This window comes from Shewanella sp. NKUCC05_KAH (assembly GCF_019345585.1).
Classification (GTDB): Bacteria; Pseudomonadota; Gammaproteobacteria; order Enterobacterales; family Shewanellaceae; genus Shewanella; species Shewanella oncorhynchi.
Window position 1 is genome coordinate 1 of the sequence record NZ_JAHKQZ010000020.1, and the last position, 109,191, is coordinate 109,191.

At 45.6% G+C, this 109,191-nt stretch carries 95 protein-coding genes, 1 tRNA gene and 1 riboswitch; of the genes, 31 read left to right on the forward strand and 65 right to left on the reverse strand.

Translation table 11 applies throughout. The features are described from left to right. The first annotated feature begins 325 nt into the window (after positions 1–325). Positions 326–796, forward strand: coding sequence for a hypothetical protein (locus KO533_RS17185; protein ID WP_198573651.1), 471 nt, complete (start codon positions 326–328; stop codon positions 794–796). Positions 797–1,677: 881 nt separating this feature from the next. Here the strand turns inward: KO533_RS17185 and KO533_RS17190 are convergent. From KO533_RS17190 to KO533_RS17205, 4 genes are all read right to left on the reverse strand, one after another. Continuing rightward, entirely contained in the window at positions 1,678–2,439 is a 762-nt protein-coding gene (locus KO533_RS17190; protein WP_219255298.1) for an ABC transporter ATPase, read from the reverse strand. Further along, positions 2,429–3,346, reverse strand: a complete 918-nt coding sequence (locus KO533_RS17195; RefSeq protein ID WP_242068432.1) for a helicase RepA family protein — start codon at positions 3,344–3,346, stop codon at positions 2,429–2,431. The genes KO533_RS17190 and KO533_RS17195 overlap by 11 nt, the downstream gene beginning before the upstream one ends. Continuing rightward, complete coding sequence (locus tag KO533_RS17200) at positions 3,343–3,582, reverse strand: hypothetical protein (protein ID WP_242068433.1); 240 nt, start codon at positions 3,580–3,582, stop codon at positions 3,343–3,345. The genes KO533_RS17195 and KO533_RS17200 overlap by 4 nt, the downstream gene beginning before the upstream one ends. A gap of 377 nt (positions 3,583–3,959) precedes the next feature. Then, positions 3,960–4,526 (reverse strand): hypothetical protein, encoded by a 567-nt coding sequence (locus KO533_RS17205; protein WP_198573654.1) that lies wholly within the window; start codon positions 4,524–4,526, stop codon positions 3,960–3,962. 417 nt (positions 4,527–4,943) lie between these two features. Between KO533_RS17205 and KO533_RS17210 the strand changes: the two genes are divergently transcribed. From KO533_RS17210 to KO533_RS17225, 4 genes are all read left to right on the forward strand, one after another. Then, a complete protein-coding gene (locus KO533_RS17210) occupies positions 4,944–5,531 on the forward strand; it encodes a hypothetical protein (RefSeq protein WP_219255300.1) in 588 nt (195 codons plus the stop codon). A 432-nt stretch (positions 5,532–5,963) separates the two neighbouring features. Beyond that, the gene (locus tag KO533_RS17215; protein ID WP_219255301.1) at positions 5,964–8,057 is read left to right on the forward strand and encodes a hypothetical protein; all 2,094 of its coding nucleotides are present in this window, start codon (positions 5,964–5,966) and stop codon (positions 8,055–8,057) included. 689 nt (positions 8,058–8,746) lie between these two features. Further along, positions 8,747–9,238: a hypothetical protein gene (locus tag KO533_RS17220; protein ID WP_219255303.1), complete on the forward strand. Its 492-nt coding sequence runs from the start codon at positions 8,747–8,749 to the stop codon at positions 9,236–9,238. Between the two features lie 89 nt (positions 9,239–9,327). Further along, a complete protein-coding gene (locus KO533_RS17225; protein ID WP_011717190.1) occupies positions 9,328–9,762 on the forward strand; it encodes a hypothetical protein in 435 nt (144 codons plus the stop codon). A gap of 364 nt (positions 9,763–10,126) precedes the next feature. Here KO533_RS17225 and KO533_RS17230 read toward each other — a convergent pair whose 3' ends face one another. After that, entirely contained in the window at positions 10,127–10,267 is a 141-nt protein-coding gene (locus tag KO533_RS17230; RefSeq protein ID WP_198573659.1) for a hypothetical protein, read from the reverse strand. A gap of 316 nt (positions 10,268–10,583) precedes the next feature. On the opposite strand from KO533_RS17230, the gene KO533_RS17235 reads away from it, so the two are divergent. Both KO533_RS17235 and KO533_RS17240 read left to right on the forward strand, forming a co-directional pair. Beyond that, positions 10,584–10,811: a DUF4224 domain-containing protein gene (locus tag KO533_RS17235; protein WP_198573660.1), complete on the forward strand. Its 228-nt coding sequence runs from the start codon at positions 10,584–10,586 to the stop codon at positions 10,809–10,811. Beyond that, positions 10,804–11,820, forward strand: a complete 1,017-nt coding sequence (locus tag KO533_RS17240; protein WP_219255304.1) for a tyrosine-type recombinase/integrase — start codon at positions 10,804–10,806, stop codon at positions 11,818–11,820. The genes KO533_RS17235 and KO533_RS17240 overlap by 8 nt, the downstream gene beginning before the upstream one ends. A 92-nt stretch (positions 11,821–11,912) precedes the next feature. Here the strand turns inward: KO533_RS17240 and KO533_RS17245 are convergent. After that, positions 11,913–11,989: transfer RNA gene (locus KO533_RS17245), tRNA-Trp, on the reverse strand. Positions 11,990–12,370: 381 nt separating this feature from the next. Here KO533_RS17245 and KO533_RS17250 point away from each other — a divergent pair. Next, complete coding sequence (locus KO533_RS17250; protein ID WP_028761503.1) at positions 12,371–12,709, forward strand: PBPRA1643 family SWIM/SEC-C metal-binding motif protein; 339 nt, start codon at positions 12,371–12,373, stop codon at positions 12,707–12,709. A 106-nt stretch (positions 12,710–12,815) separates the two neighbouring features. Here KO533_RS17250 and KO533_RS17255 read toward each other — a convergent pair whose 3' ends face one another. Genes KO533_RS17255 through KO533_RS17270 form a run of 4 tightly spaced genes read right to left on the reverse strand, consistent with a single transcriptional unit; the run spans position 12,816 to position 15,856 of the window. Then, a complete protein-coding gene (locus tag KO533_RS17255) occupies positions 12,816–13,760 on the reverse strand; it encodes a hypothetical protein (RefSeq protein WP_173243199.1) in 945 nt (314 codons plus the stop codon). 40 nt (positions 13,761–13,800) lie between these two features. After that, positions 13,801–13,959, reverse strand: a complete 159-nt coding sequence (locus tag KO533_RS17260; RefSeq protein WP_173243196.1) for a hypothetical protein — start codon at positions 13,957–13,959, stop codon at positions 13,801–13,803. Further along, entirely contained in the window at positions 13,956–14,888 is a 933-nt protein-coding gene (locus KO533_RS17265) for a 3'-5' exonuclease (RefSeq protein ID WP_219255306.1), read from the reverse strand. Before KO533_RS17265 ends, KO533_RS17260 begins: the two co-directional genes overlap by 4 nt. Before the next feature lie 35 nt (positions 14,889–14,923). Continuing rightward, positions 14,924–15,856: a DUF808 domain-containing protein gene (locus KO533_RS17270; RefSeq protein ID WP_219255308.1), complete on the reverse strand. Its 933-nt coding sequence runs from the start codon at positions 15,854–15,856 to the stop codon at positions 14,924–14,926. A gap of 251 nt (positions 15,857–16,107) precedes the next feature. On the opposite strand from KO533_RS17270, the gene rpiA reads away from it, so the two are divergent. Continuing rightward, positions 16,108–16,770, forward strand: a complete 663-nt coding sequence (gene rpiA / locus KO533_RS17275) for a ribose-5-phosphate isomerase RpiA (protein WP_219255310.1) — start codon at positions 16,108–16,110, stop codon at positions 16,768–16,770. Between the two features lie 182 nt (positions 16,771–16,952). On the opposite strand, the gene KO533_RS17280 is transcribed toward rpiA, so the two are convergent. Continuing rightward, a complete protein-coding gene (locus KO533_RS17280) occupies positions 16,953–18,143 on the reverse strand; it encodes a class I SAM-dependent methyltransferase (protein ID WP_219255312.1) in 1,191 nt (396 codons plus the stop codon). 301 nt (positions 18,144–18,444) lie between these two features. Then, positions 18,445–19,650, reverse strand: coding sequence for an endonuclease/exonuclease/phosphatase family protein (locus KO533_RS17285; protein ID WP_219255314.1), 1,206 nt, complete (start codon positions 19,648–19,650; stop codon positions 18,445–18,447). 763 nt (positions 19,651–20,413) lie between these two features. Between KO533_RS17285 and KO533_RS17290 the strand changes: the two genes are divergently transcribed. The 4 genes from KO533_RS17290 to KO533_RS17305 all read left to right on the forward strand — a co-directional run bounded on the left by KO533_RS17290 (position 20,414) and on the right by KO533_RS17305 (position 24,851). Continuing rightward, complete coding sequence (locus KO533_RS17290) at positions 20,414–21,121, forward strand: hypothetical protein (RefSeq protein WP_219255316.1); 708 nt, start codon at positions 20,414–20,416, stop codon at positions 21,119–21,121. Between the two features lie 19 nt (positions 21,122–21,140). Further along, a complete protein-coding gene (gene mgtE, locus KO533_RS17295) occupies positions 21,141–22,514 on the forward strand; it encodes a magnesium transporter (protein WP_173243187.1) in 1,374 nt (457 codons plus the stop codon). Between the two features lie 258 nt (positions 22,515–22,772). Further along, positions 22,773–23,861 (forward strand): methyl-accepting chemotaxis protein, encoded by a 1,089-nt coding sequence (locus tag KO533_RS17300; protein ID WP_219255318.1) that lies wholly within the window; start codon positions 22,773–22,775, stop codon positions 23,859–23,861. A 216-nt stretch (positions 23,862–24,077) separates the two neighbouring features. After that, a complete protein-coding gene (locus KO533_RS17305) occupies positions 24,078–24,851 on the forward strand; it encodes an ABC transporter substrate-binding protein (protein WP_173243181.1) in 774 nt (257 codons plus the stop codon). A 73-nt stretch (positions 24,852–24,924) separates the two neighbouring features. Here the strand turns inward: KO533_RS17305 and KO533_RS17310 are convergent, their stop codons facing one another. The 8 genes from KO533_RS17310 to KO533_RS17345 all read right to left on the reverse strand — a co-directional run bounded on the left by KO533_RS17310 (position 24,925) and on the right by KO533_RS17345 (position 35,143). After that, on the reverse strand, positions 24,925–25,656 hold the full coding sequence (locus KO533_RS17310; protein ID WP_219255320.1) for an RluA family pseudouridine synthase: 732 nt from the start codon (positions 25,654–25,656) through the stop codon (positions 24,925–24,927). Positions 25,657–25,828: 172 nt separating this feature from the next. Further along, positions 25,829–29,053, reverse strand: coding sequence for a carbamoyl-phosphate synthase large subunit (gene carB / locus KO533_RS17315; protein ID WP_105251663.1), 3,225 nt, complete (start codon positions 29,051–29,053; stop codon positions 25,829–25,831). A gap of 27 nt (positions 29,054–29,080) precedes the next feature. Next, complete coding sequence (gene carA / locus KO533_RS17320; protein ID WP_219255322.1) at positions 29,081–30,241, reverse strand: glutamine-hydrolyzing carbamoyl-phosphate synthase small subunit; 1,161 nt, start codon at positions 30,239–30,241, stop codon at positions 29,081–29,083. Between the two features lie 168 nt (positions 30,242–30,409). Then, positions 30,410–31,222 carry a 4-hydroxy-tetrahydrodipicolinate reductase gene (gene dapB, locus KO533_RS17325; RefSeq protein WP_219255324.1) on the reverse strand — a complete coding sequence of 271 codons (813 nt, stop codon included), beginning with the start codon at positions 31,220–31,222 and terminating at the stop codon, positions 30,410–30,412. A 71-nt stretch (positions 31,223–31,293) separates the two neighbouring features. Then, complete coding sequence (locus KO533_RS17330; protein WP_006083907.1) at positions 31,294–31,911, reverse strand: FKBP-type peptidyl-prolyl cis-trans isomerase; 618 nt, start codon at positions 31,909–31,911, stop codon at positions 31,294–31,296. A gap of 219 nt (positions 31,912–32,130) precedes the next feature. After that, on the reverse strand, positions 32,131–32,940 hold the full coding sequence (locus tag KO533_RS17335; RefSeq protein ID WP_219255326.1) for a M48 family metallopeptidase: 810 nt from the start codon (positions 32,938–32,940) through the stop codon (positions 32,131–32,133). A 149-nt stretch (positions 32,941–33,089) separates the two neighbouring features. Continuing rightward, a complete protein-coding gene (locus tag KO533_RS17340; protein WP_219255328.1) occupies positions 33,090–33,674 on the reverse strand; it encodes a GNAT family protein in 585 nt (194 codons plus the stop codon). 137 nt (positions 33,675–33,811) lie between these two features. Next, positions 33,812–35,143, reverse strand: coding sequence for a DEAD/DEAH box helicase (locus KO533_RS17345; RefSeq protein WP_219255330.1), 1,332 nt, complete (start codon positions 35,141–35,143; stop codon positions 33,812–33,814). Between the two features lie 576 nt (positions 35,144–35,719). Between KO533_RS17345 and KO533_RS17350 the strand changes: the two genes are divergently transcribed. Further along, on the forward strand, positions 35,720–35,998 hold the full coding sequence (locus tag KO533_RS17350) for a hypothetical protein (RefSeq protein WP_028759454.1): 279 nt from the start codon (positions 35,720–35,722) through the stop codon (positions 35,996–35,998). Between the two features lie 390 nt (positions 35,999–36,388). On the opposite strand, the gene KO533_RS17355 is transcribed toward KO533_RS17350, so the two are convergent. From KO533_RS17355 to dnaK, 3 genes are all read right to left on the reverse strand, one after another. Continuing rightward, on the reverse strand, positions 36,389–37,408 hold the full coding sequence (locus KO533_RS17355; protein ID WP_219255332.1) for a hypothetical protein: 1,020 nt from the start codon (positions 37,406–37,408) through the stop codon (positions 36,389–36,391). A 537-nt stretch (positions 37,409–37,945) separates the two neighbouring features. Next, on the reverse strand, positions 37,946–39,082 hold the full coding sequence (dnaJ, locus tag KO533_RS17360) for a molecular chaperone DnaJ (protein ID WP_113941183.1): 1,137 nt from the start codon (positions 39,080–39,082) through the stop codon (positions 37,946–37,948). Between the two features lie 110 nt (positions 39,083–39,192). Next, on the reverse strand, positions 39,193–41,112 hold the full coding sequence (gene dnaK / locus KO533_RS17365) for a molecular chaperone DnaK (protein ID WP_105251655.1): 1,920 nt from the start codon (positions 41,110–41,112) through the stop codon (positions 39,193–39,195). A gap of 288 nt (positions 41,113–41,400) precedes the next feature. On the opposite strand from dnaK, the gene KO533_RS17370 reads away from it, so the two are divergent. The 3 genes from KO533_RS17370 to KO533_RS17380 all read left to right on the forward strand — a co-directional run bounded on the left by KO533_RS17370 (position 41,401) and on the right by KO533_RS17380 (position 43,455). After that, complete coding sequence (locus KO533_RS17370; RefSeq protein WP_219255333.1) at positions 41,401–42,321, forward strand: DMT family transporter; 921 nt, start codon at positions 41,401–41,403, stop codon at positions 42,319–42,321. 119 nt (positions 42,322–42,440) lie between these two features. Beyond that, positions 42,441–42,917, forward strand: coding sequence for a Cys-tRNA(Pro) deacylase (gene ybaK, locus KO533_RS17375; RefSeq protein ID WP_028759489.1), 477 nt, complete (start codon positions 42,441–42,443; stop codon positions 42,915–42,917). A 229-nt stretch (positions 42,918–43,146) separates the two neighbouring features. Continuing rightward, a complete protein-coding gene (locus KO533_RS17380) occupies positions 43,147–43,455 on the forward strand; it encodes a hypothetical protein (protein WP_105251653.1) in 309 nt (102 codons plus the stop codon). Between the two features lie 104 nt (positions 43,456–43,559). On the opposite strand, the gene KO533_RS17385 is transcribed toward KO533_RS17380, so the two are convergent. From KO533_RS17385 to KO533_RS17405, 5 genes are all read right to left on the reverse strand, one after another. Then, positions 43,560–44,837: a glutamate-5-semialdehyde dehydrogenase gene (locus KO533_RS17385; RefSeq protein WP_219255335.1), complete on the reverse strand. Its 1,278-nt coding sequence runs from the start codon at positions 44,835–44,837 to the stop codon at positions 43,560–43,562. A gap of 12 nt (positions 44,838–44,849) precedes the next feature. Next, a complete protein-coding gene (gene proB / locus KO533_RS17390; protein ID WP_105251651.1) occupies positions 44,850–45,968 on the reverse strand; it encodes a glutamate 5-kinase in 1,119 nt (372 codons plus the stop codon). Between the two features lie 202 nt (positions 45,969–46,170). Then, a complete protein-coding gene (locus KO533_RS17395; protein WP_131523194.1) occupies positions 46,171–47,460 on the reverse strand; it encodes an NCS2 family permease in 1,290 nt (429 codons plus the stop codon). 232 nt (positions 47,461–47,692) lie between these two features. Next, entirely contained in the window at positions 47,693–48,031 is a 339-nt protein-coding gene (locus tag KO533_RS17400; protein ID WP_219255337.1) for a carbon starvation protein CstA, read from the reverse strand. Between the two features lie 25 nt (positions 48,032–48,056). Next, the gene (locus tag KO533_RS17405) at positions 48,057–48,383 is read right to left on the reverse strand and encodes a winged helix-turn-helix domain-containing protein (protein ID WP_219255339.1); all 327 of its coding nucleotides are present in this window, start codon (positions 48,381–48,383) and stop codon (positions 48,057–48,059) included. Positions 48,384–48,590: 207 nt separating this feature from the next. Here KO533_RS17405 and KO533_RS17410 point away from each other — a divergent pair, with 207 nt between their 5' ends. Both KO533_RS17410 and KO533_RS17415 read left to right on the forward strand, forming a co-directional pair. Beyond that, positions 48,591–49,142, forward strand: coding sequence for a DUF924 family protein (locus KO533_RS17410; protein ID WP_219255340.1), 552 nt, complete (start codon positions 48,591–48,593; stop codon positions 49,140–49,142). Between the two features lie 151 nt (positions 49,143–49,293). After that, on the forward strand, positions 49,294–50,151 hold the full coding sequence (locus tag KO533_RS17415) for a transporter substrate-binding domain-containing protein (protein WP_219255342.1): 858 nt from the start codon (positions 49,294–49,296) through the stop codon (positions 50,149–50,151). Between the two features lie 15 nt (positions 50,152–50,166). Here KO533_RS17415 and KO533_RS17420 read toward each other — a convergent pair whose 3' ends face one another. The 3 genes from KO533_RS17420 to KO533_RS17430 form a co-directional block, all read right to left on the reverse strand. Further along, positions 50,167–50,604 (reverse strand): universal stress protein, encoded by a 438-nt coding sequence (locus KO533_RS17420; protein ID WP_219251157.1) that lies wholly within the window; start codon positions 50,602–50,604, stop codon positions 50,167–50,169. Positions 50,605–50,775: 171 nt separating this feature from the next. Continuing rightward, positions 50,776–51,207 carry a universal stress protein gene (locus tag KO533_RS17425; protein WP_028761700.1) on the reverse strand — a complete coding sequence of 144 codons (432 nt, stop codon included), beginning with the start codon at positions 51,205–51,207 and terminating at the stop codon, positions 50,776–50,778. 108 nt (positions 51,208–51,315) lie between these two features. After that, on the reverse strand, positions 51,316–51,699 hold the full coding sequence (locus KO533_RS17430; RefSeq protein ID WP_028761699.1) for an STAS/SEC14 domain-containing protein: 384 nt from the start codon (positions 51,697–51,699) through the stop codon (positions 51,316–51,318). Positions 51,700–51,925: 226 nt separating this feature from the next. Between KO533_RS17430 and KO533_RS17435 the strand changes: the two genes are divergently transcribed. Further along, entirely contained in the window at positions 51,926–53,350 is a 1,425-nt protein-coding gene (locus KO533_RS17435; protein ID WP_219255344.1) for a coniferyl aldehyde dehydrogenase, read from the forward strand. A gap of 17 nt (positions 53,351–53,367) precedes the next feature. Continuing rightward, positions 53,368–53,973 carry a TetR/AcrR family transcriptional regulator gene (locus tag KO533_RS17440; RefSeq protein ID WP_219255346.1) on the forward strand — a complete coding sequence of 202 codons (606 nt, stop codon included), beginning with the start codon at positions 53,368–53,370 and terminating at the stop codon, positions 53,971–53,973. A gap of 147 nt (positions 53,974–54,120) precedes the next feature. Here the strand turns inward: KO533_RS17440 and KO533_RS17445 are convergent, their stop codons facing one another. From KO533_RS17445 to KO533_RS17490, 10 genes are all read right to left on the reverse strand, one after another. Beyond that, a complete protein-coding gene (locus KO533_RS17445) occupies positions 54,121–54,927 on the reverse strand; it encodes a CsgG/HfaB family protein (RefSeq protein WP_105251644.1) in 807 nt (268 codons plus the stop codon). Then, complete coding sequence (locus KO533_RS17450) at positions 54,927–55,322, reverse strand: curli assembly protein CsgF (protein WP_131523187.1); 396 nt, start codon at positions 55,320–55,322, stop codon at positions 54,927–54,929. Before KO533_RS17450 ends, KO533_RS17445 begins: the two co-directional genes overlap by 1 nt. Before the next feature lie 10 nt (positions 55,323–55,332). Continuing rightward, positions 55,333–55,743, reverse strand: coding sequence for a curli production assembly/transport protein CsgE (locus KO533_RS17455; protein WP_219251155.1), 411 nt, complete (start codon positions 55,741–55,743; stop codon positions 55,333–55,335). Positions 55,744–56,041: 298 nt separating this feature from the next. Next, positions 56,042–57,730 carry an ATP-binding protein gene (locus KO533_RS17460; RefSeq protein ID WP_219255348.1) on the reverse strand — a complete coding sequence of 563 codons (1,689 nt, stop codon included), beginning with the start codon at positions 57,728–57,730 and terminating at the stop codon, positions 56,042–56,044. A gap of 46 nt (positions 57,731–57,776) precedes the next feature. Further along, positions 57,777–59,255, reverse strand: coding sequence for a sigma-54 dependent transcriptional regulator (locus tag KO533_RS17465; RefSeq protein WP_219255350.1), 1,479 nt, complete (start codon positions 59,253–59,255; stop codon positions 57,777–57,779). Between the two features lie 123 nt (positions 59,256–59,378). After that, positions 59,379–60,578, reverse strand: coding sequence for an FtsX-like permease family protein (locus tag KO533_RS17470; protein WP_219255352.1), 1,200 nt, complete (start codon positions 60,576–60,578; stop codon positions 59,379–59,381). 10 nt (positions 60,579–60,588) lie between these two features. Next, positions 60,589–61,899, reverse strand: a complete 1,311-nt coding sequence (locus KO533_RS17475; RefSeq protein WP_113941170.1) for an ABC transporter permease — start codon at positions 61,897–61,899, stop codon at positions 60,589–60,591. Between the two features lie 11 nt (positions 61,900–61,910). Beyond that, on the reverse strand, positions 61,911–62,660 hold the full coding sequence (locus tag KO533_RS17480) for an ABC transporter ATP-binding protein (protein ID WP_028761691.1): 750 nt from the start codon (positions 62,658–62,660) through the stop codon (positions 61,911–61,913). Between the two features lie 99 nt (positions 62,661–62,759). Beyond that, the gene (locus tag KO533_RS17485) at positions 62,760–63,023 is read right to left on the reverse strand and encodes a hypothetical protein (protein WP_028761690.1); all 264 of its coding nucleotides are present in this window, start codon (positions 63,021–63,023) and stop codon (positions 62,760–62,762) included. A gap of 109 nt (positions 63,024–63,132) precedes the next feature. Next, a complete protein-coding gene (locus tag KO533_RS17490) occupies positions 63,133–64,395 on the reverse strand; it encodes an HlyD family efflux transporter periplasmic adaptor subunit (protein ID WP_198571798.1) in 1,263 nt (420 codons plus the stop codon). A gap of 353 nt (positions 64,396–64,748) precedes the next feature. Between KO533_RS17490 and pyrC the strand changes: the two genes are divergently transcribed. Beyond that, complete coding sequence (gene pyrC, locus KO533_RS17495) at positions 64,749–65,780, forward strand: dihydroorotase (protein ID WP_219255354.1); 1,032 nt, start codon at positions 64,749–64,751, stop codon at positions 65,778–65,780. A gap of 131 nt (positions 65,781–65,911) precedes the next feature. Next, positions 65,912–66,958, forward strand: a complete 1,047-nt coding sequence (locus tag KO533_RS17500; RefSeq protein ID WP_219255356.1) for a hypothetical protein — start codon at positions 65,912–65,914, stop codon at positions 66,956–66,958. 382 nt (positions 66,959–67,340) lie between these two features. Here KO533_RS17500 and KO533_RS17505 read toward each other — a convergent pair whose 3' ends face one another. Both KO533_RS17505 and KO533_RS17510 read right to left on the reverse strand, forming a co-directional pair. Then, a complete protein-coding gene (locus KO533_RS17505) occupies positions 67,341–68,528 on the reverse strand; it encodes an MFS transporter (protein ID WP_168822698.1) in 1,188 nt (395 codons plus the stop codon). 98 nt (positions 68,529–68,626) lie between these two features. Continuing rightward, entirely contained in the window at positions 68,627–69,316 is a 690-nt protein-coding gene (locus KO533_RS17510; RefSeq protein ID WP_219255357.1) for an SDR family oxidoreductase, read from the reverse strand. A gap of 118 nt (positions 69,317–69,434) precedes the next feature. Here KO533_RS17510 and KO533_RS17515 point away from each other — a divergent pair, with 118 nt between their 5' ends. Together KO533_RS17515 and KO533_RS17520 are read left to right on the forward strand one after the other, a co-directional pair. Further along, positions 69,435–70,358 carry a LysR family transcriptional regulator gene (locus KO533_RS17515; protein WP_219255359.1) on the forward strand — a complete coding sequence of 308 codons (924 nt, stop codon included), beginning with the start codon at positions 69,435–69,437 and terminating at the stop codon, positions 70,356–70,358. Between the two features lie 298 nt (positions 70,359–70,656). Then, positions 70,657–71,109 carry a hypothetical protein gene (locus KO533_RS17520; RefSeq protein ID WP_028761683.1) on the forward strand — a complete coding sequence of 151 codons (453 nt, stop codon included), beginning with the start codon at positions 70,657–70,659 and terminating at the stop codon, positions 71,107–71,109. Between the two features lie 665 nt (positions 71,110–71,774). Here KO533_RS17520 and KO533_RS17525 read toward each other — a convergent pair. Further along, positions 71,775–75,719, reverse strand: coding sequence for a hypothetical protein (locus KO533_RS17525; protein WP_219255361.1), 3,945 nt, complete (start codon positions 75,717–75,719; stop codon positions 71,775–71,777). Positions 75,720–76,253: 534 nt separating this feature from the next. Here KO533_RS17525 and KO533_RS17530 point away from each other — a divergent pair. Continuing rightward, entirely contained in the window at positions 76,254–78,308 is a 2,055-nt protein-coding gene (locus KO533_RS17530) for a hypothetical protein (RefSeq protein WP_219255363.1), read from the forward strand. Positions 78,309–78,511: 203 nt separating this feature from the next. Here KO533_RS17530 and KO533_RS17535 read toward each other — a convergent pair whose 3' ends face one another. Together KO533_RS17535 and KO533_RS17540 are read right to left on the reverse strand one after the other, a co-directional pair. Next, positions 78,512–79,654, reverse strand: coding sequence for a glucosaminidase domain-containing protein (locus tag KO533_RS17535; protein WP_251073484.1), 1,143 nt, complete (start codon positions 79,652–79,654; stop codon positions 78,512–78,514). A 263-nt stretch (positions 79,655–79,917) separates the two neighbouring features. Beyond that, positions 79,918–80,832 (reverse strand): LysR family transcriptional regulator, encoded by a 915-nt coding sequence (locus KO533_RS17540; protein ID WP_219255365.1) that lies wholly within the window; start codon positions 80,830–80,832, stop codon positions 79,918–79,920. A 96-nt stretch (positions 80,833–80,928) separates the two neighbouring features. On the opposite strand from KO533_RS17540, the gene KO533_RS17545 reads away from it, so the two are divergent. Beyond that, positions 80,929–81,996, forward strand: a complete 1,068-nt coding sequence (locus KO533_RS17545) for a tartrate dehydrogenase (RefSeq protein WP_219255367.1) — start codon at positions 80,929–80,931, stop codon at positions 81,994–81,996. Between the two features lie 128 nt (positions 81,997–82,124). Here the strand turns inward: KO533_RS17545 and KO533_RS17550 are convergent, their stop codons facing one another. Beyond that, the gene (locus KO533_RS17550; protein WP_219255369.1) at positions 82,125–82,583 is read right to left on the reverse strand and encodes a GNAT family N-acetyltransferase; all 459 of its coding nucleotides are present in this window, start codon (positions 82,581–82,583) and stop codon (positions 82,125–82,127) included. A gap of 117 nt (positions 82,584–82,700) precedes the next feature. Between KO533_RS17550 and KO533_RS17555 the strand changes: the two genes are divergently transcribed. Continuing rightward, positions 82,701–84,164 (forward strand): PLP-dependent aminotransferase family protein, encoded by a 1,464-nt coding sequence (locus KO533_RS17555; protein WP_219255371.1) that lies wholly within the window; start codon positions 82,701–82,703, stop codon positions 84,162–84,164. Between the two features lie 9 nt (positions 84,165–84,173). Here the strand turns inward: KO533_RS17555 and KO533_RS17560 are convergent, their stop codons facing one another. The 3 genes from KO533_RS17560 to KO533_RS17570 form a co-directional block, all read right to left on the reverse strand. Beyond that, a complete protein-coding gene (locus KO533_RS17560) occupies positions 84,174–84,557 on the reverse strand; it encodes an MAPEG family protein (protein ID WP_219255373.1) in 384 nt (127 codons plus the stop codon). 92 nt (positions 84,558–84,649) lie between these two features. Continuing rightward, positions 84,650–85,045 carry a GNAT family N-acetyltransferase gene (locus KO533_RS17565; protein WP_219255376.1) on the reverse strand — a complete coding sequence of 132 codons (396 nt, stop codon included), beginning with the start codon at positions 85,043–85,045 and terminating at the stop codon, positions 84,650–84,652. Positions 85,046–85,102: 57 nt separating this feature from the next. Beyond that, entirely contained in the window at positions 85,103–85,618 is a 516-nt protein-coding gene (locus tag KO533_RS17570) for an ATP-binding protein (RefSeq protein ID WP_219255377.1), read from the reverse strand. A gap of 470 nt (positions 85,619–86,088) precedes the next feature. Here KO533_RS17570 and KO533_RS17575 point away from each other — a divergent pair, with 470 nt between their 5' ends. Continuing rightward, on the forward strand, positions 86,089–87,207 hold the full coding sequence (locus tag KO533_RS17575; protein WP_219255379.1) for a glycerol dehydrogenase: 1,119 nt from the start codon (positions 86,089–86,091) through the stop codon (positions 87,205–87,207). A gap of 217 nt (positions 87,208–87,424) precedes the next feature. After that, positions 87,425–88,816, forward strand: a complete 1,392-nt coding sequence (locus tag KO533_RS17580) for an NAD-dependent succinate-semialdehyde dehydrogenase (protein WP_219255381.1) — start codon at positions 87,425–87,427, stop codon at positions 88,814–88,816. Positions 88,817–88,878: 62 nt separating this feature from the next. Here KO533_RS17580 and KO533_RS17585 read toward each other — a convergent pair whose 3' ends face one another. The 12 genes from KO533_RS17585 to KO533_RS17640 all read right to left on the reverse strand — a co-directional run bounded on the left by KO533_RS17585 (position 88,879) and on the right by KO533_RS17640 (position 102,109). Continuing rightward, positions 88,879–89,706 carry a cobalamin-binding protein gene (locus tag KO533_RS17585; protein WP_113941151.1) on the reverse strand — a complete coding sequence of 276 codons (828 nt, stop codon included), beginning with the start codon at positions 89,704–89,706 and terminating at the stop codon, positions 88,879–88,881. A 76-nt stretch (positions 89,707–89,782) separates the two neighbouring features. Next, positions 89,783–90,817, reverse strand: a complete 1,035-nt coding sequence (locus KO533_RS17590; RefSeq protein WP_219255383.1) for a DUF2235 domain-containing protein — start codon at positions 90,815–90,817, stop codon at positions 89,783–89,785. 833 nt (positions 90,818–91,650) lie between these two features. Beyond that, on the reverse strand, positions 91,651–92,601 hold the full coding sequence (locus tag KO533_RS17595; RefSeq protein ID WP_219255385.1) for a DUF559 domain-containing protein: 951 nt from the start codon (positions 92,599–92,601) through the stop codon (positions 91,651–91,653). A 96-nt stretch (positions 92,602–92,697) separates the two neighbouring features. Then, complete coding sequence (locus tag KO533_RS17600) at positions 92,698–93,078, reverse strand: hypothetical protein (RefSeq protein ID WP_219255387.1); 381 nt, start codon at positions 93,076–93,078, stop codon at positions 92,698–92,700. Between the two features lie 654 nt (positions 93,079–93,732). Further along, positions 93,733–94,356, reverse strand: a complete 624-nt coding sequence (gene cobO / locus KO533_RS17605; protein WP_219255389.1) for a cob(I)yrinic acid a,c-diamide adenosyltransferase — start codon at positions 94,354–94,356, stop codon at positions 93,733–93,735. Positions 94,357–94,400: 44 nt separating this feature from the next. Next, positions 94,401–96,044, reverse strand: coding sequence for a cobyric acid synthase (locus tag KO533_RS17610; RefSeq protein ID WP_219255391.1), 1,644 nt, complete (start codon positions 96,042–96,044; stop codon positions 94,401–94,403). Positions 96,045–96,149: 105 nt separating this feature from the next. Beyond that, on the reverse strand, positions 96,150–96,761 hold the full coding sequence (gene cobU / locus KO533_RS17615) for a bifunctional adenosylcobinamide kinase/adenosylcobinamide-phosphate guanylyltransferase (protein ID WP_219255393.1): 612 nt from the start codon (positions 96,759–96,761) through the stop codon (positions 96,150–96,152). Next, positions 96,758–97,546, reverse strand: a complete 789-nt coding sequence (locus tag KO533_RS17620) for an adenosylcobinamide-GDP ribazoletransferase (RefSeq protein ID WP_219255395.1) — start codon at positions 97,544–97,546, stop codon at positions 96,758–96,760. The genes cobU and KO533_RS17620 overlap by 4 nt, the downstream gene beginning before the upstream one ends. A gap of 105 nt (positions 97,547–97,651) precedes the next feature. After that, positions 97,652–98,734: a nicotinate-nucleotide--dimethylbenzimidazole phosphoribosyltransferase gene (gene cobT, locus KO533_RS17625; RefSeq protein WP_219255397.1), complete on the reverse strand. Its 1,083-nt coding sequence runs from the start codon at positions 98,732–98,734 to the stop codon at positions 97,652–97,654. A gap of 132 nt (positions 98,735–98,866) precedes the next feature. Further along, on the reverse strand, positions 98,867–99,997 hold the full coding sequence (locus KO533_RS17630; protein WP_219255399.1) for an iron ABC transporter permease: 1,131 nt from the start codon (positions 99,995–99,997) through the stop codon (positions 98,867–98,869). Then, a complete protein-coding gene (locus tag KO533_RS17635; RefSeq protein ID WP_219255401.1) occupies positions 99,994–100,869 on the reverse strand; it encodes an ABC transporter ATP-binding protein in 876 nt (291 codons plus the stop codon). Before KO533_RS17635 ends, KO533_RS17630 begins: the two co-directional genes overlap by 4 nt. Positions 100,870–100,968: 99 nt before the next feature. Next, a riboswitch (cobalamin riboswitch) is annotated at positions 100,969–101,162 on the reverse strand. A gap of 221 nt (positions 101,163–101,383) precedes the next feature. Beyond that, on the reverse strand, positions 101,384–102,109 hold the full coding sequence (locus tag KO533_RS17640) for a histidine phosphatase family protein (protein ID WP_219255403.1): 726 nt from the start codon (positions 102,107–102,109) through the stop codon (positions 101,384–101,386). Positions 102,110–102,379: 270 nt separating this feature from the next. Between KO533_RS17640 and metH the strand changes: the two genes are divergently transcribed. Continuing rightward, entirely contained in the window at positions 102,380–106,114 is a 3,735-nt protein-coding gene (gene metH / locus KO533_RS17645) for a methionine synthase (RefSeq protein ID WP_219255405.1), read from the forward strand. 924 nt (positions 106,115–107,038) lie between these two features. Here the strand turns inward: metH and KO533_RS17650 are convergent. From KO533_RS17650 to KO533_RS17660, 3 genes are read right to left on the reverse strand one after another with little or no spacing between them, the layout of a single operon-like run. After that, positions 107,039–107,470: a hypothetical protein gene (locus KO533_RS17650; protein WP_219255407.1), complete on the reverse strand. Its 432-nt coding sequence runs from the start codon at positions 107,468–107,470 to the stop codon at positions 107,039–107,041. Between the two features lie 31 nt (positions 107,471–107,501). Beyond that, positions 107,502–107,864 (reverse strand): hypothetical protein, encoded by a 363-nt coding sequence (locus KO533_RS17655; protein ID WP_219255409.1) that lies wholly within the window; start codon positions 107,862–107,864, stop codon positions 107,502–107,504. A 20-nt stretch (positions 107,865–107,884) separates the two neighbouring features. Continuing rightward, complete coding sequence (locus tag KO533_RS17660; RefSeq protein WP_219255410.1) at positions 107,885–109,102, reverse strand: AAA family ATPase; 1,218 nt, start codon at positions 109,100–109,102, stop codon at positions 107,885–107,887. Positions 109,103–109,191: the final 89 nt, after the last annotated feature.

Consider the following 109,191-nt stretch of genomic DNA (forward strand, 5'->3'; position numbering starts at 1 on the left):
ATATGCCGCAATACGGCGTATAGCTCGGCTATAGGCATCAATGGTTGCAGGCCGCTTGCCTTGCAAGGTTAAGTTGGTAAGATGTTGTTCATAAAGTAAATCAAAGCGTTGTTGTTCGTGAATGTCCATGATGATACTCCTAGGTTTGCGACCGAAGCAGGTCGCGTCTAGCAAGTATTTAGGATGAGGGGCAAAAGGATGGCTTTATCTTGTTCCTGCCGCAAAGCGGCTTCGTTCAACAACTGGTTCAAACCGTTCGCTTCGCTCACTGGGACGGGCTAAAGCCCGCCCATTAACCAAACGTTAGGCATCACAGGAGTAATCTATGCTAACTGCAACACTCTGGGTAGCTGCTGGTGTAATTACAGCTGCATTTATAACAAGAGGGGTAAAAATATCGGAGTTTCGTCAGGCATGGATTGATGGGCTTAGAGAGGATATTTCTGAATATACGTGCAAGGCTCATCAGTGGATAGATTTGTACTTATTATCCAACCAAGAATCCGATCAACAAAAGAAATCCAGTTCAGTTGCTGAGTTGGATCGTTTAAAATATGACGCCTTACATATCCATAGCAGAATTAGTCTTCGCTTCAAACCTGACGACGTCGCTGCAAACAATCTTCTATCTCACCTTTTAGACTTGCTAGACCCTTCAAAAACCGGTCTTGATAATAATGCTTACTCAAACTGGAGAGACTTGTTAGATAAAATAGTTTTGGAGGCAAGGGTCTTATTAAAAGAGGAGTGGGAAACAACAAAAAACCCATTCCGAAAGCTATATAAAAAGGCCTAACAAACTGCTGCAACTCACGTACTGCGTACGCTGGACAGTTTGTAAGTTGTGGTGTTTTATGTTAATGTACGAGACCCAGTGCACATAGGTAGCGCGGGAGAGTGGTTCGAAATTTTAACTAACGTTGTGGCAGTTTGTGTCGCAGCATACGATTTAACAGTTAACTTTAAAAATCACTTTGGAGTTCGAGTCTCCACGGAAAATAGCGAGGTGCTACCTATGAACGAAAATAGAAATAGCTTGCTTGCAAGCAACTTGAATAAAATCAAAGAATCCGTTTTAAAAGGCGTCAATTCATTCTACTTTCGGGCCACTCTTTTTCTGCTAGGTTTGGGGGTATTCCTCCCGCTTCCTATGTGCATTGGACTCCTTCCTTGTCAAACTCTTGCTAAGAACATCACTAACAAGCACATTAAATTCGCTCTCTTTGTTCGCCCGACGCTCGCAAGCTCGCGCGGTTTATGTGGACGTAATCCATATAAATTTTAATCCGAAATTTGCGTTTTAGAGTTATTGCTTTAACGCGGAAATGTCCCTTTTCATTTAAGGACGGCTTATTGGCCGCCCTTCAGCATCCTTTTCAACCGTTTGAGAAGTTCGAAGAATCCCCCTAGCCAGTATGGTAAGGGGAAAGGCTTTGCAGGGCCAGAGAGCTTAGCGGTTAGCCGAACGCCATAAAGGCGGAAGGCTATGCCGCCCTGAATATACTGAATATCCTAAAGATACTGCCAAAATCGGGCCGTTGTGGCACACAACCGGGCCACTATGGCACGCTATCGGGCCGCTGTGACACGCTATCGGGCCACTATGGCACGCTATCGGGCCGCTGTGACACGCTATCGGGCCGTTGTGGCACGTTTTCCTCAGCAAAGTAAATCCAATCAGGCCGCTGTGGCACGCATTATCCGAGTTGCGGTTTCGCATAACTCAATGCCCACCATCTTTAAACCTTCTCTATCTTCCTTCAAGCGCCGTCTGCCATTGCGTAAATCCATGCTTGTAATATTCTGACCATATACAGCTCGGAGTAGAGTATCAGTGTACCAACCACCATTTGGATTGTTTTGATGGGTTAACACATGACGAGCCACAGCTTGACTAACTCCATGTTGAAGTCGTGCTATAGGTCCAGGTGAGTAGTATAGATTGAGGTCTCGCTCTAGGAGCATTACTAGAGCAATGCCTAGTCTTACTCGCCAGAGGTGACGCTCACCTCCTGTAAGTGGGTTGTAACGCGTTTTAGGTGAAGGGATCACGTGATCGATCAGCCCACCAATAATCCGATCTCCTGACAACTCAAGCTCTGGCGTGACAATTTCAACTGTTGCGCTTCGGAGGTCTTTTAACAACGACTGTAGACGAGACAAACTGTAGTTATGGTCAGACAAAATTCGACGAACTTTAGCTGGATCAACCAATAACTCAATACCCCCATCAGAAATCTCTCTCTTACGCTCTGCTGTGTACATTATTGCCTCAACCACATCAGCATGTCGTTGCCCTAAGCGGCCATTGACGCGACAGCGACCGAACGATGTTGAGATCCAATCGCCTTGCATTTCCTTTGGGCGTAGCGATGGCTGATATAACATGACTCGCGCTTGTAATACTGTGCTAGTAGGCACGGCTTCATTACCAGTCATTCTCGCCTCCCACCCCAACAACTTTGCTTAACCGTGGCTTTCCATATTTCTCCTTCATCGTCGATTTTGATGAGCCCCCATACGAAAGCTGCGCTGGTTCTAAGACACCTCCAACTCCCCTTTGGAACCATCGGTCTTCTATCGGTGCGGAATAATTGATCTTTGGGAATGACAGTCGTACAAAGTTACGGCGGCAATTTTCATCGATGTTGAATTGTTTAGCCTGCTCTAGAGTCATTCCGATCAAATTCGCCTGAAATCGAGCGTTGTCAGTCAGAACTGAGCTGCCCCTACTGGCTTGCTGGGCATCACCACTATTGAGAGCTCCTGCTTTGCTTGTGTGGTGAAGGAATAGAACTGTTGTTGAGTTCTCACGGCAAAGTTGCTCCATGTAGGCTAGCAGTCCAGCCATGTGACCGCCGTCATTCTCGTCGAGTTTGTGAAAGCGCCGCAACGTATCAACAATGACTAGCCGTGCATCACGAGTGACGCTGGCAAGCCAGCGCCGCCATTCTATCGTCATCACATCCACGCCACGGCCAACAAGGGGAGCAACATGTAAGTTAGTGAATACTGTTTCCTTCTCTATTTTTTTAAGATGTTTACCGATTGAGTAAAAACGCCCATTAAGCACATCGCAAGGATCTTCACCTGTGAGGAATACAACTCGGCCAGCGGTTCGCTGCCATGCTGTGTCCATACCCGCGAAATCGAGCATGTCAGGGCCACCTGATACTGTGATGGCAGCTTGTAACGCAAGCATCGTTTTCCCTGTCGCACCAGGCGATACAAGTGCCCCCACAGTACCTGATTTGAAACCTGGCAATACAAAATCGAGGGGAGCTGGCTCATGTTCTACAGCGTGTCGCAAATCGAGCCACGAAAAATTCTCCATGAACTCGCTCATGCAACACCTCCAGCTATGCCATATTGGGTAGCAAGTATCGTATTGCGGCGATTAATTTCAGCTTCTACTGCTGGATTTACAGAGGTCGGAAGCAGTTTGGAAAAATGAGCAATGGCTAGGCACACATAGGCCTTATGAGTTATTGAGCCACTCGCTGCCGCCACATCGATCATTTGTGAAAATGGTTCCGACAATACAATCTTGCGGAAATAAGAAGGGTGAATTTGTACGTTCATAACAAACCTCAACGAATAAAAAGTTGAGGCACTGCGATCGCGGCTGTTGATAGCTCTCCGCCCCATTCGCGCCAGATTAACGGGGGGTTATGGCGATACGCTTTAACCACGTAGGCCATAGCCTACAGGGCCGCTCATGCTAACCATGAACTCGCAGTGGATCTTCCACATGTGAAAGACTTCTGCTAACCAAATCAATGAATATGCTGTTTGTTTAAAGAAGCCAGCTACCTCTCGTTACTAAAAGCTTGTTATCAATATTGAAGTAAAAATCTTGCTGGTGATTTTGATTATGTCCACTCCGAACAAAATCATTATCACTAAGCTAGCGATGAGCATTTCAATCTTAGTAATTTTTTGGTACATAACAGAGCTCCTTAGAATAACGATTGTTGATGATTCAACCTAGGTAATGTTGCAATGTGACCAATGCGATGATCTGTTTGTGGCCGCTCCCAATTAGTTTTACCGCACACAGGACAGCGGCAGCTAACAACTTTATCTCTCAAACCCGGCCCACTGAAAACCTCATTATCACAATGTACGCATCCAGCAAAAAATGCCTCACCTGTACTGATTTCCTCACAGGCTTTGTAGAAGCCTGAAATATCAAAATCTTTTTTACTTTTTAGCCATGCATATGCTTCAAGAACTGATTCTAGATGAGTTAGTTTCTCGCGCAATTCACTGTAAATTTGTGTTGCAGATGAATAGATAATCCAGTCTGTCTTTGCCAAAATATTTTGCCCATACGTTGCACACCGACGCTCACGAATGGAAAGGTCCTCTCTTATTTTTCTGACTTGTTTATAGCTGAAGGAAGTTTCCTTTTGAACTATTGAATTCGAAAAACCAATCTTGACCAAATAATAACCAAACGCCCATCGATTAAGGTGATGGTTATCTGGCAGGAACGGTAGTGGTTTGAATACATTGGAACGCATAAAGCCCCCTGTTCAAAGTTTAAAACAATGAACAAGCGAGACCCCATGCCTTACTTGGTGTCCCAAACATAAATCATGAATGGGCTATTTGATGTGCGAAGGAATAAATCCTTACGCGAATGAAAATACTGTTTAAAGGCCAGCTACCGTTATTCAAAGAATATCAGTTTAAAGGGAGTTGTCAACAACTTAAAAACCAAAATTAGCCAATAATTTCACTTAGTTAAGTTTGTTACGTCAGAACAAATTTAAATTACTGTAATTATCATAATTACGATAATACCGTAATTACGATAACCCTAGACCCTTTTCCATTTTGTCCAAAAAGGGCAATTTGGCGTACCAAAATATCTGGTGATCGCATTCAAAATCCTCCATGCGAAAAACGCATTTTTTATTCAAATGGAGAGACAAGCAATGCAAAAATTAAAACTTATCACTATCACCTCAGTTGTTTCTTTATCCTCAGTTGGTGCTTTTGCCGGTACAGGTACTGGAACAGCAGAAATCGCAGCAACACCGCCAGCTCTTTCAATAAGCGAGATTCAGCCATACAAAATGACGCTAGAACGAAAGGCAGGAGCATCACCTACAAGTGGCTTCTCATTAAAAAGCTGGTCAACTCACCTGGCACAAAACCCAGAGGACACAGCGCAACCAGGGTGTTTAAAAGTACAAGGGGATATAGCTAAGAACGTTGGTATTACAATTACTAACCTGTCAAATCCTACTGCGCCAGGTGGCGCAACTTTAAGCTTTTCGGGAACACCGAAAGTTAACTTGACGACTTCAAACGTTGATTGTGCGGATGCAATCTCCAAAACGAGTGCAGGAACCGGTGTAAACGCGGCACCAGTTGCAGCAACTACTTCTGCGTCAGGTGAACTCTACATCGCGTGGTCGTATCGCCAACCTGCCACAGCCTCATCAGGATTCATGCAGCTCAGTGCATGGGAGGAAGGGATCTTTTCTGGAACAGTCGATCTCACCGTCGATTACCAATAATTCCATAGCGTCAGGGCCAGCAAAACGTTGGCCCTGACCATTGCCACTCGCTGAGATCCCTATGAAGTCCCTTATTAATTCAATCATGATGGCGACGATAGCAACTCTTCTATCAGCACCCGCGACTGCATTGCAACTTAAAGTCCATGACGTAGAGATCAGTCGTAAGTCAACGACTGAAATCCCAGTATTAAATACCCTAAATTCGCCAATAATAGTGAAAATCACCCCACCAGATGGGTTACAAGTATTTCCCCGACACTTCCAACTGCTGCCTGGAGAGCGGCAAGTAGTTAAAGCTCGTGAGAGTGATAGGAAAGTATTGACGCCAGACGCCAAGATGGCATTTTCTTATGCCGTAATAGGTGAAGGAAAACAAGGGGTTCATTCAAGAATCACACTAAGACTACCAGTCAGAGAGGAGTCTGAGTGATGAAGCAAAAACTTTCACATGTGAAAGTTTTTGTGCCCTCTATCTTGGCCGCAGCTTTCACACTTACAGCCTCACCAACACGTGCGGATGACTACCTGATGAAGTTTGTCGTGAACGGACAAAACAAGGGGGAGTACCTTGTTTCTCGTGAAGTAGATAGCGCCATTGCTGAACCAGGGCTATGGCAAGCTGCTGGTGTAAACACAACAGCATCACTTCCCCTGGAAAGGCTAAACAACCTTGGTCATGCCAAAATTGTTTGGTCAGAACAAACCATCTACTTTTACCCACGTAGTAACACAGCCAAAACCAAAAAGGTCAAGCCAGAGGTTACAATTGAACCAAGTGTATCCAAGCTGGATGTAAAATCCTTTGACTACTTTCTCACCTATCAAAGCAAAGGTGATATTGCAGGTAACATCACGGGAACAGGCCGCGTCGCAGATCTTGATGTTGATGTTAGAGCGGGGATAGGAGGACAAGAGTCATATTTCTCATCACAATGGCATAGTGAAGACAATCGCTATATAAAAGACATTGAGCTGGGACGAGTGCAGCGATATGGATTGGATGGCTTTGCCGCAACAAACGAGAACTATTTGGCTACAGGTTCATTTTCTAATGACCAAATTGAGCTCTACTGGCCTGTTGGAACAAGGGTAGATGTTTACCGTGACGGAACCTATTTACAATCCTTGGTTCTGGATAGTGAGCCGTTCTCTTACAAAATCGAACTGGATTACAGCAATAATCTATATAAATTTGACGCTGTATTGCCCGATGGCACAACGGACACCAAAACAGTAGAAAGAGCCATTTCGGGACGACTTGCGCCAGTAGGAGGTCTAAACTACCAGGTAGCTATAGGCAAGTCTCCAACCACGGATGAAAGCAAGTTAATTGGACGCTTGAGCTACGGAGTGACTAATGAATTGTCGCTTTTCACTGGTCAGGATGAACAGGAAAGACATTATTTTTCAGCTTTATACTCAAGAGATAACTTTTCAGTTGAACCTACTTGGTATTGCAGTAGTGGATACGCTCTGAACAGCTCTTGGCAGAATGATAAGTTCTCTATTTTCGGACAATTTAGCGATTTGGATAACTTTCAGCTACGCTCTTTTAGCATTTCATCTCGTTCTTTTTTCCAACCAACTATTCAGTACTCTTCCCGCACGCACGGCGGCTATGAAACTCAGGAGACGACGCTACGAACATATCACAGCGCTCGTCTTGAGGCACTGAATACATCAATTTCTTTATCTCCATACTTATCCAACCGTTTAACCAATGGTGTCAAATCCAATATCTTTGGAGGGCGGATGCTTGCTAGCATGACAGATGGTTGGCAGATTTTGGCGTCCTATGAGCGTGAAAGTAAAGACCTTGATGGTATTAAAAATATAGAACGTTTCAATGGAGAGGTATCAAAACGATTCAGCTTGGGGCGGCTCACCTACCGCTACACGGCTAACAATTTTGGTCATGGGTGGGAAATGCAACAACAAAGTTTACGTGCAGATATATGGAACTGGGATTTAGCAACAATATCAATGTCCCTTAATCGATCATCTAATGGGGACAATAATATTGCTTTGTCTGTTAGCGGGAGTTTTGGCCGAACTGGATTCTCAAGAGCCCTTCTACGCAACCAAGCCCAATTGGAGCTATCAGCGTGTAAGGATTTAAACCTCAACGGAATCTGTGAACCAACTGAGCCCGAAGTTAAAGGTATCACTGCAACAGTGGCAGAAAGAGAAGTTGTAACACCAGCCATCGTTGATTCACTCACACCTTATCAAAGTTACGCCATTCAGGTAGGTAGCGGCTTCAACTTGTCCCCTCGTTACAAAGCTGTGGAATCAACAAGATTGATTAGAGGCGGGATAAATACACTACGTTTGCCGTTAACTGAGATTCGTGAAGTTGAAGGCCAGCTTGAACGAGATGGAATTAGAGTGGCTCTAATTGACACAGAAACGGAAGATGTTCTGGCGGAACAAACCACTGAATTTGGAGGATGGTATCTGTTTTATGCTCCATCTGGGCGCAAGGTCAAAGTTGTTGAACAACCAGAGGCAACCCCCGGCTAAAAACTTTCACATGTGAAAGTTACCATCCGCTTGCTGATACACAATACCCAACACATAAAACACGCCTACGTGCCCGCAGCGTCACCATCAATTCAAGAAAAATGCGTTTCACTCTACGCAACTGCAGAAGAGTATTAAAGTATCATACTGATATGGCGGTTTTAGTTGGATGCTAGCCGCCAGCTTTGTTTCTAAGCTGCCCCATTCAGTGTTTCGGCTCGTTAGCTCAATCGAAAATTCCCACTCCTGCTGCTATACAAATTTTTATCTATTTGCCTATGTTTGGCCCTACCATAAATCGACTAACAATGTATGGGTATACAGTCGTATTTAAATTTAGGTATTTGGGGATGATTTAAAGACAAGAACGGTGCGCACTAACTCCGTCCGCAATAAATAAAACGCTATAAAATCAATTGACTATAGAGGCAGGTGTTTAGTTAATAGGTTTGGAAAACGCGCATGCGCATTTTTGCAGATGGTGTATTTGGCAGAAAGCTGATAAGTTCTTTGCATACAGATAGTTAACCGTGCGCGTTTGAACTGGTCCAACGAGGTAAACACGCATGCGCACTAATAACATGTTAGAACTACTAGGAAAATCCGTGATACATCCAAATCATTACCTTACACGGCCACTACCAACTAACGATGGTTACACGTGGACTCTAGCTAGTCGCCTTGGAGCCATGGTCAGAGAAATTGAAGGTCTATATGGCGAGCGAGATAAATCATGGACGTTTGTCGGCATAGAATTTGAAAGAAACGGCCCTCAAAATTGGTTTCCTGGAAATTGCGGTAATATTGCAATCCAATTAAATGTCAATGCACTAAACGATGAAGTGCTAGCTCATTATCAATTGGCTCACGAGGTTGTTCATCTATTAGCTCCCGATGGTAAACGCGAGGCACCTGTTATTGAAGAAGGACTGGCAACACTTTACTCTGAAGATTATATCGCCAGAGAATACCAAGCCTCAGGCTATACGAATATGGCATCTTATGTAGATGCCGCAAAGAATGTTCGAGATTTATTAGCCTTCGACAAGGAAGCTATAAAAAAACTAAGAGCAATCCAGCCTTCATTCAAAAAAATGACACAAGATACTTTCAGGTCTGCCAGTTTAAATTATCCACAGGATAAGATCATGAATTTGATTGCTAGCTTTGTGCGCACGTAGTTCTAACAACTGGTTCAAATCGTTCGCTTCGCTCACTGGGACGGGCTAAAGCCCGCCCCTTAACCAAATGTTAGGCATCAAGGAGTCACATGCCAAGATTAGATACAAGGCTGGAAGCTGAGGGTGCTGAATTTTTGGTTCTAGGTCAGCTTCTGTTACACAAGATCGCCTCGTATAAAACGTATACGAACATGCCGGGCTATGATTTGGTTGCTACAAACCCTGAATCAAATAAATCTGCCATGGTTCAGGTCAAAAGTAGGTGGCGCACTGGTGCTGGCGGCTTTCCCATCAAAAACTTCGGCTGTGATTTCGTTGTTGTGGTTTTGCTTAATCGCGGTTCAAAAGATGGCAAAAAAGAAGTTCTGCCACCAAGGTATTATGTTTTTCCTGTTGGTGTAATTGAGTCTGCTCCACGCAGCAAAGACTGGGGCAAGGTAAATCTCAAAGATATTCCCAACTACGAAGCATATGAGGAGAAATGGCATTTAATCTCTGAGTTTCTTGGTGAGTCAAATGCCTAACAAGTTAAACATCGGAAAACCACTCGCTGCGCTCGCGTTTTCCGCTGTTTAAAGCGTTATCTCCATAAAAATTTTAATCCGAAACTGAAGAGTTAGAGCAAAGGGTCTATGACGCTTTTGTCCCAAAATGAGTTACAAACAGTATGATACTTTAATGCTCAGTTGTAGCTCGATTTAGACTAGCAAGTAGCAATCAGTATGAATCTATATTTCTGGTCACGTTTAATCTAAAACGATACAAACAGGGCTACTTGACTGTTTAGTATGAAACTTTATTCCTCTCCCACAGTTTATTTACCTTCAGTTGAATCATGCTGAGGCAGATAAACTTTCACATGTGAAAGTTTTTGCATCCACTTCGTCGTCAGCCGCCTGATTGATCGCTAGCGGCTGAAGGGTCATCCTTTTCATCAATATCCTTTAGAATTTCCGCAGCCTTCTCATTGGCTTGCAAAACCACCCCTGGTTTTTCCTGCTCCAGAATCTGCTCTAACGTTCTTGCCATAATGCCCTCCTTCCAAGTCCAAGCTATTATAAACAATAGATGTTAAATAACGAGAGGGATGAGCGATGACGCCGTTAATATGGGGATTACTGGGATTATTCGTTTTCTTCACAGTGGTGACTTTCGGAAGCTTGTATCTTTACAACAAGCGGGATAGGCGTTAACTCCAATTTTAATCACCATAAAAAAGGCTTTATGTGTCCGTATTGGGCAGTTTGAGAGTTCATAACTTGAAAAAATGAATGAGAAAATAGTCGCAAATATATTGGAGCAAAAGGATTAATAATTCTTTGCTCAAGCATTATGGATAACTAATATGGCGACCATTTTAAACGAAATGCTAACAGATCAACAATTAATAGAGCTAACCGGCTATACGAAAGCAAGCGCCCAAATCAAGCAACTAAAGTTACAAGGAATACATTATCACTTACGTAGTGACGGTAAGCCTGTAGTGACATGGACGGCGGTAAACTACCCATTTACACATCGAGCGGTAGCAAATGACAATGTTCCTAATTTTGGAGCAATAAGCAATGGCTAAACGCAAACCAGAAGATGCATGGATGCCAAAAGGCGTATACCTGCATAAAGTTCGCGGTAAAGCTACCAGCTACATCATGAAAAACAGCAAGCGCACAATTACCTTGTGCTCGGCATCTTCAACACGTGCAGAAGTTTGGACTGCATACGAAACAGCTATTGAAAAATCACTGACCAAGTACACATTCAAACGCATGGCTGACGAATACCAGGCATCTGCAACATTCAAAGAACTAGCACCTCGCTCGCAACGGGATAGAGAACGGGAGCTAGCGATGTTTAATAAAGTCTTTGGCGAAATGGAACCAGACACAATTAAGCCACACCACATTCGTCGATACATGGATATTAGAGGGAACATAAGTCGTACTCAGGCAAATCACGAATTATCAGCATGTAGTGTAGTCTTCGGCTGGGGATACGAGCGTGGTCATTGCAAAGAAAACCCTGCTAAAGGCGTTAAGAAGTTCAAGAATAAATCACGTGATCGGTACATCACTGACGATGAGTTTAACGCACTGCTTGAGTGCTGCGAACAGCGGCTAAAAATTGCTTGTGAGATCAGTTATCTATGTGCTGCGCGACAAGCCGATGTGCTATCACTGAAGTGGTCACAAGTGATGGATGAAGGGATTTTTATTCAGCAGGGTAAAACTGGCAAGAAACAGATCAAGGCTTGGTCACCACGCTTGCATGAACTCATTAATGAAGCGAAAACATTACGCAAAGGTATTGCCAGCGTCTTTGTAATCAACAAAACAGGTGGAGGCAGGTTAACAGCAGATGGTCTGCGCAGCAGTTGGCGCAGAGCGATAGACAAACTAGCATTACAATATCCAGACATTGAACGAACGTTCACATTTCACGACATCAAAGCGAAAGGCATCTCTGACTTTGAGGGAAACATTCACGACAAGCAGCAATTTAGTGGGCATAAAACCGTTGGCCAAGTGAACGTTTATGACCGCAGAACTGAGATAGTGCCAACGATCGGCAGTATTAAGAAGTGAATCGTTATTCAAAAAGCTGATTAGACATTTCTAACAACTTTTCTAACAAAATAAAACGGCTCGCATATTTCTATGCAAGCCGTTGTTTTATTTGGCAGGGGTGGCAGGACTCGAACCCGCAACCATCGGTTTTGGAGACCGCTGTTCTACCAATTGGAACTACACCCCTGTTGACGTGGGGCATTATGCTAAAAGCACTTCCAAAGGTAAAGTACTTTTTATGGCAAAACTCATTAACTGAAGGTTTTTCAAACAAGTTAGGCTATTGCTGTTGATTTAACTGCCACTGAGATTAAAAAGCCATCGCATATTAGCGATATGACGTAATAGATACTTAGTTTAGAGCCCATAGGTTAATAGTAACTCGACTAAATGATCCCACAACAAATCAGTTTGATGACGTCGAATAAGTGTGCCGTTTCGGCCATTTTGAGGTGCTTAAGGGTTAAAGACGCGCATTTATCGAAAAAAGATCTGAGTTCGATTTATAAAATCGGCGTTTTATAGTATAAGCATCGTCAATTTCATACACAGCTCGACGGAACCACTCATGTCTGACAAATTTTTCTTCAAGGGTCGTAAAACCCCTAAGCCGAAGCACGAAAGCTATGGCTACAACACTAAGCGTGCCGCTAAACCGGGTACAGAAGCATTACCATTACAATTAATTGTTGCCGACGAAGCGCGTAAACTCGAAGTTGCCGCGATTGTTGCCGAACACCAGCTGTTCGCCAATATCGAAGTCAATGCCGACGTCGCTGAAGATATTGTTGAATTAGAAGGTTTATTAAATAAGCCTAAGACCACGACTTTCGAGAAAAAACCGAATCGTAACGAGCCTTGCGTTTGTGGTAGCGGTCAAAAATTCAAGAAGTGCTGCGGCAAGTAAGCGCTTTCATCAGCGTGATATAGATAGGGACTTTTGCTGTAACGCTTTTGTGCGTCGGGAATAGCCCCTTTTCTCCCCTCTTTTTAGTTTCTCTCACCAAAGCCAATTAATCTTCCAACTTGGAGATAAAAATCCGCTGCAAATCGTTATTCCATAGCTGAATAATTTTGCGGGTCTTTTCTTTATTCCAAAAACATTTACCAAATAAAATCAAACCAGCACCTTCAAAGCAGCGTTTATCTTCTATTTCAAATTGCGCTAATAATGGTTGCTTTATCCCATCGATAGGAATGCCGATATCTTTGCTGTCGGCGGGGTTAAGCCAGCTCATCGTCGGGTCAGTGTGGGATATCGTGCCCCAATACATGTGGGGTTTATTGTCGCTTGGGTCCGCATCGGCAAAATTGACAAACAGGTTCTTCGCCCGCCAACGGTATTTTCGCTCAGCGTCTGTGTATACCCAGAGATCCGATTTTGCTAAATCTGTACCGCGCAATAAACTGTGGAGTAACTTTTCGAGCCCTTGGCTAGGCACTCGTTTTTCAGTGGTATGTTCAGCGGTGTTAACTTGGTAGCCTGTTTTCGACTCTTGTATTCGATCATCCACTGACGATGCAACAGACGCTTTCGATGACTCAGGCATAGAGGACAATTTAGGCGTTGGCTCAGTCTTGCCGCTTAATGCCTGTGTTGTCGAAACTTTGTTTGCAGGCGTATGGCGACGAGGTTTACGGCTAAAATCGATCATTAACGCATCGGCATCCACCAGCTGTTGCTGCACTTCAATGGCATCTTGCTCCTCACGGGATTTTTGTGCCGAAGGTTTAAATTCAATGCAATCAGCTTGGTGATATCGCGAGCCAAAACAAGCAGCTTTACCGTCTTTTGAGGCTTTACGGAAATATGCTTTACCACCGCAGGCGGGGCAAATTAACCATTGCCGCAAACGCTCGATATCCTCATCGGGTAATTGTTGAAACTTAAAAACACTATAAGTCGTTCTCGCAATTAAATGATCCTCTGTTTCGAGTTCACAAATAGCATCTAACATAGTGTTCTCCTTTATTTTCGACTGCTGGCAATACCGCTATCTATGCCCAAGCATTAATCCCAAAAGTGATAACACTTAACAGAAGCAAGATGCCAAGTACGCGATAAATCAAACCTAAAGTACTGGTGCCTTGCGAGCTCACATCCGAATGTAATGGCATGATTTTAACTTTTGCAGCATCTTGGGTTTTGTGTTTCATTCTGCATCCTTAAAATATTTCGCCAATGGCATTATCAAACTTGAAGGAATTAATAATGCGGCTTTTGCGGCACTCGATGCATGATAAAAGGGTATCAGTTGAGTGATTAACGCGTTGAAGCATTTGAGTGCGGCCAAGGCATCGGCTGCGGCATAATGAATTTGCGCACTGGATAAAGGCACGTGCTGCCAATTTGATAAGGTGACTTTTTTAGGTTTGTCGATACGAGCACCCAAAAGCGCCGCAACTAATTGGCGCGTCCCCATTTCCTTCTCCGCTCCAAGTTGAGCCAGTGCCCAATTTAAATCTAATGTTGAGGCGACATTAATGCCCCATTGCCGCCTGAGAGCGTGTGCATCACTGCGTAAACCAACCCCGACTTTGAGTATGGTTTCATCTTCTAATAAGGCTTTTAACTGGATAAATTGCTCTCCCAGAATGGCATGCTGAAATAAATAACAGGTATTCGCTGTCGCGATTTGGATAAGACTCAAGGGGTGTTGCACGCCGCGCTCAAAGCTTGCACGGGTTTCAGTATCAAAACCTAAGACTTGATCAACCTGTAATCGCGCGACAACCGCATCGAACTCCGACGGCTCAACCACCTCGATGCGGACATGTTGAAATTCAAAAGCTGCTAATGCTGCAAGTTCAATATCATCAATACGTGTAGTCAGAGCGATACGTTGCTGCAGCCACAAATACGCCCACTGACGCTGCGCTTGAAGTTGAGTTTTAGCTTTAATCGCATTTTCAGCCTCGGCCGATACCCGCTCACTTTTCAGCGGCTCGGTCAAGGCATTGAGGTTATCAAGATAAGCCGTGCCAGCAGCATCCATTACCGCCATTAACCCATCGGCATCTTTGCCAAACTCTTTACGTAACCAAGCCAACTTACTCAGGGAGACACAGTACTTCATTAACTTCATCGTGCTCATCCTTGATGGTTGATGCGCGCAGCTAGTTAACTACGCAATTTCTGTATTCCTGTCATCGCAATAAGTGCAACAGCGCCAGCAACGACACCAAATAAGCCATTAAGAATACTTGGCGTCAGCACAGCAAACACAGGTCCAACAACATCAATGGCAGCAACCGCTTGTTCAGCATGGTGGATTTGCTCGCCGACTAGGTGTAGGCCATGAGTTAAAATCCCACCGCCCACCATAAACATGGCTGCCGTGCCAATAATCGTTAAACTTTTCATTAATACGGGAGCTGCGCTCAATAAACCAAAACCTAATTTACGGTTCATTTGAGTTAATACAGAGGCGCCTTCACGTTGACTCAAGTACAAACCCGCATCATCCATTTTCACAATTGCCGCCACTAAGCCATACACGCCTATGGTCATGACTATCCCTATGACAGCTAAAGTAAAAAACTGTGTCGATAGGGATTTGTCCGCCACGATACCAAGGGTAATGGCAATAATTTCCGCCGATAACACAAAGTCGGTACGAATCGCCCCTTTGACTTTTTCGGCCTCGTAGGCGGCGAAATCTTTAATCTCAGGTAACTCATTCTCTACTTGGGTTTCGTGTTGTTGCTGGCCTTTTCGATGGCTATAGCTGTGATGCAGTTTTTCAAACCCTTCGTAGCATAAAAACAGTCCACCAAACATTAATAAAGGGGTGACAGCCCAGGGAATAAAAGCGCTGATAAGCATTGCTGCTGGCACTAAAATCAACTTATTACGGAATGATCCCTTGGCCACCGCCCACACGACGGGTAATTCACGATCGGCGCTTACGCCCGTCACTTGTTGGGCATTGAGGGCTAAATCATCCCCCAGTACACCCGCGGTTTTCTTTGCCGCCACTTTACTCATTACCGCTACGTCATCCAAAATCGATGCGATATCGTCAAGTAAGGTTAATAAACTCGCGCCTGCCATGCTAAATCCCTCTACAAATCATCTATAAACCATTCTGCTTTTGCCATAGTAGCTTAGTTAGATTAGTGGCGTATAGCGAAATGCTTTCCAACTTAACTGCTTAAGTTACTTACGTTATTGGGACTGCTTGCTAATGTGAAAATGCCTGCAATCTAGATCACACCCACGGTGGAATTGCGCCACATTATTTATCGGAAAAGAGTATACTAAGCCCAGAATTTTTTACTCATTTGCCGTTACAGGATGTCAACATGACTCAAGATGAAATGAAAAAAGCTGCCGGTTGGGCCGCACTTAAGTACGTTGAAAAAGACAGCATTGTTGGTGTTGGTACGGGTTCGACTGTGAATCACTTTATCGATGCACTGGCGACCATGAAAGCCGATATCGAAGGCGCAGTCTCTAGCTCTGAAGCATCAACTCAGAAAATGAAAGCGCTGGGTATTCCCGTTTATGACTTAAACAGCGTCGATCGTTTATCTGTCTATGTGGACGGTGCCGATGAAATCAACGACCGCATGGATATGATTAAAGGTGGCGGCGCGGCATTAACTCGCGAGAAAATTGTCGCGGCAGTGGCTGAGAAGTTTATCTGTATCGTGGATAACACTAAGCAAGTCGACATACTAGGCGAATTTCCACTGCCAGTAGAAGTCATTCCGATGGCACGCTCTTATGTGGCGCGTCAACTAGTTAAACTTGGCGGCGATCCTGTGTACCGTGAAGGCGTTGTTACCGATAACGGCAACGTGATCCTCGATGTGTACAATCTTAAGATCCTTAATCCAAAAGAATTAGAAAGTCAGATCAATGAAATAGTCGGTGTAGTGACTAACGGTCTGTTTGCCAAACGCGGGGCGGATGTGTTACTCGTTGGCGCCCCTGATGGCGTCAAAACCTTTACTGCCAAATAAGTTCTGCGTTTAAACAGCCCATCGCAGTCACAAGGCTGCTGATGTCAAAATACGCTGTAAAAATGCCAGCCACTTTTTTCAAAGGGCTGGCATTTTTTATGGTTCTTTTTATAGCTCTTTTTTATAGTTCAATGTTATCTGACTCAGCTGCCCATCGCAGACAGCTTATATCAAACGCTGGCTTACCAAGCTCTGGCAACTAGACCTTTTAAGTAGAATCCTTCTGGGAAGGCGCTACCGATAGGGTGATCGCTCGCTTGGCTTAAGCGTTCAATAAACTGGATTTCACGTTTCGCATCGAGCGCGGCATCGGCCACGATTTTTTGGAACAGATCCGCAGGCATTAATCCTGAGCAAGAGAAGGTCAATAACACGCCGCCCGGATTCAATAACTGCAATGCAATCATATTGATGTCTTTATAACCACGGCAAGCCCCGTTTAACTGTGCCTTGTTATCGGCAAACTTAGGCGGGTCGAGCACAATCACATCAAAGGTTTTGCCTTCATCACGGTACTGGCGCAACAACTTGAACACATCGGCTTCGTTGTAATGCACATTGTCATCACTCAAACCGTTCACTTGCATATTGAGGCGCGCTGTCGCCAAGGCGAGAGAAGACACATCGACGTTTTCAATACTGGCAGCACCTGCTTTCGCAGCGTACAGACCAAAAGTCCCCGTGTAGCAAAAACAGTTCAATACCGATTTATCTTTGACAAAACGGGCGGCAATGGCGCGGTTATCACGTTGATCGAGATAGAAACCTGTTTTATGGCCTTTAATCACATCGACAGCGATCTTGATGCCGTTCTCTTCGATAATCACCGGCATTTCAGGCAGAGTGCCGTGCAGTAAACCGGTAACTGGCAGCAGGCCTTCTTTCTTACGGGAATCCACATCGGAACGCTCATAAATAGCGCAATCAGGATATTGCTCAGCCAATAGCTCGACTAAGGTATCGCGCCATAAATCAGCACCTGTGCTCAGTAACTGACACACCAACACATTGGCATATCTGTCGATGGTGATCCCAGGTAAACCATCGGACTCAGCAGCCACTAAACGGTAACCCGTTAAGCCTTGCTCGCGGATTAAATCGTTACGGCCGATTTGCGCCCGCTGTAAACGTCTGGCAAAAAACGCGCGATCAATTTCTTCATCGCGATCAAAAGTCCAAATCCGCACTTGAATTTGCGACTCAGGCGACCAAGCACCACGACCTAACCAATGACCATCATGCGCGACCACATCGACTGTCTCACCCGCTTCAGGTTTTCCCTTAATGTTATGAATAGCATTGGAAAATACCCAAGGATGGCGACGCTCGAGTGACTTCTCGCGGCCGGGTTTAAGTTTGATTCTGATAGCCATAGTTGCCTTTAAAAATAGGGCCGCCACTAAAAAAGGGCTGCTGTCTAAAAATGGGAAACGGATGATATACCCAATGCCACCTAAGTGCGAGTACCGAACACGCCGCAGGGCTTATTTTCCATCATCCACGGGTGGCCGATCATACCTTATTTTAACGGTTAATTCTGAATGATATTCATGCGAAATGATGTTGGAATGATTAATGAAACAACGATAACAAAACCGTAGCGAGAAGATGCCTGCGCGATAAAGACAACTGACATGATTGAAATAAAACGAATTAATCAGTAAACACGAGAACTTAGCTACGTAGCGCTAACTCAACAATGACGGGCGCATGGTCAGTACTGTAGGCGTCGCGTTCATATTCAGGTCTGACTAAGTGTCTATCGCAGGTCTGATAATCCACCACTTGCGCTAAACTGCGGCCATGGCTCGCATCAAACTCACTCGAAAGCAAAATATAATCCAGCACAGAACCTTTGGGGCCATAGTAATGGGTCGCCGCTCTGTGTTCCCTATGGTAAGCGGTATTGCCAGTCAAACTGTCCCTCAAGTTCGCTTCAATAAATAACTCATAGGCATCCTTAAGTTGATACTGAGCAAACACCGCCGCTAATGCAGCATCCGATAAATGCCCAAGGCCCGCGGCTTTAATGTCATTACTGTGGATACTCTCGCCCTGTATCGTTAGCGCATCTAAGGCGCCCATTGTCAGACTGTCATTAAAGTCCCCCATCACGATAACGGGATGTTTAGATTCTTGCCTGCGTACCAATATGCCATTGAATAATAATGCTGCTTCTGCGCCGCGCTGCATGGTGGATGCCCAGCGACCTAAGGCTTGCTCTGTGAGTAATTGGGTTTCCGAATGCAGTTTCATGCTCGCTGCGGGCGCTAAATTATCTAAACCAAGTGGCTGATGTCCGAGAGGTTGATGTTCAAGTGGCTGATGTTCAAATAGCTTAGGTTCAAGTGCTAATCCGGCACGTTTTGACTTAAAGTGCACCACATAATAGTCACACTTGCCGATGTGTGGCACTTCAACGGTTGCGCGCAGCACCTTACGGCTAAAGGCAAATTCACTCGATAATCCCATGGCTGCCACTAAACGCGCATCAGGTTCGACACTGCTGATTTCCACTATGGGATACCGGGAGGCAAGCGCGACCACAGGGCTACGATAAATGTAATCACTGATAAGAGTTGGCTCATCAACGACCGCAAAATACCCTAGACCTTGCTCACTGGCGATTCGTTTGAGCGGTTCAGGGCTAAACACTTCTTGAAATCCCACAATATCGGGCTGGCGATGTGCGAGAAACTCACTCAACCACAGACACTTTTTCTGCCATTGCCCATGGCTATAGATATTTTCAAAATCATAGTAAGCCAAAGGCGGCTCAATAAAGTTAAACAGATTGATACTGGCGATCTTGATATTCGCGTTGCATTTATGATCGATAGGTGCAGCCATTGATTCCAACTCATCGATATTGTGTGCCACAGCTTAATCCCCAAAAATCTGAATACAGCAATCTATCTTAATCTGACTTAATCTGAATGAGCACAATGACTCACCGCAGGCACGACAAGGGTATACCCGAAGTGCACTAATGCCAAATCCCCATTATGGATAAAGTGTTAACTCATCTCTGGCGACTCAAATACAGCTTACTGAGATAAGTCATACCGTTAAAAACCACAATTCAATATCAGAGTTAAATCCGACAACAAAAATCAACCGCTGCCCGCAAAAAAAACAAACAATCACACAACAATGATTAGTACACAAAACCATCAGCACTCCCAACAAAATCACGCAAGCCCAAGAATGATCATAAAATTAACTTTTACTTAAAGTGTAAATTCAAACAAAAACATATGTAATAACATGTGCGGTTGACTTTACATTTCAGTCCCTTAGAATGTGGCGACTTTAATCATTGCGGAGACCCACTGTGGGCACACACATAAGCGACAGTAGATGCCCTGTCCAAAAGACAGGATTTAACGCCTAGCACTAGCCCGCAATATTTGCTGCTACCTGCTAAGCAGGGTAGTAGTGTGAACCATTCTTCACTCAGCCTCCCCCAAAATATCAATCACAGACAATAAGCCTGAGCCTATGGCTACGCTTTAGCAATTCCAGCATTTTGCTGGGGTTCGGTTATGTGTATTTATTGCATCTCAAAGCAAGTTTTTGCCTCAGTGGACTTCGTTTTCCCTATGGATTTACACCTATGGGTTTACATCTGAGGAGCCTAAATATGGCTTACATAAACAACACATCAATTTTGCGATCTTTATCCTGTGCAAGTATCAGCTTGTACTACAGCATGAGTGCGGCGGCATCCCATCTCGAAGTAGATGATCCCGCCCTCGCGGAGCGCTGTGAATTAGAAATGGGCTGGCAACAACCTAGGTCGGATCATGCTCGCCCACAATTAAACGCGGCCACGACTTGCAGCCGCAATCAATGGGAATGGCATTTAGGATTAGCGTCCAATGCCAATGACGATATTCGTGAGGAGCAAGCAGAGGTCGGCATTAAGCTACCGCTCAACGTAAACTCCCACTCAGATCCAGAGCAGCAACAGGATGATTGGCACAGCGCACTGGTGATTAACTTGCAGAAAAACCTCGATGCCAGTAACGAATTAGCCACCGAAGTCTTCGGCATTTTTGGCAAAACCTTAGGCGATTCTGATGTCAGTCTCTATGCCAATTTAGGTTTTACCCATGAATTTAATCAATCAACCCAATTACTTGTGGGTATCGCGGCAGCGTATGAACTCAGTAGCCACCATCGCGTGATAGCCGAGCTTTATCAAAAAGAATTGAGCGAGACTGCCTATCAGTTCGCTTATCAACACACACCGCAACAACAGCTACAGTTGGAATTGAGCTTAGGCAATGCCCTTCGTGGCAACGCGCTGCAACTTGGCGCAGACATCACCTTTTACTTTGGTCACTAGATCGTTGAGAGAATGAACTATGAACATGAATAACAGCACAAACAACACTAAAAAAATCATCCATAACCTGCAAATGATTATCGAGCAACGCAGTGCCAGCGCCATGGCTGAATTAGCCGAAAAACGCCACCCTGCCGATATTGCAGCCGTATTTAACGTCTTTAATCAAGCTCAACAAGTCCTATTATTGCAACTGGCCTCACCTAAGGTTTGCGCCAATTTGTTTCGCTATCTGACCGATGAATTGCAAGCCAGCTTAGTACAGCAATTAGATAAAACTACGCTATCTGCGCTGCTGGTTCACATGGCAGCAGATGAACGTGCCGACCTCTATAATCTGCTCGATGAAACCCAGCAAGCGGCGATTTTACCTGCGCTAGCATTGGCCAAACGGGAAGATATGCGCACCCTCGCCGCCTATGATAAAGCTAAAGTCGGCGCGGTCATGACATCGGATTACACATTACTGAATAGCCGCCATACTGCGGCAGAAGCCATCGATACTCTGCGTACTGAAGCGGCTGATAAAGAAACGATTTATCAAACCTATGTGGTGGATATGTTAGGCCGCTTAATAGGAACTGTATCATTAAGGCAGTTATTGCTGGCGCAGCCGCACGAGCGAGTGGTCGACTTTATGAAACCCGACCCCGTCGCGCTCGATGCCAATGCCTTTCGCGAAGAAGCGGTGCAGATGATCGCCCATTACGACTTAATGGCGCTGCCAGTAGTCAATGGCAAAGGCCAGCTCGTCGGTATCGTCACCTATGATGATGCTATGGATATCGCCAGCTCACAGGCGGATCTTGAGTTCACAAAAACTGCGGCCATCGGCAATATTGACCATAACCTTAAAACTGCCAGCATAGGCTTACTTTACCGCAAGCGCGTGGTTTGGCTGGTAATCTTGGTTTTTGGTAATATTTTCTCGGGAGCGGGGATCGCCTTCTTCGAAGACACCATTGCCAGTTATGTCTCTTTAGTCTTCTTCCTACCTCTGCTGATCGATAGCGGCGGCAATGCGGGCTCACAATCGTCGACCTTAATGGTACGCGGCCTAGCCACAGGGGAAGTGGTTCTCAAGGATTGGTTATCTATGCTAGGGCGCGAGTTATTTGTCGCCGGATTATTAGGAGCCAGCATGGCAGCTGCAGTGTCCTTGCTAGGATTTTGGCGCGGCGGACCTGAAATCGCGCTGGTTGTGGCACTCACAATGCAAATTGTGGTGATTATTGGCAGCTTGATTGGTATGTCTCTGCCTTTCTTACTGAGCAAGTTAAAGATGGACCCTGCAGCCGCTAGTGCGCCACTCATCACCTCCATCGCCGACATCATAGGCGTGCTCGTGTATTTCAGCATAGCCACTGTGGTGCTCGACTTACCTATGCCATAAACCTAAGACCTCAAAGTGAACCAAGCTAAGTTAACCTTAGCGTGGTTCACTTATCATTCGATAGTGCTAACCCATTTATGACAACGCATAAAAGCTTCAATAACCTTAAAAAAATTAAGAATAAAGCTTAAAGATCAGTTAATATTTCCATACCTGAATCGTTTTACTTTTTATTAACATTGCAGTATTTACCGCTGAGCCCAGTCACAGTAAGTCGATAAGCAATAGTGATAGTCCTAGCGACTTGAGAGGTTTTATATGTGGTTTAATTCCCAGCTCAAAGCTGAAAACCAGGCGCTTAAAGAGCGACTCATCCAACTAGAACGCCAACACCAAAATGAAATAGATGAACTGCGTGGCATGATCCGTGAAAATGAGAGCATGCAGCAACAGTCGCGCCAAAATGCAGACCACTACACTGAAGTGATCGCCTGCCAAAACCAAGGCGGAGATATGCTTAATGCCGTGCGCGAAGGCTTAGCCAGCAGTGCCGAATTACTCTCTGCGGAAAAAGAATCACTGTCTGAACTCAATCACGTTTTTGATCAAACCCGTGTGGCCATTGCCAATTTAGGCACTAGAGCGACTTATATTAATGATCAAGCATCGAACAGCATGAAAGCTGTCACAGAACTCGATGCTACAACCTCTTCAATCAATCAATTTGTTGCGGCAATTCAAGGAATTTCAGAACAAACAAACTTGCTGGCATTGAACGCCGCCATTGAAGCCGCCCGTGCAGGCGAAGCGGGACGGGGGTTTGCCGTGGTGGCCGATGAAGTGCGCCAGCTTGCAAGCAAAGCCCATGAAGCCAGTAGCCATATTGAAAAGCTCGTGAAACAAATCGTCGCACAAGCAGCTGAGATTAAAGAAATTGTTCATAACAATCAAAGCAGTGCCGTTGATGTAGCCACCTCCTCAACCCAAATTGGTCAAGTCGTTGAAGATGTCCTGCAACGCTCAAAACAAATGCAGCACGTTATCCATAACGCAGCCACAGCGTCATTCTTGAATACCACTAAGCTCGACCACGCAGTCTGGAAAAGTAGCGTTTATCAATTAATTGAAAAACCACAGCATAACCACAATGTGAACTCACACACTGAGTGCCGCCTAGGGCAATGGTATTTCAAAGGATTTGGTGCCGAGAATTATCAGCATTTAAGTAACTTCAAAGCATTAGATGCACCACATAAAGCGGTACACGAGGCAGGAAAAGCGGCGCTCAATGCGAGACAAAAAGGTAATTTGCCTGAGATGGTCAAACAACTGCACTCAATGGAAGACGCCAGTATGCGTGTTGTGCATTGCATTGATAACCTTATGCGTGATGTATATCGAGCGTGATATATAGGCACAGAAAGATAAGCTATCGCCCATAAATAAGCCTACCTAAGAGCGCCATACAAGCGCTCTTTTTTTATCGTTCAAAACGGTATAGTAAATTTAATCTTAGAAAATGAACCCCTAGCTATACTTGATTTAAACACAGCCTTCATCTTTAATCGTTTCAAGAGCAAGCAGTGAGACTCAATTATAACATTCTAATTTTTAGGGTTATTAATGAAATTAGTCACAAGTTTATTGTTATCACTCACCCTTAGCAGCGCAGTTTCTCTTCGCGCGCAGCCGCTCAACATCTATACCGAAGAATGGTCACCAATCAGCTTTTCTGTCAATGGCAAACCCGATGGTTTAGCTGTACAGGTAGTACAAGAAATTCAAAAGCGCATAAACAACCCAGATCCAATCAAGGTCGTACCTTGGGCTCGCGGCTGGAAAATGCTGACCGAGCAACCTAATACTGTGTTGTTTACTATGACGCGCACAGCAGAAAGGGAGCAAATGTTTACTATGATTGGGCCTGTTGCTGTCGGCACGACTAATTTTTATGCCTTAAAAAATAGCGGTATAAAAATAACCACTATAAATGATGCAAAGACGGCTAAGGCAATTGGTGTCTATCGTGCCTCGGTGGAAGAACGCCTATTGCTCGAACTGGGATTTACGAATGTTGCGGCTTCATCCGAGCCCTTATTGAGTGCCAAACAATTGATGAAGCAACGTGTCGATCTTTGGTGTAATGCCAATCTCACCGCGCCGAGTATTCTGTCGGATGCGGGCGCGAGCATTGATGATGTAGAGTCGCTCTTCACGATTAGTGCTAATCATCTTTACATTGCCTTCTCACAAGGCACGCCCAATGATGTGATCGAACAGTGGAAAAACAGCCTAGAAGCGATAAAAGCAGATGGCACCTTCGCAACGATTTACCGTACTTGGCTCCCCAACGATGCGCCGCCCATGCAAACCGAACGTATCGGGTTTAGCAACTAAACCCATTACTCTAAATTCTACGTGCTAAGTGCTGAATGCTGAGAGCTAAACTCTATTGCTCTTTTAAAAGCGCTTAAAAAGGACACTCACAAACCCAGTCGATACGCTCACCCGTGATAGGATGATTAAACGCTAAGCGGGTCGCATGCAGCATTAATCTGCTGCTCGTCGTATTAGTGATATCAGCTTCATCTGCATCAGCCTTATCAGTCACGCACTCACCCACGCCGCCGTAGAGATCGCACCCCAGTATTGAGTGACCCAATTGCTGACTGTGGATCCGCAACTGATGAGTGCGACCAGAAACCGGAGTAAATTCGACCCGCGTGGCGAAAGGTTCGGTTAATCGTTCCAGCACCTGATATTCACTGATCGCAACTTTGCCTGTGCTATGGCAAATCTTTTGTAGCGGGAAATGGTCACTATCTTTAGCAATCGGCAGATTAATCACACCGCTGTCAGCGGCTAAATGCCCGTGGAGCAAGGCGGTATAACGCTTTTCAACCGTGCGCGCCTGAAACTGCTTTGTCAGCAAACCATTCACACTTTTATTCAGCGCCACCAGCATGATACCGGAAGTGCCAAAATCGAGCCTGTGCAGCAAAGTGGCCGTCGGGAAATCCTGCACTAAACGATAATGCACTGAGTCGAGATTCAGCGGATTCTTTCCCGACAGACTCAATAATCCGCTCGGCTTATCAATCAGTAGAATATCGCTATCTTGATAGAGCACGCGTATTTTCCCGAGGCAAGGCGGCGCAATAAAAGTATCGACTTTGGCAAGGCTATCGGCTGGCACAGGCATAGTTTTCTCAGGCAACATAAGTAGGTGAAAAGTAGATCAATGGGTGATCACAACAAGCTAAACCATTCAGTAAAACAGACTCATAAACTTAGCAAAACAGATATAGCCTAAATAATAAGGCCGCATAACCTAAGTTATGCGGCCCTCTAATTAACGGCATTAACCCTGTGGCTTATTTAGCCAATACGCGCAGATGCAGTTCTTGTACTGAAGTCACGTTAGTACGATCATCGGCGGCATGGGCCATACAAGTGGCGAATGCAGCATTCATGGTCGTCGTGTAGTTAACTTTGTAACGCAGTGCACCGCGGCGCAATTGACGAGAATCTTCAATCGCTTGGCGACCTTCGGTAGTGTTCACTATATAAGTGTATTCACCATTCTTGATGCGATCGAGAATGTGTGGACGCCCTTCGTGCACCTTGTTCACTAAACGTGGGTTGATACCCGCTTCGCCTAGGATAACCGCAGTACCATGAGTCGCATCGATTTGGTAACCGAGCTCAATTAACTTAGCCGCTAAATCGGCAACGCGTTTCTTATCGCTGTTACGCACAGACAATAATGCACGGCCCGACTTAGGCACCTCAGAAGTCGCACCTAACTGTGCCTTAGCATAGGCTTCGGCGAACGTATCGCCCACGCCCATGACTTCACCGGTAGAGCGCATTTCTGGGCCTAACAGTGGGTCAACACCTGGGAACTTATTAAAGGGCAACACCACTTCTTTCACTGAGTAGAAAGGTGGGATCACTTCTTTAGTGAAGTTTTGCGACGTTAAGCTTTGACCCGCCATCACACGCGCGGCGATCTTAGCTAAAGGCACACCGGTCGCTTTGGACACGAATGGCACAGTACGGGCAGCACGTGGGTTAACTTCAATCATATAGATTTCGTTATCTTTCACGGCGAACTGTACGTTCATCAGACCGACAACACCGAGTTCCATCGCCAACTTGCCGACTTGAACGCGCATGCGATCTTGGATTTCTTGGCTTAGCGTGTAGGGAGGTAAAGAACAACCTGAGTCACCTGAGTGAACCCCCGCTTGTTCGATATGCTCCATAATCGCGCCAATCACCACGATTTCACCGTCACATACTGCGTCGATATCCACTTCAATCGCATCATCTAAGAAGCGATCGAGCAGTACTGGCGATGCATTCGATACGCTCACAGCTTCGTTGAAGTAACGCAGCAAATCTTGCTTGTCGTAAACGATTTCCATCGCGCGGCCGCCCAGTACATAGGATGGACGCACAACTAACGGATAACCGATACGCTCAGCGGCAATCACAGCACCTTCAACCGTAGTCACGGTATCGTTTTCAGGCTGCTTCATCTCTAAGCGTTGAATCGCTTGCTGGAAACGCTCACGGTCTTCGGCGCGATCGATGGCATCTGGGCTAGTACCAATTACAGGTACGCCAGCAGCTTCTAAGGCACGGGCCAATTTCAATGGTGTTTGACCGCCGTACTGCACGATAACGCCCTTTGGCTTCTCGATACGGACGATTTCTAATACGTCTTCCAGTGTGACGGGTTCGAAGTACAGACGGTCTGAAGTGTCGTAGTCGGTTGAAACGGTTTCAGGGTTACAGTTCACCATGATGGTTTCATAACCGTCTTCACGTAGCGCTAACGCCGCATGCACACAGCAATAATCGAACTCAATACCTTGACCGATACGGTTTGGCCCGCCACCTAACACCATGATTTTGTCACGGGTCGATGGGTTAGCTTCACATTCTTCTTCATACGTTGAGTACATGTAAGCCGTGTCTGTCGCAAACTCTGCCGCACAGGTATCCACACGCTTATAGACTGGGTGCAGGTCGAACTTATCACGCAGCTTACGCACTTCGGCTTCGTTCACGCCTAATACATCGGCCAGACGCGCATCGGCAAAGCCTTTACGTTTCAGCTTACGCAGTAAGTCGATATCCAAACCCGCCAGACCCGCTTCAGCGACAACACCTTCGAGCTGAACCAGCTCTTCGATTTGCACGAGGAACCAAGGGTCGATATTGGTCAGTTTAAAGATTTCATCTAAGCTCAGCCCCGCACGCATCGCATCGGCTATGTACCAAATACGGTCGCAACCAGGCTCTTTCAGCTCGTGGCGAATACGCGACATCGCCTCAGGTTTAGACATGTCTGTGACAGGATCGAGACCGTTACGGCTAACTTCTAAACCACGTAAGGCTTTTTGCAGTGACTCTTGGAAAGTACGGCCAATCGCCATCACTTCACCCACAGATTTCATCTGTGTGGTTAAGCGATCATTGGCGCCGGCAAACTTTTCAAAGTTAAAGCGTGGCACTTTAGTCACAACGTAATCGATAGCAGGCTCGAATGATGCTGGCGTGCGACCGCCAGTGATGTCGTTCATCAGCTCATCAAGGGTGAAACCAACCGCTAACTTAGCGGCGATTTTTGCAATCGGGAAACCTGTTGCCTTTGATGCCAATGCTGAAGAGCGCGATACCCGAGGGTTCATCTCGATGATAACCATACGGCCATCTTTCGGGTTAATACCAAACTGTACGTTCGAACCGCCTGTCTCAACACCAATCTCACGCAGTACGGCCATAGAGGCGTTACGCATGATTTGGTATTCTTTGTCAGTCAAGGTTTGCGCGGGCGCAACTGTGATAGAGTCGCCCGTGTGCACGCCCATAGGATCGAAGTTTTCGATGGCGCAGACGATAATGCAGTTATCGTTGCGATCGCGGACCACTTCCATCTCGTATTCTTTCCAACCAATCAGTGATTCGTCGATCAGCAGTTCACTCGTTGGCGATAACTCTAAGCCCTGTGAACAGATCTCTTCGAACTCTTCCCTGTTGTAAGCGATACCGCCGCCTGAGCCACCCATAGTAAAAGATGGGCGGATAATGCAAGGGAAACCCACTTGATCGAGCACGCCATAAGCTTCGTCCATATTGTGGGCAATGCCCGCGCGTGGACAGTCAAGACCAATACTTTTCATCGCTTTATCAAAGCGGCTACGGTCTTCAGCTTTATCGATAGCATCGGCAGTCGCGCCAATCATCTCGACGTTAAATTCTTTCAGTACGCCTTTGGCTTCAAGTTCTAATGCGCAGTTCAGTGCGGTTTGGCCGCCCATGGTTGGCAGAATCGCATCTGGGCGTTCTTTAGCAATAATGTTACGGACCACTTCCCAGTGAATCGGCTCGATATAAGTGGCATCGGCCATTTCTGGATCAGTCATAATGGTGGCAGGGTTAGAGTTCACCAGAATGACACGGTAGCCTTCTTCACGCAGCGCTTTACACGCTTGTGCGCCAGAATAGTCAAATTCACATGCCTGACCAATCACGATTGGGCCGGCGCCTAGGATAAGAATACTCTTTATATCTGTACGTTTTGGCATTGCTTCTCTCTTCTCCTAGCTAGCGTACTACTTGGCGTTCTGACGGTATATGTCGATTAGCTCGATAAAGTGATCGAACAACGGGGCGGCATCGTTCGGGCCTGGGCTCGCTTCAGGGTGACCTTGGAAGCTGAACGCGGGCTTGTCCGTGAGATGGATACCTTGGAGTGAACCATCAAACAGCGACTTATGCGTCACCTTAATGTTGGCAGGTAAGGTCGTTTCATCGGCAGCAAAACCGTGGTTTTGGCTGGTGATCATCACGTTACCTTTCTCGATATTGCTCACTGGGTGGTTTGCACCGTGGTGACCAAACTTCATCTTCAAGGTTTTTGCACCTGAGGCCAGCGCGAGTAGCTGATGACCTAAACAAATACCGAAAATCGGCGTGTCGGTTTTCAGAATGTGTTGAATCGCTTCAATCGCGTAATCGCATGGCTCTGGATCGCCAGGGCCGTTCGAAAGGAACACACCATCGGGATTCATCGCTAACACTTCGGCAGCTGAAGTTTTAGCTGGCACTACGGTAACGTCACAACCGCGGTCCACTAACATACGCAGAATGTTTTGCTTAACGCCGTAGTCGTAGGCTACTACTTTGTATTTAAGCTCATTTGCTGGCGTATCTTCTGGTAAGCCGCCCACTAAACGCCAGCTACCTTTACGCCATGGATAGGCAGTTTTAGTCGTGACTTCTTTAGCGAGATCCATGCCTTTTAAACCGGGGAAAGCTTTGGCAGCGGCGAGCGCTTTTGCTTCGTCTAAGCCTGCACCTGCCATAATACAACCGGCTTGAGCACCTTTTTCACGGAGAATACGAGTTAACTTGCGGGTATCGATATCTGCTATGCCAACGACATTGTTCGCTTTGAGATAATCACTTAAGCTTTGTTGATTACGGAAACTACTTGCGATGAGCGGAAGATCACGAATGATAAGACCACAAGCGTGAACCCCATCGGATTCAATATCTTCATCATTGGTACCAGTGTTGCCTATGTGTGGGTAGGTTAATGTTACAATCTGGCGTGAGTAGGATGGATCAGTTAAAATTTCTTGGTATCCTGTCATGGAAGTGTTAAAAACAACTTCACCAACAGAGAGACCATCGGCACCAATTGCTGTGCCAGAGAATACAGTTCCATCTTCGAGTACGAGTAAGGCAGACTTTGTCAACGCGACCTCCATAAAGAGCCAAGCCACTGAAATATAATGTTTTTATGTTATGTTAAGATACCAATTTCCGCTAATTTACGAAATTTTGACAAATTCCAGCGAGTTTACAGTAAAAACGCGAAACCGTCCACCCACTGGTAACTGGGTGCAAAAAAAAACGCCATATCGGCGTTTTTAATATTAATGCAAACCTAAAACCTGCTGCATATCATACAAGCCCGGCTTTTGCTCCACGAGCCAGTGAGCGGCACGCATAGCACCATTAGCAAAGGTCATACGACTCGAAGCTTTATGGGTTATCTCTAAACGCTCACCGATATCGGCAAACATGGCCGTATGTTCACCAACTAAATCACCGGCACGAATGGTCGCAAAACCGATAGTTTCACGTTCACGTTCACCCGTGATCCCTTCGCGGCCATATACGGCACATTTCTCAAGATCGCGACCTAAAGTCTTAGCAATCACTTCACCCATTTTCAGGGCTGTGCCCGACGGCGCATCTTTTTTGTGTCTGTGGTGGCCTTCGATAATTTCGATATCCGTGTAATCACCCATGACTTCGGCAGCCAGTTCGAGTAATTTCCACATCAAATTGACACCCACAGACATATTCGGCGCCATCACGACCGGCGTTTGCTCGGCAAAGGCATTGATCTGTTCTTTTTGAGCATGATTGAAACCCGTTGTGCCAATCACCATGGCTTTCTTATGGCGAACACACCAATCTAAATGGACAATACTGGCGTCTGGCGCGGTGAAATCGATCAGCACATCAAAATCATCGGTCGCATAATCGAGAGAATCCATGATCATGACGTTTAATTTACCCACACCAGCTAACTCACCCGCATCCACACCCACTAAACTTGAGCCTGCACGCTCAATGGCGGCACCCAGTAAAATATGGTCGTGATTGTAGGCCGCTTCAATAAGAGTGCGTCCCATACGACCACCGGCACCGACGATTGCCACTCTCACTTGTCCACTCATTTCAATCTCCTCAATCTTTTTTTGTATTCCATAAGAAAACGCCTAAGACAGGCTTAGGCGTTTTTTCAATATTAGATGATATCTAATAATTCAACTTCGAATACCAAAGTTGAATAAGGAGGAATCGATGCCCCCGCGCCGCGCTCACCGTAAGCTAAGTGATGTGGCACAAATAATTTCAACTTAGTGCCTACTGGCATCAGTTGCAGTGCTTCAGTCCAGCCAGCGATAACGCCAGAAACTGGGAACTCAGCAGGTTGGCCACGAACTACAGAGCTGTCGAACACATCACCATTGATGAAAGAACCATGGTAGTGAGTACGAACAGTATCTTCGTAAGTTGGAGTAGCACCGTCACCTTGGACTAATACTTCGAACTGCAGACCAGAGTCAGTCACAGTCACGCCATCACGCTTAGCATTTTCAGCTAAGAAAGCATCGCCTTCAGCAGACGCAGCAGCAGCAGCTTGCTCTTGAGCAGCTTGAATACGACCGCTAATTTCAGTGAAAGCAACTTGCAGATCTTGCATAGACACAGCACTTTCTAAACCGGCAAACGCATCGGCTAAACCCGCTTGAACGGCTGGAATATCCACACCATCAAAAGAATTGGCGGCCAGTTGCTCACCCATTTGACGGCCTACACCGTAGCTTGCTTGCTGTTCAACAGTACTGAATTTATCAGACATAATTAACGACTCTCAATTATCAGTGGAATTTTGCGCGCCAGTTTACCATAGTTCAGCGAGCTATGCTGATAAACTGACTGCTTATTTAACTAAGGAGGCTTTTTTACACACTTATTGCGTATTTATCCAAAAGCATAAATAGGTTGAAGACACATATCTCTGCGCAAACGACAGCGAACACTCACCAAACGGGCACTTAGATCTTAAATAGACTTCAGCTTATTTCGGCGCCACACATTGATTCTTCACCTGCGCTTTAGCACTGGCATAAAGTGGCTGCATCTGTGCCTGCAATTGTTGTAGCTGAGCGATACGATTACTGTTCGATGGATGGGTCGATAATAATTCCGGCCCTTGGCTACCACCCACCTTCGACATATTCTGCCATAACTCAACACTCTGAGCCGGATTGAAACCCGCTCGAGCCATTAACTCTACGCCCATGATATCGGCTTCGCTCTCTTGGGCGCGGCCAAAGGGCAGAATGACCCCCACCTGAGCACCGAGTCCCAATGCCGACATATATAAGTCGCGATTCGACACACCACTCGCCCCTAGCGCCGCATCGGCAATCTGCATTCCAACGCCCGTTAACTGTCCACGGGAAACCTGCTCGTTACCATGTTGCGCCAACACATGCGCGACTTCGTGACCGAGCACAGTAGCAAGCTGATCAGGTCCCTTAGCGACCTTAAGCAATCCGGTATAAACCCCAATATGCCCACCCGGCAGAGCAAAAGCGTTAACTTGTTCAGAGTCAAACAAAACCACATCCCAGCGCTGGGTTTGGTCCGGCAGCACTGCGGTAATACGATTAGCGACACAATTGACGTATTGCGTCAGCTTTTTATCACTACTCACCTTTTGCTGTTTTTTCATTTCCTCGAAGGAGGAATCACCCATCTGCTGCATTTGCGCCGCTGAATACAACAAGGTCTGCCCTCGCCCCGTTGGCGATTGCGTGGTCGCACAGGCCGATAATCCGAGCGCGACCGCCATCCCCACTAAGCCTAAACACATTGATTTCATGTGGCACTCCTTAAATCCCATGACGGGCGTGAAGATCTTTGAGCCAACACGGGCTCAACTAATGGAAAGATTTTACTGAGATAGACAAGATAAGCCAAATAGAGAAACACTGGCGGCGCGCGTTAGCGATACTTTGCACCTAAAAGGAATTAATACTCCTCCTTTAACAAGGCATAGACGAACTCATCGCCCCACGCGCCTTTAAAGAAGATGTTTTTCACATAATGGGCCTCGCGCCTAAAGCGGAGTTTTTCGAGTAAGCGACAGCAGGCAAGATTTTGTGCATCGGTGATGGCAATAACTCTATGCTTATGCAATTCAATAAAGAGGTAATCCAGCAATGCGCTGACGGCCTCAAAAGCAACATGTTTACCTTGATGCTCAGGCGCAATCGTAAAGCCAATTTCCACCTGCAGCTCATCAATAAAGTGCAGCGCCAGATCGCCAACTAATTGGGTCGGTGTTGCTCCCGATGCGACAGTGACAATTGCAAGCTGAAACCAAGTATCAACCGCACCAAATTGTGCATAATCCATCTTCTCGAACAACGCGAGTGCATCGCTATAGCTGTAATCCGTCCAGCTTTGATATTTAGCGACCTTAGGGGCGGCTCGATAGGCGGTAAAAGCCTCAAGATCCGCTCGCTGGAATGGCCTAAGTACAAAGTGCTCGGTCGTTAAACCGTTATTCACCACTTTATGAAGTGCTTTGCTTAACGCCAATGTCGATCCCATGACTTAGCTCCTTAATGTAAATAAGTCACTAAGTTACACCCAGAGCGAAAGTGATAACAGCGGCCAATGCGCTTTATTCTGTTATCTGTTTAGTGATTGTGGCACGCCAAGCTTGAACGCTATGAATAGCTTTAAACTCAGCGCTTACCTTTAAACTCTTTAGCGCTGTGCTTATTGATGCTACGGCGATTCGCCTGCTTATCCCGAGGTGGTCGCTTACGCTCAACCTTGCTATCTGCGGTGCCATCACTGGTATTTTCACTCGGCTTATCCGTTACCGGAAAGTCAGCCAATAATGCCAGCGGTAACTCCCGCGCGGTTAAACTACGGATCGCCGTTAAGGTCGCCATTTCACCGTGGCACACGAGGGAAATCGCCAGCCCTTTTTCGCCAGCGCGCGCGGTGCGGCCAATGCGGTGCACGTACACAGGCGCACTCATGGGCAAATCCAAATTGATGACGACAGGCAAGGCATCAACATGAATGCCGCGCGCCATCAAATCTGTCGCCACTAATACTTGGATACGATTGGCTTTAAAGTCGGCCAAGGTTTGGCTGCGAACGGTTTGCTCTTTTTCACCGTGCAGCGCGGCAACTTTCATCCCCGCTTTAGCGAGCCGTTTAGCGACGGCATCGGCATCATCGCGGGCGCTGATAAACACCAACACCTGCGGCCATTGATACTGTTTTAACAGAGCAATCAATGCCTGTGCTTTGCTGCCCTTGTTGACTAAATAGAGCTGCTCTTCGATTTCACCAGCCACTGAATTCACCTTGTGAGCTTCGACCCGTAGCGGCTGATTCACCAGCAGCTTGCCCGCCAATGTATCCAAAGCCTCGGGCAGCGTGGCAGAAAACAACGAGGTTTGCTTAAGCTTAGGCATAAACGCCATCAGCTTTTGCACATCGGGCCAAAACCCCATTTCCAGCAGGCGGTCAGCCTCATCCAGCACAAGATGTTTTATCGAATCGAGGCTGACGTGGGCCTGTTTGCATAAATCCAGTAAACGCCCAGGGGTTGCCACTAATACCTGCGGCTTGGCTGCAAGTTCGGCTAATTGGTCTTCCAAGGGGACCCCGCCACACAGAAGCTGAATGTTCAACGAAGTCGATAACTGACTCGCCACTGTTTGCAGCGCCTCAGTCACTTGCAGCGCTAATTCCCGTGTAGGCACCAGCACTAACGCCAGTGCATTTTGAGGCCGTACAGACTTAGCGCCCTGCAACTGTGTTTGCTGTTGCAACAAAATTTGTTGTAGGAGTGGCAAACCAAAGGCTAAGGTTTTCCCGCTACCGGTTTGTGCTAAGGCTAACAAATCCCGTCCTGCAAGAATGGCCGGAATCGTGAGTTGCTGCACCTTTGTCGGATGTTTAAGACTTGCAGGCAAAGCCTTAAGTAACGCCGAATTTAAGCCAAGCTCAGCAAAAGTTAACGACTCAGGGGAAGAAGAAAGCTCAGGAAAGGACATCACAGCACCGGATCAAAACATGGGAGCGAAAGTTTACTGAGAGTTGCCTTTGAATACCAATGTTGTTTCGGCTTTTACGCAAGCCTTGGTACTGTTTGCAACGGTACGGTTTGCAACAATACTGCTACGGCATTTGCGTTACGCCGCTAAGAAAGCCTAAGTTTTAAACTTCGTTTGAATTTCTAAACCGAATATCAAATCAAAATCGACATCAAAGTCGTGAGGCTTCACCCCCTGATGTTAAATCAAGAGTCGACCAAAAGAGGGCTCAACTGTAATCCCCTCTTGGATCTCCCTTGCCGACAAGGTCCATGTCTAACGGCCAATTCGCAGAAATAGATGTATTCCGGTCGTTTCGGTGTTCGTGGTGTATCTTAAAAGAGACTCCAGCCGCATCTTTCTTATGTGCGCAAAGTTAACGCAGGTGATGGGATGGTAGATTTTAATCCCACAGCTTTCGTGAGCGCTTATGGTAGAATCCCGCCCAATCAGCTTTATGAATGTGCAACACAACTCATTTGTTTAACTGAACGTAGTGGAACACTACCGTGATTAACTAAATGAGGAGAACAGATTATGAGTAAGTTAAATGCCGAAGAACGTAAAGCCCGCGATAACGCCCGTTTTTCACAACGTGTCGATGAACGCCGCACAAAAGGCGAAGACGTGGTCGCCTACGTACTGGGCAACAAGCTCGCGTTTAAGTTTCTGACTAAACCAGAGAGACACGAATTTAAACAAAGAGAAGCCGCACTTGAAGAAGAAGCCAAGCTTAAAAAGCAGCAAGCGTTTCAGCTTAAAACCGAGCAAGAGTTAGAGAAAGTAGAAGCCGCATTTACTGTTCCAGAAGAGTAACCTCTCAAAAGAGCCATTGATTATAATTGATGGCTCACGCATACCCCATTTCCAAACTTCGTTTGGATTTTTAAATCAAAATCAACGTCGTGGGGCTTCACCCCACACCCGACCAAGGAGGACTGCTCGTCCTATCCTCCTTGGATGCTCCATGACGCCCCTAGCGAAGTTACATGCATTGATTACTGGCCTTAGTCTTATGGATAAATTGCTATCGCTTCCGAAGGCAACGTCCATGTACCTACGAAAGCTAGCTCGCCATCCATGGCGAGACTCACGCAATTTATTCCAACGCCCCGCGGCAACTTCGCAGGGAAGGTGAACTCCTGAATTTGCAGTATTAATTGTTAGTCTCAAAAGAAATCTGCCGGTCCCATCTTTTATTGTTCACTACTCCGATGTTTTCTTTACACGAAAAACCATTTCTAACGGATTTGGCACATATAAATCTCTATCTTTTAGTTCTATGTTTGTTGATTTAAAATCTGCTGAAAAAACATGCTGAAACTCACTCATAAGCTTTTTGTTTTTATAAATTTCAGTTCTTAGAAGAAACCTATTAAATTCTTGAAGAAAAGCTTCCTTCTTGAGATCACCATTAATTGTCGCATACCCCATTAAAGTGGCCCCTAATAAGCGAGAAACACTAATATCTTTAGCCTTATCTCCTTGTGAGACTCTTTTTGTTAGTAGAGAAAGGTATACAACATCCTCTAACTCACCATTAGATATTAAACTTAAATACTGCTCAACCATATCATTAAATAGTTTATCTTCCTGAATTTCACTTCCGATTTCACTCAACTCTGACTTTAACTCTGAATTATTCTCTAACAACTGCTGCTTAATGGTTTCTAGTTCAACTATTTTTGAATTTGAATGTTCTACAACAGATTTTAATCTCTCAAGTTCAAATGTCATTTCATGATTTGAATCTTGATAACTTTGCATACAGTTCTTAACCGTATCATAATCGGTACTAAAACTTCTTTCCCTTTCTTTCTCTATATAAATTTTATCAACCCGAGTCTGCTCATTAACTTTACTTTTTGACTCTTCAAGATTTAAGTAGTCAAGATTTTTAATTTTCCGTTCATGAACTAAGCTATCCAACCACTTCTGGTATTTTTCATTAGCATATAAAGGCAAGAACAATATAATTACAAAAACAATAATTTGAATAAAAAAATCAAAATTACTAACACTTGATTTAATCCAAATTATTTTATTTTCAGGAGTGTTATCAGAAGCAATTAAATAATAATATATTTCCCAATGTACAATTAAAGATGAAATAAATAGCGCACCCCAAAATGGGGTTTTCATCCTTTCTTTTTGGAAGCTAAGCAAATCTTTAAAAAAATCCTGCATATTTTTAATTTTGGTATGAAAACAGTAGTTCAACAGCATTATCCAAACTATTAGTGATGTCAATGAAGAAAGATCGGACAGGCATAACTTTTATGCCTGAACAATTGACCAATCACATCAGAGTCTAAGGAATACACCTGCCCCTCGGAGTTGCCGCAGGGCGAATAGACAAATTGCGTGAGTCTTGCCATGGATGGCAAGCTAGCTTTCGCAGGTGCAGGGACGCATCCTTCGAAAGCGATAGCAAATTTGGCTATGAGCACAAGGAGCTTTCAACTCCGTTGGGGACGCCGGGGGATATCCAAAAGGGGAACAGGCGTTTTTCCCCTTTTGGTCGGGTGTGGGGTGAAGCCCCACGACTTTGATTTTCTTTAAAAAAGAGAAACCTAAAGCTAGGTTTAAGTCACAAACAATCTCGGCTATAAAGCCAAATAGCAAAGCAGAACGATCAAACTAACATCTAGCCTTTTAAGTGGTTTTAGCATAAAACAACCATAAAAAAGCCCCGCAAGTGCTAAACACTGCGAGGCTTTATTCATCTAGCGCGCTACTAATATCATTAGCAGCGAAACCAAGTTAGCTATTCAGATCTTGAAAGAACTTTTTCACGCCATCGAAAAAGCCCTCAGCCTTTGGGCTGTGTTTTTTCGACTCACCTGTTAAGGTGGCTTCAAATTCGCGTAACAGTTCTTTTTGACGATCGTTTAAGTTAACTGGGGTTTCCATAACCACTTTGCAGAGCAAGTCGCCTACCGCATGGCTGCGAACCGACTTGACGCCTTTGCCACGTAAACGGAACATACGGCCCGTTTGCGTTTCGGCTGGGATCTTCAGGCTGACTTTACCATCCAGTGTTGGCACTTCAATCTCACCGCCTAGGGCCGCTTTACTGAAGGATATCGGCACTTCGCAGTAAAGGTTGTTGCCATCACGGACGAAAATCGCATGCTCACGCACGCTGACCTGAACGTATAAATCCCCTGGAGGCGCGCCAAATTCACCCGCTTCGCCTTCACCCGCTAAACGAATACGGTCGCCCGTATCGACGCCAGCTGGGATTTTAACCGATAAGGTTTTGCTCTTTTCAACACGGCCATCGCCATGACACTTAGTGCAAGGATCTTTGATGATCTTGCCGCGGCCATGACAGGTTGGACAAGGCTGTTGCACCGCAAAGAAACCTTGGCGCATTTGGACTTGGCCTTGGCCATGACAGGTGCCACAAGTGGTTGCAGAGGTGCCTTTTTTAGCGCCGCTGCCTTCACATAGATCGCAAGTCGCCAGTGTTGGGATACGCAGTTCTTTGGTTAAGCCTTTAACGGCTTCTTCCAGTGATAACTCTAGGTTGTAACGTAAATCTGAGCCGCGGGCCGCTTGGCGTTGACCGCCACCACGACGTCCACCGCCGAAAATATCGCCAAAGACATCACCGAAAATATCACCGAAATCGCCTTGACCACCACCGTAACCACCGCCACCGCGATTAGGATCCACACCCGCATGACCAAATTGGTCATAGGCCGCTTTTTTGTCGGCGTCGGTTAGGATCTCGTAGGCTTCTTTAATTTCTTTAAAGTTAGCTTCTGCGGTTTTGTCGCCTGGGTTGCGATCTGGGTGAAATTTCATGGCCAGACGTTTGTAGGCCTTTTTAATTTCACGTTCGCTGGTGTCACGACTGACACCTAATACTTCGTAATAATCTCGCTTTGACATAATCTCATGCTTCTCAGCTGGTGTTGAACAAACGGGCGTTAGGGTTGCCCCGTAACGCCCGCCTAGAAATTAACGCTTTGAAATCAATCTATTTGATTGAAAACAAGTCATTATTTCTTGTCGTCTTTCACTTCTTCGAATTCAGCATCGACAACGTCATCGGCAGCAGCGTTAGCCTGTTTGCCCGCGTCGGCATTGTCGCCGCCTTGAGCTTGAGACTTAGCTTGAGCGATTTCCATCAGCTTAGCAGATGCTTCGATCAAGTTTTGAGTTGCCTTTTCAATGGCTTCTTTGTCATTGCCTTTGCTGGCAGTGTCAACAGCGGCCATAGCAGCTTGGATTTTCTCTTTATCTTCGCTTGGCAATGCATCACCCGCTTCTTCCACTTGTTTCTTAGTCGCGTGGACTAAGCCGTCAGCTTGGTTGCGTGCTTGTACTAACTCTTCAAACTTCTTGTCTTCATCTGCGTGAGCTTCGGCATCACGTACCATTTGCGCCACTTCTTCTTCGCTTAAGCCAGAAGAGGCTTTGATGGTGATGTTTTGTTTCTTGCCGGTTTTCTTGTCTGTCGCAGACACATGCAGAATACCGTCGGCATCGATGTCGAACATCACTTCAATTTGTGGCTGGCCACGTGGAGCTGGCTCAATACCATCTAAGTTGAACTGACCTAATGACTTGTTCGCGCTCGCTTGCTTACGCTCACCTTGCAGTACGTGAATCGTCACTGCGTTTTGGTTGTCATCGGCTGTTGAGAACACTTGCTGCGCCTTAGTAGGAATAGTGGTGTTCTTTTCAATCAACTTAGTCATCACGCTGCCCATGGTTTCGATACCCAGAGACAGTGGTGTTACGTCTAACAGTAATACGTCTTTCACGTCGCCTGACAGTACGCCCGCTTGAATTGCAGCACCTACGGCTACCGCTTCGTCTGGGTTCACGTCTTTACGAGGTTCTTTGCCGAAGAAGTTTGTCACTGCTTCTTGAACCTTAGGCATACGTGTTTGACCACCCACTAGAATCACTTCGTTGATGTCTGTTACAGATAAATCTGCATCAGCCAGGGCAACTTTTAGTGGCTCTAATGTACGGATAATCAAGTCTTCAACCAGTGATTCCAATTTAGCACGAGTGATTTTAATCACTAAATGCTTAGGACCTGTTGCGTCTGCCGTGATGTATGGCAGGTTCACTTCAGTGTGGTTGGTGCTTGAAAGTTCAATTTTCGCTTTTTCTGCTGCTTCTTTCAGACGTTGCATTGCTAATGGATCTTTACGCAGATCTAAGCCTTGCTCTTTCTTGAATTCGTCAGCTAAGTAGTTGATCAAACGGTTGTCAAAGTCTTCACCACCTAAGTGGGTGTCACCGTTGGTTGCCAACACTTCAAATGTTTGGTCGCCATCGTTGCTGTCGATTTCGATGATAGAGATATCGAATGTACCACCACCTAAATCGTATACAGCAACAATGTTGTCGCCTTGTTTCTTATCGATACCGTAGGCTAATGCTGCTGCCGTTGGTTCGTTGATAATACGTTTAACATCAAGACCTGCGATACGACCCGCATCTTTAGTCGCTTGACGTTGTGAATCGTTAAAGTAAGCAGGAACAGTAATAACCGCTTCTGTTACTTCTTCACCTAAAAAGTCTTCTGCGGTTTTCTTCATCTTTTTCAAGATTTCTGCAGAAACTTGTGGTGGAGCCATCTTGTTGCCACGCGATTCAACCCATGCATCACCGTTGTCGGCTGCAATGATTTTGAATGGCATGATGTTCACGTCACGTTGGACTTCGTCATCTTTAAAGCGACGACCAATCAAACGCTTAATCGCGAAGAATGTGTTAGTCGGGTTAGTCACAGCTTGACGTTTTGCTGGCGAACCGACAATGGTTTCATCATCTGTATAAGCGATGATTGACGGGGTTGTGCGATCGCCTTCAGCGTTTTCTAACACACGTGCTTTGCCACCATCGAGGACAGCTACACAAGAGTTTGTTGTGCCTAAGTCGATACCAATAATTTTACCCATGAGGTCCTCCGAAAAATTTCATTCAATCTAAATTTGTTTAGTTGGTTTTGATATGGGGCTAGACGGTTTAAATATCAAGTCCATCGTTGGCCACCTTCTCTGCCTTGATACCTATATTGGGACAGGGAATTTAATTACAAGGGCGAACAAAAAAATTTTCTGATTTATCTTTCTCGCATCTACAGCGGGATAAAATATCCAATCACATAAAATAGTCTTGCTTATCAACCAAAGCTGTTATTCAATCTGCCCACATTTGGCGGATGTTTATCCATGTAAGGTAGCAGAGTGAAGTCTTCGAATTTAGCGTACGTGTATGGCATGGCGGCGGTCTTTCTCTGGTCTACAGTGGCCACGGCCTTTAAGATTGCCTTGAGTTACTACACGCCACTGCAACTGGTGTTTGTTGCCGTACTCACTTCGATTATTGCCCTTGTCGGTATCCTTGCTTGGCAAAAAAAGCTTTCCTTACTCAAGCAACAGTTTTTACGCCGCCCCATGTTTTATCTGGTGACTGGACTCATCAATCCCTTCCTCTACTATGTCGTGCTATTTAAAGCGTATTCCTTACTGCCAGCGCAGCAAGCGTTGTCACTTAATTACACTTGGGCGGTATTACTGCCGTTACTGGCCGCGCCTTTGTTAAAGCAACATTTACGTAAGAGCGACATTGCTGCCGCGCTGATTGCCTATACTGGGGTGTTTATCATTGCCACCGGCGGCGATATCAGCGGCTTTAGTTTTGATAGCCCGCTCGGTATCGGATTGGCGCTGACCAGCACCCTACTCTGGTGCCTATATTGGATCGTGAACACCAAAGATCAAGGCGATCCCGTGGTGAGTTTATTATTGAGTTTTCTTATCGGCTTACCTTTTATTGCCGTCACCTTATTGCTGACAGATACCCTGCCCAGTTTTAGTCTTAAGGCGATATTTGCAGGTATGTATGTGGGCTTATTTGAGATGGGCATTACCTTCGTGCTCTGGTTAATGGCGCTGAAAACCGCCACTCGCACCGCGAACATCAGCACTATGGTGTTTTTATCCCCTGTGATGTCGATTGGTTTTATCGCGTGGATTTTGCAAGAAACGATTGCGATGGCAACCTATCTCGGCCTAGCCTTTATTTTATCGGGGATGATGTTGCAGCAACTTCTGCCCCGTTATTTAGAGCGTAAAAACAAGATAAGCACAAAGCTAGCGGAATAATCGTTGAGTAACAGCCTTAAATAATGTTAGCTCACGGCAATGAGCCAATTAAAAGAGCTGGCTAACATTTTAAGCCAAGATTAAACGCTAATATCCCCCGTTTTGTGAAGGAGTATAAAATGACCCCGGCCGTCCGATTGGCTAAAAAAGCCAAAATCGCGTTTGATATCTTAGAGTACAGCCACGATCCACACTGCGCCGCCTACGGCGAAGAAGCCGCTAACACCTTAGGGCTCGAACCCGCACAAGTGTTTAAAACCCTTTTAGTTGCCATCGACAAAGCCCATGCGCCGATTGCCGTTGCGCTCGTGCCCGTCGATCATCAGCTTAATCTAAAAGCCGTAGCTAAATGCTTAAGACAAAAGAAACTACAAATGGCCGATGCCGACCTAGCACAAAAATCCTCAGGCTATCTGGTCGGCGGTATTAGTCCCTTAGCGCAAAAGAAACAATTACCAACCTTGATTGATGCCAGCGCTCAAGGCTTCGACAGGATTTATGTGAGCGCCGGCAGACGCGGTTTAGAGATAAGCTTAGCGGCAACAGACTTAGCCCTGCTTTGCAAAGGCGAATTTGCCGATATCAAGACACTTTAAGCTAGATGCTTTAAGCTATCTCGACCACATTTAAGCACAAGTCATTCGACGTTAAATAAGCAATTCACTCCACTTTAAGTTGTACGCGCTCATATTAAATAAATGGTGAACAAGGCTCAAACGGCAACAAACTGGCCAGCGTACTGAGTCTAAAGTGGAAAGCGTTTGATAAAGCCGAGATATCCGTCTATAAATTGTACTGAGGTACAAATCGACTAAGGATAGTCAGATGGAAAAATCAACCCAATGGAATCCAGAAAATAGCATCAGCCCTATCAGTTGGTGCGCCATGCTACTCTGCATCGCCTTATTTATTTATGAGCATTTCTGGGGAAACAGTTTTACCACTATGGTAGTCATGCTCTATTGCAGTTTTATGCTGCCTTCGGTTTTACTCACTCGCAGAGTACAAGAAAAGTACTTTATTTATACCTTGGAATACATCAAGGCCTTTCGTAAATTCACTGTCGTTATGTCGACGATATTTTTCTGTATCTGGTTACTTGCTACTTATACCCCGCTCACCATAAGCAGCTAAACTCGTTAGTCAAACACATTGATGTCGCTATTCAGTTGGATACCGCAAACAAAAAAGCCGTCAACGCAGTAAGTTAACGGCTTTGGGTTTATCGGTATTTACCGCTAAACACGACTGGTGTAATCACCCCAAGCTAACCACTTATATGTGGTTAATGCCTCAAGCCCCATTGGACCACGGGCGTGCAGTTTTTGCGTGCTCACAGCCACTTCAGCGCCAAGACCAAACTGACCGCCATCGGTAAAACGAGTACTGGCATTCACATACACGGCGGCTGAGTTCACTTCATTCATAAAGTGTGCCGCTGCATGAATATCATCGGTCAAAATGGCTTCCGAATGGCCGCTAGAATACTGGCGAATATGGCTAACAGCGGCATCGATATCGCCCACGACTTTGATACCTAAGGTTAATGACAGCCATTCAATACCAAAATCCTCAGACTTAGCAAGCGTCACATCGAACCCTAAACCATCCAGCAGACTAAAACTTGTATCACAAACTGAAAAGCGCACGCCTAGACGATGCAGATACTCGGCAATTTGCGGTACAAAGCTGCTCGCCACGCGCTCATCCACCAGCAAGGTATCAAGAGCATTGCACACCGTTGGACGCTGCACTTTGGCATTAGCGATTACGCCTAAGGCACGCTCAAGGTCGGCATTTTTATCGACATACAAGTGGCAAATACCAATGCCGCCTAAAATCACTGGAATCGTCGCTTGCTCGGCACATAAGCGCTGCAATGCTTGACCGCCGCGCGGCACTATCATGTCGACATATTGATCGAGCTTTAGTAAACCTGTCACTAGGGCTCTGTCTGAAGAATCAATAAATTGCACCGCATCTATGGGTAAACCTTGGGCGACAATCGCGCCGCGGATCACTTCGCTGATAAGCTTATTCGATTCAAGGGTTTCTTTACCGCCACGAAGGATCACCGCATTACCCGTTTTAAGGGCAAGTACCGCGATATCGACAGTCACATTCGGGCGCGCCTCGTAGATAACCCCAATCACGCCCAGCGGTACACGGCGACGAGTCAGCCTTAAACCGTTATCTAATAACTTGCTGCCAAACTCTTCGCCCACGGGATCAGCAAGGCGGATCACATCGCTGATATCACCGATAATCCCCGCTAAACGTGCATCATCGAGCAACAATCTGTCGATCATCGCCTCAGTTAATCCATCGTTCTTAGCGGCGGCAACATCTTTAGCATTAGCCGCTAAAATGGCGGCGGAGTTTGCCGTTAGCGCATCGGCAATAGCTTCGAGTAAGTCAGCCTTTTGGCTCGCCGTTAAGTTGGCTAAAGCATAACTGGCCTGTTTGGCATTTTGGCCAAGTTGCTGTAAATACTGATCTTGATTCATTTGACTCAAAATAGACCTCGCTTATAAGACAACCATGTCGTTGCGGTGCACTATTGCGTCACCATAATCGTAACCGAGTACAGACTCGATCTCGTCGGAATGCTTACCTGCAATCAAACTCAAGGCTTGGCCACAGTATCGAGTCATCCCTTTAGCAATCACTTTACCTTGTTGATCAACTAATTGCAGCGTTGCACCACGTTCAAACTGACCTTTAACGCCTACGATACCTTTAGACAATAGACTGCGGCCTTTGTCAGTCACGGCTTTGACCGCACCCGCATCAAGCACTAAAGAACCTTGAGTCGCAGGTCCCGCTAGAATCCACTGTTTGCGGCTTTCGAGCGGGTTTTCGATGGCACTAAAGTGAGTACCGACAGACTCTTTGGCGACCACTTTTTTGATCACATCAGGGTGATGGCCAGAGGCGATAACCACTTCGATACCAGCACGGCGAGCAATATCCGCCGCTTCCAATTTAGTCGACATACCACCTGTGCCTAAACCCGATACAGAACCGCCCGCCAGCATACGCAGACTATCGTCAATCTTCACCACTTGTGAAATTAACTTAGCGTTCGGGTTAGTGCGCGGATCGGCATCGAATAAGCCCTTTTGATCCGTCAATAAAATCAATAAGTCAGCATCGCATAAGAGTGCTGCGCGCGCCGATAAATTGTCGTTATCGCCCACTTTAATCTCATTGGTAGCAACGGCATCGTTTTCATTGATGATCGGCACAATATTATTGGCCAACAAGGCATTGAGCGTGTCGCGGGCGTTAAGGTAACGCTCCCTATCCTGCAAGTCGGCACGGGTCAGCAGCAATTGGCCCACATGCAGCCCATAAATACTAAAGAGTTGTGCCCAAGCGAGGATCAACTGACTTTGCCCGACAGCGGCTAACAATTGCTTATTGGCCATAGTGTCGGGCAGCGTCGGGTATTGGAGATGTTCGCGCCCAGCGGCAATTGCTCCTGAGGTACATAATACGACTTCGACCCCTGACTTCATCAGTGCGGCCATTTGACGAGCAAGCTCAACCATGTGGGCTTTATCTAGCTGTTTACTGCCAGAGGTCAGCACACTCGTCCCTAACTTCACTACCACGCGGCGATACGCAATCTCACTTAAGTTCATTATTCATTTGTAACAAAATAACCGAACAATCCTTATACCTAATCCGCTGAGTAATTGGTAGCAAGGAGTTATTAACTCGAGATAAATTTTCGTTTTTGCTTAGAATCGCGCATTAAAAAGGGCCATCGATTAGATGGCCCTCAAAAAATGTAAACAATCTACGCTGCGAGTTTTTACTGTGCAGGTGAATTAATCGACAGCATCAACCATAGACAAACTTAGCTACAAACAATGCGGCTAATACTAAAATGCCCACATTAAGATCGCTAAAGCGACCTGTGAGTAATTTGATTGCTGCATATGAGATTATACCAAAGGCAATGCCCGTCGCGATAGAAAACGTTAGCGGCATTAATATACACACAACCACCACAGGCGCGGCTTCAGTCAAATCTTCCCATTCGACATGCACCAGTCCCGACATCATCAAAATCGCTACATAAAACAGTGTACCCGCAGTCGCATAAGCCGGGATCATCCCCGCCAATGGCGATAAAAATAACGCAGCAATGAAGAGTAATCCCACCACAACGGCCGTTAAACCAGTACGACCACCTGCGCTCACACCCGCGGTGCTTTCGATATAACTTGTCGTGGTGGAAGTGCCAAAAGCCGCCCCCGCAATCGTTGCTAAACTGTCAGCGGTTAAGGCACGATTCAGACGTGGTAAACGGCCTTTATCATCGAGAAAACCACCGCGCTGTGCAACCGCCACTAAGGTGCCAGAGGTATCGAAGAGATCCACAAATAAGAAGGCAAAAACGACTGATAGCATAGTTACTTCAAATACTTGGGATAAATCCATCTTCATAAATGTAGGTGCGATTGAAGGTGGCATTGATACAATGCCCTGATACTGCACATCACCAAACACTAGTCCTAGGCCAGTGATAATCAGAATGCTGGCAATCACCGCTGACTTCATTCCCCTCTGCACCATAGCAATAATGAGGAAAAAGCCCAGCACAGCCATAACCGCCGGAAATGCCGTGATATCGCCCAGTGTTACTAGCGTAGCAGGACTTGCCACCACAATACCGGCGCTCTTAAGGCCAATCAGTGCAAGAAACAAACCAATACCTGCAGCAATACCGATACGTAACGACATGGGAATACTATTTACAATCCATTCTCGAATACGCACTAAGGACAAGATTAAAAAGCAAATTCCCGACAGGAATACCGCGCCTAACGCAGTCTCCCAGCTGTAACCCATTTCACCCACGACTGTGTAGGTAAAAAAGGCATTAAGTCCCATACCTGGAGCAAGCGCAATTGGATAATTCGCCATCAACCCCATAACCAAACAGCCGACAGCCGCAGCCAAACAGGTCGCCACAAATACAGCACCATGGTCCATGCCCGCATCGGCTAACATCATTGGGTTCACAAAAATGATGTAGGCCATCGTCATAAATGTTGTCAAACCTGCGACCGCTTCCTGCTTGAGGCTCGTTTGATTTTGTTTCAGTTTGAACAGTTTTTCTAACATGGAACAAGGTTCCTTTTTATTTTAAGTATGTAGGGTATTTAGATGTGAACACTATGTAACGTGATGACATTTGCAGCCGATTATAGGGAGTTTAGGCTGGTCAGGCCAGAAAATTGGCAAAGGAGTAACGAAGAGAAAATGCTCAAATATCTATGCAAACGAATGCAATATCCTCGGGTGAGATTCGCGTTGAAGGTTAAGCCTAAAAAATGAACACATGATGATTCTCTCGTTAGCGACCAATGCTGATTTGTAGCCATAAACAGCCTACATAAAGAGTAACAAGAATATATACAGCAGAAATAACTAAATTCAATTTCCACAGACTCAACCAAAAACTCCCTTTAAAATATGTACGTAGCCTTACTTCTGATTTGCATAATGTTAAAGAAGAAGGTACCAACATTAACGCAGAACAGCCAAAGGCTGGTAATACTATAAAAATCATGCCTAAACCCGCAGCCCCAGCAGAAGCTTCAGATGTTTGACCGTCAATAGATGCTAGCGTTATATATCCCAAAATGACGCCTGCGATGGCAAGAATAAAACCTAACAGTTGAAGAGTTCTCAAATTCGTCCTTGGTAACAAACAGCGTTTAAATTGATTTATCGTAAAATCCTATCAGCTCAGCGATTTCGCTTAGATGGGTATCGACCCAAGCGCTGCTGATCGGCCCCCAGGTGACTATGCGGTAATAACCTGAATTGTTACGGCTGCCTTCCTGCACAAACTCGACTCGAATACCTATATCCTCAAAAGCTGCGATAGCGTCCTGTAAAGTTCGGCGAGGCATTCCGGTTAACTTATTGAGTGATAATAGATTATGGCGGTCATCATCCATTAAATGCGCCAAATATAACTTACGCAGAAACGCCTTATTTTGCTTTGAAACCTGTTCGGATGCTGGCATTGAAAGTGACATAGGATGACCTGTCTGGAAACAAAAGTAATTATCATCAAAACTACTTTATATTCAGTCAATAAGGCAATAGCCAATACTAAATACTTACGGTTCGCGACAAGATCATCAGATAACAAATCTGCACTTAAATCAAACGAAACGACTTGTCATCCTCCCCCAACAACTGTTATTTCTAATATCACTCAACACCTATGAAGAAAGGCTAAAATGAGCCAGACAATCACAGCAGACCAAATACTGACATTTTGGTTTGAAGACATTGACCCAAAGCTCTGGTGGATTAAAGATGTTGAATTTGATATCCAGATCAAACAGCACTTCGAAGGTGTACTACTTCAAGCTAAACGGGGAGAACTTTCACATTGGCGAATCACGCCTCAAGGTCGATTAGCTGAGATCATAGTGCTCGATCAATTCTCCCGTAATATTTACCGCGATACGCCTGCCGCATTCGAAGCCGATGCGATAGCCCTAGTGCTCGCCCAAGAGGCCGTTGCCCAACGGGTCGATACAGCACTAAAATCCAAACAAGTCCCTTTTCTATTTATGCCCTATATGCACAGCGAATCGGCAGACATTCACCAAATAGCAGTAAAACTGTTTAATCGCGAAGCTGCGATAACAAACCTAACGTTTGAACTGCGCCATAAAGCGATTATCGACAGGTTTGGCCGCTATCCACATAGAAATATTATCTTAGGCAGGGAGTCTACGGCGGAAGAAATTGCTTTTCTGACTGAGCCGGGCTCATCCTTTTGAGCTTGTCATAGGTTAAAGCGTTAATGTGTATTTGATAAATAAAGCCGTGCTGAGTTCACAGACACACTACACTTACTCAAGAAAGTCATGGAATGACTTGGCGAGTATCAAACACAGTTACAAGTGTATACCGCGGAGGTGTTGGTAACTTATGGCGCATAAACTCAATAAGCCAAATAGCTCAGTGGCTCGTCGTAACCGCTATAAATTGATGGGGTTACTCATCCTATGCAGCGCTCAGCTCAGCCAAGCGGCTGAAATTAAGATAGGCGTCAGCCTGTCTATCCCGCCCTATGTCATCCAAGCAACCAATAGCGGGATCGAACTCGAATTACTTAACCAAGCCCTCGCCGTTAAAGGCCATACAGCTTCTATCCACTACTTACCACTGGCGCGCACTTTCCATGAACTCAGGGAGGGTAAACTCGATGGCATCATCAACATCAAAGAAGGAATGATTAACAACGTTTTTTATTCCAACGTTGCGATAACCTACCAAAACTGCGCCATTAGCCTCGAGAGTAATCAATTTAACATCAATAGCATAGAAGACTTAAACAACAAACAAGTCGTCGCCTTTCAACGTGCATCATCGTTACTGGGGGAAGAGTTTGCCAACATGGTTAAGACCAATAGCGGCTACCAAGAACAAGCGAGGCAAGTGCAGCAGGTTTATATGCTGATGAAGCGCAGAGCCGATGTCGTTGTGATGGATAAAAATATTTTCAAATACTACTTAAAGCAGGCCTATCTTGAGGGCAAACTCACTGAGAAAGACTTAAAACAACAGGCGATTTGCCACCAAATATTCCCACCTACAGAATACAAGTTCGCGTTTCTTAGTGAACAAATTCGGGATGATTTTAATGCGGGACTCAAACAAATTACCCAAGATGGTAGCTTAGTGGCTCTGCAGGAAAAGTATCGACGCCTGATGTCATTTGACAATGAAGCCGAGGCGTCGACTAAGTTAACAGAACCTAAAATGATCAAAAATGATTCCTACTAAACTTATCCCATAGTGTTATTTCACCACCAACACAGGGCACTTAGCGTACTTAACAATATCCTGTGTAACGTGGGGTTTTAAAAAGTCAGCTAAACCGCTGCTCCCATGACTAGCGATAACCACCATGCCTACATCAACGGCTTCCGCTAAAATCTCATCAATAGCATCACCATGGCGCACGACTAACTTAATATTGAGCCCTTCGGTAAGGTTCTGCTGCATTTCCTGCTGCAAACTTTGCATTTTTGCATCAACGAAAGCTTTGAGTTCATTTTCCAATGTAGCGGGAATATCGACCGCAATACCATAACAATGGGCGCCACGGGCAGGGCTAGTCACATGCAACAACCGAATATCGACGTGATAAACATTTGCCATTTCAACCGCATATTTTAACGCATGGGCCGCAGTGGATGAAAAATCCGTAGGGCATAACACTTCTTGAGTACGCATAAGCTTATCCATCATTTGAGTTTTTAATTAAGCTAATTATTAAGGCCAAAATACCACTATTTTATAGCAGTTTGCTATGCTTCTTGCGTACCCATTTCAATTAATTATTCTTTATCAATCAAAAAGAAAGGACGCTATAAGCGCCCTTTGGATTTATAGAGTCAAAGCCAGTTACTTAACCACAAGCACAGGACAAGCTGCACCATTCGCCACCGCTTCTGAGACATTGGTGTGTAAAAAATGCGAAATCCCAGTTCGGCCATGGCTAGCAATTACTACCATGCCAATGTCTTTACTGTTGGCCTCTTCTAAAATTTGATAGACAGGATCGCCACGGCGGATCAAGGTAGTGATAGGAAGCTCAGTATTCAATCCATCCAATAGTGCTCGCATTTTAGTTGCCGCCGCTTCCTCCATGCTTTTAGCAAGCTCTTCAGGGGTAATAGATAGAATCATAAAGTTTTCATCACCGATCGGCTGTTCAACCACATGTAAGATTTTTAGCCCTACATGGTATAGATTAGCCATTTCAATGGCATAGCTCAGTGCATGGGCCGCAGTTTCCGAAAAATCTGTGGGCCAGAGTATTTGACCTGTACGCATAATTTGTACTCCTTCTATGGCGCGAATGGATTGCTGGGTGAATCTTTACGGCGCTGCTATAACGCCCGATTTAGCGCATTGGCAGACCACAAACTTCATCTCACAACCTTAGTCTCTCAGCCAAGCAACAGCATCGCCATTATCAACAAAAAACCTTACCTCAGCAGGCGTAAACCAATTTGCCAATTTAGCCAACACTTCCTGCAAAGTCGTCTTACCGACGATAGCTATTTTCTCGAAATGACGAATATGCTTCACCCCAAGTTTGAGATCGTCCCAAGCGGCCTGTAGTTCCAAGCCTTCCAACTCGGTGACATCTACCAAGGCGAAGATATCAGGATCTTTCACCCCAGCTAATGCTGACTCCAACACAGGCACCATCATTTCGTAGTCTTGATGAGTTAAGGTACCGATAGCTTTAAAGGTAACGAAAAAATCATCATCACCATAACGCTCAATACCAATCGAAATTCCGTGCTTTAACAATGCCATACATACTCCTTATGTAACAACCCTTGATTTAGTGTAAAAGCTAACGCCACAACAAGCCGTGATCTTGCTCAAAAATACACCAGATACCTTGCACCATCTCACTAAGCAAGCTAGGATAAACCGACTAATCAGTCGGTATTGATTTAATAAAAGACTCAATCGAGACGATTACTTAAATAAAGTACCGAATAAGACTCAGCCTACCATTTCCCTTGGAGCAACCACTATGAATATGGCCACCGAACACCTTAATACTTCGCCACTGACTCAGTTGCTCCAACGCCAACGCAGCAGCTATTTAGCGGCGCCGAATCCTAATTACGCTACGCGAGTGGAGCAATTAACTCGACTTAAGGCGGCCATACTGCAATTTCAAACCCCCTTAGTCGAAGCCTTAAGCCAAGACTACGGCCATAGATCGATTGATGACAGCCTGATCTCAGACATTATGCCTGTCATCAACAACATCAATTACAGCTTGAAAAACCTCAAAAAATGGCTCAAGCCCAGCGCTCGCCATGCTGGCATCTTACTCGCCCCCGCCAAAGTCACAGTGCATTATCAACCTTTGGGGGTGATCGGCATTATCGTGCCGTGGAATTTCCCCGTCATGCTATCAATTGGCCCGCTAGTGACTGCCATTGCCGCGGGTAATCATGCCATGCTCAAAATGTCTGAATTTACCCCAGCGACCAACCAAGTGATCAAACGGTTATTGGCACAAGTCTTCGATGAATCCCACGTGGCGGTTGTTGAAGGTGAGGCGGATATTGCTGCCCAATTTTCTGCCCTGCCCTTCGATCATTTACTCTTTACAGGCTCGACCACAGTCGGCCGCCATGTGATGCGCGCCGCAGCGAATAATCTCACCCCAGTAACACTCGAATTGGGTGGTAAATCGCCTGTGATTATCGCCCCCGATATGCCGCTTGAGATAGCAGTAGAACGAATGATTTACGGTAAGTGTTTGAATGCCGGACAAATCTGCGTAGCCCCTGATTATGTGCTTTGCCCTAAAACCAAGGTGGATGACTTTATCGCCGCCTACCAAGCTAAGTTTAAGGCCATGTACGGCACCATTAACCACAATAAGGACTATGGCAGCATCATTAATACACGTCAGTTTGACCGCTTGATGACAGTGCTCGAAGACGCTAAAGCAAAAGGTGCCCGTGTTATTTCAGCAACTGACGAAGCCATAGATAGCCAACATCGTAAACTCGCAACTCAGTTGATAACTCACACCAGTGAAGACATGCTATTGATGCAAGAGGAAATCTTTGGTCCATTACTGCCGGTCATTGGCTACGACTCCTTAGATGAAGCGATTCAGTACATCAACCACAGAGCCAGACCCTTAGCGCTTTATGTGATGAGTTTCGATGAGCCAACTCAGCAAAAGATCCTCCAGCAGACCCATTCTGGCGGTGTTTGTATCAATGAAACCGTGTTTCATGTCGCCGCCGACGATGCGCCCTTCGGCGGAATAGGCCCGTCAGGCATGGGGCATTACCATGGCAAGGAAGGCTTTTTGACCTTCAGTCACGCTAAAACGGTACTCAGCCGTGGCCGATTCAACACAGGCAAATTTGTGCACCCGCCCTACGGCACTTTTATCCAGCGCATCTTAATGAAGCTATTTTTGCGCTAGTCATTGGGGGATAAATCTTGAATAAACCATCAACAACACAACCCATTAAAACCATGACTGATAAACGCCAAGCTATTCTCGATACTGCTTTAGCGCTCTTTGTCAGCCAAGGATTTCATGGCACGTCCACCGCCTCGATTGCAAAACAAGCAGGCGTAGCAACGGGCACCTTGTTCCATCACTTTCCTTCTAAGGAATCCTTGATGGAATCTTTGTTTCTTACCATAAAACAAGAATTTGCCTATGCCTTACTGTTAAACACCCATAAGGGCAGCGATCTTAAACACAATGCCCTACAACTATGGCAAAGTGCGATAGATTGGTCGCTGGATAACCCTGTCAAACAACTGTTTTTTCAGCAATATTCAATGTCACCCATGATTGCAGCTAAGGTGCGCGATCAAGCGATGAATAGCATCTTAGGCTTTATTAGCGAACTCATTAAGCAGGGACAAATGATGGGGCTAATCGCCCATTATCCAGTGGAATTGATGCTAGAAAACTGCCACGGCCAATATCTAGCAGCAACCCGATTCTTTATCGATAACCCGCACTTGGGGACAGATAAAACATACCGCGATGTCAGTTTTGAACTGTTTTGGAAGGCCATGCAAGCGGACTAAAATAGCCTAATATCAACTGACTGCTGCAATAACTGCAATAAAAAACCGAGTCAGCTTAACTGGCTCGGTTTTCTTTTTCGCTATCGCGACTAAGTGCTAAAGCAGAAGCCTGCTTTGCTCTAGCATCTAATACCTACTTTCAGACACCTAGCCCTGACTCAACTCCTGGGCTTTTTCTGCTGGCTGCGCCACTTGAGTTGGGCTCCAGTAACCTTGTTTGATGCCCTTATCAATCAGCTCAGCGACCGCCAATTCAATGGCTTGTAACACGCAAAATTGCACTGGCTCATTGGTAGTAAAACCGACTTCAGCCTCAGCGAGTCGATTTAAACTCGTGTAACGGAACAAGCCCGCACGCATTTCTTGGGATAAAACACGTTTGCTGGTTGAGACCGACATCATGACCTTACCTGTGTGTACATCCACGGCGCGTAGATAAATGGTCACCAGATCTTCACGGTACATTTCAGAGGCGCCAATGCCGTAGTATTCGACACCGCTACCGCCTGTGCTAGTGTTAGTCTCATAACTAATCACCCCACCTTCGAGTAACAATCTGGCGGTGGATAATACGGGCACTTCATCGCCCTTAGTACCGCTCTGTTTGTTGCTGATCTTACGCTCGGTAAGCAAATTTTGTAGCCCTTCACGCTCAACGGGTGTAAACCATTTAGAGTCGAGCAAAGTCTGCATCAACATCGATGTTGCGCCCTGAGTAACCGCGGTCGAAAACGAACTCACGTTAGCCTGCGGCTTATATTGACCTGTTTGATCGCGAAAGGAATACACGGCCACAGGGATAGGAAACTTAGGTCCAGGTTGAGTTTGCAGCCCACGCATCACCTCACTCAAGGGGTTAACCTCGGCAGCCGTGATATTTAAATCGGGTTTGGAGATCAGGCTACAGGCCGACACACTTAGCAGTAATAAACTCACTAACACTAGACGGGCCATTAGTTGACTCCTCCGAATGTCGGCATTTCAATCACAGTGACTTCACCGGTTGCAGTATTAGTAATAGTTAGCATCACGCCATTTCCCGTAGAAGCCACTTCAATCCGAAAATCACCTGTATCATAAACACCATCGGTAATTTCACCATCAGCAACACCGCGGGTGATTGAGTTAATGATATTACGCTCTAGGGATTCTTTAAAACGGGTGACAAAGTCCTTCTCGGTCGAGGTAGATTTATTGTCATTCTGGGCTTGGGCTTTATTTAATAGAAAAGCCCCATTTTGTGGATTGCCGCCAAAACTGGGATTCACTGGCGTATAAATCAATTCAGTGGCTTGGCCACTGCTTGCCACACATAGCGTGACAAGAGCAAGTAACGTCCTGTATGTCATTATTATTATCCTAAAAGTCGTCCGATGTTCCTGAAAAATCACCTGTTATTGCATTGGCTCTGACTTGCGCTAAATAATCAATCGTAAGCAAAATCGCCTGCTCTGCGCTCTCTTTAATCGGATTTGCACGACGACCAAAATGGGTGGTGTAAATCCGAGTCCCGTTTACCTCTAAAGTTAAAACGGTTCCAGCCTGTGGAAACACTGTCTCATATAGAGTGACGTTAAAGCCTTGGGTAAAGGGCAGTTCGCGCCAATAGCTTGAGTAGTAAAAGCCAAAGTCCTTACCAAACCGAGTCAAGGTTCTATCTATTACTAAGCCACTAATTTCAATGTCGTTATCGGCAATAGTGATAGGGGAAGCCAGCAGCAGGAATGGACATAAAACGTAAGTAAACAGACGCTGTTTTAACTGTTTCACTTATCCCTCCTTAACCTTTTTAATCGAACCTTAAAAACCGCGCTAACCTCTGTTAGAACAAGGTGAGTTTTAACGCAAATTTTCGATAAAACAGGTTAACAGGGTTAAAGATCTCCCGTCATTACGCTGGGGGGCAAATTAGCCCGAAGAGCTAAGGTAAAAATGCAAAAATAGCCCATTTGGCTAATACGCCAAGAGGCTGTTGAGGATAGGAGTTATGCATTAAACAAGCGGATAAGATAAGCAATAAAAATGCGACTTAAGAGTCGCATTACGGTGTTTATTCAAAACGCGAGCATTATTGTGGTAACCATAGTCGAACCAACAGGCCACCGTCACTGCGATTATGCATGCTAATACTGCCATCGTGGGCTTCGATAATTTCACGGCACAAAGGTAAACCTAAGCCTGTACCCGATTGTTTTGTTGAGTAAAACGGCAGTAGCGCCTGCTCTAATACTTCACCAGACATACCTGCGCCGCGATCCTCAATCACAATACTAAAACCTGCACCATCCACTAAGGTTTGATACCGAATCGACAGGGTGACATCCTCGGGGTTTGAGCCAGATTCATGGGCGTTTTTAAGTAAATTGAGGAGCACTTGCTCCATCTGTCCTTGATCGAAAAAACCATCAACCTCAGGTAACTCATGAATGAGTTTAAAGGGATAATGCTGAGTTAACTGGGCAGTAAATTGCGTCCAATTCACCTGACGCCGTTGCGGGAGCGGCAACTTAGCAAAACGAGCATAGTTGAAGATAAACTGGCTTAGATGGCTGGTGCGATTCTCGATGGTATCGAAAATTAAGGTTAGCTTGGGATTATCGATATCTTTGGTGAGCAGTCGGCCGGAGTTCACCATAGAGGCGATGGGCGCGACTGAGTTATTGAGCTCATGGCTAATAATGCGGATGACTTTTTTCCATACTGCCACCTCTTGACGATTGAGCTCGCGGGTCATCTGCTTGAGCAAAATCAAGTTATGCTGTTGGTTATTCAATAAAAATTGGCCGCGACTTAAATACCAAGTTTCCACATCATCTTCACCCATGGCGAAGAGTCCGTTCTTTTCATGTTTAAGCGCTAAGGCCAATACTTCGGGCAAATCCACCAGCAATTCATCTAAGCTCAAGCCTTCCATTCTGCCCTTTTTATGAAATAGGTGACGCGCCGCATCGTTGGCGTAAATGAGCCGCTGATGATCGTCCAGTAACAACATCACATTGGGAGAACTTTGAATCACCTTATCCAGTAATAACTCCCGCTGATAAATGTACTGCCTTTCTTGGCGCAATTTTGCCGCCGAATGGTTAAATAACTGCGCTAAGGTTTTGAGCTGACCTTCGCCATGTTCAGGAATACTCACACTAAAGTCATTATCACTAAAATTTAGCAAGCCGACTTCAAGGGAATCTAAACTGCGGCCGAGATGTCGAGTCAACCAAGCAATACCTAAACCACAGACAGCACAAGCGAGAAGCAACACGATCAAACCTTCACCTAAGGTCAAACTCGAGACACGCTCTCCCTTAGCTATCTCAGCGGATATCGCAGGAGATACAGGTGCTTTGGGCGGTAAAATGGATAGCGGTTCTACACGTAAAGGCTCAACCACATGAGGAATAGAATTAAACAGCCCTTCTTTAAGTTGTTCTAACTTGAAGAGTTTTATTTGTAACTGCTCTTGTTTAAGTTGTTCAAGCTTTTGCAGCTCAGCTTTAATCTGCTCGGCCCTCTGGTGCGCTTGCATCGCCGCAGCCTCCTGCAATTGCTCACTATTGTTAAGGGCGAGTTCGATGGAGGCGACCGTTTTCTCAAGCTCTGCAAAATCCAGTTGCACATTCACATCAGGGATTTCAATCGTGTTAGACGTGGCAACAGACGAAGCATAGGGTGAGATATACTTCACCAAAGCAAAACTCAGCAAGACGCCAAAGGCGCAGCAAGCCATTGAAAAAATGATAAGTTTAGTTCGAATTAACACTCTGATTCCTTAATCGATAGCCTTTACCCTAGCATCTGCACTTAGCCTATGACTTATCTAAACCAAACTTGTCCATCCGCCGATACAGCGCTTGGCGACTGAGTCCAAGCGCTTTTGCCACCCGAGCAATTACGCCATGATGCTGTTTTAACGCCGCTTCGATATCTTCTCGGCTCACGTCTATCGCCTCATTAGCATCTGACACTTGGGCACGAACAGACTCATGATAAAATGCGGTATTTACGGGGATGGAAGCGGGCGAATAAACAGGCAGAGGATCAGAGTGTCTCAAGCCAGATAGCCGCGACTCAGATACAGCTGAAACACTGGAAGCCGATTTTATAACACTCGCAACAGTCGCCAAACCAAAGTCAGCTTCCGTCAACACATGGCTTTGCGCCAACAATACGGCTCGCTTACAGGCGTTTTCAAGCTCGCGCACATTTCCCGGCCAGCGGTGCTGTAATAACGCCTGCAACGCAGGTTTACTCAAGCTAAAATCGCTGCCAATAAAATGCTGCACTAAAGGTAAAATGTCATCGGTGCGTTGATTCAGCGGTGGCAATGCCAGTTCAATCACGTTTAAGCGGTAAAACAAATCCTCACGGAATCGCCCTTCAGCGATATCTTGGGCCAGATCCGCATTGGTCGCACTGATCACCCGCACTTTTACTTTCTGGGTTTTATGGCTACCTAAGCGTTCAAATTCGCCGGTTTGTAGCACCCGCAATAATTTCACTTGCCCAGACAAAGGTAAATTGCCAATTTCATCTAAAAACAGCGTGCCGCCGTCTGCCGCTTCGAAACGGCCAATACGCGCTTTAGTCGCGCCAGTAAAAGCGCCCGCCTCGGCACCAAACAGCTCGGCCTCTAATAAATCCATCGGCAAAGCGCCGACATTGACCTTAATAAAAGGTTTGTTTTTTAAGGGTGAATTGGCGTGGAGAATATCGGCAAGCTTGTCTTTACCCGCGCCATTGGGGCCAGTGATCAAGACCGACACATCGGAGCGCGCCAGTTGCAAGGCTAAGTCAATACAACGCTGCATAGCACCGCTACCAAAGACAATACCGCAGAGATCCGCATCGGCGATCGCCACTTGGCGTTGATGATTCACCCGCTCCAAACGGTGGTTAGCACGGGAGAGTTTATAAAGCGCAATCAGATTAGTGATGCTATTGAGTAGCTTAGCGTCATCCCAAGGTTTGCCCATATAATCGGCGGCCCCCGCTTTGACTAATTCAACAGCCGTTTCGAGCTGGGTCCACGCCGTCATCAAAATAATCGGCAAATCCCCTTGGCGTTCGCGCAGGGCGTAAAACAGCTGCCGACCTTCCTCGCCCGACGTGGTATCCCGAGTAAAGTTCATATCTTGAATCACTAAATCCACATCTTGTGTCGTCAATAACCCAAGGGCGTCCTCTGGGCTGTGACAAATCAGCACCCGATAATCATTGAGTTCTAGCATCAAACCTAGGGCTTGGCAGATGGCATGATTGTCATCGACGATAAGGATAGTATCCATAAGTGTGAGTGTTGTCCTAAGTAAAACTGTTAACCGTAAAGTAACAAAAAGTGCAATAACATCCTATTGTTATCGCACTTTTGTCGAGCTTTTATCGTACCTTGAGTGACATCAAATATTCCGCTATACGCTGCGAGTTGCGGTTGCTGGCGAAATATTTGCCGCCTTACGCGCTGGTAAGTAAACCGCTAATGTGGTGACAATAAACAAACCTGCCACAGTAATTAGTGGGTAGCTTAAGTCCAACATAGGCAAGCTATAGATTTTCATTAACTGTTGGCCTAACTGTATCGCTAACAAGCCGCCCAGCACGCCTCCCGCTAAGCAAATCAAATAGTTCTCCACGAGGAAGTAACTGATAATATCGCGCTTTTTAGCCCCCAATGCACGGCGGGTACCTATCTGCTTAGTGCGGCGCTGGATATTAAACATCACCATGCCCGTTAAACCGAGCGAGGTGATAAGCAATAACAACACCACCATCATAGTTAGCACAGTAATCATCAATTTATGATCTCGGTATGAACTATCTTTTAAGGCCTCGATTGACTTAAAGCCATCGAGTACTCGGTTTGGATTCTCCGCCAGCAGCGCTTTTTTTATCGTGTCTTTAAGCTCGGCGTGAAACTCAGGTTTGGCCCGTACCATATAAGAACTGCTGCCATAATCCACATTTTGAATCACGCTGTTTTCAAGGCTAGAACTGTCAATCCACGCGCCTTGCAGTTTTTCGACTACGCCAATCACAGTGATCTGCGCATCCTTGCCCTCGTACAACACTTTACCAAGTGCGGATTCATCAGGCCAAATGGCTTTGGCTAACACACTGGAGATGATCGCTAATCGGCTAGGGCTATCGAGGTTATCCTTAAGTTCATGGGGGTAAAAGTTACGTCCCTCAATCAGCTTAATGCCTAAGGTCTCAATGGTGTGATCTGTCCCTAAATACATGGCAAATTGCGGTGTCGATTTAGCGCTATCTGGGTCGGGGCCCAGATTTAACGTGCTCGACCAGCCGCCACCGCTTAACGGCAACATATTGGTTGAGGTCGCATCAATCACATTGGGTAGCCCCCGCAAAATTTGCTGATCAATTTTGTTTTGCGCGGTTTTATCAATCAATGGATCAAAGTTGAACAAGCTAAAGGTCAAGACTTCTGACTCTTTAATCCCCGAATCACGCTGCATCAGGGCTAAACGCTCTTGAATAATAAAGCTCGCATTCGCCACAATCGCCACAGACAAGATAATCTGAATAAGCAGTAAGACTGGACCGCTTTTACTGCGCAATAAACTGCTGAGAATAGGTTTAATATGCAACATAATGAGTCCCTTACTGGCTTTTTAGATAAACGCTAGGTTTAGTGCGACACACCACCCATGCGGGATACAAGCCAGCCAACAAGGCTGTGCCTACCGCAATACTTGGGGTGATAATCCACATACTCGCCGATAAATGGGTTAAGCCCTTCGCGACCTCAAACTGGGCCGATAACCCATAAAGCGAAGCGTAGGCCCAAGCGAGTCCCAGCAAACCACCGAATAAGCCAATCATGCCCACTTCCACCATATATTGAGCGAAGATTTGACCACGGCTAGCACCAATGGCGCGACGCACTCCCACTTCGGGTGCGCGCTTGAGGAACTTTGTCAGCATTAAACCTAATATATTGACTAAACAAACACTTAAAAACAGCGCACTCAAGCCAACCAAGATTTTATTGTCTTCGGGCACCACATGATTGTATTCAAGCCAAGTTGCCACATCGGATACTTTGACTGAGTCAGCGGCAGATTTATTATCCGTAAAACGGCCTAGGGCTTTTTGCTCCGCTACATAATTGCTGAGCCAAGAACGGTAACTGGCTACTGCGTCTTTATTTGGTAACTCAACCCAATACAGCAGCCACACTTTTTCAGAGTTAAGGCGATCACTGTAACTATTCATCGTCTCAAACTTCCAACCCGACGTGTTACCCCATACATCAAACTCTTCGATAGGCGTCAGCGAAAACGGCACAAAAATTTGTTCCGTGTCGTTAAAGGCACCGTTAGTGGGATCATAATATTTAGGCTTAGGATCCCAAGCATCAATCACCCCCACCACTTGATAAGGTTTACGATTAAGATAGATAACTTTGCCAACACTGTTTTGACCCGCAAACAACTTTTGATTGAGTTTATCGTTAATCACCACTTGATAAGCAGGTTCAGTGTCGACGGATTTATCCCACGCATTACCGTACAAAAATGGCACGTCAAACAGTTTAAAAAAGTCACTGTCCGTCACCCGAATGCTTTCTAAAATAGGCGCAAAATTGGCATCCTCCGTTTGCACTGCCATCCCAGTGCGAAACATCGCAGCTTGGCGTTTAGGTAAGGTATTGTTGCGCAGATTCATCGCGTCTTGGTAAGTCACTAACGAGTTTAACTCATCCCAAGAATCAGGACCTTGGCTCCAAAGCTGTACCGCATTTAACTCATCAGAGCGTTCACCCGCGGGATTAAATGACATCATTTTGTACACGTTTAACGTAGTAATCGTGATACCAATACCAATCGAAATCGCCAACACCATCAACAGCGACAGCACTGGGGTTTTCTTAATGCTGCGCCAAGCTAAATCAACATAATAAAAGAACATAATGCATATCCTTAACGGTCGGCGTTGGCGACAAGTTTGTCGATATCAGTCGCAGCAGTGATGTCACTGACATGTCGATGACCTTGATGATACATAGTAAAATCACACACTTGACCATCAACAATTTGAATGTTGCGTTGGGCGCGGCGAGCGAGTTCAGGATCGTGCGTCACCATGATAATGGTCGTGCCCGCTTGATTGATATTTTCGAGTAATTCCATCACTTGACGTGCCATTAGGCTGTCGAGGTTTCCCGTAGGTTCGTCGGCGAGTAGGAAACGTGGCTCCCCCGCTAAAGCACGAGCAATCGCCACCCTTTGTTGTTGTCCACCCGACAACTGAGTAGGTAAATGTTTGAGCCGTGAAGCTAAGCCCACTTGCTCTAATGCCTCTTGTACACGACGTTGACGCTCCTTGGCATTAAAACCACGATAGCGCAGCGGCACTTCAATATTCTCAGCTAAGTTAAGATCGGGAATTAAGTTAAAACCTTGGAAAATAAAGCCAATTTTCTCATTTCTGATAGTGGCGCTCTTATTATCGCTCAAGTTAGACACGTTAATCCCATCGAGAAAATAGTCGCCGTGGGTAAAACCTTCGAGTAAACCTGCAATATTTAAAAAGGTGGTTTTACCCGAGCCAGAAGGACCTGTGACTGCGACAAATTCGCCTTCGTTCACCTCGAGGTTAAAATCGCGCAGGGCGTGGGTTTCTACTAAATCCGTTTTAAAAACCTTGCTCACATTCTTCATTGATAACATGTTAATTTCCTTTAAATAATCAAATCTATTTTTGCGCCTAGACTCTGCGTCTACACCTTAGGCATCGACTCATGTACGACCGTAATCAGCACACCTTTATCAGCCAAAGAATGGCTCAACGACACACTCTAAAAACCACATAAAAGCGCCCAGCATAAGGTTGGCAGTTTCGGTTGAAACCTCACCCACTTGGCGAAACTCATCCAAAGGATTGCTCCATTCCAACAAATTGAGTCCGAGGAAAAACCAGCTATTGGCCTCACCGATACTTAGTTCCACCGCAACCACCAGTAATAATAAGGCTAGTACTCCAAACATTTTGGATGACATCAACACGCTGATATCAAATTGTTTATCACGCATATCCGGCTCCTATTCTTATCCATGTCGCAGCAGGTTTCGTCATTCACCCTGATCACTGCGCTGTTAAATTCATCAGATTGGTTGTTTAATAATTTACGAATATCGGTCATCAATGAATTCTGACCTGTTCAGCGTGATTAAAGGGGTCAACACTTGAAATGACCCACTCATCTCCGGCTTTTCCGCCATCAAGCACTTCGACTTGGCTCAGGCTAGTACTGCCGAGCTTAACCTCACGACGACTGGCTAAATCGCCCTCGATTTGATAAGCCACATTACCCCCACCGCTGGTCATAAAGGCGCCGCGTTTTACCATAAGAACATTGGGTCTGTGCTCTAATAACACTCGGGCCGAGATACGTTGATTCTGGCGCAGTGTTAGGCTGTCGCTTTGGTCAAATTGCACCCTAGCGGTCACTTCACGGTTACGCACTTCAGGGGAAATCGACGATAACTTGCCCATTAACTTAATACTGCCAAAACTCAACTCGACTTCCATGCCTAAACCCAGATCGTCCGCATAGGATTCAGGCACGGCTAACTCAGCCTCATAGGCGCTTAAATCCACGACGGTTAAAATCGGTTGGTTAGCGCTAAGACGGGTTTTCTGCTCGGTAATCCAGTTACCGATAATGCCGTTAACTGGTGCAACAATATTCAAGGCATCGACTTGGCGTTCTAATTCACGCACCGCGAGAGTTTGACGCTCAACTTCTAGGGCTTTATTTTTAATTTCAAAGGTTAACGTATCTTTCGTTAACGCAACTTCTTGTTCGGCATGCTTAAACTTCAGCTTGGCTTTGTGTAAATCATCTTTGCCCTTTTCATAATCAATCTGGCCAATAAGCTGACTTTGAATCAGCTCCTCTCCGCGTCGGCTTTCCCTATCCGCCGCTTCAAGATCGACCGTTGCGATATCTAAGGTTTGATAAGCTTGTAATTGATCGCGTCTTGCATCCAACTTAGCGCGCTCTAATGCACTCTCCATGCCCGCTAATAGGGACTTGGCTTGCGCTAGCTGATTAGTGAGTCTTGGACTATCGAGTTTGGCGACCACATCGCCCTTATTAACAGTATCGCCAGGATTGCTGAGCAGAGTCACTGTGCCTTCCTCTGTGCTATACAAAATAGGCGCATTGGCCGCCACGATTTTACCTGTGGTCGCCACATCGCGGGTTAACGTTCCAACAAAGAGTTTTGCGGTAGTGATGTCGCTGCGGCTTAAGGATTTGCTAACACTATCAGAGCCTAAACTTGCCCACACTAAGGCGCTGACTAATAAGGCGCAACCGCCAATGATCAGCGGTAACTTAAGACGTTTAGAGGTCGATGGCACAAGTACTGTATCTTGGCCGCTAGTATCTTTAATCATGGCTTTACTCGCTTCCCTGTTGGAATCATCAGTGCCGGAACGTATCAACGGACACTATTGGAAATCTCTACCCTAGAGTAAGCAAAGCCTATGCCAAACAAGTAAAATCATATAATTTCAAAGGTTTAACAAAAAATTGCAGATAAAAGTGTCCGCGGACACTGGCGCTTTTATTTAAAAGTGTCCGCAGCAGTGAAATGAAATGTGTCCGATTGAAAAAAGCAGCTCCTAGATTCTAGGGTCTAGAATCTAGATTTATTAACCCAAACAGCCGAGTTTCCCTTTACAGTAAAATCCTTGCCACATAAGATCCCGCCACCCTCGCAGCAAAAACGATCAAAAGACCAAACCCTATGACTACAATAACAATCACTCGCCCAGACGACTGGCATATTCACTTAAGAGACGGCGCCCAGCTTAAAGATACAGTGCGCGACATCAGCCGCTATATGGGCCGCGCCATCGTCATGCCAAACTTAGTGCCCCCCGCTATCGATACCGAAACCGCACTGGCCTATTACGATCGCATTAAAGCGCAAGTGCCCGCGGGCTCACAATTCGAACCTTTGATGGTGTTGTATTTAACCGACAAAACCAGCCCAGATGAAATCCGCAAGGCCAAAGCCTCGGGTAAAATTGTCGCCGCTAAACTCTACCCAGCGGGCGCGACGACTAACTCAGATTCCGGCGTAACCGATGTTAAAAACATCTATCCCGTACTCCAAGCCATGCAAGAAGTCGGTATGCTGTTTTTAGTCCACGGTGAAGTCACAGATTCAGCTATTGATATTTTCGACCGCGAGCGTGTCTTTATTGAAAATATCCTCAGTAAAATTGTCGCCGATTTCCCAGCGCTTAAAATCGTGCTTGAGCATATCACCACCAAAGATGCCGTCGATTTTGTCACTCAAGCCTCAGACAATGTGGCCGCGACTATCACGGCGCACCATTTACTGTATAACCGCAACCACATGCTGGCTGGCGGTATTCGCCCACATTTTTACTGTCTGCCGATTTTAAAACGCAACACCCACCAACAGGCGTTATTAGGTGCAGCCACAAGCGGCAGCAAGAAGTTTTTCCTCGGCACAGATTCGGCGCCCCACGCTAAAGATAAAAAAGAAGCCGCCTGTGGCTGCGCGGGTTCGTACACGGCTCATGCCGCGATTGAGCTGTATGCCGAAGCATTTGATTCGGTCAATGCGCTGGATAAACTCGAAGCGTTCGCAAGCTTTAACGGACCAGACTTTTACCATCTGCCACGCAATACCGATACCATCACGCTGGTCAAAAAGTCATGGGATGTCCCCGCAACTTACCCGCTTGGCGATACTAACGTAGTGCCAATTCGTGCTGGAGAAGCCATTGATTGGCAAGTTGAGTAAGCCTTAAGTCTTTAACATCAAGTCGCCTACGGGCGACTTTTTTATCAGATTTTGATTTTTAATCCACAATCGGTCAGTATCCTGCGCTTAGAATACGGCCCTTACTTATCACCTTTTAAGAGAAAATCAGTATGCCCACAAGGATGTTATTCTCCGTTTTATCTTCAAGCCTATTGCTGACCGCCGCGATCTCTTTGCCGACCTTTGCGGCCAATGAACTCACAGGGATCTGGCAGGGACAGTTAGGTAAAAGCAAGGTCAGAATTTGTTTTAATCAATATGGAACAGGCAGTTATTACTATCAACGCTACTTAACGCCGATAAGACTCGAGCAGCAAGATGAACTGTGGAAAGAAGAAGGCAATACCGGAAATTGGCAGTTTGATAGTGTCACGCCACAAAAACTGAGCGGCCATTGGTTTAAAGATACCGCGAGTAAATCATTACCAGTGCAACTTGAGCGAGAAATCAGCCCAGATAAGGTCGAGGATTGCGGTGCCGATGCTTACAATCTACCGCTAGAAACCACGCCAAAACTCAGCCGAGGTAAATGGCAAAGCTACGAAAATATTGAGTATCGCCCGCTGACGTTTGGCACAGATGTAGGTATCGAATTTAAAGGCCCACAAACGGGTATCTTGGTAATTAATCAATGGCTTGAACATAAGCTCACCGATGAGGCCCAACTAGCACAAACCTTTGACACTCGCCGCAGAATGCTGGCACAAATGGGCAGTTTTGTGACTGACGAAACCTTTGCCGAACCGATTTTTATTAATCAACATTGGCTCAGTGTGCGCCTATATCGCTGGGCGGCAGGTTATGGCGCCAATGGTATCAGCCAAGAATTTGTGAGTTTCTCCCTTACCGACGGCAAACCTTTCCACCCGTGGCAGTGGTTTCTCGCCGATACTCAACCACAAAGTATGCTCGAGGGTATGAGTCATCCTTTACCCCCTGCATTAAGGGACAAATTGTTTGCTGGCAAAGCACCGGACGCAGAATGCCCCACATCAGACGGCTCGGGATATTACCAGCTCACCCTTGAGCCAAAGGGGATCAAATTCTGGGAAACGCCCCGCGGCGATGGCTGTGAAAATGAGTTTATCCTCAGCCCACAAGAAGCCATGCCCTATGCCACCCAATGGGGACAAACACAACTTAAGCTATTGGAATAGTGTACTTAACAGAGAAAATATTAGAGGGAAAGAAAGCAGTCATGGCGATGATGCCTAACTGCCAGTTCGCCATCCCTGACTCTCGTTCGTAAAACTGCTACACAGCACTAACCCTAGCGAAGTTACAGGTATTGATAGTGGCTTCGCCGGGAGTTGGCATATTTCTGATGCTTAACATGGCCAGTTATTAAGTGGAATTTAAAAGAATGCCTAGCCCGAATATAAATTAAGCAAGATAGACGATAGATGAATCAATCTTGCAGAATCACAAAGGTCAGCTACATTTGAGCCTAAAATACAAAATGCTCAATGAGTTACATTGAGCATTTTAGCTAAAATAAATGGCAGCCTATATCAGAAGTAATCAGACTTTCTACCACATTTAAATACTAGGCACAGCTACAGCATTCGCGGCACGTGTCTCACGTTTGTTTACCATCGAAATAAACACTAAGCCAAGTACAGGGACAATCACTGCGGCATAAGGGATCATGCCTGCGCCCATCTGACTATCCAGCACCATCCCCCCTAAGAATCCACCGAATGCATTAGCTAGGTTAAAGGCTGAAATATTAGCGGTTGCTGCCAGCTCTTGGCCTTCACCACCGTGATTCATTACCCGTAACTGCATCGCAGGAACATTAGCAAACGAAGCGATACCAAAGACAAAAACGGCAATCACAAACATCACTTTGCTGTCCAGCGCGAAACCAACCAGTAGCAGCGACACTATCATGGCTATCGCCCAAAACATCGACGATTTCTGCAGGTTTTTATCCGATGAACGCCCACCTAAAGTGTTACCCAATATCAAACCTAAGCCGACGATAACTAAAATCCACGTTACTGCATGTTCACTAAAGCCTGTAATGTGCATCGCAATTGGCGCAATATAACCGTAAACAGTCATAAAACCGGACCAAGCAAACACAGTGATAGCAAGACTAATCAACAACATAGGATTTTTAAACGCTCGCAGCTGAGCCGAAACATTTTTCGCTTCACCATGGCCGGTCGCATTAATAAACTTGAAGATAGACGCGATTGAGATAACGCCCAATATCGCGACTGTGATAAAGGTGGTTTGCCAACCAAATTGCAGGCCAATCCAAGTGCCACCTGGTACACCCAATACGTTCGCTAAGGTTAAACCCGCAAACATCTGACCCACAGCACGTCCGGCCATTTTTTCAGATACCAAACTGGTCGCCACTACGGCACCTATGCCATAAAATGGGCCTTGAACTAAGCCAGTAATCACTCGGCTAATCATCAGCAAGGTGTAATTGGGGGCAAATGCCGACAGCAAATTCCCCAAGATAAACAGCACCATTAAGCTGGTCAGTACGGTTTTTTTATTGAACCGCGCCAAGTAAATCGTGAGGATAGGACCACCAAACACAATTGCCAATGCATAGGCGCTGATCAAATACCCTGCCTGACCTTCACTAATAGACAAAGACGTGGCAATTTGTGGCAGGATACCAGCAATCACAAACTCTGCGGTGCCAATTGCAAACGCTGCTAGCGTTAGTATCCACACTTGTAACGGCATTTTTTCCTTGTTCATTGTAATCTCGCTTATTTCAAATTTTGTGTAGGGAACATACCGGCGATGTGTTATCAGCTCGGTGCAATAATGGGTAAAAGCACTATTTATTCAGCGCATTAGTTAATCAGCGCGCCACCATCAACATCGATAATGGCGCCAGTCATAAAGCTGTTGTTAATGGCAAGGTAATAGGCCATAGCGATATCACTCGGCTCACCCACTTTTGCCACAGGCAATGTGGTTTTGGCTTGTTCGTACATCGCCGTTTGCGCAGGCATTGACCCGGTTCTTGTTAATCCAGGGCTAACGGCGTTGACTCTAATGGGGGCAAGCTCTTTAGCGAGCACCTTAGTAAAGGCTTCTAAGGCGGCGTTCATTGTGCTTTTAACATAGGTATTAGCGACCACTTTTCGTGACAGCATCCCAGTGGTTAGTGTGATAGAACCACCTTGTTTAATGTAACGAACCGCCTGTTTTGTAGCATTGATTGAACCCCAAAACTTAGTGTCAAAAGCCGCTTTAGCTTGTTGAATATCGACATCAACGACCTTGCCAGCTGGCGCAGAAGAACCCGCGGTGATCACTAAGTGATCGAACGCACCAATGGATTCAAAAAATCGATTTACCGATTGTTCGTCCGACACATCTACGCCTGTTTGACGACTGGCGACATGGACAATCTGGTTGTCTACCGTTAGCTGCCTAGCAAGCGCAGCCCCTATTCCTGATGTTCCGCCGATGATGACAACCACAGCTTTATCGCTATTGCTCTGATTGCTAATCTGATTACTGATGTGGCTGCTCATGTGACTACTCTCTGTACTGCTGATTGGTTAGTAGAGCCAGTATATTCATTCGACATATTTTGATAATTGATTAATATATGAATTCATTATTCAGCCCAGACAAACAATAGATGTGAAAATGGATAAATTTTCAGATATGGCGCTGTTTATCAGCATAGTGAAACATCAAGGGTTGGCAGCGGCGGGCCGCGAGCTCGGACTTTCTCCAGCAACCGTCACGGCGCGCTTACAAGCACTTGAAGAACGCTACGGGGTTAAGCTGCTCAATCGAAGTACTCGACATCTGTCACTCACAGACTCTGGGGCCCTGTATCACCAAGCATGCTTGGGGATTATCGAAAATGTAAAAGAAACCGAAAATTTGCTGCAGAATGGGGTAAAAGAGGTCAAAGGCACCTTAAAAATTGCTGCGCCAAAAGATATAGGCAAACAATATATACTGCCGATTTTGTCCGCCTTCACCGACCGCTACCCCGATATCGTTCCCTATCTGTATCTCAATGATAATTTGTCTAATATTGCCGAATCGGGCATAGATGTCGTTATTCGCTACGGTGATTTAACTGACAGTAATCTGATTTTAAGGCGGCTCGCACCAAGTCGACGGGTGCTGTGCGCATCCCCAGAATACCTTGCGCGTAAAGGCACTCCCGTTAAACCGCAAGACCTCAGCCATCATGATTGCCTCGCTATGCTGCGCAGTAATGAAGAGCTCAAAACTTGGCACTTTCAAGACCAAGAAGGCCGCAACTCAGTCACTGTCACCCCAAAATGGTTTTCTGATGATGGCGAAGTGATCCGTTGCTGGGCATTAGAAGGCGCGGGGATCGCGTTAAAATCACTGCTCGATGTGCAAAATGACATTAATCAGCAACGCTTAGTGACAGTTTTAAATGGCTACATGAAAAACTTTAATAGCTCGACCACAGTCTCAAGTGCCGACCTCAACGTGGTATACATCAGCCGCCAATATCAGCCCAAACGACTGCGATTATTCTTAGATTTTCTGTTCGAACAATTTGAAAAGCAGCTGGAGCATTAATCGCTAAACGTCGATCAAACGGGGCAACTGCATCAACCGATAGACGCAAAGTATTTTATCGATGTGATCAACTGTATTTTAACGCATCACCTCGCAAGGATTACGTGTAAACAGCGCATGGCTTATGCCCCGCAATGTAAGCAGCAATAGCAGTAAGGTCATTACGGCTAAACCCGGCATAGAATTAAATGTACTTTTGCCCAATAGAAAATTGCTAAGCACCCTCTACAATTAACCATCAGCCCACACTGCAAACTAGCAATGAGCGATTAACAACTTGATACTAACGAGGGAACTCATGAACACTAAAATCATCATCACAGCAAGCATTGCACTATTAATATCGGCAAATAGCTACGCCATTAACGATGAATATCGCAAGTTACTCGAGCGCTCTGGCTGCACCCAAATGTCAGAAGCCCAAGGCTGCGATATCCACAAAACCAAAGAGGAAAATGCTAAGGCAAGCGCCATGTCCCAAACCGCAGATGACGCTAAGGTAATCATTCCCAATGCCCGACAATGGCTTGCAACCGCCAGCTCAGGCGCGACGGTTGCCAACATTCAAATTGATGATAAAAATCAGGTTTGGGTTAATGGTAAACACGTAAAATCGAGCCATAGTGATGGCGCAATCAAATTCAAACAAGGCATGGTGGAGTTCACCATTTATCCTGATGCAAGCATGAATAAAGACAGCTCGTGGATTGATACTGATGCTGGAACTCAAGGCTCAATTACTGCGAAGTAACATTCAGTAGATGTCTGACAACGATGTGCTGAGCCATCGTTGTTGGGCAAACGCATTAGTGAGATTAAAGATTATCTCTTTGAAGTGATGGTGTTTGAGATTAATGATGAGTTGATTCAAGCCATATGGAGTTTTGCAACCAACTGATTGGTTTTTTTATAATTTTAAAAAAAGTCAAAGTCGTGTGAGCTTGACCTCTGATGTTAAATCAAGAGCCAACCAAGAGGGAATTAACAGCAACTCCCTCTTTAAGAGAGTGATTAGTTCTTTATTTTGTATGCATAAAATTAATCACTTTCATTCCAGTGACACGCCATAAACTCATCCCTGAGGGCTCGACGACGGCATCCATGCCGCCAACGGTCACTTACATGCAAGTGCTTAATTTCGTCAACACTTGAGTAGTCTGTAGCTAAATGACTCATATCTCCGTAAACACCTTAGTAACCAGTATCATACGCCTACTAAAAGTCACCTAACGGCTCAGATGGAACATCCATGTGCCCCTGAGCCTGCGCCATTATCCACGATATCGCCACGGCATTTTATTATTTCAACAACTTAGAGTACAGATGGTGTATCACCTTAGCTTTGGTATTGGCTGTTAATCTGAAAAGACTTACGCCTGACCAACTTATTCTTTACTAGCTAAATAGAAAATGTCTTTACCCATTGATTTCTAGATCTAAAACAACAATTTTCACTCTCCCTTGTTGTGCAGCAAGACAATTAGCCATGAGCATTTCTTGCAATTCTTCCGCTGTTTTAGGTATAGCTTTTCCCCTTCCTTGCGACTTTAACCTCTTAGTGCCAAGCTGACCCTTACCAAACCAAAGCACTAAATAGATCCCGCGATGCTCTGCACGCCAGTCTTGCGTATATAGCCTATCTAATTGAGTATCTGCGGCATGCCATAAATCTCTATGCCATTGCCCTTTTAGTTCAATTGGAAGCCTAAGCCCGCCAACAGAACAACAGATATCAACTTCTTTATCATTCGATACATGCTGCTCTGGCGTATATTCAACGCCTGCTGCGCCTTGACGAAGTAACCCAATTAACAAACTGCTACAGCGTTCTTCATTGTGTGGAATATTGTCATCGTTATAAAAAACTCGACCACTATCTATGTCATCGCTTTTTATCTTTGCCTGAACAATTTCTAACTCTTCCATTATTAAAGCTTGAAGATCAGCCATTGATTGTGGATATATATTACAAGTAATAGCCTTAATTGATGCTAATGTCGGTGGCGCATAATTTGATTCAACCACAAGCCGTTGTTGCTCAGCTGCAACCACTTTTATCCACGAGGTATAACTATCCTCTGGAGCTTGCCGCAAACGCCTTAATGCCAAGACTGCATCTTCATCGGAGGATTTCCCTAATCGCTCTATAAATGAATTAATAAATTGACTAGCATCCCAAGCATTATTAGAACCACGAGTTTCTTCATAAAGATCTGTTGCCATTGGCCATAACAATCTAAATGTCTGTACTATCCATTCACATTGAGCAACACTAAGTTCTAAATATGCGTTGTGCCTGTAGTGACCTTGTACTAAGTTACGAATCTGCCAAATAAAATCAGGGGAAATTTTTTTACCGAATTTTTCAGTAATACTTTCAAAATCCACAATAAAACAAATCGCATCCCAAATTAAACGATGATGTTTCTCGCTAACATTAAAGTACTCAACAAGTAAAGATCGTAACTCTTCGAATTTAGATGAGTAAATCAGACGTTTAATGCACTCACTTTCAATATTTTCAGGAAGTGATTTATATCGTTGTAACCATTCAAATGCTAATTGGCTACAAACCTCTTTTTTTGAATCATCATGCATTAACTCATAAAAACCCAAAATAGTATTTTTACCAATAGCAAGTTGTGGTTCATAAAAACGTTTTATGGCAGTTTCCCACAATCCTCGCAGTTCAATCTCTTGTTCTACTGACTGAGTAAGTTGAAGATCACTTATGCCTGCATGCTGCTCAAGATTAGAATGATGACGCAACGATGAAAATACCGAGAATATCACTTCATCTGAAAGGTCTGCTATCCCTATGCCATTTCTGATACGTTCGGCAGTAGCTACAATAATAATGTACTCTGCCTCATAGAACTGCCCATCATTTCTAATTTGTTGCATTTGATCAATTGATGGGAATAAAGGTTTTTTAGTTAAGTATGCTTCAACTCCCTCAAAGGCAGCTTGACTTAATTCATCACCCAGCCATTCAGCAATGCGTTGGTATGCTGGAGTATCATGACTAATATCGTTGAATAATTTCAAATATGCCTTTGCAGGGTTAATAATATCTTGATAATTTCCTGTTCGCATTTTATTGATGTGAAGTGAATATTCATGCCTATGGGCTTCATACCTTGCTGTTGTTTCTTCTCTATTTTCGCGCAGTCTTTCTTCTTCCTTAATTTTCCACTCAGGCACGAGTGCTACTGCTAAACTAGATAGCCATTCGATATCTGCTTGCTTATGTCGAGCAAACCTTTGTGCTGTTTGTCTTAACTGACTTCCAACTTTCCCGTCATGTTGAATAAGCTGAATCAACTCTTTCCAGCGTTGATCATGTTCATCTAATGTATTTAAAATAATAATTAGATCTTTTTCGGATACGGTTAGCGCAGATAAAGCACTAGCTAGATTATAACCTCTGCCTATAATACTTTTATCAATAGGAGCCTCAAGTAATACCCACTTTTGTATGGCTAGTTTAAAATCACTATTTTCATTGATAAGTTTATTTAGCTCATTTCCATTATTTTGACTATACCATAGTGAGCCATGATGTGGACTTAACCAAGAAAAAAACCTATCAACATTTGGTTTTTTATTTGATGATTTAATTTCCCTAACAATAATAAAATAAGTTAAATCAGCAATGTCGTGATTACCACATCGCTCGTACCACTCTCCCATTTCTGTAAGTGATTTAGACAGTAGATCTAAAAAATCCCCGATCCTACTCTCAGGTAGACTTCGTTCTATGGTATATAAAAAATTTTTTGTTAATTGGTCTTTTGCTGCATAAGCAACAACTACATCGACAATAAACTTATCCTCTACGTTTTCATAATTAATGTATTCTAATGTCTCAGCGACTAAACGCAATGAATCTATATCATTACATATAAAAAGAGAATCCAGCAATGTAATAACATTTTCTTTGGCCTTACTATTAACAAGTACTTCTATAGCAGTACTTCTAATAGCAAACGTATCTGTCTTGTCTAAAATAATACTTTTTAAATCATCGACTAACCTACCGTTAACTTCACAACCATTAAATGCTTCAAGCAATATCAAACGTAACCCAAATATCGTATTTTTTGAAATAATTAATTGTCTTAAATCCTCGATGAGTGGTTCTTGAATTAATCCCCTTATCGAATATTTTTTCCAATCTCTAAATCGGGGATTCTCAATCGCTAATCCTTGCAAAGCCGTAAGCAAGATACTCGCCTCATTTACTGTCAGTACATCTGCATCGCCATATTCAATAAACCCCATAGGATCATTTTTGATGACAATAGACTTAAACGTAGGATCTTGCGCCAGCCAAGCATGAATCCCCCTCAAACTTGCGGGTACTAATCCATCAGAATAGAACAGTGAAAAAAACCGTCTCTTGTTCGTTCCAGAATTTGAGTTTTGAGCCAACCATTTAGCGCCAAGGTATTCACCAATACTACGATGTAGATAACTAAAGCGATCTACTCCAATACTTTTAAATAACCTTGTAGCAATAACATCTTTAATATTTCTCGCATTAGGTAATGTGGCAATTTCAATAAATGATATCTCGCCATCTCCAATATTAGCTGCAGCTTTACGAGTTAAAGCCTCATTCCCTGTGAGTATTAAAGCCGCAAAAGCGGCACCTGCAGCTTGGATTATGGCTTCTTTATCAAGCTGATATTGGGCTTTACTGTCTTTATGCTCGCACCACAAAACATCAATCGCACGCTCAAATAGTTCACTTCGGCTATTTGGCAACTCACCTTCTTGAGCTACTTTACCAATGAGTTCAAGTGTTTGTGGATTGCCAAGTAACTGATTCAAACCACGAGAATTAAAATGTTGAATAACGACTTCCGCTCTATCAACTCCCAAGGATAGAGATAAGTACCTCTGAATATCATTATCGCTGAAAGACATTAAGTGCAGTTCTATTGGCTTCTTTGAATAATCCTCCAAAATCGATACCACTGCTGTAGCACTTTGCCAATCAGCAACTCGGCAGGACAAAATAAAAGCTGGACAATTGAGTTGTTGAAGCTTTTTTAAAACAGCATCAACCGCAGTACCTTCTTTTTGAGAGCTAACTTCATCTAAAGCATCTATAACAAGAACTTGATTACCATCAAAAAGCTTTACTGGATCTTGGCTACGAATAAGCTGCCCTGCTGTGCAATATTTAAAGCCTGACAATTCGCCCAATCGAGCCAGTAAAACTGACTTACCCATTCCAGCTTCGCCCAATATAATTAAAGGCTCGATAAAACTGCTTAGCTCAGTTTCCTTAAGTTCTTTACGGCCATCTTTGTGCTCATACCAAAGAGTCCGCTCAACAATGCCTTTATCCATGTTTGGAAAAACCTTATTCAATACTAATCTTTACCAACTATTTGAACAGCCTAACAAAACTAATTTGGAGATGACAGTACGAAATACAAACATTGAACTGTTAATATGAAAGCCAAAGATAGTCATAAATCCTCTATAAAATCAGCTATCAGACATACACAGGAGTTAACCAAATTAAGCACTATCATGGAAGTGACCGTCCGTGGCATGGATGCCACGTTCGAGCATCCAGGGACGGACTTGCTGCGAGTCACTGGAATGATAGTGCTTAATGATTAAGACTATCTATAGTCAACAAGAACAGGCCAGCATAACTTTTCTGTAAAAACCAACAGTCAGACATTTACCCTAAAAGACACCCGCGAAATAAATGCTATATCGCATCGCTGATTGTTAAATATTGGATCTTAACAGGCCGCTATTGCGGCCTTTTTTGTATCAGCTACTTCCTGAAGTAGCTTGTCTTCGCATAAAATTCGGCCCGTTTACTGGTGCGCATGAGGCGCAAGTTATCGGTATAAAAGGTGTAGTTAAATGGAACTTTCGATTCGCAGTTTATTCACTGCAGCGGGCATGGTGTTGTTATCCTCTTTAATGGTTATTCCTGCGGCAAGCGCTGCGGGCAAAGCCGTCCATCCCACTGTCGATTTACCAAATGGCCAATGGCTTAATTTTCACCAAAAAGACAATCAAGTGTGGAGCGAAATGTCCGACGGCGATGCGCCCGGCGTACATCTTGATGATTATGGTACGGCTGAAATTGTGGCCGTTTTTTACTATGACTTTGATAAGGGTGGCGACAAAGAAGTCGTGGTCATGCTTAAAGATGCTGATGGCCAGCATTTACGGGGTTATGGTTTTGAGGATTCAAAGCTCACTAAGCTGCCACGCCTTCAAGTTGTGCTGGATGAAGTCGCCCCGACGTTATCGTCATTTACCGTCAGCGACACCCGCAAAGTGTTAAACCAAATTCCGCCGCAGCAATATCGCATGACCTATGATGTTGAGGCGATTGAAGATCCTGCCATTAAAGCGATTATCGATGGATCAACCAAGCTCAAACCAACCTTAATCGGCTATCGCAATGCTAAAGGTTTACCCGCCGATGTGAAAACCGCGGACGAATATAAATTACGTTATCCCCTCACCCGCAAAGATAAAGATGCCCAAGGCCGCGAGCATCAATACAGTTTAGTGACCCACTTTTATCGCAATGATTATCGCGAACAACAGGGCAGTTTTGTGTTGGTGAGCGTTGTCTTTGAAGCCGATGATGTGAACTGGCTAAACAGCGGTGAGGGTGAGATCCCAAAAACGGGCCCAGCTTATGATTATATGAATCTCGGTGGTTCTTGGGCTGGACTTGCGCTTGAAAGTCATTATGCCCAAGGTGTGCTCGATGGCCCCTATATCGCCTACGATAACCGTAATGCCAATATCATGTTGAATGGTCAGTACAAACAAGGCAAAAAAGTCGGTAAATGGATGGAGGCTGACGGCCAAGCAAGCTATTGGGAAGGTGAATATCTTGACGGCAAAAAGCAAGGTAAATGGATTGCACAGTCCATGTTCGATGAGGCAGATAACTACGGTTTTGCCCATTACAATCAAGGAGTGCTCGATGGCCCATATGAAATCTATGAGCCCGAATATGGCGCAGACACAGGTGATAAGCGATTGTCTGAAAAAGGCATTTATCGCAACGGCGTCAAAGACGGTGAATGGCTTGAGAGCAATGGCAATAAAGGTCACTATCAAAACGGCATTAAACAAGGCCCTTGGGTAGATAAAGTCTCGCTTGGCGAATACCGCAACTATGTGGGTAACGGGGCTTACCTTGATGGCAAGCGCACTGGCCCTTGGGTATTTAAAACTGACAAGAAATCACGGATCGAAGTGACTTATCTCAATGGATTACGCGAAGGTGAAGAAAAACTAATCAGCGATGAAAATGTGCTCTTTGCCAATAAGCATTATAAGCAGGGCCTGCTCGATGGTCAGAGTATTTGGTACTCAGCACAGGATGTTGCCAGTGGCATTAGGCACTATCGCAAAGGTGAGTACAATGGCATGCAGGCGATTTTTGATCCTAACCACAATCACCGGCTTATGGAGTTAAGTCATTATGAATATGACGAAACCCTGCCATTCAAGCCCTCTCAGGACGAGTGCATAATGCGAGAAAATCCCTATAGCAATGACTGTAAGGACATACTGAATCCCCCCTTTAGAAATACACAGTCAATTAAGCATGGGCAACAATATTATTATGATAGTAAAGGAAAATTATACAAATTTTCTGACTACCATCATGGCAACCTCATCAAAGAATATGAATTCGATGAAGAGGGGCATGTCCAAAAGCTGCAAAATAATGAACAGGGGCAAGACAGTCAAATCAGCATCCGCTACAAGAAGGATGGCGGTTATTCACTGTCCAATTACAGCGACAATGAGCAACGTGGCTGGACATATGAAATCGATAACAAGGATCGATTACTGTCCCTGAAGTATTACCATGATGGTGACAAAAAGGGGTTTACCATCCGCTATAACACAGATGGCAGTTATGCGATTACAGAAAGGTAAACATTAATATCGAACATCAGGCACTGCTTATCCTTTTATCCTAATGGTTAACTCAAGACCTTGAAGACAATGACCAGCAAAAAGGCAAAGTTTAAAATTGTGATATAGGGTAATGCGGATGCCCTTGATTAAATTGACCTATATAAGCCTAATTAAAGTGCGCTTTATTCAGGCTAAGTGAAAATGGTTATTTTACCAATCACTTAGTTTGTTCTTGTTAATAGATGTAATGGTGCCTCATCACTTAAATAAATATCATCCACCAGATATAGCTTATTGGTACGGATCATCTGACGAATAGCCTCAACATAGGCGTGCCCACGCTCCGAATATCGGTCTAACGTCCCTGCGAGTGCAGAGCCTGTCACAGCTTGATTAGCTTGTCTTGATTGGGCACGAAAATCTCGCATCTTCTGATATGCATTATGGGTATTCAAATTCAACAAATACCCTTCCACCGAAGCAAATGGTGTATCGAATCGTGCTAAACCATAATTGCCTAAACCTTGGCGCTTTTGCCTAGGTTCCATACCATTACCCTTGAAATCCCACTGCCCAAATAATGCATTACCTTCACGGGCAAATCGCGATGTGCCCCAACCGCTTTCTTTTGCCGCTTGAGCTAACACTAACGATGGCGGCAGGATATCCACCCTTTCAAGTAGCATTTGTCTTTGGGCTTCTAACAGCGGTTTATCTTCACTGCTTATTACTTTGTACTTTACCCCTAAGGCTAATAACGCAATATCATCAAGGGGGGCAGACATAATGACCTGTCTTTCTTGTAAAATTTTCTCATTCGCCAATAAGACTAAAGGGGCAATCATTCTAAGAAACACCATTTTCTTTTGCTTCACCGGGAGTTGGCTTGACACTGAACTCCAGCCCTCTCCCACGGCATCAAAGGTCAATCTAGGGACCGATTTATTACCATCACGAAAGCTTTCTGGCGTGTAATTAAGCGAGTCAAACAAGCCCATGAGTTCATCGAGAGAACTGATATTCAGACTCAGTTGTTTAGCCTCTGGATTGTCGAAGGATAACTGCTCAAGCATTTTTGGGGATGAGAAATGTTCAGCAACCGTTGGGTTTGCAACAGCACCTTGATTCGCTTGCACCAAGGAAGTCGTCATCAGTTTTGGCAAACTCTGCATATGATGCAGAGCACTCTGACTGGCAACTAAAGGATTGGAAGCCGTCTGAGACTGAAAACTAAGAGTATCAACTGGCAGCCTATTCGAAATCAGCTTAGTCGCTAGCGTTTCTTGCACATACACCGAAGAGCATAAAACAGACAAAGCAATGAGTGCGAGCATAGCAACGGGAAGCTTAAACTTTATAAACATGGTATCTCTTTAACTGAGGTAAAACGGTAGCAATGGGATTAGCCAATACATCGGGGGCGTAAGGTAACAGTAAAAACCTGACAGTTTGCTTAATAGATATACAAAATGACCTATTACGATCATTTTTTAAGGAGAATAGGACGAGCGCCTTCTTGGCCGCCTCTTGACCCAATGTCAGCAATTAAATCCAACACCTTGATTTATTTAAACTCAATATGAAAATAACGAGTGTTCACTCGCCAATAGAGATTGGCGAAATAAAATCAACTTATTCCAGTGCCAGCAAAACGAGGTAAAGCCTCTTCAAGATAGGCGACGCAAGTGCGAAGTTTGGCAGACGTTTCTAATCGTGAAGCATAAATTACATGAATTTCAGCGGATTGATGATACTCGGGGAGTACTCTGACTAATGTGCCACTTAAGAAATCTTGCTGTAAATCCCAGATGGAGCGCAACATAATACCGTGGCCTTTAAGGCACCACTGCTTAGCGACTGTGCCATTATTGGTCATCAAGGAAGCCGCTAAATCAACCGAGGCTATGCCAGCCGCACTTTCCAATCGCCACACTCTATGGTTTTGATCGCGCTCGCGGATCCCTATGCACTTATGCTCGGCTAATGCCGCGAGATTGCTAGGCATGCCATGCGTGTCGATATAGGTCGGCGATGCCGCCAATACCCGATAATTACTCGCAAGACGCTTAGCTATCATTTGCGGTGGCAATTCGCCACCGACACGGATCTCCAGATCAAAACCTTCAGAGACCAGATCGACTGGGCGGTCGAGCAACTCTAAATCAACTTCTAATTCGGGATAGTGGAACACGAGGTCTGAAATAATCGGTGCAATACAGTGGCTGCCAAATCCTGTGCTAGTTGCGATACGTAATCGCCCCCGTGGCACTTGCTGCTCTAAGCTAATTTCAAGGCTCATTTGCTCCATGGTATCGAGCAAACGTTCGGACCATTCCAAGGCAATCTTGCCCTCTAAGGTGAGACTGACACTTCTGGCAGAGCGCAGAAACAAGCGTACTCCGAGCGCTTTTTCTAATAGGCCAATGCGTTTACTCACATACGCTGGAGAAAAAGATAATTGCTCCGCAGCGGCTGTAAATCCCCCGCTTGTTGCGGCGATAACAAAGACCCGTAAATCTTCAAGTGGCGGCAGTTGACTCACGATTCGTAATCCTTAACAAAACATTTAGCCTATTCATACACGATACGAATATGGAATAACATACTAAAAACGCAGAATCCCCTATTGGAGTCGAAGATGTCTAAGGTAAAAATCGCCGTAATTGCCGGAGATGGCATAGGTACAGAAGTGATCCCCGAAGGGATACGCACACTCGAAGCCGCAGGAAAAATCTTAGGTGTGACGTTTGAGTGGACCTACTTCGACTGGTCCTGTGAAACCTACCATAAAACCGGCCGCATGATGCCAGAGGATGGACTTAAGCAACTAAAATCCTTTGATGCCATCTACTTAGGCGCTGTTGGATTTCCAGGAGTTCCCGACCATATTTCACTCTGGGGATTGCTACTACCGATCCGCAGAGCCTTTGAGCAATACGTGAACCTTAGGCCTATTCGGTTATTTGAAGGCGTGCCCTGCCCATTCGCGGGTAAAAAGCCCGGCGATATCGATTTTTATGTAGTACGTGAAAACGTGGAAGGCGAATATTCCGCCGTCGGCGGCATTCAATATGAAGGCACTGAACATGAGATTGTCTCCCAGCAAAGCATTTTTACCCGTCGTGGCACAGATCGCATCTTAAAATATGCCTTCGATTTAGCCCAAAGCCGCGAGGCAAAGCACTTAACCTCGGCGACCAAATCCAATGGCATATTTCACTCTATGCCTTATTGGGATAGTCGCGTCGGGGAAATGGCAAAACAGTATCCCAATGTTAAGGTCGACCAATATCATATCGATATTCTGACGGCAAATTTCGTGCTGAAACCCGAGCATTTTGACGTGGTTGTTGGCTCAAATTTGTTTGGCGATATCCTGTCTGATCTTGGCCCTGCGTGCACTGGCACTATCGCCATTGCCCCTTCGGCGAACATCAATCCAAGCAAGGAATTTCCGTCGATGTTTGAGCCGGTACATGGTTCGGCGCCGGATATTGCAGGCCAAGGTATTGCCAATCCTTTAGGCACAATTTGGGCTGGCGCTATGATGATGCAACATTTAGGTTATGGCGCAATGCACGACCTGATACTCAGCGCGATAGAAAACGTATTGAAAGATAAGCAGTCTTTAACCCGCGATATGGGCGGAACGGCGAATACTCGGGAGCTGACCGATGCGGTTATCGCTGCGATTAGTCGCAATTAAAACGTGCATTAAAACCTAATGCTAAAAGCCCTTTAGCATTAGGATTGAAAGAATTTGAAACTATCAAGAAACTGATAATAAACGCATTAATAAGCTAGCCAATTAATGCGTTAATTAAAGGCCCCTCCTTACAGCGGCATTCTGTACTCAATGACTCCCGGTTTTTCACCAACCCAGTTATAGAGTTTTTGCGCGGTTAAATTTGTTTCCTGTGTATGCCAGTACAAGCGCGCGCAGTTGTGTTCAATGGCCGCTTGCTTTACAAACTCAATCAATTGTTTTCCAACATGTTGACCCCTTGCCGTTGGGGCAACAAACAAGTCTTCAAGATAACAATAATCCGTTTCGGCCCAAGTAGAACGATGAAAAACATAGTGCACAAAACCGAGTAAGTTTTGGCCCTCTCTTGCAACGGCGCAATAAATGGGTTCTTGGTCATCGAAGAATCGGCGCCACGTGGCTTGGGTGGTCGCTTCTGATAACGCCACTTTGTAAAAAGTCTGGTAATCACGCCAGTGTGGTAACCAGAGTAAATAGTCCGTTTCTTTAACCATATCAATGGTCACTGTTAGTGATTGGCTGGACATTAGCGCACTCCTTGAAATTAAGTAAATGGTCTCAGTTTTACTGAAGCAAGATTCTAGATTCAATTGTGGTACCGCATAAGGTACACTTTTTGTATTTTTCACAGTACCAGTTAGCAAATGAAAAAACCTCAATCCAATTTCCCTCACTTGCAACTCAAAGATGGCATCCTCAAAGATCAGCTTTATCATGCGTTTAGAGAGGCCATTCTTGATGGACGTTTACACCCGCGAATGAAGCTCCCATCCAGCAGAGCCTTGTCGGAAACCATGCAGATTTCACGTAACTCAGTACTGCAAGGGTTTGAGCGCCTGATTGATGAAGGCTATCTGCTGACTAAACCGGGATCGGGCACTTATGTGTCAGATACCATTCCCGATGAATTGATCGATATTCCAAACCGTGCCAGAGAAAGCACTCAAGCCTTTGATTCCGAATTAGAAATTAATCCACAGTTAATAGAAATGGCGCGACTGAAAGCGAAGGGAAATACGGACAACAGCCATAGCATGTTTAATATTGGCGTCGGATGTGTCGATCTTTTCCCGCACCAACTTTGGGGGCGGCTGTTAGGCCGAGTTTGGCGGAAATCGCGTAAAACCTTAGGTAAATCAAACCATAGCGCGGGGTATTTGCCGCTGCGTGAGGCGATAAGTGACTATGCGCGTTCGACCCGCGGCCTCAATTGCACACCTGAGCAGATCATCATAATCAATGGAACTCAGCAGGCCATTAACCTCACAGCGCAGGTACTACTCCAACAGGGAGATGAAGTCTGGCTTGATGAACCTGGATATGACGGGGCTTTAGGCGCTTTTCTCTCGCAAAATATGCGGGTTCGTCCTGTGAGTGTTGATGATGAGGGCACAAATATTGCCGATGCGATCCAGCGGTGGCCCGCAGTGAAACTGGCTTTTACCGCGCCCTCACACCAATTTCCCCTCGGCGGTATGCTAAGTCTGCCACGACGATTGGCCTTACTCGATTGGGCCGCTGAGCAGAATAAGTGGATTTTAGAAGATGACTATAATAGCGAGTTTCGTTATAGCGCCCGCCCAATTCAGGCACTGCAGGGACTCGATAAACAACAGCGGGTGATCTACGCAGGCACCTTTTCCAAGATGCTGCTGCCTGAATTGCGACTCGGCTTTTTGGTGGTGCCCCCTAAACTGATACAGGCTTTCCAGTTGGCAAAATATTATGCCGATACGCACACGGCTCACCTAGAGCAAGCAACATTAGCGTTGTTTATCGCCGAAGGACATTATGCGCGGCATGTTCGCCGAGTGCGAAAAGCCTGCTTAGCGCGCCAAACGGCGTTAATCGCGGCAATTGAGCAGTATCTGCCCGACAAATTGTCCGTTCAAACCTCTGACTCAGGTATTCACCTCGTATGTTGGCTAAAAGGCAACTTAACCGAAGAGGAAGTGATCAATAAATGCCGCCAACTCAGTTTAGGTGCACAGCCTTTGTCTCGATATTGCCAAGCGCCCTATCCAAGGCAAGCAATCTTACTGGGCTATGCCGCTCATACGCCTGATGAGCTGCGGGAAAGTATCAAAAAACTGGCGCAGATCCTTTAATATCCAAGCTTAAAAAACCTGAAAGAAAATCCCGAAAGCACTGAAGATAGCAACAAACCATGTGAGGGATCTTAAGGTGCCTTTGTTGGCAAGATAGAGGATGTGATACACAAAGCGGGCGCCGACATGGACGATTGCGAGCCACTCAGTGGTGGGATTTACTTTGCCGGTAGCAATCACCACTAATACGGCTAGGCCAAACACCAGCAATGATTCAAAGGCATTTTGATGTCCCGCTAAAGCGCGAGCGCCAAAACCGGTTAGCTGTGCTTGCTGAGCACGGGGATGATTATTATCGTAACCACCCGCCTTTGCCATAGCCCAAGCCACTGGACCTTTCGCAAGATATGGCAATAACATGGCGACAAATAAGCAAATAAGTAAGGTATTCATGGGGTAATCTTCCTTTGATTGTTGTTTTGAGCTCTACTGTTTGAGTTCTACTGCTACATGTGCCTAAGTTACAAGTGTATTGGTTAGCGGCGTTATTTCACCATATACATGCCTTCACTTGCGGGACGACTAAATTTAAAGCCAAACTTTTCATAGAGTTCAGGCACATCCGCCATCAGGGTAATATACGCGCCCTCAAAAGCCTCACGCTCTAGATAAGCCATGATGTGCTGCATAATAAGCCGCCCTAATCCCTTACCTTGATGCTCAGGATCCACTGCGATATCGACAATTTCGAAGTTGAGCGCGCCGTCACCAACCACACGCCCCATGCCCACAGTCTGCTCGGCGAGCTTTATTTGCACGCCATATAAACTCCTTGGCAAGGCCTTAATGGCGCCCTCCAATGGTCTAGGGCTTAAGCCTGAAATCTGTCGTAGGCGAACAAAATCATTGGCAGAAACAACGCCTTCAAGCACTTGGTACATGATATTTCCTATTGTTTTATTCAGTCACTTGCTTTCAGTCACTTGGTTTTCAACTATTTAGCTTTCTATCACCTCAAGCTCAAAGCCTTCATCCATAGTCGGCGGCTGAAAATAACCGCTCACATGCCAGAACATCGCCTCGGTATCGAACATAGCGCGCTCAGGGTGGCTTTGTCTGCGTTTATCGAGTTGACTCAAACAAAGCGCATCGCTGTGATTAAGATAAATAAGTTTATGGGCGGCGCAATCAGTAAAAATGCTTCGAAACCACAGGCGCTGATTGATAGTATTCGCGGGAAAGTCCATGACCACAGAAACACCCGAACAGAGCAGTTCCTGCACATGCTTTTTAAGCAAAGGCTTAAGGCGAGCGGAATAGCTCAAGTAAGTATCAAAATCTTTAATTTCATCGGGATATAGCGCCGCCAGCCATGCGTCTTCCGAGATTAAAATACAGTTTTCGGCCTCTGCAAGTTGTCGCGATAAGGTTGATTTACCTGCGCCCATTTTGCCACAAAAGAATATTAACGTACCTTTACTGACCAATTGTCCTAACGCATTCTGCTGTGTCATCTTCACTCCTTGATTACTGGTCTTTTATCTCAGCCGACGATTTCACTCGCTATGACACCAATGAACGACAGTACAGAGCATCACATAAAGCATGAACACCGAGCAAGACTTGGGACGAGTTTAAGGTAATAAAATCCCATTACATTAATGACTATCCTGTGTTTAGACAGCAGACGTTTACCGCTATTCGCACAATCCACCGTTAGCTTTTTTTGAGATCTGACATCTCTTCGCCCGCTTAGATAGCCTCGCTCTCTGAGCCCTACCCTTGCCTTAAACCAGGGGAAACCAAAGCATTTAACTCGAAGAACAAAACAATAAACCACATTATTAATCTAACAATTAAGCACTAAAGTAGTAATTTACTCTTAGCAATAAAAACATTACCACCATTCATGCTATGACATTAATTTAGGCGTATGCTAGGGTAAGAATGAAAGGATAACCGTCATAAGTGCAAAGGAGGCTCTATGAGCACTGTCGTTCCACGTACCGTCACTTCCCCTAAAAAATTCATTATCGGCAAGGGCCTATTAGCTCAAATGCATGATTATGTTAAGGACTTTGGTGACAATGCTTTTATCATCTGCGATGAATTTATCCTCAGCCGCGTGAAGAATGAAGCGGTCGCTGGGCTAGATCAAAATGGGATCAGCAGCCACCTCGAAAAATTCAACTATGAGTGCAGCGAAGCCGAGATAAAGCGCTTAGGCGCGCTGGCAGAACAGCATCATACCAACGTTATTGTTGGAGTTGGCGGTGGAAAAACCTTAGATGCCGCCAAAGCCGTCGCCTTCTATCAAAAAAAGCCAGTCATCTTGTACCCCACAATTGCCTCAACCGATGCGCCTTGTACTGCACTTGCAGTGATCTACTCCGAAACAGGTGAGTTTGAAAGCTATCTGTTTCTGCCACAGAACCCAGATGCTGTCGTTGCCGACACTGCCATTATTGCCGCGGCTCCGGCCCGATTTTTTGCGGCAGGCATAGGCGATGCACTGGCAACCTATTTTGAAGCTCGTGCCTGCTATCAATCGGATGGCGTCAACCTAGTCCTGAAAAAGCCTTCCCGCACAGGGCTGGGATTGGCCCAACTTTGTTATCAGTTACTAACTGAAAATGTTGAAGCTGCTATGGACGCCGTTAAAAACAAAATAGTCACACCTGCGCTAGAGCAAACCATTGAAGCCACCATCTATCTCAGTGGTGTTGGTGCAGAAGCAGGCGGGTTAGCCGCCGCCCATGCCGTAAACAATGGTATGTCAGCGGTGGCAGACTTACATAAAGCTCAGCACGGCGAGAAAGTCGTCTTTGGGCTGCTAACTCAGCTCGTGCTCGAAAATGCCCCAAAAGCCGAAATCGATAACGTTATCCGCATCATCAAAACGGCGGGACTGCCGCTCACACTCGCCGATTTAGGGCTGAAAAGCTTTATCGAGGCCGAGTGGCGCAAAGTGGCAGAGATAGCCTGTGCTGAGGGCGATACTATGGGCAATATGCCGATGAAATTAACCGCAGATGATGTCTATCAAGCCATGATAGCCGCCAATGCCATGGCTGAACGCTATAAAACAGCAGAAGCTTGTTAACCGTAACAATATGACGTGTACACCTTAGGTAGCAACCATCTGATTTTATTAATTAATGCCACTAAAATAGTTCCTGCTGCCACACGAGTTTACCGTTCATCCTAGGCTTCCTTGCCACATAATCAATGGCAAGGGAGTCCACAACAAACAAGACATTTCCACCCTCGATGCCAAAGCTGGCATTTACGCTCTATTTGTTAAACGCTTGGAGGCACATATGGCTTATGCAACAACCAATCCCTTTACGGGAAAGCTCATTAAAGAATTTCCAAATGCAACAGATACCGAAGTCACACAGGCGATAGAATCCGCCCATCAGGCATTTTTAAGCTGGCGAACCACTCCCTTTGCCGACAAGGCCGCAATACTGTCTAAGGCAGCGAAGATCCTCAGAGACAACAAGTCCAAATACGCCAATCTACTGACCTTAGAAATGGGCAAGGTCACAGCAGAAGCCGAAGCTGAAGTCGAACTGTCGGCGCAAATTTTCGAATACTACGCCGAACATGCCGAGCGACTGCTGGCACCGCAAAAACTGCCGGTTGCCGATCCCGCCGAAGGTGAAGCGATACTGGTTAATGAGCCGCTGGGCGTATTATTGGCTATCGAACCTTGGAACTTTCCCTACTACCAAATTGCGCGCATCTTAGCGCCGCAGCTTGCCGCCGGAAATACCTTACTACTCAAACATGCATCCAACGTGCCCCAGTGCGCTGCGGCCTTTGAAGGCTTAATGTGCGATGCCGGACTGCCCTCAGGTGCATTCCAAAATCTGTATGCCACCCGAGAGCAGATAGAACAGATCATCAATTCGCCCAAAGTGCATGGTGTTGCGCTCACAGGATCAGAAGATGCGGGCTCGATCATTGCCGCACTGGCGGGTAAGGCACTGAAAAAGTCCACCCTAGAACTGGGTGGCGCAGATGCCTTTATCGTACTTGAAGATGCCGATCTGCCTAAAACTATCGACTGGGCTGTGTTTGGCCGTCACTGGAACGCGGGACAGGTCTGTACATCATCTAAGCGGATGATCTTAGTTGAAGCCATTTACGATGAATTTATGAAGGGTTATATCAAGGGGATCGAAGCGCTAAAAGCAGGCGATCCTATGGACTCGGCCACTACGCTGGCACCGCTGTCTTCCCAAGGCGCGGCCGATGAGTTGAAGCAGAAGATCCGTGATGCCGTAAAACACGGCGCAACCGCGACCGAAGTGGGTCCTAAAGTGCCTCAGCAAGGCGCCTTTGTGCAGCCAACAATACTGACAAACCTGACGCCAGATAACCCAGCCTACTATTGGGAATTCTTCGGCCCAGTGTCCAGTATCCACAGGGTGAAAGATGAGCAAGCGGCAATTGCCATCGCCAATGACTCACCCTTTGGACTGGGTGGCTCAGTGTTTACCGCCGACACCCAACGCGGGCTGGCGGTCGCTAAGCAGGTTTCCACAGGCATGATGTTTGTCAATCATCCAACTATGGTCAAGGCCGACTTACCCTTTGGTGGAGTACGTCGCTCAGGTTATGGCCGCGAGTTGATTGATTTAGGATTGAAAGAGTTTGTAAACCACAAGCTGATTAATGTGGTCGACATCAACGCGCCTTTCTAAACGCTTAGAAAATAGCAACATCTGACTAAGCGCCTGACGGAATAATCTGTCAGGCGTTTTATTTAACGTGCTTTATCCAAGGCATCACATAAGGCTTGAACGCCGAGTAAAGCTCTGGGCGTCGCGCGATGTAATAAATCGGCATTGAGTTGATAAATATGCTGTTTCTTCACGGCAGGAATTTCTGGCCATTGGCGCCAATCAACCCCTTTCACATTACCTTCTTCTTCACTCTGTAAAATCACTTCGGGCAAGGTCAGCAAGACGTTTTCTAAACTGACTTGCGGATAATCACTGGCGGCATCGTAAAACACATTTTGTCCATGGCACACACTGATGATCTGTTGGATCCAACTGTTTTTAGAGACTGTCATCAAGGGGGTCGACCAGAGTTGATAAAATACCTTAGGTTCTGATTTTTTAGCATTTTCAACCCGCAATCGGATAAGCTCAGCGCGATAAGCGGCCGCAGCCTTGCTTGCTTCTTCAACATGCCCCGTAAGTTGGCCTAACTCTTCAAGCTCCTTGGCGACGCCTTCTAAGGTTTTAGGATCGCTGCCATAAAGGTTAAATCCTAACGTCCTAAGCTGGTTGATATCTTCGGCTTTATTACCCGAATCCCACACCACAATCAGATCGGGATTAAGCTCCATCACCCGTTCCATTTGAATGCCGTAGTAACCCCCAATACGCGGGATATTTTTTGCCGCCTCAGGATAATCCGCATAATCGGTTGCGGCCACAATCGTATCGCCCGCACCTATGGCGTAAAGCATTTCCACCGCATGGGGCGAGAGCGCAATAATGCGTTTAGCGGGCTCGGCCAATACGCTATGAGGGAGAAACAGACTGAGCCCAAAAACGAGTCCAGCTAAGTGTCGCTTAATCATGATATGCCTTAGTATTTATCCCCAAACCGCCTGAAGATGCAGGCGTAGTCTCTTCAGGTCACTTGGGGTTATAGAGTTAAACTAGCTGCTCTGGCCAGCCATAGTGTTCGATATAAGTTTGTAGATTCTTCGGGCGATACTGAGGATCTTGATCCCAGCGGGCCTTCACCGAATGATGCAAAAGTACTGGGACTTGCTCAGGGTCGAGTGGTCGCAAATATTCCTGTTTTATCCGATAAAAACTGCGTCTCGAGTTATGTAAGGTCGCGAGCGGATTTGGATGCACACTCGCGGCTAAGTGTGGCTCTAGGCTTAAATTAAATTTCTGCGCCTCGGATATCATCCACAACAGTGCAATATCCGACAACAATGAACCGTCTTTATCGGGTTTATAACTGCCGCCAATATTGCTATGGGCACCGGCAAACCACACTTGCTGCATGTCCATATTGTCGCGTAGTTGCCAAATAGTCGGCTCAAAATCACTGCGGTGTTCATCTATGGCTAAGGCATGACGGGCAACGCACACATTGCGGCCAATTTTAGTGTCGTAAAACTCGTCTTTATCTTCGAACAAGCCTAAAAATGAAATAGGGATCCCCATAGCACCAACGGTATCCCACACGCCAACAAACTTGATTTCCCGTGATTCATGACTGTATCTCGCTCTAAATTCGAGGGATTTTTCACCATCAGGCGCAAAGGGCGCACTGCTTTTTTTATAGTGGTCGAAAGCTTGTTGAATCAACGCCGCATCGGGACGTTTGAGTATGCCGCAGTTATTAATCAAACCACACAAGCAACGCACAGTGTAAGCACCGCGGCTAAAACCAAAGAGATAAATCTCATCGCCTGGGGAATAGTTTTGCACTATATAGCGATACCCATCCATGATGTTTTTATGTAAACCGCGCCCTGTCGCACCGCCAATGGCTTGATCGTAATAGGAACCCACGCCCCAATCATAAAATACTTGTTGGGGTTTGCCATCAGCCGCTATCGGGCTGATAGCACGCGCGAGGCGTAGCACATTGGTGGGGAAATCGACCTTAAGATCTTTCTCGGGCCGATTCCAAGTCCCATCGGCACAAATCACAATACGTTTATTCATCGCATCATCCTTGAGTCACTGATGCCCAATCTCACAGGTAAAAAGCTGTCGATACAGACGCTAACGGGTTTTACCAAGAATAACAGCCTCAATAGCCTTGTTTACCAGCGATTCAAGGCGTTAAAAGCTCATCTTGCTTTACATGCTAACGTCGCAGCAAAAAACCTATAGTGACATAAAAACCTAAGCTGACAAATTAGAACAATAAGATGCCGCTATAGTTTGCATATGTAATGTTCGTACGAGAGAAGATTAATGCTTTCTTTAACAAGAGTTAGACTGAGGAGCGTTAAATATAGAAGGGTATTGCTTGGTTATTAAATGCAGGCCCCTATTGAAGGGCGCTCCATGGTATTTGCTCGACGACATGGTGAATAGAAACCTAGGGTTTCTAAGCTTATGAAGGAGAGCTATGGATGGCGAACTGGCAATTAAACACGGATGTTGTCCAAGCTCATCCGTAGATGTTCGACCGCCCCGACTTATAGGTTTGCCATGGCATTCGCTCATCGACTCGCAGCCAGTCCATCCGTGGATGCTCGACCGCCCCGTCCATGGGGCGGACGGTCGTCTCGCAAATCACCATGGCTCACCTTTTTGGCATTAGCGTAATCTGTAGATTTAAAAGCCTTACGCAGCACGCTTTTGGACATTTCTGAGTTAAACTTTTAGCTCGAATTAGTAGGTTTCGAATGAAAATTTCTATGGGTAATGCCCAATTAAGGTGTGAGCCACGCTACCACGACACTCAACTATTACACCGTAAACACATAAGCCAAATCAAGCCAAAACCGTCGAGCGTTGCGAATCCGTCTTAAAGCGTTTGTATGGATTTATAGTTCGTATAAACTCAGCCCCATTGATGCACCAATTATGTACCAAATATTTTGCCAGAGCACTCGAGCAAGGTCAGTACCTGCATATGCTGTTTCTTCATTGCCTTTACGCAACAACTTACCATTTGATAAATATTTCAAATTAGAAGTACCAAACCGTCTATTAGTGAGTTCACTCGGTAATACTGAACGTAATGGCTCCGTATACACAGGATCATCAGCAACCAAAAAGAATTCATCAAAGAGATGGGAATAGCAAACCATGTGGTTTCCAAGCTCAAGGCTATACCACTCGTGTGGGATAGTATTAATCCTAACTTCACCTTTTTCGTATTCTTTTACCAAACCATCTAAATGTTCAATCTGCATGGAATCTTCTGGTGGATGGAATACAAAAACTGTAATGAATGACTTTTCATGCAGCCACTCAATAGCATGAGGGATTAATTCATCTAGTGATACCGCTGTTAAATTTTTATCAGGGTACAATTTATTGTAAAAAGCTAAGGCTTTAGACATTTCTCGATAAATAAATGGGTAATCAATATACATGACTCGGTATTTTGACGGAGCTCTTTGCATACGCTCTTTGTAAATTGTACGAACCTCAGAAACACAAGCTGAAGGGTTTCTATTTATTTCTCTACCAGTGAATCTAATTACAGTATAACCAGCTCTTGAAAGATACCTTTGTCTGATTGCATCATTTTCTAGTTGTTCTTTCGTAGAATGATAATCATGGCCATCCAACTCAATGATCAAACGAGCATCTTTAAGAATGAAATCAACTCGAAAACGGCTATGCTTTTCAGGGTCGCCAAACCAATGCTCACTTTCAATTGCGTCAGCTAAATCACCGAGTTCTTTGCTAAACTGCTTTTCTATATAAGATTGACTTCGATCTTTATACCAACTCGGTGGAAACTCTGGTTGACCTGGATACTTCATGATTTCCTCGATTGTAAATTTAAAGCCTAACGCCCGCCACACACGCGAGCAACTTGTTGCGAGTCGAGCGCCGAAGGCGCGGTGTGCTGGCGTTTGTTATGCACTTTGTGACAATACCTCAGAAATGGCTTTTTTCATAAGCTCGTCGTTATCAAGCAATTCACGATAGTGCTCATATGGCAAGTTTCCGTCATTTACTTGCCTTTCAATAAATATCTGCAATCGCCAAGGATCTGGATCGGGCTTATCGAAGTCAAAGTCGATACCTCCAACTTCGGGAGTTTTGAAAATATCGACACCAACGCCGTGTGTACGAATATACCAAGCCGTACCAGGAACCAATTTGCAGCCACGATTCTCCTCAGCAAGTATATCTTCGGCCTCAGAAAGGCTAAATCCATGCTTGATGAGCTCTTTAGCCCAACTTATTTGCGCGTACCATAGAGGGATAGCGGTTTTTATTGGATTCGTACTCATGCTTTCCTTTTTGCATAACGTCTTAGTATTTATGCGCTGCGCTGTTTGCGGGGCATAAATCGCTTGTTGGACTTGGCCACATCAATGTCAATTGGTACAAATGATGCTATAGGATTTTGCTTTTTTGCGATAGCAGTTTTAAATGTAATTACTTGATATTGCTTTATATTTCTCGTTATTCTACCCTTGTTTTTGCTAATGAATCGCTATCTAACAACTCAAAACTCCAAGGAATACTCCTCCCCTCGGAGTTGCCGCAGGGCGAATAGATAAATTGCGTGAGTTCGGTCATGGATGACCGACTAGCTTTCGCAGGTGCAGGGACGCATCCTTCGGAAGCGATAGCAAATTTGTCAATGAGCACAAGGGGCTTTCAACTCCGTTGGGGGCGTCTTGGAGCATCCAAGGAGGATAGGACGAGCAGTCCTCCTTGGTCGGGTGTGGGGTGAAGCCCCACGACTTTGATTTTGATTAAAGCATTCAAACTACGAAACACACTTTGGGACAATAGCTTTTTAGCTAATCGAACTGCGATAGGGTTAGTGGGGATTGTCACTGTTGCAAAAGTGACCGTTGGCGGCATGGCCGCCATTTACTATCTGCCCAATATGGATATAAGAAATATCGCTTTATGGTTATAACAACACGCTCAGTTTAGTAATCAAAACCTTGCTGTGCCTTGATACCCGCTTCGAATGCGTGTTTCAACGGCTGCACTTCGCTAACAGTATCGGCTAATTCGATAATCGCTCGGTGGCAAGCACGGCCCGTGATGATCACATGCTGCATGGGTGGACGATTTTTAAGTGCACTAAGCACACGTTCCACATCTAAATAGTGATAGCTCACCATATAGGTGAGTTCATCGAGCATCACGCAATCTATGCTCTCATCTTGCAGCAGCTTTTCGGCGGCTTCCCAAGCGAGTACAGCGGCGGCGGTATCTTTTTCTTTATCTTGGGTTTCCCAGGTAAAACCTGTGCCCATTACATGAAACTCAACCCCTGCACCTTCGAGTAAATTACGCTCACCGCACTCCCAAGTGCCTTTGATAAATTGCACTACCGCGGCTTTTTTACCGTGACCGACGGCACGGGCCACTGTGCCAAAACCTGAGGTCGATTTGCCTTTACCGTTACCGGTTAACACCAGCAGAATCCCCTTCTCCCCTTGGGCGGCGGCAATTTTAGCATCCACACCGGCTTTCACTTTCTGTTGGCGAGCCTTGTGGCGTTCGGCCTTGATTTGCGCTTGTTCGTTGTCGTTTTGTGCTGTCATGGTCTTCTCTTCACTCTGCTGCTAAAAATGTCTGCTTTTAAAACTTATGCTTCTAAAATTGGCTGTAATTTTTGCATGTCTAAATGCTCGGCTAACACATCGGCTAAACGATCGAGTTGCTGCTCACGTATTTGATTGATATCTATCGCCTTAGCATCGTTTAATCCCGCCCAGCGCAAAATCAACTGACACGCATCTGGGCTATCAAACAGCCCATGTAAATAAGTGCCAAGGATTTGCCCGTCATCGCTTTGCAGGCCATCAGCAAAGCTCACAGATGTGGATTCAGGGATTAACTGCAAGGGCGTATTCGTTTGTTCAAGCCTAGGGATAAGATAGCTTGATTCACCGCAGTGGATTTCATAGCCCTTCACAGCAACCTTTTGCCCAAGTAACGTTAGCTCACCGCTCACTCGTCGTAACTGTTTTTCGGCTTTGAGTTCTGTGCTCAGCGGCAGGTAGCCAAGTCCAGCGGTATCACCCGCACTGTCTTCAATGCCTAAGGGATCGGCAATGCTTTGGCCTAACATTTGATAGCCGCCGCAAATGCCGAGCACTTTGCCGCCGTAACGCAGGTGTGTGGCAATATCTTTATCCCAACCTTGCTGGCGTAAAAAGGCCAAATCGGCGCGCACATTCTTACTGCCGGGTAAGATCAATACATCGGCAGCGGGCAAATGAGTGGCGTGACTCGCGGCTTGAGTTTGTAATGATACATAGTCAAAATCGATATCGGGATTTAGCCGCAGCGGATCAAAATCCGTGTGATTACTGATCCTTGGGTACACTAATACCCGCACTTTTAAGCGGCTGTTAGCACCTTTAGTCGGCGAGCTTATCAGCGCATCTTCGGCATCGAGATGTAAATCATGCAGATAAGGCAACACGCCTAAAACAGGTTTTTGAGTATAAGCTTCAAGCCAATCGAGCCCTGATTGCAACAGGCTAATATCACCACGGAAACGGTTGATCACAAAGCCCTTTACCCGCGCCTGTTCGGATTCTGATAACAAGGCCAAGGTCCCGACCAAATGGGCAAATACGCCACCTTTATCGATATCGGCAATGATAATCACAGGGCAATCCACAGCTTCGGCAAATCCCATGTTGGCAATATCACCTTCACGCAGATTGATCTCCGCTGGACTACCCGCGCCTTCCACCACTATGGTTTGATACTGGGCCGTCAATCGCTCGAAGGATTCCAGCACAGCGCCAAGCGCCATTGCCTTGTAATCCTTAGATTTAGGCCCAAAAAAGGCCGAGGCTTCGAGTGTCGTCAGGGCTTTGCCATGTACAATAATTTGTGCGCCCGTGTCCGAGCTTGGTTTAAGCAGAATGGGATTAAAATCGGTATGGGGCTCAAGATAACAGGCCACGGCTTGCAAGGCCTGTGCGCGGCCAATCTCGCCGCCATCAATAGTGACAGCGCTATTGAGCGCCATATTTTGCGGCTTAAAGGGCGCAACCTTAATCCCCTGACGGGCGAGCAAACGACAAATCCCCGCCACTAAGGTGCTTTTACCCGCATCCGATGTTGTGCCCTGCACCATCAAGACTTTTGCGCGACGAGGTGAATTAACAGCAGGCGTATTCACCACAAGATTAGTAGCAGAATGAATAGCTAAAGCATCAGCGGTATCGAGTGCATTAGCGCAGGCTGTGTTGTCTGTGTTTGGAGAGGACATAGGTTTAAAAGGCTTATTCTAGTTTGCAGTCATTAACATAACAGCTCAGTCTAAAAATCACTTAAGTATGCAACTTAAGCTTAAAACGTGGACTGAGCCCAAAGTCTACAGTGGTTTCAATGCTAAGGGTAAACCGGCGACCACTAAGGTGACATTGTCCGCTAAGGTCGCAACGGCTTGATTTAACCAGCCTGCTTCATCAACAAATTGTCGGCTCAACTCACCTAAGGGCACTATGCCAGAACCGACTTCGTTACTGATCAAAATCACCACTCCCTCAAGCTCGACGAGGGAATCCACAAAAGCGGTTTTCTCGGCCTGCCAACTCGCATGAGCTTTATCGTCAGAGGTTGAAACGGCAAAGTCAGTCGCATTCCACTCAGTCGGCGCGGGTTCATCATCAATCTTGGCGCTGGATGCAAGTAATTGATTCGTTAACCAAAGAGTTAAACAGTCTACTAAAATCACTCGCCCAGGTTTTGCTAACTGTTTTAACAGTGCAGTGAGGGCGAGCGACTCTTCAAACAATTGCCATTCGATACCATCGTCCGATCGTCCCGCTTGATGCTTGGCGATACGTGTCGCCATTTCATCATCTAGCGCCTGCGCCGTCGCCACATAGCAAGCATCGAAGCCAAGCGCAGTGTACTGACGCACTAAGGCTTCGCCGTAGCGACTCTTACCGCTACGGGCGCCGCCTAGGACGAGGTGGATCACAGTATGTTACCCACAACGAGTAATACAAAATAACACACGATTTCAGATATTTGCTGCACCGCGCCTAAGGTATCACCCGTGTAACCGCCAATCTGGCGTCTAAAGATCACTATGATCAAACGGCGCAGTCCTATCATCACCAATAGCAATGACAATGCCGCTAACCCCTTAAGGAATAACAGCACTAATACGCCGCTGGCGATCAGGATAAGCAGCTCATTAATGCCTTGATGTTGCGATAGCGGCTTAGACTTACTGGTCTCGTCATCGCGGACATACTTTTCGCTAAAAATGATACTGGCTGATACCACACGGCTCACTGTGTGCGCGACGATAAGTGCTGAACCCGCAACGACAGGATCGTACAGTGCCAACTCGACTAGCAACTGCCATTTCAGCAGCAGGGCCAACATCAGCGCCAGTGCGCCATAACTGCCAAGGCGCGAGTCTTTCATGATCCGCAGCTTGTCTTCAGCCGTCCAACCCCCGCCAAAACCGTCGAAGGTATCGGCGAGGCCATCCTCATGAAATCCGCCCGTGAGCAAGACGCCAACCAACATAGCTAAAAGAACAGAAACGCCGGCGGGGAGCCAGTTCTGCGTCAGCCAAAACACTATGGCGCTTAACAAGCCGACCAGAAGACCGACGAGACCGAAATAACGGCTGGCCTTATTCAATTTATCGCTATCGACTTCGACCCACTTAGGCATAGGAATGCGGGTAAAATAGCCCATGGCAACTAAAAATAAATCTATCTCTTTGTGCCAGCTTTCGCGTTCTGACATAAAGCATCCTTAGTGAATTCACACTTGCTGCAAGGTTTAAAATTAAAACGGTTGGCTAAAGGCTATTATTTTAAATAAGTAAAATAAGCGACTTAGCAGAGCACATCATACAACAGCCTCAATCCCCGCATCACTAAAACTCGCCATTTGATTGTAAAAATTTACTGAGGCTTGAATAAGCGGCAATGCCAACGCCGCCCCCGTACCTTCGCCTAATCTCAGCCCTAGGGATAATAAAGGTTTAGCCTGCAAAAATTCTAACATTCGCAGATGACCTTGCTCATCGGATTGATGGGCAAAAATCAAATAATCACGCACATTGGGGGCGATTTGCACTGCGACTAATGCCGCCGCTGTCGCGATAAAACCGTCCACGACCACCAGCATTTTACGTTCAGCGGCAGCTAACATAGCTCCCGTCATCTGCACAATTTCAAAGCCTCCTAGGCAAGCTAACACTGACTTAGGTCCAGTTAAGGCGCTTTGATGCAGCAATAACGCGAGCTCAATCAGCATCAGTTTACGTTCTAAGGTTTCGCTATTAATGCCAGTACCACGGCCAACGCAATCAATCACATCCAACTGCATAATCGCCGCCATAATGGCCGCAGCAGAGGAGGTATTGCCTATGCCCATTTCACCAAAGGCGACTAAGTTACAACCCGCTTGATGGTGACGTTCAATCAAATCGCGCGCCATAGCAAAGCCTTTATCGACGGTTTCCAACGTCATCGCGGGCTCTAAATGGATTGCACCCGTTCCAGCGCCAAGACGTTGATCGATAATACCTTCAACCCCTTCAACTGGCGTTAAAATACCGCAATCGATCACTTCGAGCTTAAAGCCCACCTGCCGACAAAAAACGTTAATCGCCGCGCCGCCATGGGCAAAGTTTTGCACCATTTGGTGAGTCACTTCGCTAGGGGCAATCGACACGCCTTCTGCGGCAATGCCATGATCCCCCGCAAACACTAACATGGTTGGATGGACTATTTTGAGCACATCCGTTTGTGGCTGATCCGTTTGTTGCAAATCAGTTGCTTGCACGCGGGCAATCTGCAAGGCTAAGGATTCGAGCTGACCTAAGGCACCGGGCGGCTTAGTCTTAAGATCAATTTTCTGCAGAATCACCAGATCCTGCGCTTTACTCACAGGGCTTATTTGAAAAGACACGGCTGACTGAGACATCCACACTCCACTTTGTAATCTACATTAAATAACCACAACGCATCCCGCGTCTATGACGAACATGTCCAATTGTGCATTTCCAATCGCGGGTGGGATATCAACAGAAATACTGATTATCCCGTCAGTCTGCACTTACGACATGACTCTACGCTTACGCAAAATCAGCAAAAAGAACATACTACCTATGGCGGCTGTGATAATGCCCACGGGCAACTCTTGATTCCCCAATAAACAGCGCGCTAATACATCAATCCACACCATAAATAATCCGCCCACCAGCGCCGTTAATAAAATCGGCTGACGACCGGGGAACAGCATGCGTACTGTGTGGGGGATCATTAACCCGACAAAACCGATACCGCCACAGGTAGCCACCAAAATAGCGGTAATCAAGGAGCAGAGCAGCAACATATTGAGCCGCAGCTTAGGCACATTCACCCCTAAGGTATGCGCCGTTTCATCCCCCGCCTGCAACGCCATGATCTGCCGTTTCATGCCTAAAATAATGAATAAACTCGCACCAATCACCAGTGTCGGCAGTACTAACAAGGACCAACTGGCCTTTGCAAAACTGCCTAAACTCCAAAACAGCACAGAGGCTGTCGCCTGCGGACTGGCGAAATACAGCAGCAGACTCGTTAATGCGCCGAACATAAAGGAGGTCGCCACACCAGAGAGCAACATGCGCTCCACTTGGCTATTGAGCCCAAGCCCAGACAAGGCAAGCACTATCAACACCGACAAACTCGCGCCAATAAAAGCGCCCAAGGGCAAGCTAAACCAAAGTAATCCAGACAAGGCGCCCGAACCGCTAAAAAGCCCAGAATGTGCAGCCATGCCCGCATTATCAAAAAATCCAGAGCCAGTGAATAAGGTCAACATCACCACAGCGCCAAAGGACGCGCCAGAGCTAATGCCAAACAAATAGGGATCGGCGAGCGGATTGCGAGTCACAGTTTGCAACACACTGCCCGCCAGTGACAAACCCGCACCCGCCACAAAGGCGAGTAAAATGCGCGGTAGCCTGAGCTCCATCACAATGCGTTCAGTCATACCATTGGCTTGAGTGAAGTTCGTCGCCTTATTGATAAATATTTGAATAACATCCGTAAAACTGATGTTCGCCGCACCAAAACTCGTCGCAGCAATAGGCGTTATCAAAGTGATGATACCTAATACGAGCAGCATCAGTTGTTGTCTCGTCAACGGTGTCACGATACGCCCCAAATATGAGATGAAATATTGTTTACTCCCCTGAGTCATCCGCCCTCGCCTCGCTCGTTCAGGCCATGATCTACATGGTGGTAACCATAAAAATAGCTGATTAAGGGCTTTTTATGCTGTGGATGGGGCGATACCTGAGCACACACGCCAAACACATCACCAATTCGCGCCTCGGTTAATACTTCGGTTGGCGTCCCCATAGCGCTGACTTCCCCGTTATGGATCAACAACAAACTGTCGCACAGGGCACTGGCTAAATTAAGATCATGAATAGAGGCAATCACGCTGATACCAAGACTACGCACCAATTCGAGGATTTGAATTTGATAGCGCACATCGAGGTGATTCGTTGGCTCATCGAGGATTAAAAGCTGCGGCTGCTGCACTATGGCACGGGCAATCAAAGCGCGTTGCTTTTCACCGCCGGATAAGTGCTCATATTGTTGGTGCATCTTATGGCTCAAGCCAACTTTCTCTAAAGCCTTTGCAATACGCTCAATATCACAGCTCGAATTGGTATCGAACATGCCCTTGTGGGGCGTTAAGCCCATGCTGACCAATTGCTCTGTGGTGAGGTCAAAATAGTGCGGTGTATCCTGCTGCACTACGGCGACGCGACAGGCAAACGCCTTGGGCGACAAGCGCTCAATATCTTGATCAAAAAGGGTAATTTTGCCCTGAGTCGGGCGAACAAACCGATACAAACAGCGCAGCAAACTGGACTTGCCCGCACCGTTAGGGCCAATCAGCCCCAGCATCTGCCCCGTTGGCAGCGTAAAGTTAATATTGGAAAGAATGGTTTTGCCATCGATACACCAGCTCAACTGGCTCACATTGAGCGCGACTGACGGGCTCAATGACGGGTTAGTGTCATTCACGGGGCTGTTAGTTTGGATTGCGGAAAGTTTCACCTAAGCGGCGCTCCTATCGAGTCCAAACCTGTATAAAAAAAGGTTGTGCACATTGTCATCTGCTCCCTCGAGTCACCCGCTCGAGAACTAAGGCTGCACGCAGCGATAACAGAAATAGGCAGGTCTCCTGACTTGTAGAAAAGAAGGAGCTAGGCTCTAGAATCTAGGTGCTTCTTTAAACTACTCACAGTTGCGGGCACAGTTCGGGCTGACTGACGAGCAGTTCCCCGATTCCCTATTATGTTTGGGTTGATATGCTCTTTGTTAACAACGCCACTGTGAATAAAAACAACGGAGCGATTCGAACAAAGAGAGTCTATTCCCAACACCTATTTCTGCGACGTTATCACTCATTGCGCATGTAATACGCTATCTCGTTCAAACGTCAGGGAAAAGCATTATCCTACATCTATCCCATTAGGCAATGCTGTTTAAATCAGAATATTTTCATGTCAGCTTATTCTCGCCAAACGATCACGCCTACATGATAGCGCCGAGATAGTGAAATAAGGCCTCAACACCTGCGCCCACTCGGCCAATCTAAACGCCAATAGCAGGCACCCTGTTCATCTTGCAGCACATTAATAGTCACCACGGCCGCCACGGGTAAATCGAGTTGACTATAAAACCCCACCGCCCGTTCAACCCCTAAGGCACGCGCCATTAAGTGACGGATCACCCCGCCGTGGGTCACGACCCACACTTGAGTGGCTGGCATATTGTCAGTGGTTTCATTAATGGCACTGTTTTCATTACCCATTTTATGTGAGTCAAGGGTCAATCGTTCAAACTCGGCGGCGAGTATCTGGTCAATCGTCCCATTCACCCGCGACTCAAAACTTGCCATAGTTTCACCATTAGGCGGCGGAGTTTGCCAAGGGTTTTGCCAATACGCCGCTAAGTGTTCGCCCTCTTGTTGATACAGTTCATCGAGCCGACAACCGTCCCAATCACCAAAATCAATTTCCTGTAAACCCGACAAACACTGCGCCTGCAATGGCCTTGACTCAGATATCAGTGCCGCCGTCGAATGCAGCTCGGCGGCAAAAGCGTGGGCAAAATCGGCGCAGCGGCGTGAAGTCGAGCTATAAATCGCGCTACACACGCTGGCCTGTGACTCAACTGCTGCCGACATTTGTTGCCAACCCTTTTTGCTTAAAGGCACATCCACACGACCCCGCAAGATCGCGCCGCCTTCACACTCACCGTGGCGTAACAATAACAATCGAACTTGTTTCATATATGCCTTTTTAGTTAGGGACTAGATGCTAGAAACTCAAGCCGAGGGCCTAAATTCTAGATTCTCGATTCTCGCTCCTAATGCCTTTGACTTTCATCTTGCCCTGACAATCATAAGTCGCGTATTATGGACGTCTATACGTTTAAATGTCCAAAACAAATTTTTAAGAACAAGTATTCAAAAAAATGTCGGCTGACGACAATAAAATGCACTTAGCATAACAATGGCCGATTTTTGGACTTAACTTAGCTGTATTTAAGGTAATTATTTATGACGATACCCTCAACCAAAGCCAGCCAAATATTAGCAGACATTCGCAAACAGCTTGCAGAGCGCATTCTGATCTTAGACGGTGCCATGGGCACTATGATCCAAGGCTACAAACTGGAAGAAGAGGACTATCGCGGCGAACGTTTTAAAGATTGGCATACAGATGTCAAAGGTAACAACGACCTCTTAGTCTTGTCGCAACCCCACATCATCAAACAAATTCACACCGACTACTTAAACGCCGGTGCCGACATCATTGAAACCAACACCTTTAACGCCACCACCATCGCCATGGCCGACTACGACATGCAGTCGCTGTCCGCCGAAATTAACTTAGTCGGCGCGCGCCTCGCACGTGAAGCCTGTGATGAAGCCTTTGCTGCCACAGGCATTCCACGCTACGTCGCCGGTGTGTTAGGCCCCACTAACCGTACGTGTTCGATTAGCCCTGATGTGAACGACCCAGGCTATCGCAACGTCAGCTTCGATGAGTTAGTGACTGCTTACAAAGAATCCACTAAGGCGCTGATTGAAGGCGGCGCGGATATCATTATGGTCGAGACCATATTCGATACCTTAAACGCCAAAGCCGCGCTGTTTGCAATTGAATCGGTATTCGATGACTTATTCGGTCAGCATTCTAAAGACAGATTGCCGATCATGATTTCGGGCACCATTACCGATGCCTCGGGTCGCACACTGACTGGCCAAACGACCGAAGCCTTTTACAATTCCCTTCGCCATATCAAGCCCTTATCTATCGGTCTTAACTGTGCACTTGGGCCAAAAGAATTGCGCCCCTATGTGGAAGAATTATCCCGCATCAGCGAGTGTTATGTGTCGGCGCATCCGAACGCAGGCCTGCCGAACGAGTTTGGCGGTTACGATGAAACCCCAGAAGACATGGCGAACGTGATCGAAGATTGGGCGCGCGAAGGCATGCTTAATATTATCGGGGGTTGTTGTGGTAGTACGCCTGAACATATCCGCGTGATCCGCGAAGCGGTGAGCCGTCACGATCCACGTATTTTGCCGGACATTCCAGTCGCTTGCCGCTTGGCAGGTTTGGAACCACTGACTATCGACGCCCAATCCCTGTTCGTTAACGTGGGTGAGCGCACCAACGTCACAGGCTCGGCTAAGTTTTTAAAGTTAATCAAAGAAGGCAAGTTTGAGCAAGCGCTCGATGTCGCCCGCGAGCAGGTCGAAAGCGGCGCGCAGATCATCGACATCAACATGGACGAAGGTATGCTCGATGGCGCCGAAATCATGCACAAGTTTTTGAACTTGATTGCCTCTGAGCCCGACATCAGCCGCGTACCTATTATGATCGACTCCTCTAAGTGGGAAGTGATCGAAGCTGGCCTCAAATGTATTCAAGGCAAGGGCATAGTTAACTCTATTTCCCTCAAAGAAGGCGAAGCCAAGTTTATCGAGCAAGCCACCTTAGTGAAACGCTACGGCGCGGCGGCCATTATCATGGCATTCGACGAGCAAGGTCAGGCTGACACTAAGGCGCGTAAAATCGAAATCTGTACCCGCGCCTATCGGGTATTGGTCGATAAGGTCGGCTTTCCGCCAGAAGACATCATCTTCGACCCAAATATCTTCGCCATCGCCACGGGTATCGATGAACACGACAACTATGCCGTCGATTTTATTGATGCCATTAAAGCGATTAAAGCCACCCTGCCCCACGCAATGATTTCGGGCGGCGTATCGAACGTGTCGTTCTCATTCCGCGGTAACAACCCAGTGCGCGAAGCGATTCACGCCGTTTTCCTGTACCACGCCATCAAAGTCGGCATGGACATGGGCATTGTCAACGCGGGTCAGTTAGCCATTTACGACGATATCGATCCTGAACTTAAAGTGCGGGTCGAAAACGTGGTGCTTAACTTGCCCTGCCCAGTTGAAGGCTCAAGCAATACCGAGCAGTTACTTGAAATCGCAGAGAAATTCCGCGGTGATGGCGCGCAGGTGGGCAAGAAAGAAGATTTAGAATGGCGCAGCTGGCCGGTGAGCCAACGCTTGTCCCATGCGCTCGTCAAAGGCATTACCGAATTTATCGATGAAGATACCGAAGCCGCTCGCCAAGAAGCGAAACGTCCGCTGGATGTGATTGAAGGCGCCTTGATGGACGGCATGAACGTGGTCGGCGACTTGTTCGGCTCAGGCAAAATGTTCCTGCCGCAGGTGGTGAAATCGGCGCGGGTGATGAAAAAAGCCGTGGCTTACTTAAACCCCTATATCGAGCTAGAAAAGGTCGAAGGCCAATCTAACGGCAAGATTTTGATGGTGACAGTAAAAGGTGACGTGCACGATATCGGCAAAAATATCGTCGGCGTGGTGCTCGCCTGTAACGGTTTTGAGGTATTCGATTTAGGTGTGATGGTGTCGGTGGAGCGAATTCTCGACGCCGTGAAAGAACACAATATCGATATCATCGGCATGTCGGGGCTCATCACGCCGAGTCTGGACGAGATGGTGCATAACGTGAAAACCTTCCACCGTGAAGGCTTAACCATTCCGGCGATTATCGGCGGCGCCACTTGCTCTAAAATCCACACTGCGGTGAAGATTGCGCCCCATTATCCCCATGGCGCCATTTATATCGCCGATGCCTCCCGCGCCGTGCCTATGGTGAGTAAGCTCATCAACAACGAGACCCGCCAAGCGACCATAGACGAAACCTATGCTGAATACGACGACATGCGCACTAAGCGTTTATCCCAAGCCAAGCGCAAAGAGATAGTGTCACTCGAAGCGGCCCGTGAAAATCGCTGCCAACACGATTGGGCAAACTACACCCCGTTCACGCCAAACGTGCTCGGTCGCCAAGTATTTGATAATTATCCATTAGAAGACTTAGTCGAGCGTATCGACTGGACACCGTTTTTCCGCTCGTGGGAATTGCACGGCCATTACCCTGAAATCCTCACCGATAAAGTCGTCGGCGTCGAGGCGCAAAAGCTATTCGCCGATGGTCAGGCCATGCTCAAACAAATCATCGAGGAAAAGTGGCTCACGGCGAAAGCGGTTATCGGCTTATTCCCTGCCAATACCGTCAATTACGACGACATTGAGCTGTATACCGATGAGTCGCGTACCACAGTCGAAATGACCACACATCACCTGCGGATGCAGCTTGAGCGTGTCGGCAACGACAACTTCTGCCTATCCGATTTTGTTGCACCAAAAGACTCAGGCGTCGCCGATTACATGGGCGGCTTTGCGGTGACCACAGGCCACGGCATAGACGAACATGTGGCGCGTTTCGAAGCCAACCACGACGACTACAACGCCATCATGCTCAAATGCTTAGCCGACCGTTTGGCCGAAGCCTTTGCCGAGCGGATGCACGAACGGGTACGTAAAGAGTTTTGGGGTTATGCAGCCGATGAGCAGTTAAGTAACGAAGCCTTAATCCGCGAGAAATACAAAGGCATACGCCCCGCCCCCGGTTACCCAGCGTGCCCAGACCACACAGAAAAAGGCTTGTTATGGGACTTGCTCAAGCCCGATGAAACCATCAACTTGAACATCACCGAAAGCTACGCCATGTTCCCCACAGCGGCAGTATCGGGCTGGTATTTCGCCCACCCGAAATCCCGCTACTTTGGCGTGAGTAATATCGGCCGCGATCAAGTGGAAGATTATGCCAAGCGTAAAGGGATGAGCATTGCGGAAACGGAGAAGTGGCTGGCGCCAGTGTTGGATTATGATCCTGAGTAATCATTGGTACTCGTTAATGCCCAAGTTTCACTTGGGAGATTAGACAAAACGTAGAATTAAGGGGCTGAGTTATCACTCCTTAATTTTTGGTTTTAATTTTTAAATTTAAAATCAAAATCAAAATCAAAGTCGTGGAATTCCATTCCACACCAGGGCAAGAAGGGGATCAACAGCAATCCCCCTCTTGCATCTCCCCTTGCCGCCCCTAGCGAAGTTACATGCATTAGTGACTGGCTTCGTGCTTATTCGAAAATAGCTAACGCTTCCGATGGGGCGTCCCTTCCCCCCGAAAGCTACGCAGACGTCCTGTCTGCGTCACGCTATTTTCTTCAACGCCCTTCAGCAACTTCGCAGGGGATCGGTGAACTTCTGTGGCATTAGAGTTAACTTTTCGCATTGAAAGAGTTATGCCAACTCCACAAGCCTTATTGTCCTCAACTTACCAATTTATATAGTAGACTCGAGCTTATCATTGATACTTTTATAAACTAAATATAAGTGTATCAACTCAACCAAAGCGAAATTAACTATTACGACGGTGAAATATTGAAGATGACCCATAGACCATAAGTTAAATAAAAAGAAAACTTCTAGATATCGAAACTTAGACCACCTAAAGTAATTTGACGGATAGTCTTTACCTATAAGCATAGGTAACACTTTAAAATTAAAAGTGACTGCAATAGCAATATATACACAAAGCATGCTAAGTAAAGAAAGCAATAATTTAAAGCTAAAAATATTCATCTGCATAAAAATCGATTCAGACTTAAATTCAACCATAAAATCAACTGCAAGGCCGATAACAAGTGTCAAAGCAAGCACTATGCTCATACCCCAAAAACTAATTTTTTTCATAAAGCTCTTAAATCATCCCTAAAATAAATCAATAAACACAGTCAGTGAAACATCTTAAAAGTGAAATTAATCCAACAAATTCAGCCTATTAAACTTTTTCATAAGTATATTAAAAACAAAGAACAAGGTCAGAAACATGAGTGTTTTTACAAAGATATCGATAAAACGTAATGGGCTCATCCCGCCAGCTAATAACACATCGAAAACAGGCAGTGATGGCAGCACAACAAATGTAAAAAATGAAGTACCTAACACAGAGTAAATAAAATACCTTGGATACCCAACTCGATTAATAATCAAAGCACATACTAAAGAAAATATGATCATCAGTGGAAGATGTATCCAAAAGCAAAATACAACCATCCCCAAGTTTTCACTTAATGCTTTTACATTGAAAGATAACAGTAAATCCCACCACCATTTGCTATCGACAGACAACCCACTTCCATGCATAAATATCGACACAGCTATGCCGAAGATAATCACTAAAAACTTCAATTTACCTCCAATTTAAAATTCCGGTAAGATGTCAATCCAAAAAAAAGTCTTTCATATCATTGACCCAATTAGGAACTTTACGATGTACATCTAATTCGCAGTATTTTTTTGCGAATTTAACCTTCATTCCAATCTGTTCGAAAAATTCATCTAGAGAAGCTAATTCAGAGATTCTAAAGTCAAATGCAACTCCAGAAACAAGTTTATTTTCAAAGCCAAGGCAACTATCTACAACATTTTCAAGAAGCCCTTTGTGACCTGTAGAGCAGTAATATTCCAACACTTCTTTAAATATTTCTGAATTTAAAACATTTTCAATTTCTGTAGGTGGAAAATGGGAATTATCAGATGCTTTTAAAAGCTCAACAGCTTTGCTCACACTGTTTATTTGCATTCTCCTCAATCTAAGATTCTTCATCGAATCTTTTGAAGAATAACCCTCGAATTTTTATCTGTATCAAGAAGAAAGTAAACTTTACCTTTAATATCGCTTCGTTCATCCTCTAGTGCCAAATATATATATTCATAAACTTTCTTAACATACTTACTTCCCCCAACAGAAAGAATGTTAAAACCTTCACCTTCCAAGAAGTGATTTAAATATATTTTATCTGAAGCGCCTTCACAGATAATCCATCGTTTATTACTACGAGTAATTGACGATATAACAGACTGAACAAAGTCATTAACACTTTTAAGCTCAATATTACTCGGCATTTTGCCTTGAGTTTCATTACGTATTAATCTGACATCCTCTCTGAATCTTGATAAATTAATCAAAAAAGAAACTCTATTATCTTCCGAGTCCGCAATATAAACAGCATTACCAGACGATACTGATGGGAAAAATCCGTACCAATGAGTTGAGATAAGTGTTTGCACTCGATTTTTTGATATTTCTTCTAATTTTTCAAACTGCTCAAAACAAGCTGAAGTATGAAGAGATACCTCTGGCTCATCCATAGCAATAACAACCGTTTTATTATGTAAATCTCTTCCTGAATTTAAAATAAATGCTCTAGCTAAATCAATAATTGCTTTGCGTTTCTCGCCTGAACTAAAATTATATATCGGAGTAAGTTCAGAGTTAGACCTTAAATTTAGAACTTTTGACTCAAAATATGTCTCGATTATTTTTGATGTTAGATGAGTCAAATTGAATAAAGTCTGCCTTTTAGCAGGTTTTTTATATTCATACTTTTCTAAATAGACCTCTACTTTTCTAAGAAACTCATCTAAGCCACTGTTTATATCTTTAATAACCCCTTCATCAATGCAATCTTTAATTATTAAATCAACAGAAGTCCCCATTAAAGATTGAATAGTTTTCCCTTCTATTTTTGTATAAGTATCATAATCTATTTCTGACGGTGTATAAATATACTCAAATTCATCCTTTACGTATGAGTAAATCTCATCCAAAACAGAGCTTAAATCAACATTATGTTCATTAAACAAATCATCTGAGAATGATTGTATCGAGTCAAAAACACCTAATGTAAGCTCAGTATTACTACTAGATATCTTTTTAAATCCACAAGGAAATAAAAAATACTCATCATCACACCTTGAATTATGTAATTTCAAGGCATTAATCTGCTTAACTAATTGAGCACTGTAGGATCCCCTCATAATTCATAACCCCAACAACCATGAGTTAATGAGAGTTCAGTTAGTTTCTTCGCAGCACAAAGCAAATTATCTGCTGATATGGGGTAATC

Coding starts and splice junctions, on each gene's coding strand:
- KO533_RS17355 (WP_219255332.1), bottom strand. CDS start 37,408: ATGCTGTTGAACTACTGTTTTCATACCAAAATTAAAAATATGCAGGAT.
- dapB (WP_219255324.1), bottom strand. CDS start 31,222: ATGAGTGGACAAGTGAGAGTGGCAATCGTCGGTGCCGGTGGTCGTATG.
- cobT (WP_219255397.1), bottom strand. CDS start 98,734: ATGTCTCAGTCAGCCGTGTCTTTTCAAATAAGCCCTGTGAGTAAAGCG.
- KO533_RS17430 (WP_028761699.1), bottom strand. CDS start 51,699: ATGGCATTGTTAAAGCACGGAATTTCGATTGGTATTGAGCGTTATGGT.
- KO533_RS17425 (WP_028761700.1), bottom strand. CDS start 51,207: ATGCGTACAGGTCAAATACTCTGGCCCACAGATTTTTCGGAAACTGCG.
- KO533_RS17575 (WP_219255379.1), top strand. CDS start 86,089: ATGAGCACTGTCGTTCCACGTACCGTCACTTCCCCTAAAAAATTCATT.
- cobO (WP_219255389.1), bottom strand. CDS start 94,356: ATGACAGCACAAAACGACAACGAACAAGCGCAAATCAAGGCCGAACGC.
- KO533_RS17340 (WP_219255328.1), bottom strand. CDS start 33,674: ATGGGATCGACATTGGCGTTAAGCAAAGCACTTCATAAAGTGGTGAAT.
- KO533_RS17475 (WP_113941170.1), bottom strand. CDS start 61,899: ATGTTCTTTTATTATGTTGATTTAGCTTGGCGCAGCATTAAGAAAACC.
- carA (WP_219255322.1), bottom strand. CDS start 30,241: ATGGAGGTCGCGTTGACAAAGTCTGCCTTACTCGTACTCGAAGATGGA.
- KO533_RS17560 (WP_219255373.1), bottom strand. CDS start 84,557: ATGAATACCTTACTTATTTGCTTATTTGTCGCCATGTTATTGCCATAT.
- KO533_RS17195 (WP_242068432.1), bottom strand. CDS start 3,346: ATGAGCGAGTTCATGGAGAATTTTTCGTGGCTCGATTTGCGACACGCT.
- KO533_RS17465 (WP_219255350.1), bottom strand. CDS start 59,255: ATGGATACTATCCTTATCGTCGATGACAATCATGCCATCTGCCAAGCC.
- KO533_RS17630 (WP_219255399.1), bottom strand. CDS start 99,997: ATGACTCAGGGGAGTAAACAATATTTCATCTCATATTTGGGGCGTATC.
- KO533_RS17225 (WP_011717190.1), top strand. CDS start 9,328: ATGCCAAGATTAGATACAAGGCTGGAAGCTGAGGGTGCTGAATTTTTG.
- KO533_RS17310 (WP_219255320.1), bottom strand. CDS start 25,656: ATGCCTGTGCCAGCCGATAGCCTTGCCAAAGTCGATACTTTTATTGCG.
- KO533_RS17450 (WP_131523187.1), bottom strand. CDS start 55,322: ATGACATACAGGACGTTACTTGCTCTTGTCACGCTATGTGTGGCAAGC.
- KO533_RS17555 (WP_219255371.1), top strand. CDS start 82,701: ATGAAAAAACCTCAATCCAATTTCCCTCACTTGCAACTCAAAGATGGC.
- KO533_RS17505 (WP_168822698.1), bottom strand. CDS start 68,528: ATGAACAAGGAAAAAATGCCGTTACAAGTGTGGATACTAACGCTAGCA.
- KO533_RS17535 (WP_251073484.1), bottom strand. CDS start 79,654: ATGTTTATAAAGTTTAAGCTTCCCGTTGCTATGCTCGCACTCATTGCT.
- pyrC (WP_219255354.1), top strand. CDS start 64,749: ATGACTACAATAACAATCACTCGCCCAGACGACTGGCATATTCACTTA.
- KO533_RS17570 (WP_219255377.1), bottom strand. CDS start 85,618: ATGACACAGCAGAATGCGTTAGGACAATTGGTCAGTAAAGGTACGTTA.
- carB (WP_105251663.1), bottom strand. CDS start 29,053: ATGCCAAAACGTACAGATATAAAGAGTATTCTTATCCTAGGCGCCGGC.
- KO533_RS17350 (WP_028759454.1), top strand. CDS start 35,720: ATGAGTAAGTTAAATGCCGAAGAACGTAAAGCCCGCGATAACGCCCGT.
- KO533_RS17280 (WP_219255312.1), bottom strand. CDS start 18,143: ATGGCTATCAGAATCAAACTTAAACCCGGCCGCGAGAAGTCACTCGAG.
- KO533_RS17270 (WP_219255308.1), bottom strand. CDS start 15,856: ATGGCAGGCGCGAGTTTATTAACCTTACTTGACGATATCGCATCGATT.
- KO533_RS17415 (WP_219255342.1), top strand. CDS start 49,294: ATGGCGCATAAACTCAATAAGCCAAATAGCTCAGTGGCTCGTCGTAAC.
- KO533_RS17260 (WP_173243196.1), bottom strand. CDS start 13,959: ATGAAACACAAAACCCAAGATGCTGCAAAAGTTAAAATCATGCCATTA.
- KO533_RS17420 (WP_219251157.1), bottom strand. CDS start 50,604: ATGCGTACTCAAGAAGTGTTATGCCCTACGGATTTTTCATCCACTGCG.
- KO533_RS17210 (WP_219255300.1), top strand. CDS start 4,944: ATGCAAAAATTAAAACTTATCACTATCACCTCAGTTGTTTCTTTATCC.
- ybaK (WP_028759489.1), top strand. CDS start 42,441: ATGACCCCGGCCGTCCGATTGGCTAAAAAAGCCAAAATCGCGTTTGAT.
- KO533_RS17305 (WP_173243181.1), top strand. CDS start 24,078: ATGAAATTAGTCACAAGTTTATTGTTATCACTCACCCTTAGCAGCGCA.
- KO533_RS17530 (WP_219255363.1), top strand. CDS start 76,254: ATGGAACTTTCGATTCGCAGTTTATTCACTGCAGCGGGCATGGTGTTG.
- KO533_RS17265 (WP_219255306.1), bottom strand. CDS start 14,888: ATGAAGTTAATGAAGTACTGTGTCTCCCTGAGTAAGTTGGCTTGGTTA.
- KO533_RS17595 (WP_219255385.1), bottom strand. CDS start 92,601: ATGAAGTATCCAGGTCAACCAGAGTTTCCACCGAGTTGGTATAAAGAT.
- dnaJ (WP_113941183.1), bottom strand. CDS start 39,082: ATGTCAAAGCGAGATTATTACGAAGTATTAGGTGTCAGTCGTGACACC.
- KO533_RS17300 (WP_219255318.1), top strand. CDS start 22,773: ATGTGGTTTAATTCCCAGCTCAAAGCTGAAAACCAGGCGCTTAAAGAG.
- KO533_RS17435 (WP_219255344.1), top strand. CDS start 51,926: ATGAATATGGCCACCGAACACCTTAATACTTCGCCACTGACTCAGTTG.
- KO533_RS17545 (WP_219255367.1), top strand. CDS start 80,929: ATGTCTAAGGTAAAAATCGCCGTAATTGCCGGAGATGGCATAGGTACA.
- KO533_RS17620 (WP_219255395.1), bottom strand. CDS start 97,546: ATGTCAGAACGCGAAAGCTGGCACAAAGAGATAGATTTATTTTTAGTT.
- dnaK (WP_105251655.1), bottom strand. CDS start 41,112: ATGGGTAAAATTATTGGTATCGACTTAGGCACAACAAACTCTTGTGTA.
- mgtE (WP_173243187.1), top strand. CDS start 21,141: ATGAACATGAATAACAGCACAAACAACACTAAAAAAATCATCCATAAC.
- KO533_RS17215 (WP_219255301.1), top strand. CDS start 5,964: ATGAAGCAAAAACTTTCACATGTGAAAGTTTTTGTGCCCTCTATCTTG.
- KO533_RS17500 (WP_219255356.1), top strand. CDS start 65,912: ATGCCCACAAGGATGTTATTCTCCGTTTTATCTTCAAGCCTATTGCTG.
- KO533_RS17470 (WP_219255352.1), bottom strand. CDS start 60,578: ATGTTGCATATTAAACCTATTCTCAGCAGTTTATTGCGCAGTAAAAGC.
- KO533_RS17525 (WP_219255361.1), bottom strand. CDS start 75,719: ATGGATAAAGGCATTGTTGAGCGGACTCTTTGGTATGAGCACAAAGAT.
- metH (WP_219255405.1), top strand. CDS start 102,380: ATGACGATACCCTCAACCAAAGCCAGCCAAATATTAGCAGACATTCGC.
- KO533_RS17515 (WP_219255359.1), top strand. CDS start 69,435: ATGGATAAATTTTCAGATATGGCGCTGTTTATCAGCATAGTGAAACAT.
- KO533_RS17405 (WP_219255339.1), bottom strand. CDS start 48,383: ATGTCACTTTCAATGCCAGCATCCGAACAGGTTTCAAAGCAAAATAAG.
- KO533_RS17235 (WP_198573660.1), top strand. CDS start 10,584: ATGGCGACCATTTTAAACGAAATGCTAACAGATCAACAATTAATAGAG.
- KO533_RS17395 (WP_131523194.1), bottom strand. CDS start 47,460: ATGTTAGAAAAACTGTTCAAACTGAAACAAAATCAAACGAGCCTCAAG.
- KO533_RS17565 (WP_219255376.1), bottom strand. CDS start 85,045: ATGTACCAAGTGCTTGAAGGCGTTGTTTCTGCCAATGATTTTGTTCGC.
- KO533_RS17490 (WP_198571798.1), bottom strand. CDS start 64,395: ATGATTAAAGATACTAGCGGCCAAGATACAGTACTTGTGCCATCGACC.
- KO533_RS17655 (WP_219255409.1), bottom strand. CDS start 107,864: ATGCAAATAAACAGTGTGAGCAAAGCTGTTGAGCTTTTAAAAGCATCT.
- KO533_RS17585 (WP_113941151.1), bottom strand. CDS start 89,706: ATGATTAAGCGACACTTAGCTGGACTCGTTTTTGGGCTCAGTCTGTTT.
- KO533_RS17610 (WP_219255391.1), bottom strand. CDS start 96,044: ATGTCCTCTCCAAACACAGACAACACAGCCTGCGCTAATGCACTCGAT.
- KO533_RS17600 (WP_219255387.1), bottom strand. CDS start 93,078: ATGAGTACGAATCCAATAAAAACCGCTATCCCTCTATGGTACGCGCAA.
- KO533_RS17250 (WP_028761503.1), top strand. CDS start 12,371: ATGTCTGACAAATTTTTCTTCAAGGGTCGTAAAACCCCTAAGCCGAAG.
- KO533_RS17230 (WP_198573659.1), bottom strand. CDS start 10,267: ATGGCAAGAACGTTAGAGCAGATTCTGGAGCAGGAAAAACCAGGGGTG.
- KO533_RS17240 (WP_219255304.1), top strand. CDS start 10,804: ATGGCTAAACGCAAACCAGAAGATGCATGGATGCCAAAAGGCGTATAC.
- KO533_RS17200 (WP_242068433.1), bottom strand. CDS start 3,582: ATGAACGTACAAATTCACCCTTCTTATTTCCGCAAGATTGTATTGTCG.
- KO533_RS17410 (WP_219255340.1), top strand. CDS start 48,591: ATGAGCCAGACAATCACAGCAGACCAAATACTGACATTTTGGTTTGAA.
- KO533_RS17335 (WP_219255326.1), bottom strand. CDS start 32,940: ATGAAATCAATGTGTTTAGGCTTAGTGGGGATGGCGGTCGCGCTCGGA.
- KO533_RS17580 (WP_219255381.1), top strand. CDS start 87,425: ATGGCTTATGCAACAACCAATCCCTTTACGGGAAAGCTCATTAAAGAA.
- KO533_RS17510 (WP_219255357.1), bottom strand. CDS start 69,316: ATGAGCAGCCACATCAGTAATCAGATTAGCAATCAGAGCAATAGCGAT.
- KO533_RS17480 (WP_028761691.1), bottom strand. CDS start 62,660: ATGTTATCAATGAAGAATGTGAGCAAGGTTTTTAAAACGGATTTAGTA.
- KO533_RS17660 (WP_219255410.1), bottom strand. CDS start 109,102: ATGAGGGGATCCTACAGTGCTCAATTAGTTAAGCAGATTAATGCCTTG.
- KO533_RS17640 (WP_219255403.1), bottom strand. CDS start 102,109: ATGAAACAAGTTCGATTGTTATTGTTACGCCACGGTGAGTGTGAAGGC.
- KO533_RS17485 (WP_028761690.1), bottom strand. CDS start 63,023: ATGCGTGATAAACAATTTGATATCAGCGTGTTGATGTCATCCAAAATG.
- KO533_RS17520 (WP_028761683.1), top strand. CDS start 70,657: ATGAACACTAAAATCATCATCACAGCAAGCATTGCACTATTAATATCG.
- KO533_RS17205 (WP_198573654.1), bottom strand. CDS start 4,526: ATGCGTTCCAATGTATTCAAACCACTACCGTTCCTGCCAGATAACCAT.
- KO533_RS17185 (WP_198573651.1), top strand. CDS start 326: ATGCTAACTGCAACACTCTGGGTAGCTGCTGGTGTAATTACAGCTGCA.
- KO533_RS17550 (WP_219255369.1), bottom strand. CDS start 82,583: ATGTCCAGCCAATCACTAACAGTGACCATTGATATGGTTAAAGAAACG.
- KO533_RS17330 (WP_006083907.1), bottom strand. CDS start 31,911: ATGTCTGATAAATTCAGTACTGTTGAACAGCAAGCAAGCTACGGTGTA.
- KO533_RS17220 (WP_219255303.1), top strand. CDS start 8,747: ATGGTCAGAGAAATTGAAGGTCTATATGGCGAGCGAGATAAATCATGG.
- proB (WP_105251651.1), bottom strand. CDS start 45,968: ATGAACTTAAGTGAGATTGCGTATCGCCGCGTGGTAGTGAAGTTAGGG.
- KO533_RS17445 (WP_105251644.1), bottom strand. CDS start 54,927: ATGGCCCGTCTAGTGTTAGTGAGTTTATTACTGCTAAGTGTGTCGGCC.
- KO533_RS17345 (WP_219255330.1), bottom strand. CDS start 35,143: ATGTCCTTTCCTGAGCTTTCTTCTTCCCCTGAGTCGTTAACTTTTGCT.
- KO533_RS17290 (WP_219255316.1), top strand. CDS start 20,414: ATGGCTTACATAAACAACACATCAATTTTGCGATCTTTATCCTGTGCA.
- KO533_RS17190 (WP_219255298.1), bottom strand. CDS start 2,439: ATGACTGGTAATGAAGCCGTGCCTACTAGCACAGTATTACAAGCGCGA.
- rpiA (WP_219255310.1), top strand. CDS start 16,108: ATGACTCAAGATGAAATGAAAAAAGCTGCCGGTTGGGCCGCACTTAAG.
- KO533_RS17590 (WP_219255383.1), bottom strand. CDS start 90,817: ATGAATAAACGTATTGTGATTTGTGCCGATGGGACTTGGAATCGGCCC.
- KO533_RS17255 (WP_173243199.1), bottom strand. CDS start 13,760: ATGTTAGATGCTATTTGTGAACTCGAAACAGAGGATCATTTAATTGCG.
- KO533_RS17380 (WP_105251653.1), top strand. CDS start 43,147: ATGGAAAAATCAACCCAATGGAATCCAGAAAATAGCATCAGCCCTATC.